Raw genomic sequence first — 110,920 nt, forward strand, 5'->3', positions numbered from 1 at the left:
GCCGGCGGCGAGCAGGTTGGCCGCGAACGCCAGGACGATGACGCCGAGCAGCACGGCGACGGCGATCTCGAAGGCGCGGAACCCGCGCGAGCGCAGGGCGAGCACGACGAACGCGGCCGCGCCGATGATCAGCCCGCCGGGTAGCAGCGGGATGCCGAAGAGGAGGTATAGGGCGACCGCTCCCCCGATGACCTCGGCCAGGTCGGTTGCCATCGCCACCAGCTCGGCCTGCACCCACATCATCCGGTTGAGCGGGCGGGGCAGGCGCTCGCGGCACAGCTCGGGCAGGCTGCGGCCGGTGGCCAGGCCCAGCTTGGCGGTGAGCGTCTGCACCAGCATGGCCATCAGGTTGGCCACCACCACGACCCAGACCAGCAGGTAGCCGTAGCGGGCGCCGGCGGCCGAGTTGGTCGCGAAGTTGCCCGGGTCGACGTACGCCACGGCGGCGACGAACGCCGGGCCGAGCAGGATCAGCCGTCCGCGTACCCGGCCCCGGGCGCGGGCGATCTGCAGCGGTGTCGCCGTCGTCGCCCGGAGGTCGTTGGTGACCATCGAGCACCTCCCCGTTCGAGTACGGATCGCGTGCCTGTTCCCTTCCCGGGCGGCTGACCCGTCGGTGCCAGTCGGTGGCCCACGGGTGCCACGGTCGCCTTGCGCTTGACAGGCGCGGTTCACCCGACCAAGCTGTCTCATAGTCCTACTGTCGTAGGACAACAGGAAGGATCATCACGAGTGATCGAGTTCGTGCTCGACAGCCGGTCGAAGGTGAACACCTACATGCAGCTCGTGCAGCAGGTGAAGCAGGCGCTGCGCGTCGGTCTGCTCGCACCCGGCGATCAGCTGCCGAAGGTTCGGGACGTCGCCCAGTCACTGGCGATCAACCCGAACACGGTGCTGAAGGCGTACCGGGAGTTGGAGATCGAGGGTCTGGTCGGCGGCCGACCCGGGGTGGGCACGTTCGTCCAGCGCACCCTGGCCGGCGCGTCCCTGCCCAACCAGGCCGAGCTGCGTGACGACCTCGTGGCGTGGTTGCAGCGGGCGCGGGCCGCCGGCCTGACGGCCGAGGACGTCGTCGCCCTGGTGGAGACCACGCTGCGCGCCACCCTCACCGACGACGCCCCACAGAAGGAACCCGCGTGAGCGGTACGAGAGGACAGAGGATGGAGATGGTCTTGGAGGCCGACCGGCTGGGTAAGCGGTACGGCAGAACGTGGGCACTACGGGACTGTTCGCTGCACCTTCCCGCCGGCCGGATCGCCGCGCTGGTCGGGCCCAACGGCGCGGGCAAGAGCACCTTGCTGCACCTGGCGGTCGGGCTGCTCAAGCCCGACGAGGGCGCGGTGCGGGTGTTCGACAGGTCGCCGTACGGCGACACGGAAGGGCTGGCGGACATCGGGTTCGTCGCCCAGGACACGCCGCTGTACCGGGACTTCACCGCCGCCGAGCTGGTCGTCGCCGGCGGCAAGCTGAACCGGCGGTGGGACGCGGCACTGGCCCGGACCCGGTTGGCGCAGCTCGGGATACCGCCCGACAAGCCGGTCGGCAAACTGTCCGGCGGGCAACGGGCCCAGGTGGCGCTCGCTCTCGCACTGGCCAAGCAACCCCGGCTGCTGCTGCTCGACGAGCCGGTGGCCAGCCTCGATCCGCTGGCCCGTCGGGAGTTCCTCCAGTCGCTGATGGGCAGCGTGGCGGACTCCGGCACCACCGTTCTGCTCTCCTCGCACCTGCTGGCCGACCTGGAGCGCGTCTGCGACTACCTGATCGTGCTCAACGCGGCCCAGGTGCAGCTCACCGGCTCGGTCGACGACCTGGTTGCCGGGCACCGGCAGCTCGTCGGTCCGCGGCACGACGGCGGTCCGATCGGGGGCGTGGCGCACGTGGTCCGGGCCAGCCACACCGACCGGCAGTCCACGCTGCTGGTACGCACCGACGGTCCCGTCACCGATCCCGCGTGGACGGTCCGCGACGTCAGCCTCGAGGACGTCGTCCTGGCCTACCTGGCCGACGGCGTCGCGCAGACCAGTCACACCGAGTGGGGGGTGGCGGCATGATCTGGCTGACCTGGCGGCAACACCGCAAGCAGGCGCTCTACACCCTCCTGGGATTCCTGGTGCTCGCCGCGGTGCTGGTGCCGATCGGCCTGTCGATGCGGAACACCTTCGCCGACCTCGGGCTGGCGGACTGCGTGCGCCAGCTTGCCGACCCGAACGTGGCGGTGACGACCCGGGAGACCTGCGACGCGGGCTTCAACCGCTTCAGCAACCGGTACGGCAGCCTCAACCTGGTCGCCGTACTACTGATCACGCTCCCGGCGCTGGTCGGCCTGTTCTGGGGGGCGCCGCTGGTCGCCCGGGAGGTGGAGCAGGGCACCCACCGGTTCGTGTGGACCCAGGGTGTCGGCCGGACCCGCTGGGCGCTGGTGAAGTTCGGGCTGGTGGGAACGGGCGTCCTGGCCCTCGCGACGGCCTACGGGCTGGGCATGTCCTGGTGGGTGGACCCGCTCACGAAAGCCGCGTACGAGGGCCGGCTCGGCATGATCGTCTTTGACCTGCAGGGCATCGTCCCGATCGGCTACACCCTCTTCGCCGTGGCGCTCGGCGTCTTCGCCGGCACCGTCTGGAAGCGGATGCTGCCCGCCATGGGCATCACTCTCGCCGGGTTCATCGGCGTACGGGCAGCGGTGGAGATCCTGGTCCGGCCGCACTACCAACCGGCCCGCACCCAGACCTTCCCGATTGAGATGGAGGGACCGCCGGAGGTCAGGCGGGGAGACTGGATTCTCACCCAGGGCGTCCGGAACCCCGACGGGACGATGGTCGCGGAGGACACGCGCATCCAGTGCCCACCCGGCGGCAAGGGCCCGGACGGTCGGACCTGCGGCGCGGAGCTGGGCTTGGAGCCGGGCGCGTACAACTGGCAGCTCTACCAGCCGGCGGACCGGTTCTGGCTGTTCCAGAGCATCGAGACGGGCATCTTCGTGGCCCTCGCCGCGCTCCTGCTCTACCTCGCGGTGCGCCGGATCCGCCGGATCGCGTAACCGTGCGGGTGATCGCCGGAGCCACGGGGGCCCCGGCGATCACCCGTCCCCGCCGGCCTCAGCGGCCCAGCCGCCGGTAGCGGGTCACCGAGAGCGGCAGGAACACCGCCACCAGCGCGATCGGCCAGGCCACGGCCAACCAGAGGTAGTGCTGCGCGGCCCACGAGTCGCCACCCCAGCCCGGGTTGCCGAACAGCTCCCGGGCGGCACCGACGGTTGCCGACAGCGGGTTCCAGGCGGCCACCGCACCGAGCCAGGCCGGCATGGTGGACGGCGCGACGAACGCGTTGGAGAGGAAGCCGAGCGGGAACTCCAGGGTCTGCACCGCGACCACGGCCGTCTGTCCCCGGGTGACCAGGCCGAGGAAGATGCCGACCCAGACCAGGGCGAAGCGCAGCAGCAGGATCAGTCCCACCGCGCCCAGCGCGGCGCCGACGCCGCCGTGTGCCCGCCAGCCGACCGCGAGGCCCGTGGCCAGCAGCACCGCGAGGGTGACCAGAGCGAAGAGCAGGTCGGTGACCGCGCGGGCGACGAGCGGGGCGAGTGGTGCGACCGGCATCGAACGAAGCCGGTCGGTCACCCCCCGCTCCAGATCGTCGGCGACGGCGATCGTGGTGAGGCTGATGCCGAACACCATCGTCATCACGAACATGCCGGGCATCAGGAACTCCCGGTAGCTGCCGCCGTCCGGGACCTGCATCGCCCCGCCGAACAGGTAGGCGAAGATCAGCACGATCAGGATGTTGAAACCGAGCGAGGCGACCAGCGGCCCGGGGTCACGTCGCCACCGGGCCAGGCCACGCCAGACCAGGGCGCCGCTGTCCGTCAGGGCAGCGGGCCGGCCGGCCGTCAGGTCCACGGTCGCAGGCAGGTGTGTGGCGCTCACGCGGTCACCTCCACGGTGACCCGACCACCCGTGACGTGCAGGAAGACGTCGTCGAGGGTGGGCCGCCGCAGGGCGATGTCGACCACCGTGACCTGCGCGGCGTCCAGCGCCCGCAGCACCTCGACGAGCGCGCCGGCCCGGTGCCCCACGCCGGCGCTGACCGCGCGCCGGTCGACGTCGACAATCGGTTCGTCGGCGACCACCCGACGCATCTGCGCGACGGCGATCGCGAGGTCGGCGGCCTGCCCCACGACCACCTCGATCCGGTCGCCACCGAGCTGCGTCTTCAGCTCGTCGGGGGTGCCTTCGGCCACGACGCGCCCGGCCTCGACCACCGAGATCCGGTCGGCGAGCTGGTCCGCCTCGTCCAGGTGCTGGGTGGTGAGCAGGACGGTGGTGCCCGCGCGGACGAGCCCGCGGATCGACTCCCACACCTCGCTCCGGCCGCGCGGATCCAGCCCGGTGGTGGGTTCGTCGAGGAACAGCACGGCGGGGGCGAGGACCATGCCGGCGGCCAGGTCCAACCGGCGACGCATGCCCCCGGAGTACGTACTGACCGGCTGCTCGCCGACGTCGGCCAGCCCGAACCGCTCCAACAGCTCGACCGCCCGCTGCCGGGCCCGGCGACGGCCCAGGTGGAACAGCAGGCCGAAGAGTACGAGGTTCTGCCGGCCACTGAGCGCCTCGTCCAGCGCGGGATGCTGCCCCACCAGGCCGATCCGGTAGCGCACCTGGTCGGGCTGGCGGGTCACGTCGAACCCGGCGACCTCGGCGTGCCCCTCGTCCGGGCGCAGCAGCGTGGACAGGATCCGTACCGACGTGGTCTTGCCGGCCCCGTTTGGCCCGAGCTGGCCGCACACCGTCCCGCTGCCCACCTCCAGGTCGAACCCATCCAGGGCCAACCGGTCCCCGTACCGCTTACGCAGCCCTCGCACCACTATCGCCGCACCGCTCGCCGTCACACCCGTCCCCTTCCACAGCCGAACACCGGAGGCCTACCGTACAGAATACGGTAGGACGTACGGGATCGATGGATCGACTAGTGTCCGCGACATGACGATCTCGTTGGACGGCCGGCGATTCGCCGCGGTGACGGACGTGGTGGCCGGTGAGGTCGGCACCGGGACGGTCTTCACCTACCACGAGCGGGCGGGCGAGGTCTGGGCCGAGTACGCCGGTGGGTCCATCCGACGGGGCTGCCTCGTGGGCACCCGCGACGGCGACCGGTTGGACTTTCGCTACGTCCAACTCAACGCCGAGGGCCAGACGTCCTCCGGCCACTGCGTGACTCAGGTGCGGATTTTGGCCGACGCCGCCTGGAGCTGCACGAGTCGTGGGCCTGGGAGTCCCGGCCGGGCGACGGCACCAGCGTGGTGCGGGAGATCGCCTAGACCGGGTCGACGGAGCCCGACTGGCCGGCGACGCCGACGTTGAGCGGGTCCGCCAGCAGCTTGTCGAAGGCCAGCTCAGCGGCCCCGATCAGGACGGCGTCACGGCCGAGAGCAGCAGCCCGCAACCGCAGGTGCTCACGGGAGGCCGGCAGCGGCATGGCGTCCAGCCGCCGCCGCACCGTGTCCGCCCCGGCGATGAAGATGTCGCGCAGCGAGCCACCGAACACCACGGCGTCCGGGTTGACCACGTTGACCAGGTTGGCGACGCCGAACCCGAGCCAGTCGGCGACCCGCTCGACGGCGGCGCGCGCGGTCGCGTCGCCGTCCGCCGCCGCGCGCAGCACGTCGGCCACAGCGGCGCGGTCGTCGGGGTCGCGGCCGGCGTGCCGCAGCAGCGCGGCCTCGGAGATCTCGGTCTCCCAGCAACCACGGGAGCCGCAGCCGCACGGCAGACCGTTCGGGTTGACCACCATGTGGCCGACCTTGCCGCTGTGGCCGCGGTGGCCGATCATCAGTCGGCCGCCGACCACGATGCCGGCGCTGATGCCGAGGTCGCCGTGCAGGTAGATGAGGTCGTCGATGCCGGGGGCCACGCCCCGGATGTGCTCGGCCAGGCCCGCGATGTCGGCCAGATCTCCGGCCACGAATCCTGGACAGTCGGTCAGCTCGGCCTCGAGGGCGGCGCTCAGGCCCTCCTCGACGCCGACGATGCGCAGGCCGCCGTCGGCGTCGCGGGTGGTGTCGGTGACGGCGACCGCGCCGCCGACCAGAAGCGCGTCGGAGGCGGCGCCGCGCTCCATGCCGCGCACGAGGTCGGCCAGGGGGCGGACGGCGTCGACGGCCGACATGCCACCGGGACGGGGTGCCTCCCGCAGGTCGAGGATGCGACCGCCGAGGCCGATCCGCGCCGCCCGCAGTCGGTCCGCGTCGATGCTGAGCGCGTGCGCGTACACCCGGTCGGAGCGGGGGCTGACCACGAGGGAGGGGCGGCCGGCGCGACGGGTCGTGGCCGGCGCCTCCTCAGTGACCAGACCGCTGGCGGTCAGGTCGGCGGCGAGGGCGCCGATGGTGCTGCGGTTCAGGCCGAGACGGCTGGTCAGCTCGGCCCGCGACGTCGGCCCGTGCAGGTGCACGTAGCGCAGCACGGCGCCGAGGTTCTGCCGTCGGATCTCCTCCTGGCTCGCGCCGGGGACCGGGGGCAGTGGGGTGTCGACGGTACGACCGGCGCCGGCTGGCCTGGACCGCACGGGTGTCGCCACGGTCAGACCTCCTTCACGGATCGGTGCCGGGTGAGCGATGGGGCACGGACGACGATGGGTCCCGGAAGAGGAGATCCGGGACCCATCGGCGGTGCTGCTTACCGTGTAGTGACTACTTGGTGAGCGGCGCGAGCTTCGGGTCGTTGGCGTACGCCTCGGCCGCGTTGGCCTTGGTGACGGCGACCGGCGGGAGCAGGAACGTGTCGACGACCTTGCTGCCGTTGTTGTAGGACTTGGTGTCGTTCACCTGCGGGGTGTTACCGGCCTGGAGAGCCTTGACCATGTTGATGGTCTCCTTCACCAGGTTGCGGGTGTCCTTGTTGATCGTCATGTACTGCTCACCCTTGACGATCGACTTGACCGACTCGACCTCGGAGTCCTGGCCGGTGACCACCGGGGTCGGCTTGCCAGCGCCCTTGACCGAGGTCAGGATCGCGCGGGCCAGGGTGTCGTTCGGGGAGAGGACGCCGTCCAGCTCCTTGTTGCCGTAGGTCGAGGTCAGCAGCTGGTCCATGCGGGCCTGCGCACCCTCGGCCTTCCAGCCCTGGATGGCGGTCTGCTTGACGTCCTTCTGACCCGAGGCGACGACGACGTTGCCCTTGTCGATCTCCGGCTTGAGCACGTCCATCGCGCCGTTGAAGAAGACACCGGCGTTGTTGTCGTCCGGCGAACCGGAGAACAGCTCGATGTTGTACGGGCCGTTCGGCTTCTTGGCCTTCATGCCGTCCAGCAGGGCCTGGCCCTGGAGCTGGCCGACCTTGAAGTTGTCGAACGCGACGTAGTAGTCGAGGTCCGGCGTGTTGGTGATGAGGCGGTCGTACGCGATCACCTTGGCACCGGCGGCGTGCGCCGCGGCGACCTGGGTCGCCAGCTGCGCGGCGTCGGTCGCGCCGATGACGATGACCTTCGCGCCCTTGGTGGTCATGGCGGTGATCTGGGCCTGCTGGTCGGCGACCGTGGTCGACGCGCCGGCGTACTGCACGTCAGCCTGGAAACCGGCTTCCTTGAGACCGTTGGTGAACAGGTCACCGGCGAGGACCCAGTTCTCCGAGGTCTTGGCCGGCAGGGCCACGCCGATCAGCGAGTTCGCCGCGAAGCCCTTGGCGTCGCCGCCCGAGCTGCCGGAGTCGCCGTCGCGGCCGGAGCCGCAGCCGGCCAGGGCCAGCATGGCGGCGGCGCTGATGGCCACCACCGACGAGCCGAAGATTTTACGCATGGTGAGGACTTGCCTTTCTTGATGTGAGACGGGTGGAGGGGTCGGTGGCCGTCAGCCGGACACCGCTGCCTTGGCGGGCTCGCGCTCCGCGTCCGGCGATGAGGCGGGTGGGGCGGAGTCGTCGCGGCGGAACGGCCGCATCAGGCTCCCGATGATGGAGAAACGCCCCTGGCTCTTGTTGTAGACGTCGATCGCGACGGCCAGCAGCAGGACCAGGCCCTTGATGATCTGGACCTTGTCGGTGCCCACGCCCTCGAGCTGGAGGCCGTTGTTGAGCACGGCCATCACCAGACCACCGACGATGGAGCCGCTGATGGTGCCGATGCCGCCGGCGACGGCCGCGCCACCGATGAAGACAGCGGCGATGGCGTCCAGCTCCCAGCCGTTACCGTCCTGCGGCCCGGAGGCCTGCGAACGGGCCACGAAGATCATGCCGGCCAGCGCGGCCAGGACGGACATGTTCATCATGACGAAGAAGTTGACCCGCTTGAGCTTCACGCCGGACAGCTCGGCCGCCCGGGAGTTGCCGCCCACCGCGTAGATGTGCCGGCCGCCGGCCGTGTTGCGGGTGTAGAAGGAGTACGCGATCACCAGCGCCACGAGGATGATGCCCGAGATCGGGAAGCTGGTGCCGACGCGACCACTGGCGAAGCGCAGCGCCGCGAAGGCGATCACCCCGACCATGACGGCCATCCGCAGGATCGAGATCCACAGGGGCGCCGGGTCGGCGTCCATCGCCCGCCGGGTGTTGCGGGCCCGGATCTCGCGCCACACCACCGCCACCGCGGCGGCCAGACCGAGCAGCAGCGTCGCGTTGTTGTAGCCGGTGTTCGGGCCGAACTCGGGCAGGAAGCCCGAGCCGATATCCCGGAAGCCCTCCGGCACCGGGATGCTCTGCGCGTTGCCGATGAACTGGTTGCCACCGCGGAAGAGCAGCATTCCCGCCAGGGTGACGATGAACGCCGGCACCCCGATGTAGGCCACCCAGAAGCCCTGCCAGGCGCCGATCACCGCGCCGATGGCGAGGCCGAACACGATGGCGGCGGGCCAGGGCAGATTCCACTCGGTCATCGACTTGGCGACCAGGATGCCGGTGAATGCCGCGACCGAGCCGACCGAGAGGTCGATGTGCCCGGCGACGATCACCATGAGCATGCCGATGGCCAGGATCAGGATGTACGAGTTCTGCTGGAACAGCGCGATCAGGTTGTCCGACCGCAGCGTCAGCCCGTTGGTCCAGATCTGGAAGATCAGGACGATCGCCACCAGGGTGAAGATCATCCCGAACTGGCGGGCGTTGGAGGTCGTGCCTCCAAACAGGTTCTTCTGAAGGTCTCTGATACGGCTCATCGGGTGGCCAACTTCTTCGTCGAGGTCATCTGCTTCATGAGGGTTTCCGGGTTCGCGTCCGCACGGGCGATCTCGCCCGTGATGGCGCCTTCGAACACGGTGTAGATGCGGTCGCAGAGCCCGATCAGCTCAGGCAGCTCCGAGGAAATGACGACGACGCCCTTTCCCTGGTCGGCGAGCCGCTGGATGATGCCGTAGATCTCGTACTTCGCGCCCACGTCGATGCCGCGGGTCGGCTCGTCGAGGATCAGCAGGTCCGGGTCGCTGAACATCCACTTGGCCAGGACGACCTTCTGCTGGTTGCCGCCCGAGAGCTTGGAGACGCCCTCGTCGACCGTCGGGGCCTTGGTCCGCAACTCCTTGCGGTACGACTCGGCCGCCTGGTACTCCTCGACCTCGCTCAGGACGCCGTGGTGCGAGATCTTGGACAGCTTGGCGGCCACCGTCGACGTCTTGATGTCGTCGAGCAGGTTGAGGCCGAGCGCCTTACGGTCCTCGCTGACGTACGCGAGGCCGTGGTCGATGGCGTCCGCCACCGACTTCAGGACGATCTCCTTGCCGTCCTTGATGATCGTGCCCGACTCGTACACCCCGTAGGAGCGGCCGAAGACGCTCATGGCGAGTTCGGTGCGGCCCGCGCCCATCAGGCCGGCGAAGCCGACGATCTCACCCCGGCGCACCACGAAGCTCTCGTTCTTGCAGACCTGGCGCTCGGCGGAGATCGGGTGCCGGACGTTCCAGTTGCGCACCTCGAAGAAGACGTCACCGATCTTCGGGGTGTGGTCCGGGAACCGGCTGCTCAGCTCGCGACCGACCATGCCCCGCACGATCCGGTCCTCGTCGACCCCGTCCGCCTTGACGTCGAGGGTCTCCACGGTCTTGCCGTCCCGGAGGATGGTGATCTGGTCGGCGATCGCCTCGATCTCGTTCAGCTTGTGCGAGATCATGATCGAGGTGATGCCGCGGGAGCGGAAGCCGCGCAGCAGGTCCAGCAGGTGCCGGGAGTCGGCCTCGTTCAGCGCGGCGGTTGGCTCGTCCAGGATGAGTAGCTTCACGTCCTTGGCGAACGCCTTCGCGATCTCCACGAGCTGCTGCTTGCCGACGCCGATGTCCTTGACCAGGGTGTCCGGGTCCTCCTCCAGACCAACCCGGGCCATCAGGTCCAGGGCCATCCGGTTGGCGGCCTTCCAGTCGATCGCGCCCCGCTTGCGCGGTTCGTTGCCGAGGAAGATGTTCTCGGCGATCGACATCCCGGGGATGAGCGCCAACTCCTGGTGGATGATCACGATGCCGGCGCCCTCGCTCGCCCGGATGTCGGAGAACTTGCTCTCCGACCCCTGGTAGACGATCTGGCCGTCGTAGCTGCCGTACGGGTAGACCCCGCTGAGCACCTTCATCAGCGTGGACTTGCCCGCACCGTTCTCGCCGCAGATGGCATGGATCTCGCCGGCGCGAACCACCAGGTTGACGTCGGAGAGGGCCTTGACTCCGGGGAACTCCTTGGTGATGGAACGCATCTCAAGGAGGATCGGCACGTCGCTCATCGCTCGTACCACCTCGCCAACGTCATCGGTTGCCTCCGGAAGGTTGAACCTTCACTTGGTTTTGTTGTTGACGGCAACGTATTGCGGCGAGCAGGCCATCCGCAAGGCGAGGCGGTGTTGAAAATGTAACAATCCGGCAATATAGACGAAGCAGAGTATTCGCCCGTCACGCCGGTCCCACGAGTCGCCGATGGCACCATGGACCGCTCCTGGCAACGTTGTCAAATCCGGAGTCGGCGGCCCATCCGCGCCGATCACCACAAGCAGGCTCGCCACCAGGCACGATCCCGCTCCAGCAGGCGCGGACACCCCGTGCGCCCCGGCCGAAGTGCCATCGAACGGTGGTGATCGAGCCATGAGGCCGGCGACCCGTCAAGCATGCCTCGGCCGGCCCCGCCCTGCGATGTGACCCACACCTCCACCGAGCGGAGCGCTCAACCGCCGCCGCCCCACACGCGCCGCCCCGCCTCACCGATCGAGGAGTTGTGGTGGGCAACAAAGCGCGCGTCAATCCCCAAACCCGGCACCACAACTCCATGATCGACAGGGGCGCGCGGTGATCACCCGCGATCTTGCACTTGCTGTGGCGGCATAGCGGGCATTCCGCTCATGTCGACAACAGAAAGTGCAAGATCGGCGGGAGCGGGAGCGGGAGCTGACGACTGGTCAGCTGGGGCGCAGCACAGCCTTGATCACCCCGTCCTCGCGGCGGTCGAAGCTGCGGTACAGCCCCGGCGCGTCGTCGAGGACGCCGTGGTGGGTCACGATCACCCCGGGCCGGGCGCGACCGGCGACGACCATGTCCCGGAGCAGCACCGTGTAGCGACGATCGTGCGTGCGTCCGAACCGCACGGTGACGCCCTTGGTGAACAGCGTCCCCCAGGGGGCGACGAGATCCTCGCGGCCGCTCGCCCCCGGCCGCGGGTGCAGGTCCTTCTCGGGGTAGACGCCCGCCACGGCGATCGAACCGGCGGGATTGACCAGCCGGGCGGCGTCGGCGATCACCTGGTCCGGGCGTTCCTGGTCGGGGTGCGCGCGGTCGCGTGCCTGGAAACCGACCGCGTCGATGACCCGGTCGATCCCGCCCAACTTCTCCTCGCCCAGCGGCAGGCCGGCCCGCGCCCGGTCGGCGCGGATCTGCTCCACCGGGTCACCGAGGCGGAAGTCGACCGGAACCGCGCCGAGCTCACCGGCCTTGTCGAGCCGGGCGTCCACCCCGTCGACGCAGTAGACGGCCCGAGCGCCCCGCAGCAGCGCCGAGTACGCGCCGAGCAGCCCGATGGTGCCGGCGCCGAACACGGCCACGGTGTCGCCGGCCTGCACCTCGGCGAGGGTCGCCGCGGCGTGCCATCCGGTCACGAACGCGTCGGCGAGCAGCACGAAGTCGTCCTCGTACGCGTCGCCCGGCTCCCCCGGCACGGGCACGCAGTTCGCGTCGGCCCACGGCACCCGCAGCAGGTCGGCCTGGGCGCCCCGGTACGGACCCATCCCGGCGTAGCCGTAGGCGGCGCCCGGCCCCTCGGCCCGTGCCCGCAGGCAGGCCGCCGAGAGCCCTCGGGAGCACATCACGCAGGTGCCGCAGAAGAGGTGCGTGGGGATCACCACCCGGGTGCCGGGACGCACGGTCTGCACCGCCGAGCCGACCTCCTGGACCACGCCCAGCGGCTCGTGGCCGAACACCAACCCCGGTTCGGCGCCGGTGCGCCCGTCGTACATGTGCAGGTCCGTGCCGCACAGGGCGGTGGACGTGATGCGGACGAGCGCGTCCGTCGACGCCTCGATCCTCGCGTCGGGCACCTCCCGCACCGCGACGTTCCGGACGTCCACGTAGACGACGGCCCTCATGCCGGCTCCTCCTCAGGTGGTGGAGCGTCGGTCTTCCCCCGGCCGGGTCGTTCATGCCGCCGAGCCTGCCGTGGTGGACCGGTCAGCCCATCGAGCGCAGCCGCTCGGCCTCGACGGTGAGGATGATCCGGACCTGGTCACGGCCACCGAACCACGGATACGGCCCCCCGAGGTAGCGCTGCGAGAGCTGCTCGATGTGCTCGGCGGCGCCCTCGGTGCTGAGGTCGATCACCCGGCCCCGGACCTCGTGGTATCTGCTGGGCTTGTCCGGGTCGGAGATCGCCAGAGCGACCCGGGGGTCCCGGCGGACGTTGCGGGTCTTCTGGAAGTTCTCCACCGTGTTGATCAGGATGTGGGTGCCGTCGGTGTCCACCCACGTCTGGGTGAGCTGCGGTGAACCATCCGGCATCAACGTCGTGACGTAGCAGGTGCTCGGCTGGCGCAACAGTGCGAGCAGGTCGTCGGGCAGCTTCACGTTGATCCCTCTCCGGTGGCGCCCAACCCGGCGTTGGCCGCCACCACCCACCCTCGCACACCATGATCGACGGCCGGGGCGGAACCCAGGCGCGACGTAGCATCGGCGAAGCACGATGTCAGGGGCACCACCTCGCCGACCAGATCGGGCACCTTCGAGATGACGACCGAACAGACCACATCCCCACCGCGCACCGGCGTCGGCATGGTGGCCCGTGACCTGGTGGCGACCGTCCGAGGTGGACGTCGCGTCCTCGACGGCATCTCCCTGACCGTCGCGCCGGGCGAGCTGGTCGCGATCATCGGGGTCAGCGGCGCGGGCAAGACCACCCTGCTGGAGACGCTGGCCGGGGTCCGCCGACCAGCGGCCGGGACCGTGACGTACGACGATGACGCTGTCCCGGGCTCGATCGGCTTCGTCCCGCAGGACGACATCATCCACCGCGAGCTACCGCTGGCCCGCACCCTGCGGTACGCGGCCCGGCTGCGCCTGCCCTCGGGAACCGGTCCGGCCGAGGTGTCGCGCCGGGTGGCCGAGGTGCTCGCCGAGCTGCGGCTCACCGAGCGGGCCGACGTGCCGGTGGGCCGCCTCAGCGGCGGCGAGCGCAAGCGGGCCAGCATCGCCGTCGAGCTGCTGACCCGGCCCGGCGTGTTCTTCCTCGACGAGCCCACCTCCGGGTTGGACCCGGCGATCGCCGTGGACCTCCTGCGGGCGCTGCGGACGCTCGCCGACGCCGGCGCGACGGTCGTGCTCACCACCCACCAGGTCACCGACGTGGACCGTTGCGACCGGGTGGTCGTGCTGACCCGCGCGGGCCGGCTGGCGTACGCCGGCACGCCCGCCGCCGCCCGGGAGTTCTTCGGCCTGCGGTCCCTCGCGGAGGTCCACCTGCTGCTCGACGAGGAGTCCGACCAGAGCGTCTGGCCCGAGCGCTTCGCCGCGTCCCGCGTCGTTGGGCCGACCGCCACCACGGGCGACCCCGGCGGCCGGGGTCCGGGGCGGTCGGTCGGCCGGCTGCGCCAGTGGTGGGTCCTCGCGGCGCGCAACGCGGAGATCGTCGCCCGCAACCGGCTGACGCTGGCGATCCTGCTCGGCTCACCACTGATGGTGCTGGGGATGTTCGCGCTGCTGTTCCGACCCGGCGCGTTCGACCCGGTGAGCCCGAGCCCGACCGTCACCGTGATGATCCTGTTCTGGATCGCGTTCGGCGGCTTCTTCTTCGGCCTGACCTACGGTCTGCTCCAGATCTGCACGGAGCTGCCGATCCTGCGCCGGGAGCGCCTGGCGGGTGTCCGGCTGCTGCCGTACCTGATGGCGAAGGTCGCGGTGCTGCTGCCGCTGCTCGCCCTGGTGGACCTGGCCCTGCTCGGGGTGCTGCGCGGCATGGACCGACTGCCGCCGGTCGGCGGCGGCGACTTCGCGGCCCTGTACGCGACCCTGTTGCTCTCCTCGGCGGCCGCGCTCGCGCTCGGTCTGCTCTGCTCCGCGGCCGTCTCGGACGCCGCCCAGGCGACCCTCATGCTGCCGATGCTGTGCTTCCCGCAGGTGCTGTTCGTCGGGGCGATCCTGCCGGTGCCGGCCATGGCGGACGGCGGCCGGTGGCTCAGCTACGCGATGTCGAACCGGTGGGCGTTCGAGGGGTTGGGGCACACGGCCGGGGTGGAACGGCTGTGGCGCGAGGGCGCCTCCCCGCTCGGCCCGCCGCTGCTTGCGACGTACGGCGACAGCTTCTCCCGACCGGTCTGGGTCGACTGGCTGGTACTCGGCGGGTTCGTGCTGCTCTCGCTCGCCGCGACCTGGGCGGTGCTGGTGCGGCGGGAGGCCCGCCGTGCGTCCTGAGCACGCCCCTGCCGTCTCGCCGACGGCCCTGCCCGGGTACGCCGCCACCGCGCGGATCGACGAGTTGCGCGCCACCGAGTACCCGCACCTCGACCGGCACGGCCAGGTCTACCTCGACTACGCCGGCGCCGGGGTGACGGCACGGGCACAGGTGCGGGCGCACCACGACCGGCTGCTGGCGGGCCCGTACGGCAACCCGCACTCGGAGAGCCCGACCAGCGCGGCGGCCGGCTCGCTGGTGGAGTCGGCCCGGCGGGCGGTGCTCGACTTCTTCTCCGCCGACCCCGCCGAGTACGCGGTGGTCTTCACCCCCAACGCCAGCGGCGCCTGCCGCCTGGTCGGCGAGGCGTACCCCTTCGGACCGACCGCACCCTTCGTGCTGACCTGGGACAACCACAACTCGGTCAACGGCATCCGCGAGTACGCCCGGGCGGCCGGCGCGGCGGTGCGGTACGTGCCGTTGAGCGGCCCGGAGTTGCGGGTCGCCGAGGCCGACCTGGTCTCGGCGCTCGACGCCGGCAGCGGGGTTCGGTCCGGTCGCCGTGGGCTGTTCGCCTACCCGGCACAGAGCAACTTCTCCGGTGTGCAGCACCCTCTGGAGTGGGTCGAGCTGGCCCACCGGCACGGCTACGACGTACTGCTGGACGCCGCCGCGTTCGCCGCCACGAACCGGTTGGACCTGCGCGCCGTCCGGCCCGACTTCGTCTGCCTGAGCTGGTACAAGCTGTTCGGCTATCCGACCGGCGTCGGCGCGCTGCTGGCTCGTCGTGACGCGCTGGCCCGGCTGCGCCGTCCGTGGTTCGCCGGCGGCACCATCCGGGCGGTCAGCGTGCAGGGTGACTGGCACCGCTCGATGGACGACGAGTCGGCGTTCGAGGACGGCACGCTCAACTTCCTGAGCATTCCGGACGTGGAGTTCGGGCTGCGGTGGCTCGACTCGATCGGCGTGGATCTCGTGCACACCCGGGTCGGCCTGCTCACCGCGTGGTTGCTCGGCCGCCTGACCGCTCTGCGGCACCGCACCGGCCAGCCGCTGGTGCGGGTGTACGGGCCGGCCACGGGCGAGGGCCGGGGCGCGACCGTGACGTTCAACGTGCTGCGTCCGGACGGCACGCCGGTCGACGAGCGGCTCGTCGCCCGGGAGGCCGCTGCGGCGGGCTTCTCTCTGCGGACCGGATGCTTCTGCAATCCGGGTGCCGGCGAGGGCGCGTTCGGGATCACCCAGCAGACGCTGCGGCGACGTCTGCTCGCCCAGATCGGCACGATCGACGAGTACCTCGACGCGCTGGCGCTGCCGACCGGCGGCGCGGTCCGGGTGTCGTTCGGGCTGGCGTCCACGGCGGCCGACGCCGAACGCTTCGTCGCCTTCGTGGAGTCGTCCTACCTGGACCGGGACGGTGCTGGCGGGCCGCCGCTGCCGCCCCGGCTCCGCTGCTGAGGTGCCCTCCGGGCTAGCCGACCTGGGCGACCGGTGCCGGGCGGTGCGTGATCTCCTCCATGAACGCGAACCGGGCGGTCAGCTCGGCGAGGGTCGTCCCCTCCCGCCAGGCCGAGGCAACCTGGGCGACCTGGACCAGGTCCATGCAGTCGCCGCGGGCCAGCACCTCGCCCGCGGAGCGGACGTCGATCATGAAGTATCGGGCCTGCGAGCCCAGCCCGACACAGACCACGCCCTGGTCGGAGTGCAGCTCGGCGCAGGTGAACCGGGCTCGCCCCTGCTCGGGTGCGGTCACCCGGCCGATGTCGAGCCGGTGGCGGTCGGCGGTCTCGATGAGAGCGGGGGCCAGGCCACCCCGCTCGACCAGATCCGGGTAGAGGCGCACACCCAGCGCCGTCGACGCGTCACTCATGACTGACTCCCACTTCCTTGTGACAGAGACCAGCAGCACGCAGGTTACGGGGAGGTTTCCTGCGGACCTCGCCATCCTGTCCCGCGTGGACGCTCCACGGCAATAGGAAGTGTCGATTCGACCGCTATCGAGGGGTGCGATCGGGCGGTAACGGACCGTCGCGGTATTGGAAACACTCTTGACAGAAAGGCGACCATATCGACATGCTTCGCTTGGAGAGCGCTCTCCAAGATTCGCCGCCGCGCCGTCTCCGACGCGCCGCCTCCCATTCACCTCGCTGAGGAGCCTCCCGTGTTCACAGCCCGCCCCACCTCCCGCCTCCGACCCCTCGTCCTTGCGGCGGTCGCTCTCGTCACCACCCTCGCCTCCCTCACCCTCCCGGGACAGTCCGACCGCGCCGAGGCCGCCATCGGCCCGCTCACCTGGCAGGACGAGTTCAACGCCCCGGCCGGTACGCCCGTCGACGCGAACAAGTGGCGCTTCGACATCGGGGGCGGCGGCTGGGGCAACAACGAGCGGCAGTACTACACCAACAGCACCAGCAACGCCGTACACGACGGTCAGGGCAACCTCGTCATCACCGCCCGCCGGGAGAACCCCGCCAACTACCAGTGCCACTACGGCCGCTGCGAGTACACCTCGGCCCGGCTGCTGACGGCGGCGACCTTCACCCAGACGTACGGTCGCTTCGAGGCCCGCATCAAGATCCCGCGCGGTCAGGGCATCTGGCCGGCGTTCTGGATGCTCGGCACCGGCGGCGGGTGGCCCGACTCCGGCGAGATCGACGTCATGGAGAACATCGGCCGGGAGCCCAACACCGTCTACGGCACCATTCACGGCCCCGGCTACTCCGGCAGTGGCGGCATCACCGGCAGCCGCACCATCGGCAGTCCGCTCGCCGACGGCTTCCACGACTACCGGGTGGACTGGGAGCCGGGTGCGATCACCTGGTACCTGGACGGGGTGCAGTACCACCGGGTCGACCCGGCCCGCCTCGGCGGCAACCGCTGGGTGTACGACCACCCGTTCTTCATGATCCTCAACGTCGCGGTCGGGGGGAACTGGCCCGGCTACCCGGACGGCTCGACCCAGTTCCCGCAGCAGATGCTCGTCGACTACGTCCGGGTGTCGAGCTACACCTCCGACGGCGGTAACCCGCCGTCCGGCACCACGCGCATCCGGGGAGCGCAGAGCGGACGCTGCGTCGACATCCCGAGCGCCAACCCGGTCGAGGGCGCCAAGCTCCAGATCTGGGACTGCAACACGACCGCGGCGCAGGCGTGGACCTTCGCCTCCGACGGGACCGTCCGGGCGATGGGCAAGTGCATGGACCCGGCCTGGGCCGGCACGGCCAACGGCACCGAGGTCAACCTGGTCAGCTGCAACGGCAACCCGGCCCAGCGCTTCACGCTCAACAGTGCGGGCGACCTGGTCAACCTCAGCGCCAACAAGTGCGTCGACGTACGGGAGGCCAACCCCAACAACGGCGGCAAGCTGCACCTGTGGGACTGCCTCGGCGCGTCCAACCAGAAGTGGTCCCGCTTCTGAGCAGACCGGCGTGCGCGAACGGGCCGTCCGAGCACAGCCTCGGGCGGCCCGTTCTCGTGCGCGGCAGTACCCCGAAGCCGATTCGGTCGGGCGACCACCCCGCGACCGCTATGTTCGGTTTAGTCCGGATATAGCCATCACGGGAGTGAGCCCATGTCACACCACCTCGACACCCCCCTCGCGGCCCAGGGAGGTCAGCTCTACATCGACGACCTCTACGTCTTCGACGGCGACCGCGCCACGGTTTTCGTCATGGACGTCAACAGCTCGGTGACCAGGGCCGACATCAAGCGCGGCTTCCACGCCGAGGCCCGCTACGAGTTCAAGATTCACTTCAACGGGGCGGACACCGAGGAGCTGAGCTACCGGTTCGCGTTCGGCGAGCCGGACGGCAACGCCACGCAGACCCTCCAGCTGTACGAACTCACCGGCGCCGACGCCCGTGACGACGCCGCCATGGGCACCCCGATCGCCGAGGGCAGGACCGGCGAGGTGACGACCGGGCAGCGCGTGCGGGTCTGGGCGGGCCGGATCTCCGACCCGTTCTACATCGATCTCGACGAACTCGCCACCATCAACGGCGCGGTCAAGAACGGGGCGAAGGTGGACCGCTCGGCATGGCGGGCCGACCAGGCGAAGAACAGCTTCGCCGGCACCACCGTCGAGTCGATCGTCCTGGAGGTCTCCCACGACGAGCCGATGCTGCGCGAGGGCACCGAGATCGGCGTGTGGTGCCGGACGCTGCTCGCCACCGACGCGGGCGGGTGGCGGCAGATCAACCGCGCCGGCCACCCCATGATGTGGCCCGTGTTCTGGCCGCACGACACCGACTTCTCGGATCCGGCGAACTTCCGGCACCCCAGGCAGGACCTGCCCGAGGACGGAGAGGAGATCGCCAAGGCGGTCGCCGGGGTCGTCGCGGCGAACGGCACCGCGCCGGACCCCCAGGCGTACGGCTGGAGCGTCGCCCGGGCGCTCTACCCCGACCTGCTGTCGTACACGGTGGGCACGGCCGCGAACTACGGCTTCGCGGTCCGCAACGGCCGCACCATGGCCGACAACGCGCCCGAGGTGATGTTCTCCCTGGTCCTGAACACCGGTACCACCTCCGGACTCACCCCCGACGTCACGAAGGCGGCCCGCGCCGACGCGTTCCCGTACGTGGTGCCGGCCTGACGTCGGCCCGAGCGGACCCACCTGGGTGACAGTCGCACCTTTTGACCGTTTCTTACGTTTTTGCGCAGTTAGTCTTTGACTCGCATCCGTTGGGCGATTCAGATAGGAGACTTGATGCGCACGAAACTTCTCGCGGGCGTGGCCGGCATCGCCGCCACCCTCGCTCTCGCGGGACCGGCCGCGGCCGACACGACGGGCGACACGATCGTGACCCTCACCGTCGACGCCGCCGGCGGCCTCTCGATCACGGTGCCGGCGACGGCCAACATCGGCCACGGCATAGAGGGCTCGACAGTCACCGGCCTGCTCGGCCCGGTGACCGTGCTGGACCAGCGCGGGTCGCTCACCCCCAACTGGAACGCCACCGTCATCTCCACCGATTTCAAGACCGGTGGTGGCTCCTCCGGGGAGACGATCCCGAACATCAACGTCCTGTACTGGTCCGGCCCCGCGACGGCGACCGCTGGTGGCGGCACCTTCACACCGGGTCAGCCAACTGCGGCCCAGCAGGTGATCATCAACGTCCCGCGGACGGCGATGAGCCACACCGGCGGCACCGGCAACAACTTCGCCACCTGGAACCCCACCCTGGTGGTGAACATCCCGGTCGGCACCGTCCAGGGTGTCTACACGGGGACGGTGACACATTCGGTGCTCTGAGCCGCTCGGCCGGCTGGTGCTGCTGGCCTCGGTCGCCCTCGTGGCGCTCGGGGTTTCGGCGGCGCCAGCCGTCGCCGTGCGGGAGCAGCGACAGGATCCCGCCGACGACGCCGCGATCAGCATCCGCATGCTGGACATCCCCGCGAGCCGGGTGCAGGACCCGCGCGCCCAGGTCTACATCGTGGACCACCTGAATCCGGGCATGACGATCCACCGCCGGGTCGAGGTGCAGAACACCTCGGACGAGACGCAGAAGATCGACTTCTACTCCGGGGCGGCCGCGGTGGAGAACAACGCCTTCGCCGTGCCCGAGGGGCGGACGGGCAACGAACTCAGCGGGTGGATCCGGCTGAAGACCGCCACGCTGGAACTGGACCCGGGCGAGCGCCGGCCGGTCGAGGTCGAGATCGCCGTCCCGAGGAAGGCGTCCAAGGGCGAGCGGTACGCCGCGATCTGGGCACAGGTCACCAGCTCGAAGGAACGCACCGGCAACGTCACCCAGATCCACCGGGTGGGCATCCGGGTCTACCTCGACGTCGGCCCCGGCGGTGAACCACCGACGGACTTCCGCATCGACGGGCTGGCCGCCGAGCCCGGAACCGGCGAGTTTCCCGTGGTGACCGCCAAGATCACGAACACCGGCCAGCGCGCCCTGGACATGACCGGCAGCGTGTCGCTGCGCAAGGCGGCCGTGCAGGCCGGCCCGTTCAAGGTGACGAACGGCGTGACGATCCTGCCCGGCCAGAACGGCCAGGTGCGCGTCGAGGTCAACCAGTCCCTGCCGGCGGGCACCTGGGAGGTGCACGCGAAACTCGCCAGCGGCACCGTCGAGCGCACCGCGACCGGCACGATCGCCCTGCCCGTCGCCGCGCCGATGGCGGTCACGACGACCACCGGGCCGAGCTGGCTGGTCTACACGGTCGGCGGGCTCGCCGTGCTGGTCCTGGTGATCCTCGGTGGCTGGTACCTCGTCCGCCGGCAACGGACCCGGCTGGCCTGACCGCCGACGAGCAAGACCGCCCGGCCGTTCCCGCGGGGGAACGGCCGGGCGACGTCCTCTCGGTCCCGCGTCGGACCAGCCATCGGCCGGCGCGCATCAGGTCACTGCCGGCGGTCTCGTTCTCCTCCCGCCACGCCTGCGTCCGGCGAGGCGTCACCCGGAGGTACGCGTACCGGGTCGCGCCGACCCGCGCGTCCCAGAGCTTCGCGGCGAACGCGTCGGCCAGGTCGTCCGGCACGGTCTCGCGCGCGAACGTCTCGACGGCGCCAACGACGACGACCACGTCGCGGGTCATGCCGAGCGACATGTGCACGCGTCCGGAGGGGACGCAGATCGCGCACGGTCGGGCTGGACTCGGCCGTGGCCAGGGTGAGCGCCGCTCCGTCCCAGAGAAACGACAGGGGTACCAGGCGGACGTTGCCCTCCCGGCCCGCCGACGCGACCCAGGCATCCAGGTCGTGGTCGAGCCGGGCCGACCCTCGCGGCGCTAGATGACCGAGTGCGTCACGACCGCCACGTAGTCACCGACCACCAGCCCATTGGGAAGCCGCACCACGAGCGTCGGGTTCCACGTGGCGGAGTTCGCGCCGCCGGTCTGGCCGGACCAGCCGGCGGCCGTACGCGGCGTGTCCAGCACGGCGCCGGGCTGCGGAAGGAACGTCCCGTCACCGGTGGTGGCGAGGGCGGCTCCCGAGGCGTACGTGATGTTGCTGTTCGGAATGGTCTCGCCCGGCGTGCCGGAACCGGTGGTGAAGTTCGTCGTCGAGACGACGCTGACCCACCGCCCGGAGAAGGGGCCACGATCGTCGGTCACGGTCACCGGGCCGAGTTGGCCGGACACACCGGTAGCGGCCGAGCTGACGGTGCCGAGGGAGGAGATCGTCGGGACACTGATGGAGAGACCACCCAGCGGGCTGATGACCAGTTGGACGCCCCGGGTGTCGGACTGGTCGAACGAGTCGGTCACCCGGACGGTGAACGGGAACGTGCCGGATGCCGTCGGTGTGCCGGCGAGCAGGCCGGTGACCGGGTCGAGGCTCAGGCCGGGGGGCAGATTTCCGGAGCTGACCGACCAGACGAAGGGGCTCGTGCCGCCGGACACCGTGAGCTGGTACTGGTACGGCACGTACGCCTTGCCCGGCGGCGGGGGCGCGAAGGTCAGGTTCGGGGGCGGGTTGACCGTCACCGGCGCGGAGGAGGCCGACTGGGGGCCGGTACCGGCCGCGTTGATCGCGGCCACCCGGAAAGTGTAGGTGGCGCCGCCGGTCAGCCCGGTGACGACCTGGATCGTGGCGGTCCCGCTGAAGGTCTGGGGGGCCTGCGCCACCCCGTTGAGGTAGGGCGTCACCGTGTAGCCGGTGATCGGCGAACTGCCGTTGGCCGGGGTCGTCCAGCTCAGCCTGGCGGCGGTCGTCCCCGCGCTGACCGAGGTGATCGTCGGAGCGTCCGGCAGGGTATACGGAACCACCGCCGCCGAGGCCGGGCTGGCCGCCCCGGTGCCGAACGCGTTCACCGCCGCCACCCGGAAGGCGTACGACGAGCCGGCGGTGAGGCCGGTGAGGGTGCGGGTGGTGGTGGACGCGTCGAAGGTGAGCGTCGGCTGGGTGACACCGTCCCGGATCGGCGTGACCAGGTAACCGGTGATCGGGCTGCCGTTGCTCGCCGGCGCGGTCCAGCTCACGGTGGCGCTGGTGACGCCCGCGACGGCGGTGGGAGCGGCCGGAGTGCCGGGTGTGGACGCGTAGGTGTAGCTCGCCGAGCCCGCCGAACCCCGGGTGACCACGGTGAGGGTGACCGCCGCCGAGCTGGACCGGGCGGGCATCGAGGAGATCGCGAGGGTGCCGTTGGGGTTGACGGTGAAGCAGCCGGACGCCGGGCCGGAGGCGCAGGGCAGCAGTACCACCGAGGTGCCGGCCTGCTGTTCGGCGGCCGTGCCGATGGTGATGGCGGTGGCGCCGGTGAGGTTGCCGCCGCCGACGGTGACCGCGCCGCCCCCGGAGATCGAGCCCTGGGTCGGGGTCACGGTGACGCTGCTGGGTGCGCTCGCCGGTGCCACCGGTGTGGTGGAGGTGGAGAGGCCGGGGTTCGCGTCGATCGACGACGAGGTCGCCACGGTCGCGGTCTGGATCAGCGCGGGTGTCACGCCGCTGCCGGTGACGGTGGCGACGACCGTGATCGGTGGCAGCGAGGTGCCCCCGGCGAACGGGCCGTTGCTGTTGGTACAGGTGATGGTCTGGCCGGATGGAAGGCCGCAGACCCAACCGGTGCCGAACGCGCCGCGTGGCGTGACACCGGCGGGCACGGTCTGGGTGACCGAGATCGGAGCTGTCTCGGCGGTCCCGGCATCCACTCCCGCGGTGATCGAGTAGGTGACCGGGTCGCCGGGCTGCGGGGAGGCGCCGACCGAACTGGTCTGCGACACGTTGAGATCCGGCACCTGGTTGAAGGTCACCGCCCGGGCCTCGTCCACCTCGTGGAAGTCCGTGACCGAACCGGTCGAGCCCACCCAGCCGAAGGCGAGTTGCCGGGGGTAGCCGTTGGCGTTCAGCCAGGTCGGCGACGGGTACAGGCTCGGCGACACGACCGGGAGCGCGCCCTCCAGGGTCCGCGCGGACCCGCCCACCGGGGTGAAACGGACGCGGTACTGGCCGGCGGGAGTGGTGATCCCGGTGTCGGTGGTGTACGGCGAGCCGGTGGTGTTGATGACGACCTCGACCGGCACCACGGACGCGGCGCGGGTGCTGGCCCGCAACGCCAGTGCGGGCGCCGAGGTACTGCCGGCGGTGCTGTTGATCGCGCAGTAGCCGACGCTGTTTCGGCCCGGTCCACGGATCACGACCTGGCCCGGCACCCGCCCTCCGGTGGTCGAGATGTACGGCGGGTTCGTGCAGCCGGTGCCCTGGTACGTGCTGCTGCTGAAGTTGCCGAAGACGTCCAGCCCGATGCCCAGGTAGCCGTTGGACAGACCGGCCGACACGCCGTTGAACGCCGCGGAGTAGCCCAGCGAACCGCCGGACTGACCGAGTGTCGCCGGGGATCGCGGGTTGGCGGGATCGACGGCGGCCAGTGCGAAGGCGAGGCCGTCCGCGCCCGGGTTGGAGCCGCCGTACTGGTAGGTGTTGAACGTGAGGTGCAGGCCCTGCGAGGTGGGCACGCTGACCGCGCCGAACACCCCTCCCTGCCGGTTGATGGTGGCGGGGGTGAGGCGCAGCTTGCCCGCGCCCTGCGGGTCGGTGGAGGTGGTGCAGCTCAGCAGTGGGCCGATGGTGGAGTTGCCGGCCGCGCTCAGGCACGCGGCGTTGGTGGCGAGGACGACGGGCACGGCGGGCACCGCCACCGCGCCGATGCCGTTCGCGGTGTTGTTGTGAAACGGCTGGTCGAACAGGATGGACCCGGCCGCGAACGCCGGCAGCGGTGTGAGCGTCAGGGCTCCCGCGATGACGGCGGCCACGAGAGCCACGGTGCCCGTCCGTCGACGCCGCGCCCGAAACACCATGCCCACTCCCAGCTGTCACTACAGTCCCGAAAAGGACTATATCCCCCCAAAGTTCCCGGACAGCCGGGTATGCGAAAGCCGACGACGTCCACCCGAATACGGACCGACCCCTCGGCGTGGCCGAGGGGTCGGTCCGTAGGTGAAGGCGCGGTCAGCCCGCGATGTCGCGAGGGTCGCGGCTGCGCGGGTAGGTGTTCTTCTCGCCGATCGTGCCGTCCTGCTTCTTGATCACGTGCTCGACGCCCCGGTCGGCCGCCATCTCGCGGCCCTGCTCCTGCGCGTCGGCCTTGGTGTCATGCGTGCTGCTGGCCCGGTCGTTGCCCTCCGGGCGGTTCTTCCACTGGCCGTTCTCCTGGTACGTGTCGACATCGCCCTTGGTCATCGCCAGCTCCTCCCCTGCGTCTGCGCGGTCGCCCTCTTCAGTGCCCCGAGCTGGGGCGGGCAAACCGCCGTCCTCAGGAGACGGCCGGACAGTTGTTGCTCACCCGGCGGAGAATCTGTTCGCGGTCGTCGGTCGTGATGCCCGACGGCGCGCCGTCGAAGTGGGTCTCCACCTTGTCCCAACCCCGGCGCTGCTCGTAGTGCAGGTGCGGAGCGCCCGAGTTGCCGGTGCTGCCGAGTCGACCGATCTGCTCGCCCTGGGCGACCTTCTGACCGACCTCGACCAGCGGCGGCTCGAGCAGGTGCAGGTACTGGGTCTCCCAGGTGCCACCGTGATCGATCTTCACCCAGTAGCCACCGCCGCGTCCGCGTGGACCTTCCGGGTTCTCCGGCGTACGACCACCCAGCGAGCCGTTGATGCCGGCCACCGTGACGGTGCCGCCGTAGGAGGCGAGGACGGGACGCCCCCACGACTCGCCCTCGATGGGGAAGAAGTCGACGTCGTAGTCGTCGTGGCCGGGGTAGGTGCTGAGCTGCCAGGTCTCCCCGCAGGTGACGGGCATCTGGAAGAGCGGGCGGGGACCGGCCGGTCGCAGCATCGGCACGACCACCACGGCGACGCCGGCGACGGCCGCCGCCGCGACGAGCGCGAGCAGGATGACGAGGGTCCGCCGGCGGGGGCGGCGATGGGTACGGACTCTGGTGGGGTGGCCGGTCGTCACCGGCCCGAGCATGGCAGACGTCGGCAATCCTCGACCAGCGGCGATGCGTTGCAGTTGCATCGTCAACGCGCTACGGTGGATGCAATGCAGTCGTATTGCAACTGGAGGTCGGCGTGTACGTGCTTCCGCTGTCCGAGGTGACCGCCGAGATGAGTGACCTGGTCGGCGGGAAGGCAGCCGGGCTGGGCGCGCTGATCCGGCACGGCGAACGCGTCCCCGAGGGGTTCTGCGTCACCACCGAGGCACACCGACACGGCGTCGTACCGGCGGCGGAGATCATCGCGGCGTACGAGCGGCTCGGGGCCGGGTCGGTGGCCGTACGCTCCAGCGCCACCGCCGAGGATCTGCCGGACGCCAGCTTCGCCGGGCAGCAGGACACCGTACTGGGCGTCACCGGCACGGCGGAACTGGTCGCCGCCGTTCAGAAATGCTGGGACTCCCTGCACAGTGACCGCGCGACCGCGTACCGCGAGGCCCACGACATCGACCAACAGAAGCTGGCGATGGCCGTCGTCGTGCAACGCATGGTCACGCCCGTGGTGGCGGGAGTGCTGTACACGGCCAACCCGCTGACCGGTCGACGTGACGAGATGGTGGTCGACGCCGCGCCGGGACTCGGCACCGCAGTGGTGGACGGCGCGACCGCCGTGGACCACTACGTCCTCGACGGCGTCGCGCGCGACGACACCGGGTGCCTGACGTCCGCGCAGCTGGAGAGGTTGCGGGCGGCCGGCGAGCGGCTGGCCGGGCACTTCGGTCGCCCCCAGGACGTCGAGTGGGCGATCGACGCGGACGACGTGCTGTGGTTGCTGCAGTCGCGCCCGATCACCAGCCTGTTTCCCCTGCCACCGGCCACCGGCAAGCCCCTCCCCCGCGTCTATCTGGAGTTCGGGCACGTCCAGGGCATGCTGCGACCGGTCACCCCGATGGGCATGGCGTCCCTGCGGGCACAGATCACCGCGATGCTCGCGGCTCTCGGCGTCCGGGTGGAGATCGTCGACATCGGCGGCCGCCTCTACGGGGACCTGACCGACCTGGCCCGGAGCAAATCGTCGCGGAAACGACTGGTCAAGCTCATGGCCGTCGACTTCGGTCCCCGGGCGCAGGCCGTGATGCGGCACGTCCTGGCCGATCCGCGATTCGCCCCGACCGGCGGCGGGCGCGGCGCGGCGCAGCGGGCGGCGTCACTACGGACCGCCGGCCGGGCGGCGATGGGAATCGCGCGTGCCCTGGCCCGCCCGGACACGGCACGCATCCGGATGTTCGAGGCGATCGATCAGCTCCGAGCCCGCTCGGTGGCCCCCGACGACCTGCGGACCACGGCCGAGCGACTGCGCTTCGTCGAGGCGCGCGACGACACGGATCACAGCGACGCCATCATGTGGCCGATCGTCGCCGGCATGCTCGCCACGGCGCTGCCGTCCCCGCTGCTCAAGGGCATCGCCGGTCCGGACGAGATCCACGCCGTGCTCGGCGGGATGCCACACAACGTCACCATCGAGATGGACCTGGCGCTGTGGCGACTCGCCCAGGGCGTGGGTGAGCACCGGCGACTGCTGCTCGACACACCACCGGACGAGTTGGCCGCCCGCCACCTGCGCGGAGCGCTGCCCGACATCGGCATGGCGGACTTCCTGGACGCGTACGGGCACCGCGGTGCGGCCGAGGTCGACCTCGGGGTGCCGCGCTGGGCCGAGGACCCCACACCGGTCTTCGCGGCGCTCGCCAACTACCTCCGGGTCACCGACCCGGAGCAGGGTCCCGACCAGCGCTTCCGCCGGGCCGCCGCGACGGCGGAGGCGGCGCTGAGTGACCTCGTCGCGCGGGCCCGTCGACAGCGGCCGGTACGCGGCCGGATCGCCGGTTTCCTGCTGGGTCGCGCCCGCTCGCTGGCGGGCCTGCGCGAGGCCGGAAAGTTCGCCGGGCTGTACCCACTGCGGGAGACCCGCCGACAGCTGCTGCTGATCGGAGCCGACCTGACCGACGCCGGGCTGCTGGATCAGCGCGACGACATCATGTTCCTGACCCTCGACGAGGTGCGCGTCGCCGTACACCAGGGTGTCGACCAACGCGACGTCGTCGCGTCCCGGCAATCCGCGCACCGCCGCGAGCTGCGTCGCCGGTCGGTGCCGGTGGCCTTGCTGTCCGACGGCACCGACGTCGAGACCGTCCTGGACCGGCCTCACGGCGGTGACGGGACGCTCGTCGGCGTGGGAGCGTCCGCGGGTCGGGTCACCGGCCCGGCCCGCGTCGTGCACGACCCGGCCACCGCCCACGTCGAGCCCGGTGACGTCCTGGTCACCGCGACCACGGACCCCGGCTGGACCCCGCTGTTCCTCACCGCCGCCGCCCTGGTCAGCGAGACGGGCGCGATCATGGCGCACGGCCCCACGGTGGCGCGGGAGTACGGCATACCCGCCGTCATCTGCGTGCCGGACGCCACCCGAACGATCACGACGGGTCAGCTCGTCACCGTCGACGGTGGCGCGGGCGCCGTGACCGTCCACTGACCACCACCTGACCCCGAGGACGACGATGACCGAGACGAGCACGCCGACCAGGGTGGCCGTGGGGCCGCTGCTGCGCCGGGCGGTCGTGACCGAGGCGGCGATGTGGCGCAGCCTCTACCTGTGGGCGCGTCGCCGTCCCCTGCACCTCGGGCCGGGCGACGAGCCGTTCGGCTACCTCGGCGTGGTCAAGCCGATCCTCGGGATCTTCATCGCCCTCTCGGCCGTCGAGATCCCGATCTTCGACCTGATCGTCAGCCACGTGGTCCCCTGGCGGCCGGCCCGCTGGATCGTGCTCGGCCTCGGCATCTGGGGTCTGCTCTGGATGGTGGGCCTCTGGGCGAGCATGACCATCCACCCGCACATCGTCGCCGACACCGGCCTGCGGGTACGCAACAGCTCCGGCATCGACATCTGGATCCCGTGGTCGGACGTCGCCGCGCTGCGCAAGCGTCACCGCTCCCTGCCGTCGAGCAGGACCGTCCAGGTCGAGCAGGAGGGTGCGCGGCAGATCCTGCACATCTCGGTCGGCAGTCAGACGAGCATCGACGTCGTGCTGCGCCGGCCGACGACCTTCGACCTGCCCGGGGGCCGGTCCGCGCCGGTGGACGAGCTGCGACTGTACGCCGACGACCCCGACGGCCTGCTGCGCAGCGCCCGGGGCACGCCCGCGCCGGAGACCGACCGCCGCACGGCGGCGGCTCCCGGCCACCCGCTGTGAAACGATCGAGGCCATGCCCAAGAAGGTCGATCACCAGCAGCGACGCACCCTCATCGCGGACGCGTTGATGCGGGTCGCCGCGGATCAGGGCCTGGAAGCCGTCAGCCTCCGTCACGTCGCCACCGAGGCGGGCGTGTCCGCCGGCATGGTCCAGCACTACTTCCGCACCAAGGACGAGATGATGGCGTTCGCGTTGAGCGTGGTCCGCGAACGCAGCCAGATCCGGGTCACCGAGGCGGTGGCGCGACTCGGCGAGGCCCCCGCGCCCCGGCTGCTGCTGCGTACGATCATCGCCGCCCTCCTGCCGCTCGACGCGCACACCCGCGACGACGGTCGGGTGGCGCTCGCGTTCCTCGCCTACACGGCGGTGCGCCCGACGGCCGCGACCGGCCTGCGCGAAGGCACCGCGCAGCTCACCGCCTTCGTCGCCAGCGTCCTGCCCACCAACGACGTGGCCGCCGCGGCCGGCCTGCTGGCGCTGATGGAAGGGCTCGGCGTCTACCTGCTCGGTGGGCAGTACACCGCCGAGCAGGCGCTGGACGCCCTGGACGCCCAGCTGGACCTGCTCTTCGGCGGAACCCGCACGACCGACGAGCCGTGACCCGACGTCGAGTCACGGCCCGTCCCCCGCACTCCGCTCAGCCCACCCGAGCGGCAGCCCGCGCCTTGCGTTGGCGCAACTCCTCGGCGGTCATCAGCCAGGTCGAGTTCGTCGCCCCGAGACCGAGGAGCACCTGGTCGAAGCCGTTGCCGTCGTTGTCGTCGGTGTAGCAGAGGCTCACCTCGCCCCAGGGGGACGCGGCGATGGCCAGGTCTTCCTGGCGGCCGGTCGTGGTCTGACTCAACGCCTGCGCCGCCAGCCGACCCGTGGTGCTGCCGTCCGGGTTGAGGCCACGCGCCCAGACGTCCGGGTTGGCGCCGGACACCGTCCAGCCCACCACGACGTTGTCCTCGTCATCGACGCCGACGCCGGGGGCGACGGCACCGGTCCCGGTGGACACCTGGACCTCGTCGTGGCGCGCGGCGCCGGCTGCGGTGAACGAGCGGGCCCAGACGCCCTTCGTGCCGGTGTGGTCCGACTCCCAACCGACGGCGAAGTCACCGGAGTAGGTCGACGCGACCGACGCCCGCCGCTGCTGCCCGCCGCTCTGCGCGTTGGCCGTCCGCCGGGACAGCACCACCGCGCCGTTCGCGCGGGCCAACCGGGTCAGACCGATGTTGTACGACCCGTTCGCGTCGGCGTCCTCGTCCCAGACCACCAGCGCCTCGCCGGAGGCGGACACCGCCACGTCGGGGCGGTGGTGGCTGCCGGTCGTCTGCGAGGCCGTCACCTCGTACCCCTTGGTGGTGGGGCCGGTGAAACCGGCGGCCTTGACGGTGGCCGGCGCGGTTCCCTGCACGTCCTCCCAGACGGCGGTGAAGCCGACGGCCGCGCTGGTGGGCGCGCCGTCCGGGTCGACGGCCACCTTCGGCCAGATCTGCTGACCGGCGTCGCTGGCGTTGGCCTGCCCGGAACCGAGGATCGCGCCGGCCGGCGACACCACCCGGTACTGGATGTTGTAGACGCCGTTACCGTCACCGTCGGCGGCCCAGACGACCACCGCGTTGCCCCGGTCGTCGAGCCCCACGTCGGGGCTGATGTGTCGCCAGGCGGCCCCGCTGGTGCCGCCGGTCGAGAGCTTCAGCTCGTAGCCGGGCGTGCCGTCGCGGAACAGGCGCAGGTAGATCTCGCTGTGGGTGTCGTCCTCGGGGGCGGTGCTGTCCCGGTCGTCCTCCCAGGCCACCGCGACCTGTCCGTTACGGTTCATGGCGATGGCGGGCCGGTCCTGGTCGCCGGTCGCCACGCTGTTGGCGGTGGTCCAGGTGACCGCGTCGGCGGTCATCGCCTTCGGAGCGGGCGCCACCGAGGCCGGCACCAGCAGGGACGCGGCGAGCAGTGTCGTGAGTGCGGTCATCGGTGTGCTCCTTCTACCCGGCCTGCAGGCCGGGCTGGCCGTCGAGGATGACGAACGAACGCACCGTCGACGCGGCCGCTCCGTGCTCGGTCACCGTGTTCACCGCGCGGAAGTCCGCGCGGACCTGGCTGCGGCTGATCGTGGTACGGACGTAGCCGCGCCGGTCGGAGTAGAACTTCAGGTGCGGGTTGGTCGCCGCGTTCGGGATGGTGGTGTCGCCGGTGCCGTTGCCCGTCGAGGTGATCGAGGTGCAGACCAGTTCGGTGCCGATCGTGGCGGACGACGGGTTGGCGTAGTCGGCCTTCAGCTCGTTGGCCCACGACTTGTGCACGTCGCCGGTGAGGACGAGCGGGTTGCGCACGCCGCGCTGCTGCCAGCCGGTCTGGATGCGGCTGCGCGACGCCCGGTAGCCGTCCCAGGCGTCCATGTTCGCCGCCCCGCTCGCCTCGAACTGGCGGGCGAAGAACACCTGCTGGCCGAGGATGTCCCAGGTGCCGTAGTGCTGGGCCAGCCCGTCGAGCAGCCACGCCTCCTGGGTCGCCCCGGTCAACGACCGGGAGGCCAGGTCGGCGTCCGCGCAGACCTTCCAGCCGTCGCCGCACGCCTGGTCGTCGCGGAACTGCCGGGTGTCGAGCATGTGGAAGGTGGCGAGCTGCCCCCACCGTACGCGGCGATAGAGTCCGATGCTGTTGCCGCTCGGCGCGGAGGCCGGTCGCAGCGGCATGTTCTCGTAGTAGGCGCGGTACGCGGCCGTACGCCGAGCGGTCCACTGGGCGGCGGTCAGCGTGGGACTGCTGTCGGCGCGGACCATGTTCGCGTAGTTGTTCTCCACCTCGTGGTCGTCCGGCACCACCAGCCAGGGCGCCGCCGCGTGCGCCGCCTGCAGGTCCGGGTCGGACTTGTAGAGGGCGTACCGGCGGCGGTAGTCGGCCAGTGACACGATCTCCGCGCCCACGTGCTGGCGCACCGCCGAGGTGTTGACGCCCCCCTCGTAGATGTAGTCGCCCAGGTGCAGGATCAGCCCCGGGTTCTCCTCGGCCATCCGCCGGTACGCCGTGTAGTAGCCGGCTTCGTAGTGCGCGCAGGAGGCGAACGCCATGACCAGGTCGCGGCCGAACGTGCCCGCCGCCGGTGCCGTCCGGGTACGCCCCACCGGGGAGATCTGCCCCTGGGCCCGGAATCGGTAGTAGTAGTCGGAGTCGGCCGCGAGGCCACCCGCGACGACGTGCACCGAGTGCGCGTCGGCGTACCGGGCGGCCACCGAGCCGGACGCGACCAGCGACGAGAAGCGGTCCGTGGTGGACACCTGCCACTCGACCGTCACGTCGGCGTCGGCCATGCCGCCCTGCCCGTCGGCGTTGAGCGGTGACGGCGCCAGGCGGGTCCACAGGACCACGCTGTCGGCGGCCGGATCGCCCGACGCCACACCGAGTTTGAAGGGGTACGGCGCCGCGGCGCGGGCATTCTGCCCGGGGGTTACCGCGGCGCCAGCGGCGGCAAGTCCACCGAGGACGAAGATGCGACGACTGAGCCTTGTCATGGTCAATACCTTCGGGGCCGTCGATGAACGGCGAAGGCTGTGGCGCGGAAGCCGACATGACGGGACGTTGGCCGCGTCAAGGCCGTCAGGTGTCGCGCCCCGCTGCCGGGTCGTCAGGTCAGCGGTGACGGCGACTCGGCGTTGGGGATCAGCAGTCTCGGCGTCCCGGAGCCGTCGGCGGGGACGCCGAACACGTCGGGCCGGCCGTCACTCTGGCGCAGCGTGTAGGCCAGCGTCGCGTCGTCGAGCCAGGCCGCCTGGTCGTCCACGCTGGCGGTCTCCGCCGTCGCGGTGATCCGCCCCGAGGCCAGGTCGAGCACGGACAGCCGCCAGCCCCTCCCGGGGTCGGCGTCGATCGCCTGCTTGAAGGCGATCCGGGTGCCGTCGGGCGACAGCGATGGGCACTCGACGTTCTCCCGCAGCGTCTCCACGGTCCGGGCGGCCACGTCGCCGCGTACCAGGTAGCGCTTGCCGCCGGTCGACATGGTCGCGTAGAACCGGTTGTCGTCGGCGGTGAAGGTGACGCCCCAGTAGTTGACGTCCGGGCTGCGGTAGGCGCGACCGTCCCGCGTGACGGCGAACCCCTCCAGCGACGTGACGGTCGCCCCGGTGACCGTGTCGAGGATGCCGGTGCGGGTGGAGAAGCCGCTCGCCGTGTAGGAGTCGCCCCCGACGAACGTCGTCCAGGAGACCATCCGGCCCGACGCCGAGACCCGGGCCCGGTTGGGCAGGCCCGGCACGCTCAGCGTCCGCTTCTGGTTCAGCGCCGCGTCGAGCACCACCACCTGGTACGACCACGCGGTCTCCGGTTTCAGGCAGACACCGGTGCCGGCCGCCGCGTACACCCGCAGGCATTCCAGACCCGAGACGGTACGTGGCCCGCCGGGGTCGGCGGTGGTGACGCTGGAGATGTACCGGTCGGTGACGGCCAGGAGGCGCGGGCCCGGCGTCAGCGTGACCGCCTGGTCCCCGGCGGCGGCCGGTGGCGGGGTCCGGGGCGGCTCGGCGGCGAGGGCCGCGTAGCCCACGGCCCCGCTCGCCAACAGCACCGCCGAGGCGGCCACCACACCGAGCTTCGCCCGGGTCGACATCGCGGTCACGAGGACACCTTCCGAGGGATCAGACGGGACGGGGACGCCAGCAGGAGCACGGTGACCACCAGGACACCGGCGACGGCCACGGCCGCCGCGAGGACCGCCGTCCGCGGCCCCCAGGCCTGCCAGGCCAGACCGAACAGGACCGAGGAGACGAGGTACGCGAGCGCCTGTCCGGTCTGGACCAGCGCGATCCCGGTGGTCCGCAGCCGTGGTGGCAGCACCGGTCCGGCGAGCGCGATGAGCACGCCGTCGGTGGCGGCGTAGAACGCGCCGTAGAGCGCCAGCGTGAGCACGAGCGCCGGCCAGCCGTGCATCGGTCCGGCCAGCAGCAGGTAGGTCACGCCGAGGGCGACGTAGCCGCCCACCACGACCGGCAGCCTCCCGACCCGGTCGGCCAGGACGCCGAGCGGGGCGGCGAGCAGCAGGTACGCGAGGCTGGTGCCCACCGCCAGCAGGGGGAACCACCGCAGGCCCAGGTCCTCGCGGCGTTGCAGCACCAGGTAGACGAAGCCGTCGCCGATGGTGGCCAGGCCGAGCATCGTCGCGGCCAGCAGCAGTCGACGGGCCGGCCGGCTGCGCAGCAGGCCCCACGCCTCGCCCACGGAGACCCGGGGCTCGTCCGGCGCGTCGGCGGGCTCGCCGCTCGGGCGCTCCCGGACGAACAGCACGAGCACGACGACCGCCAGCGCGGCGACGCAGAAGCTGGTGACGAAGACCGCGTCGTACGACTGCCCGACGGCCAGCAGGACGGCGAACGCGGCGAGCGGCCCGAGAAAGGCGCCGACGCTGTCCATGGCCCGGTGCACCCCGAACGCCCGACCCAGCGCCTCGGGCGGGGTGGACAGCGTGATCAGCGCGTCCCGGGGCGCGCTGCGCACGCCCTTGCCGAGCCGGTCGACGGCGATGACCGCGCCGATGGCGGGGACCGACCGGCCGGCGAGCAACAGGCCGAGCTTGGCGACCGCCGAGAGCGCGTAACCGACACCGGCGACGAGCTTGCGTCTCCGGAACCGGTCGGCCACGAAGCCGCCGACGACCCGCAGCAGCGCGGTCGCGCCGGTGTGTACGCCGTCGAGCACACCGAAGGCCACCGGGCTGAGTTGCAGGCCCAGGACCAGGTAGAGCGGCAGGACGGCGGCCACCATCTCGGCCGAGACGTCGGTGATCAGGCTGACCGTGCCGAGCGCGACCACATTGCCGCTGACCAGGGCGAGCCGGCGGCGGCGAGGCCCGGGTGGGTCGGTGACCGGACGGGAGACGGTCGACAGGTACACGCGCATCTCCTGGACATCGGTGGGCGACGGTCAGCCATCGTGGCGATCCGGTGCGATGGGCCACAAGAGAGCACGGGCTGCGGGCAGGCGTGCGGTGGGTGAACATCGGACAAACATCGAGATGTTTCGCTGTCTGAGCGTACTGTTCATCTGGCGGCAGTGCGCCGGTTCATCGACCTTCCTACGTTCCTTGCGCTCTACACCCGCAACGAAGGGGTCCTGGATGGACATTCGAATCGCCCGCCCACCGGTGACGGTCGGTACGGTCGCGGTGCTCGTCGCCGCCACCGCCGCCGTCGTCCTGACCGGCTCGGGAACGGCCTCCGCGGCGAGCGTGACGTTCACGCCGGTCGCCGACACCTACGTCCAGAGCGACACGGCATCCACCAACTACGGCACGTCCACGCAGGTCGTGGTCGACAACTCGCCCGCGCGGCGCATGTTCCTGCGCTTCGCGGTGAGCGGCGTCAGCGGCACGGTGACCAGCGCCAAGTTGCGGTTGCGCACGATCAGCGGCAACAACGGCAGCGACGTCGGCGGCACGTTCCGGAGGATGTCCAGCACCACCTGGTCGGAGACCGGCACCACCTGGAACAACCAGCCGACCATTGACGGGGCCACCCTCGGGACGCTCGGCGCGGTCTCCGGCGACACCTGGTACGAGGTCGACGTCACCTCCGCGGTCACCGGCAACGGCACGTACAGCTTCGGCGCCACCTCGACCAGCGGCGACGGCGCGTACTACGACACCCGCGAGAGTGGCGGCGACGCACCGCAACTGGTGGTCACGACCGGGACCACGACGCCGCCATCCGGTGACCCGGTCCTCGTCGGCGCCGGCGACATCGCCACCTCCGGCTCCGGCGACACGGCCACCGCCGCGCTCCTCGACAACATCTCCGGCACCGTCTTCACGACCGGCGACAACGTCTACGACAGCGGCACCGCGTCACAGTTCGCCAGCTACTACGAGCCCACCTGGGGCCGGCACAAGAGCCGCACCCGACCGTCGCCGGGCAACCACGACTACAACACCTCGGGCGCCACCGGCTACTACAACTACTTCGGTACGACCGCTGGCCCGAGCGGCCGGGGCTACTACTCCTACGACCTCGGCAACTGGCACGTCGTGTCGCTGAACTCGAACATCAGCATGTCGGCCGGCTCCGCCCAGGAGCAGTGGCTGCGTGCCGACCTCGCGGCCAGCAGCAAGCCGTGCACGATCGCGTACTGGCACCACCCGCTCTTCACGTCCAGCTCCGACCACTCGCCGTCGACGGCGACGCGCCCGCTGTACCAGGCGCTCTACGACTACAACGCCGACGTCGTGGTGTGGGGCCACAACCACGTGTACGAGCGGTTCGGCCCGATGAACCCGTCCGGAAGCTACGACGCCAGCCGGGGCATGCGCAGCTTCGTCGCCGGCATGGGCGGTGCGGACCACTACGGCTTCGGCACCATTCAGCCGAACAGCGAGGCGCGCAACAGCTCCGCCTGGGGGGTCCTGAAGTTCACCCTGCACTCCGGCAGCTACGACTGGCAGTTCGTGCCGGTCGCCGGCCAGACCTACTCCGACAGCGGCACCGGCAACTGCCACTGACGGTCTGATCCCGCTGCGCCGTTCGCGGTGCAGCGGGATCCCCGGTATCCGCCCCGCCGCCCTGCCTCGCCGCCGCCCTGCCTCGCCAGGTCTCGCGGCGCGGAGCCGAGGCGCGGCGTGCCGCGCGCCGGGTGTCGATGACCTGTGCGGTTCCTGTCGAGCTGCCCCAGATGTGGGGCACAGCATGTGCTGTGGCTGCTGAGTTCCGGGAGCGACAGTCCAGGCATCTGGACCCCCGGCAATGGACGCGATTGCTGCGGTCCCACCGCAGCGGGGGGCGGCGCAGCGCGGGGCCAAGGGCACAGCACGAGAGGCGGGCAGCGCGGCGCGAGGCCAAGGGCACAGCAAGAGGGGCGGGCAGCGCGGCGCGAGGCCAAGGGCACAGCACGAGGGGCGGGCAGCGCGGCGCGAGGCCAAGGGCACAGCACGAGGGGCGGGCAGCGCGGCGCGAGGCCAAGGGCACAGCACGAGGGGCGGGCAGCACAGCGCGAGGGGCAGGCAGCGCAGCACGAGAGGGCGCGAGGCAGGCAGCGCGAGGCGCAGGCAACGCAGCACGAGGCGGGCGGGGCAGCGCGACGCAGCACAGTGCGCCCGACTGTGAGATCACGCGCGGACGGGCCCGCGGCCCACATCTGGGGCAGCTCGACAGCGTCGCGCCACAACAGGTAGGCCCGAGCCTGGAAATGACGTGTGCCCCTGCCCGTCGTGACGGGCAGGGGCACACGTACGTGCGGTCAGCGCATCAGCGGGTGCCGGCCGCGCGGCGCTTGTTGTAGACGTCGAACGCGACGGCGACGAGCAGGACGAGCCCCTTCACCACCGACTGCGTCGACTGGTCGACGCCCATGAGCTGCATGCCGTTGCTCATCACCGCCATGATGAGACCACCGACCATCGCGCCGACCACGGTGCCCACGCCGCCGGTGACCGCCGCGCCGCCGATGAAGGCCGCCGCGATCGCGTCCAGCTCGAACATGTTGCCGGCCGCGGGCTGCGCGCCGTTGGACCGCGACGAGTAGATGACGCCCGCCACGGCCGCGAGGAAGCCCATGTTGACGAACATCCAGAAGTTGACGGTGCGGACCTTCACGCCGGACAGCGCCGCCGCCGAGAGGTTGCCGCCGATCGCGTAGACCTGACGGCCGAAGACCGTCCGCCGGGTGAGCAGACCGTAGACCAGCACCAGCACCGCCAGGATGATCAGCACGATCGGCAGGCCCCGGGCGTGGGCCAGCTGCCAGGCGAAGTACATGATGACCGCGCCCACCAGGACGACCCGGGCCACGAACAGCGGGAACGACTCGACCGGCTGCTGGTAGCGGATGCGCGCCAGGCGGGTGCGGAAACCACTCACCGCGTACCCGGCCACGGCGATCGCGCCGATCAACAACGTGAAGGCGTCGAAGCCGTTACCGCCGAGCAGGCCGTTGAGGAAGCCCGCCGCCACCTTCTGGTACTCGGACGGGAACGGCGACAGCGAGATGTTGTCGAGCACCCGCAGGGTGAGACCCCGGAACAGCAGCATGCCGGCCAGGGTCACGATGAACGCCGGGATGCCGGCGTACGCCACCCAGAAGCCGTGCCACGCGCCGACGGCGATGCCGACGGCCAGCGCCGCGAGTACACCCAGCCACCACGGGTGGCCCTGCTGGATCACGAGGACGGCGGACACCGCGCCGGTCAGCGCGACCACCGACCCCACCGACAGGTCGATGTGCCCGCCGATGATCAGGATGACCATGCCGATCGCGAGGACCAGGATGTACGAGTACTGCAGGACGATGTTGGTGATGTTGCCGGGGCTCAGTGACACCCCGTCGGTCAGTACCGCGAAGAGCGCCAAGATGACGACCAGGGCGACGTAGATCCCGCTCTGCCGGAGGTTGTTCAGCACCAGGGCCCGCAGGTCGCTCGTCCCCGTGTGCAGAGCGGCGGCCGGCGCGGTGTCCGACGGTGTCGGGCGCTCCGTCGAAGGGGTTTTGATGCTGGTCATCCGACGAGCTCCTTGTCCTTTGTCATCAGCTCCATGAGGCTCTCCTGGGTCGCCTCGCTCACCGGCTTCTCACCGGTGATCCGGCCCGCGGCGAGGGTGTAGATGCGGTCACACATTCCGAGCAGCTCCGGCAGCTCGCTGGAGATGACGATCACCGCCTTGCCGGCGGCCACCAGCCGGTTGATGATCGTGTAGATCTCGAACTTGGCCCCGACGTCGATCCCGCGCGTCGGCTCGTCCAGGATCAGCACGTCCGGGTCGGTGAAGAGCCACTTCGACAGCACGACCTTCTGCTGGTTGCCGCCGGAGAGCTTGCCGACGACCGCCATCACGCTCGTCGTCTTGATGTTCATGTCCCGCCGGCTCGACTCGGCGACCTTGATCTCCTCGTTGCCGTTCACCCAGCCGTACGTGGCCAGCCGGTCCAGGGCGGCGGCGGAGACGTTGCGCCGGACGTCGTCGATGAGGTTGAGGCCGTACCGCTTGCGGTCCTCGGTGACGTACGCGATGCGGTTGTCGATGGCCTCCGCGACGGTACGGGCGGTGACCTCCCGACCGTGCATGAAGAGCTTGCCCTTGATGTCGCGGCCGTAGGAGCGGCCGAAGACGCTCATCGCCAACTCGGTCCGGCCGGCGCCCATCAGCCCCGCGATGCCGACCACCTCGCCGGCGCGCACCGACAGGTTGACGTCCTCGACGACCATCCGCTCCTGGGTCGGGTGCCGCACCGACCAGTCCTCGATCCGCAGCACCTCCTCGCCGGGCGACGATTCGCGGTCGGGGTAGAAGCTCTCGATGTCGCGGCCGACCATGCCTCGGATGATGCGCTGCTGGTTGACGTCGTCGGCGCGCATGTCCAGGGTCTCCACCGTACGACCGTCGCGGATGACGGTGGTCGAGTCGGCGATCGCGGTGATCTCGTTGAGCTTGTGCGAGATCATGATGCAGGTGATGCCCCGCTCCTTGAGCTGTCGGAGCAGGCCGAGCAGGTGCGCCGAGTCGACGTCGTTGAGGGCGGCCGTCGGCTCGTCCAGGATGAGCAGGCGCACCTTCTTCGACAGCGCCTTGGCGATCTCCACGAGTTGCTGCTTGCCGACGCCGAGCTGGATGACCGGGGTCACGGGGTTCTCGTGCAGCCCGACGGACGCCAGCAGCTCCGCCGCCTCGGCGTTGGCCCGGTTCCAGTCGATCAGGCCGGTACGACCCCGCCGCTCGTTACCCAGGAAGAGGTTCTCGGCGATCGACAGGTAGGGCACCAGGGCGAGTTCCTGGTGGATGATGACGATGCCATTCGCCTCGCTGTCCCGGATGCCCCGGAACTGCATCGGCTTGCCGTCGAAGAGGATCTCGCCGTCGTACGAGCCGGATGGGTGGACGCCGGAGAGCACCTTCATGAGGGTGGACTTGCCGGCGCCGTTCTCGCCGCAGATGGCGTGGATCTCTCCCCGACGTACCGCGAGGTTCACGTCCTCCAGCGCGGTCACTCCGGGGAAGGTCTTCGTGATACGACGCATCTCGAGGATGGTGTCGTCCATGGTCACTGTCCTCTGTCAGTCTGGACGTTGCTCGATCACGGCGTCGGGCCCGGCGGTCGCCCGCCGAGCCCGACGAGGTGACCTACTTCTTGGCCTGACCGGCGGCGACCTCTTCCGCCGTCCAGTAGCCGGAGTCGATCAGCGTCGCCTTGATGTCGTCCTTGTAGACGGTCGCGATCGGCAGCAGGTACGACGGAACGACCTTGACGCCGTTGTTGTACGTCTCGCTGTCGTTGGCCTGCGGCGTCTTGTCCTGCAGGAACGCCTCGGCGGCGTTCGCGGCCTGGTCGGCCAGCAGGCGGGTGTCCTTGAAGACGGTCGAGTTCTGCACACCGTCGTTGATCAGCTTGATCGAGGCGATCTCGGCGTCCTGGCCGGTCACCACGGGCAGCTTCTTCTTGCCGGTAGCGCTGTAGCCCGCGTTCTGCAGGGCGGTGATGATGCCCCGGGAGATGCCGTCGTACGGCGAGAGGACCCCGTTGACGACCGAGCCGTCGTTGTAGCTGGAGGTCAGCAGGTCCTCCATGCGCTTCTGCGCGGTCTCCTGCTGCCAACGCAGGGTGGCCACCTGCTCCTTGGTGGTCTGCTTCGACTTCACCTTCAGCGTGCCCGCGTCGATGAACGGCTTGAGAGTGTCCATCGCGCCGCCGAAGAAGTACTGCGTGTTGTTGTCGTCCAGCGAGCCGGCGAACAGCTCGATGTTGAACGGACCCTTGGCCGTGCCCTTCGAGCCGTCCTTGTTCTGCAGGCCGAGCCCGACCAGGAGCGCGGTGGCCTGCGCCACGCCGACCTTGTAGTTGTCGAAGCTGACGTAGAAGTCGACGTTCTTGCTGCCGCGGATGAGCCGGTCGTACGAGATGACCGGGATCTTCGCGTCGGCGGCGGCCTGCAGCTGACCGCTGAGCGCCGTGCCGTCGATGGCCGCGATGATCAGGACGTCCGCGCCCTGGGTGATCATCTGGTCGACCTGCTGCGACTGGGTCGGGATGTCGTCGCCCGCGTACTGCAGGTCGACCTTGTAACCCTTGGACTCCAGCTTCGACTTCACCGCGTTGCCGTCGGCGATCCACCGCTCCGAGGTCTGCGTCGGCATCGCGACGCCGATCGTCAGGTCCCCCGGCTTCTTGTCGCTGGTGTTGTCGCCGCTGCCGGCGCCTCCACCACTGCACGCCGCCAGGCTCAACGCCAACGCCGCGCTACCGAGAGCAACCAGGAATTTCCTGCTCACGGGCGTCTCCTCTCCCGATTTCCCCCCGCCGACCGCCGGGGCCACCTGTCATCTTTCGGGTAGTGTTAGCGCTCACATAGTGCACGTCAACACTTGATCCGAAATACCGGTGTCACGGTCTCGTAACGGAGACTTCCCCAACCGCACGACCTCGCGCAACCCCTCCCGGCAGTTGATCGGCTGGCGCAGGTCACGAGGCATCGACGCGCTCAGCGGCGCGGCGGAGCGACACTGTCGCGGGCGACGAGTGTCGGCGCGATGGTCTGGCGCAGGGCGCCGCCGCCATTGCCGTTGCCCGACTCGATCTGGGTCAGCAACATCTGCAGACTCGCCCGTGCCACCGCGTCGAAATCCGGTCGGACGGTGGTCAACGGCGGAATGAAGTACGCCGCTTCCGGCACGTCGTCGAAACCCACGACGCTGATCTCGGCCGGCACCTTGCGCCCGAACTCGTGCAGCGCCCGCAGGACGCCCAGCGCGAGGTGGTCGTTGGCCGTGAAGATGGCGGTCACCTCCGGCATCCGGGCGAGCATCTGCCCGCACCGGTAGCCCGACGCCGCGGACCAGTCCCCGTGCATGAGGGGCGGTGGCTCCACTCCCGCGGCGAGCAGCGCCGCACGCCAGCCCTCGATACGACCGGCGCTGTCGAACCAGTCGGACGGCCCCGACACGTGCCACACCGTGCGGTGCCCGGCGTCGAGGAGATGCTGGGTCACCGCCCGAGCGCCCGCCACCTGGTCGACCGTCACCAACGGCACCGGACGGTGTGGGTCACCGTCGACCGTCACCAGTGGAACGTCCTTGGGGAGCCGCTCCAACGCCTCGCCGGCCGACTCCACGGGCGCGATGACCACGATGCCGGCGACCCGGTGCGCCAGGTGCCGCTCGACCGCGGCCGAGATGGAACGGTGGTCCAGGTCGCGCACGCTGCCGACGCTGACGGCGAAGCCCTCCGCCGCAGCGGTCTGCTCCAGAGCGGCCAGCAGCGACGCCGGACCGTAGAGGGTCGTGTTCTGAGCCACCACGCCGATGACCTGGGACCGGCCGGTCACCAGGGCGCGCGCCGCGCCGTTCGGGCGGTAGCCGAGTTCGGCGATCGCCGCCCGCACCCGCAACCGGGTCTGCTCGCGCACGTTGGGGTGCCCGTTGAGCACCCGCGACACCGTCTGATGGGAGACACCGGCCAGACGAGCGACGTCTGTCATCGCGGGACCGTGGACGGCCATTTCACTCCCCCCGCCTTCAACCCGACCCGCGGCCCGTCGACGTTGACTGGAGCGGCCCGGCCCGATCCCCCTCGCTCAGCCACCACGCCGGTGCTGAATCGCAGGTGACCAGCGCTGGATCGCCGACAGTCTACGCCAGCGATCGCCCCGGACACGGCACGGCTGAACGCGAACGACACGACGTGGGCCAGGTCGCGGCGGAGCTTCGCTCGCACGTCCGCGCCGTGGCCCTCGGCCGGAGGTGGCCGCAACGGGCCGCCGCCCCGCTCCAAGCTCCTGGACAGAGCGTGGAACAGGGCGGCGACTGGTCTGCTGCGACGACGTGGACCCTCCCCCTTCGGGTTGGGCGATGCCGTCACCTCACTCGTTGTGTGACCGGCGTCACGGTGTGGTCAGGTCGAAGCGGCGGACGGCGACCGAGCCACCGAGCGCCTGGGTCGCGTGGTTGAAGATGGCGAACCGGTAGCCCATGAAGAACTGCCAGTTGTTCGCCAGCGTCAGGGCGTTGCCGAAGGACGTGAAGTTCACGCCGTCGGTGCTGTACGAGAAGCGCGCCTGCCGGCCCGAGCCCGGTCTGATGTCGGCGTTGGCGCGCAACCAGATCCGGCCGCCGGAGATGGCGGTGCTCGCCGCCTCACTGCCGGTGCTGGTGGTGTTCCAGTTACCGTCCATCGTGAGACCGTTCTGCATCACCAGACGCGTCGATCCGTTGTCCCGCTTGATGCCGATCCAGGCGGACGAGTTGCGCAGCACCGCCAGGCCGGTGCGGTCACCGTCGCGCATCGTGGAGTAGTCGAGCTCGATGGTGGCGGTCGACGTGGGGCCCTGGATGCGGTGCGTCAACGTGTTGCGGGCCGCGTACAGGTCGCCGGTCACCGTGGCGGTCTGCAGGTTAAGCCCGTTGTTGACCGACCACCGACTGTTGTCCGGGTTGTGGTTCCACTCCCACTGCGGCCCCAGGGTGGTGCCGGCGAACGTGTCGGTGCCCGTCAGCGGCTTCACCGCGCGCGGCGGAGCGGGCAGGTTCGGCTTCGGGTAGGAGCTGCCCCAGGCGCCGTTGACGGTCTGCAGCACCGGCCAGCCGTCGCTGGTCCAGGTGATCGGCGCCAGGGCCGGCATCCGACCACCGGGGTACGCGTCGACGAACGACATGTAGTACCAGTCGCCGTTCTGGGTCTGCACGAGACCGCCCTGGTGGGGCACGCCGCCACCCGAGATGGGACCGGGCAGGTTGAGCAGCACCTGACGCTGCTCGTACGGGCCGAACGGGCCGTTGGTCGACTTCAGCACGTACTGGCCGTTGGCCGGCCGGGTGAGCCAGATGTAGTAGGCCCCGTTGCGCTTGTAGAAACGGGCGCCCTCCAGCGTGCCGATGCTCGACGGGGTCTGGTACACCTGCTGGGCGCGTACCTGGGACTTCCCGTCGGCGGAGAGCTGGGCGACGCTGATCGTCGTGTTGCCGTACGCCACGTACATGGTGTCGTTGTCGTCGATCAGCATGCCGGCGTCGTAGTAGCAGTTGGGGATGGTGGTGTGCTTGCTCCAGGTGCCGTCGACGGCCGACGCGGTGTAGATGTGGGTCTGCGCGAAGTCGATGCACCCGGCCCAGTAGTACGTGCGGTTGCTCGGCCGGTAGTTCAACGTCGAGGCCCAGATCCCGTCGACGTACGCGTTGCCGCCGCTCATGTCGTACTTCGAGCCGAAGTCGAGCCGGGGCACGGCGTGCCCGGCGTACTCCCAGTTCACCAGGTCGTACGAGCGCAGGACCGGCGCGCCTGGCGAGTAGTGCATGGTGGACGACGTCAGGTAGTAGACGTTGTCCACCCGGATGATGTCGACGTCGGCGAAGTCCTGCCAGATGGCCGGGTTGGAGAACGTGCCGTTCGACGGTGGCGGCGTGGTGGGGGGCGGCGTGGTGGGTGGCGGCGTGGTGGGGTTGCCCCCGCCGTCGACGCGCACGAGCTGCCACTGCTGGTTGGCGCCGTTCCAGTCGTCGTACTGCACGATGTTGCCGCCATCTGCGGTCGAGGCGCCCTGCACCTCCATGACCTTGTTGCTGTTGCGGTTGACCAACCGCACGTAGCCGCCGTCCGAGTCGGCGAGCCGGAACTGCTGGTTGGTGCCGTTGTTGTCCGACCACTGCACGATCGCCCCACCATTGGCGGTCGAACGGCCGGAAACGTCCAACACCTTGCCCGACAACCGCGACTTGACCCGGTAGTAACCACTACCCGAATCCACGAACTGCCACTGCTGCTGGTTACCGTTGTTACGCGTCCACTGCGTGATCCGCGCACCGTCGTTCGTGGCCGAGTTGTACACGTCCAATGCCTTGCCACTGTTGCGGTTCACCAGGACGTACCAGGCGCTGGTGTCGACCGTGGCCGCCGACGCGGGCGCCGCGGCCACGGCCACGGCCGCGCCACCGACCACCAGTGCCGTCGCGGCGACGGCCAATCTCGACAGCCAGTTGCGCCGGCGTGGCGCACCCCGGGGAACCCGACCGATGGAAAGCATGATCCTCCTCTGCTGACGCGAACCGTGCGGTCTAAGCCGGCGTCCGCGGCACCGGGCGGGGCACCGAGCTGACCACGCCCGGCCATGTGATCGCTAACAGCGCGCCCCGGGCGTCACGGCAGCACGATGCCGACGACGAGGGGTTAGGACGCGCGCACGGCCGGACCGAGCAACGACATCGACCACCTTCGCTATAGACTGTGAGCGATAACATGCTCTTAGTCAAGGCGTAACACAACCGGCCCGCAGGCCTGCTAATGCACGCGGCAGAGCCCGGACGCAGACACGAACGGGTGGTCCACCCCGGCCCGCAGGCGGGGGTGGACCACCCGGTTCAGCAGAGGCTTCGGCGCGGGTCAGAAGCCGCGCGCCAGCCGGTAGTAGGCCTGGTTCCAGCGGATCTCGTCGGCGAAGCGGCGCGTCGTGGTCTCGGCGTCGATCACGACCAGCTCGGTCCGGCTCATCTCGGCCAGATCGTGCAGCTCCTCGGCGCCCACCGCCTGCGAGAGCACCGTGTGGTGCGGGGCGCCGGCGGTGATCCAGGACTCGGCGGAGACCGGCAGGTCCGGACGCGGTCGCCAGACGGCGCGCGCCACCGGCAGCCGGCGCAGCGGCTGGGGCGGCGGCACGACGTCGATCTCGTTCGCCACCAGCCGGAACCGCTCCCCCATGTCGGCCAACCCGAGCACCACCGCGGGACCGGGCGCGGCGTCGAACACGAGCCGCACCGGATCCTCCCGGCCGCCGATGCTCAGCGGGTGGATCTCGACGTTGGGCACGTCGGACGCGATGGTCGGACAGACCTCGAGCATGTGCGCGCCGAGCACCACCTCCTGGCCCGGGGTCAGGTCGTAGGTGTAGTCCTCCATGAACGACGTGCCACCCGAGACCCCCACGGACATCGCCTTGATGGTGTGCACCAGGACGGACGTCTTCCAGTCGCCCTCGCCGCCGAAGCCGTAGCCGTCCGCCATCAGCCGCTGGACGGCGATGCCGGGGAGCTGACGCAGGCCGCCGAGATCCTCGAAGTTCGTGGTGAACGCCCGGAACCCACCGGCCTCCAGGAAGGCACGCATACCCAACTCGAGGCGGGCGGCGTACCGCAGCGAGTCGTGCCGCTCACCGCCGGGAAGCAGCTCGGCGCCCACGCGGTAGGTGTCGCCGTACTCCTTGACCAGCTCGTCCACGTCGGCGTCGGCGACCTCGCCGACGACCTCGACCAGGTCGTTCACGCCGTAGGTGTTGACCGACACCCCGAAGCGCAGCTCCGCCTCGACCTTGTCGCCCTCGGTGACCGCGACGTCGCGCATGTTGTCGCCGAAGCGGGCCAGGCGCAGCGACCGCATCGCCGACCAGCCGGTCGCCGCGCGGGCCCAGGCGCCGACCCGGGCGGTCACCCGCGGGTCGCTGACGTGCCCGGCGACCGTCTTGCGGGCCACGCCGAGGCGGGTCTGGATGTACCCGAACTCACGGTCGCCGTGCGCCGCCTGGTTCAGGTTCATGAAGTCCATGTCGATGTCGTCCCACGGCAGCAGGACGTTCGCCTGGGTGTGCAGGTGCAGCAGCGGCGTCTGCAACGCGTCCAGCCCGGCGATCCACATCTTCGCCGGCGAGAACGTGTGCATCCACGCGATGACCCCGATCGCGCCCTGGGCGGCGGCCTCCCGGCAGACCCGCAGGATCTCACCGCTGTTGGTCAGGACGGGCTTCCAGACCACCCGGGCGGGAATCTGCGGCGAGTCGTCGAGCGTGGCCGCGATCTGGCGGGACTGCTCGGCGACCTGCCGGAGCGTCTCCTCGCCGTACATGCCTTGGCTGCCGGTGAGGAACCAGATCTCGGGTTCGGGGTGTGGTGCCATGGGGTTGCCTTCCGCGAGAGGGGCGGTCACTTGTAACGGATTCCGATGAGTCGCTGCAGGAGGATGAACGCGAAGAGCAGGCCGCCGATCACGATCTTGGTCCACCAGGAGTTGAGGCTGCCGTCGAACGTGATGAGGGTCTGGATCACACCCAGGACCAGCACGCCGAGCACGGTGCCGAAAATGTAACCCGCGCCGCCGGTGAGCACCGTGCCACCGATGACGACGGCGGCGATGACGTCCAGCTCCATGCCGACGGCGATCAGCGGCGCCCCGGAGAGGGTGTAGAACGACAGCAGGATTCCGCCGATCGCGGAGCAGAGCCCGCTGATCGTGTAGACGGCGATCCGGGTACGCCCCAGCGGCAGGCCCATCAACAGCGCAGACTGCGGGTTGCCGCCGATCGCGTAGACGTTCCGTCCCAACCGGGTGTACGCCAGCACGTACGCGGCAACGAGCACCACCGCGAAGGCGATCAGCACGCTGATCGAGACGAAGTTGCCCCGGGGGTCGCCGATCCGCTCCTGCGACATCCTGGTCCAGAAACCGTCGGTGATCGGGATCGACGAGTCCGAGATGAACGTGCACATGCCCCGGGCGAAGAACATCCCGGCGAGCGTGACGATGAACGGCTGGATGTCGAAGAAGTGGATGACACAGCCCATCAGCAGGCCGAGTGTCGGCCCGATGAGCAGCGCGATCACGAGTACGAGCGCCGCCGGCAGGCCCTTCTCCAACAGCGACGCCGACACCATCGCCGTCATGGCGACGACGGAACCGACCGACAGGTCGATGCCGCCGGTGAGGATCACGAAGGTCATGCCGACCGCGACGACGAGCAGGAAGCCGTTGTCGATGAAGACGTTGAAGATGACCTGCACGTTCGAGAACGCCGTGTACTGGGACACGCCGATGCCGTACATGACCAGCAGCAGGGCGAGCGTGGCCAGCACCGGCACCTGCCGGCGGGGCAGCCGGAACCGGGTGCGGCGGGGGGCGGTGAGCGATCCGGTGGTCATGCCGGCACCTGCTCCTTCGGCTTGTCGGCGACGGGGCGCGGTGGCGGGGTGCTCTTCCGTCGCCGGCTGAACCGGGCCCGGAAGGCCGGCGCCTGGATGAGGCACACGGCGATGACGACCACCGCCTTGAACAGCAGCGACGTCTGCGGCGAGATGTTCATGGCGTACACCGTGGTGGTCAGGGTCTGGATGATCAGCGCCCCGAGGATGGTGCCGCTGAGGTAGAACCGGCCACCGGCGAGGGACGTACCGCCGATGACGACCGCCAGGATGGCGTCCAGCTCCACCCAGAGACCGACGGCGTTGCCGTCGGCGCTGGACACGTTGGCCGTCATCATGAAACCGGCGATCGCGGCGCAGGCGGCGCTGAGCACGTACACGAGGAAGATGACCCGGTTGGACCGGATGCCCGCCAGTCGGCTCGCCTCGGCGTTGCCGCCCACCGACTCGACGATCATGCCGAGCGCGGTGCGCCGGGTGAACGCGGCGACGAGCAGTGCGGCGGCGAGCGCGATGAAGATGGCCAGCGGCAGGGTCAGCAGGTGACCCAACCCGATGGCCCGGAACGGCCCCGAGTTGATGGTGATGATCTGGCCCTGGGTGATCAGCTGGGCGAGGCCGCGACCGGCCACCATCAGGATCAGCGTGGCGATGATCGGTTGGATACCGATCACGGCCACCAGCACCCCGTTCCAGGCGCCCAGCACCAGCGAGATACCGAACGCCATCGCGAGGGCGGTCAGCACCACGGCCAGGCTGTTCTGGTCGGTCTGCTTGCTGATGTACATGCAGGCGACCGCGCCGCTGATCGCGCAGAGCGAGCCGACCGACAGGTCGATGCCGCCGGTCGAGATGACCAGCGTCATGCCCAGCGCCACGAGGATCAGCGGGGCGCTCAACCGGAGGATGTCGATCGGCGTGCCGTACAGGTGCCCGTCCTTGAGCTCGATGGACAGGAACCCGGGCCGGTAGATCGTGTTCGCGGCGAGCATGACCACCAGCACGGCGACGGGCCAGAACAGCCGGTGACCGATCATCGTCCGATAGCGGCCCTTCGTGTCGTTCATCGGTCCGCCTCCTCCCGGTGGGATCCACTCGCGATCGTCTGCATGATGCGCTCCGCGTCGAGGTCCTCGTTGTTGGCGAGCTGCGCGACCATCTGCCGGTCCCGCATGACCGCCACCTTGTGGCTGAGGCGCAGCACCTCCTCCAACTCGGCCGAGATGAACAGCACCGCCATCCCACCGTCGGACAGTTGCGCCACGAGCCGCTGGATCTCGGTCTTCGCGCCGATGTCGATACCGCGGGTCGGCTCGTCGAGGATCAGCAGCCGCGGTTCGGTGATCAGCCAGCGGGCGAGGAGCACCTTCTGCTGGTTGCCGCCGGAGAGGTTGCGGACCGGCACCTCCGGGTCCGCCGGACGGATGTTGAGCGCCTTGACGTACTTGTCGACCAGCTCGTCCTGTCGGCGGCGCGGGATGGGCCGCAGCCAACCCCGGGCGGCCTGCATGGCGAGGATCATGTTCTCGCGGACCGACAGGTCGGGGACGATGCCCTCGGCGCGACGGTTCTCCGAGCAGAACCCGACGCCCTGGTCGATGGCCTGCGCGGGGGTACGCAGGCTGCTCGACGTGCCGTCGATCGCGACCTGCCCGCCGTCGGCCCGGTCGGCGCCGAAGAACAACCGCGCCACCTCGGTACGCCCCGAGCCCAGCAGGCCGGCGAGGCCCACCACCTCACCGGAGTGGATGGTCAGACTGAACGGCTCGACCGCTCCCGCCCGGCCCAGCTTCGACACCGCCACCAGCGGGGTGCCCTCCTCGATCGCGGCCAGGTCGCGCCGGGAGTGCTCCTCGATCCCCTCGAGGACGTCGAGCTCCTTGCCGATCATCTTCTCGACGAGGCCGAGTTGGGGCAGCTCGGCGGTCAGGTACTCGCCGACGAGCCCGCCGTTGCGCAGCACCGTGATGCGATCGGCGATCTCGTAGACCTGGTCGAGGAAGTGCGTCACGAACAGGATCGCGATGCCCTCGTCGCGGAGCTGCCGCATGATGCGGAACAACTGCGCGACCTCACCCGCGTCGAGACTGGACGTCGGCTCGTCCAGGATCAGCACCCGGGCCTGGATGTCGATCGCGCGGGCGATCGCGACCATCTGCTGGATCGCGAGGGAGTACGAGCCCAGCGGCGCGCTGACGTCGAGGTCGAGGTCGAGGCGGCTCAGCAGCGCGCGGGCGCGGCGGCGGACCTCGCCCCAGCGGACGGCGCCGAACAGCCTCGGCTCACGTCCGATGAAGATGTTCTCCGCCACCGAGAGGTTGGTGCAGAGATTGACCTCCTGGTAGACGGTGCTCACCCCGGCGGCCGTCGCCTGCATCGGCCCGCTGAAGGACACCGGCTCACCGCCGAGGGTGATCGTGCCGTCGTCGGTGTCGTAGACGCCGGTCAGCACCTTGATGAGGGTCGACTTCCCGGCGCCGTTCTCGCCCATCAGGGCGTGCACCTCGCCGGGGAAGAGCCGGAAGTTGACGTCGTGGAGTGCACGCACCCCGGGGAAGGACTTGCTGATCCCGGTCATCGTCAGGACCGGACGGCTATCCGTCATCCCATCAGACCTCTTCTGGGGGTTGTCGACGCGGATGGGCCGTTGCGCTCCCACCACGCCCGCCCGGCCCTTCACCTGGGCTCGGGCGGGCGTGGCGCGGGTCGTCGCGGGTCATGCCCGGTCCGTTCGGGTTTACGGGGCGACGCGGCGGGGCCGCCACGCGAGCGCGGCGACCCCTCCTCGTCGATCAGTACTTGCGGTTGGGCAGAGCCTCCTTGGCCTGCTCCTGGGTGAAGGTGGTCTCCTCGGTCTCGATCCGAGGCGGCACCGTCTCGCCCGCCTTGACCTTCTTGGCGAGGTCCATCAGCTGTGGGCCGAGCAGCGGGCTGCACTCCGCGATGAAGTTGAACTTCCCGTCGGCGAGAGCCTGCATACCGTCCTTGACGGCGTCGACCGTGATGATGGTGATGTCCTTGCCCGGCACCTTGCCGGCCGCGGTGATCGCCTCGAGAGCACCCAGACCCATGTCGTCGTTGTGCGCGAACAGCACGTCGATCTTCGGGTTGGCCTTGAGGAACTGCTCCATGACCTGCTTGCCACCGGCCCGGGTGAAGTCACCCGGCTGCGAGGCGATGATCTTCAGGTTCGGGTTGACGGCGATCGCCTCGCCGAAGCCCTTCTTGCGGTCGTTCGCCGGAGCGGCACCCGTGTTGCCCTGCAGCTCGACGATGTTGACCGGGCCCGTGGCGCCCTTCTTCTGCTCGACCAGCCACTCGCCCGCGAGCTTGCCCTCCTTGACGAAGTCCGAGCCGAGGAAGGTCTTGTAGAGGGTCTTGTCGGCCGAGTCGACCGAGCGGTCGGTCAGGATGACCGGGATGCCGGCGTCCTTGGCCTCCTTGAGCACGGTGTCCCACCCGGACTCCACCACCGGCGAGAAGGCGATGACGTCCACCTTCTGCTGGATGTAGTTGCGGATGGCCTTGATCTGGTTCTCCTGCTTCTGCTGCGCGTCGTCGAACTTCAGCTCGATGCCCGCCGCGGCAGCCGACTCCTTGATCGAGGTGGTGTTCGCCGTACGCCACCCGCTCTCGGCGCCGACCTGGGAGAAGCCCATCGTGATCTTGCCGTCGTCCTTGGACCCGCCGCCGCCGGTGTCGCTGTTGCCGCAGGCCGCCACGCCGCCGATGAGCAGCACACTGGCGAGGACCGCGATAGCGCGCTGCGTTCGCATCTTTCTCATCAGATCTCCTTGGCTGGGTGTGGTGGGGACCGCGTCAGCCGCCGACGAGAAGAGGTGGCGTACGCGGGTGGTGCGTGCTGGTGCGTCGGTGGAGCAGACCGGCGGGCCGTGTGGAGACGGTCAGGAGCCCGCAGGTGCGACTGGTTGTTGGCCGTAGACGTTCTGGTAACGGTGGTAGAGAGCGTCGATGTCGGCCTGCGCGATCGGCACGGGCTGCCCGAGGGTGCGCGCCAGGTACGAGGTACGGGCCACGTCCTCGCACATGACCGCGGCCTTGACCGCCGCGCGGGCGTTCCGGCCGATGGTGAAGACGCCGTGGTTGCGCATGAGCACGGCGGGTGAACGGTGCCCGGAGAGCGTGGCGACGATGCCCTTGCCGATGTCGTCGCCGCCGATCAGCGCGAACGGGCCCAGCGGGATCTCCCCACCGAACTCGTCGGCCTGCGCGGTGAGGTGGCAGGGGATCGCCTCGCCACAGGCGGCCCAGGCGCTGGCGTACGAGCTGTGCGTGTGCACCACGCCGCCGACCTCGGGCATGGCGCGGTAGACGTAGGCGTGGGCGGCCGTGTCGCTGGACGGCGCCAGGTCACCCTCGACGAGGACGCCGTCGAGGTCGCAGACCACCATCGTCTCGGCCGTGAGGTCGTCGTAGCCCACGCCGCTCGGCTTGATGACCATGAGGTCCTGACCGGGCACCCGCGCGGAGACGTTGCCGGACGTCCAGGCGACCAGGTTGTACCGGGTCAGCTCGCTGTGCAGGCGGGCGACGGTCTCGCGCAGTTCACCGATCTGCCGGCTCACCTCTGCGTTCATGCGACGACCTCCAGCGTGGCCTCGTGCGTGGGCGCGGCCTCTACCGCCGCGTTGCGGATCGCCCGGAGGCGGAGCATGACGTCGTTGCCGCCACGACCGAAGTGGTCGTGCAGCGCCCGGTACTCGGCGTACAGGCCGTCGTAGGCACGGGCCCGCTCCGGGTCCGGCGTGTAGACGGCCTCGTGCACCCGCCCCATCGCCTGGGACGCCTCGTGGATCGACGGGTACGCCCCGGCGGCGACGGCGGCGTGGATCGCCGAGCCGAGCGCCGGCCCCTGCGCGGACGCGATGATGTTCAGCGGGCGCTTGGTCACGTCGGCGTAGATCTGCATCAGGAGCTTGTTGTTGGTGAGGCCGCCGGCGATCACCAGGTCGTTGACGGGCACCCCGGCCTCGACGAACGCGTCGATGATCATCCTGGTGCCGTACGCCGTGGCTTCCAGTAGCGCGCGGTAGATGTCCTGCGGACGGGTCGCCAGGGTCATCCCGACGATCATCCCGCTCAGGTCGTGGTTGACCAGCAGCGAGCGGTTGCCGTTCCACCAGTCCAGCGCGACCAGGCCGTGCGCGCCGACCCGCTGGCTGGCGGCCAGTTCGGTGAGGCGTTCGTGCGAGTCGAGCCCGGCCGGTGCGCCGTGCTTGACGAACCAGCCGAAGATGTCGCCGACACCGCTCTGGCCGGCCTCGTAGCCCCACGCGCCCGGGCTGATGCCGCCGTCGACCACGCCGCACATCCCGGCGACCTCGGCCGGGTGCTCGCCGTTGACCACGTGGCAGGTGGACGTGCCCATGATGGCGACCAGCCGACCGGGCTGGACGGCCTGGGCAGAGGCGGCGGTGACGTGCGCGTCGACGTTGCCGACCGCCACGGCGATCCCCTCCGGGAGGCCGGTCCAGGCGGAGGCGCGGGCGCTGAGCGTGCCGGCCCGCGCGCCGAGCGGCAGCAGCGGACCGTCGAGCTTGGCCACGAAGTCGCCGAAGTCGGGGTTGAGCGCGGTCAGGAAGCTCTCGGACGGGTACTGCCCGTCCTGCAGGATGCCCTTGTAGCCGGCCGTGCAGACGTTACGGGTCTCGGTGCCGCTGAGCTGCCAGACGATCCAGTCGGCGGCCTCGATGAACCGCTCGGCCCGGTGGTAGATCTCCGGGTCCTCCTCCAGGATCTGCAGACCCTTGGCGTACTGCCACTCGGCGGAGATCTTTCCGCCGTACCGGCCGATCCACGGCTCCGACCGCTCGTGGGCCAGCGCGTTGATCCGGTCGGCGTGCGGCTGCGCGGCGTGGTGCTTCCACAGCTTGACCCAGGAGTGCGGCCGGTCGCGCAGCTCGGGATCCTCGCAGAGCGGGGTGCCGTCGGCGCGTGTCGGGAGCACGGTGCAGGCGGTGAAGTCGATGCCGATGCCGACCACCGCCGCCGGGTCCACCCCCGCCGCGGCCACCGCGGCCGGAACGGCGTGGCGCAGCACGTCGCGGTAGTCGTCCGGATTCTGCAACGCCCAGTCCGGGGGCAGCGACCGACCTCCGGGCAGCGTCTCGCTGATGACCCCGTCGCCGTACTCGTGCACCGCGGTCCCGAGCTCGGCACCATCAGAAACCCGGACCACCAGGGCCCGCCCGGAGAGGGTGCCGAAATCGACACCCACGACGTAGCTTTCGGCAGCTCCGCCCACACGCTCCATGTTCACCTCCACCGTTAACGGGGATAGTGTTAACGCTCACATCCAGCCTCGTCAAGACATCTACCTGCAACAGCTCCGTAACGGAACGCGGAGCACGTACCGACTCGGGCGCGTCGATACCGGACCGGCACACGGCGCTCGATCCCGGGTGGCGGGCGGTCGTGACCCCGCCGGAGGGCGATGGCGATGGCCCGCCGGCGCGGATGGCAGCGATAACATCGACGGCTTCGCCGCCCCCGCATGATCAGACCTGTCGAACGCGCCGCCGCCGCGCCCGACCCCCTGACCCCGCGCTCCGGCACCCGAGGGCCACGGCGGGTCACTGACCGGTGCGGCGTGTTATCGATAACATTCGATGCGATGATCGCGGGTGGCGGTTCGTCACGGAAGTGATCGACTCCGGGCGGCCGTGTCCGGGGCATTCCGACCCCCGCCGGACGGGCGGGCCGGGCCCCCGGCTGGCGCAGGGACCGCTCGGCGACACCGAAGACCGACGGCCCGGCCCCATCCGGGCCGGGTCGTCGGTCGTCAGAGGACGTTGGGGTCAGGCCGTGCGCGGACGGTTGTAGAGCGCCTTGGCCCAGCAGAAGCAGCCGACCGTGATGACGGCGCACCAGGCGACCGCGAGGAGTCCGTTGACACCGATTCCACCGCCGAGCAGCAGGCCGCGGAGCGTCTCCATGACCGGGGTGAAGGGCTGGTAGTGGGCGAACAGGCGGACCGGCGTCGGCATCGAGTCGGTGGGGACGAACCCGCTGCCGAGGAACGGCAACAGCACCAGCGGCATGGGCAGGTTGCTGGCCGTCTCGACGCTCCTGGTGACCAGGCCCAGGGCGACCGACAGCCAGGTGACGGCGACGGTGACCATGGTCAGCACGCCGATCGCGGCGAGCCACTCGACGGCGTCGGCGGTGGGGCGGAACCCGACGAGCAGCGCCGCGCCCGTGACGGCCGCCAGGCTGACCATCGTCTGGAACACGCTGCCCACCACGTGGCCGGTGAGAACCGACGGTCGGAAGATCGCCATGACACGGAAACGGGCGATGATGCCCTCGGCCATGTCCATGGCGACCGAGATCGCGGTGCCCTGCGCCGCGCTGGCCACCGTGATGAGCAGGATGCCGGGGGTGACGTAGTTGGCGTACTCGGCCCGGCCGCCGGTCGGTCCGAGGCCGGCGCCGAGCGTGCCGCCGAAGACGTACACGAAGAGCAGCAGAAGGATGACCGGGATGCCGATGAGCATGAGGGTCAGCGACGGGTAGCGACGCATGTGCAGGAGGTTGCGCCGCAGCATGGTGTTGGAGTCACGCAGGGCGAACGTGAGGGTGCTCATCGCGCGGTGGCCCTTTCACGGTTGGAGGGGGCGTCGGGTTGGCCGGTGAGGGCGAGGAAGACGTCGTCGAGGTCCGGGGTGTGCACGGCGAGACCGGCGACGGTGATGGAGCCCCGGTCGAGGTCGTCGAGGAGGGACCGCAGCGAACCGACCCCGCCGTCGCTCGGCACCTGAAGGGTCAGCGCGTTGTCGTCCCGGGTGGCCGTCGCGAACGTACGGGCCGCCGAGTCGAGTTCGTCCTGGTCGGCGAAGCGCAGGACCACGTGACCACCCGGGATGAGCCGCTTGAGCTCGTGCGGGGTGCCCTCGGCGATCAGCCGACCGTGGTCGAGGAAGGCGACGCGGTCGGCGAGCTGGTCGGCCTCTTCCAGGTACTGGGTCGTCAACAGGATGGTGACGCCCTCGGCGGCCAGCGCCTTGATGATGTGCCACATCGCCCGGCGGCTGCGCGGGTCGAGCCCGGTCGTCGGCTCGTCGAGGAAGATGACGCTGGGATCGCCGACGAGTGTCATCGCGAGGTCGAGTCGACGGCGCGTGCCGCCGGAGTACGTCGCGGCCGGCTTGTCCGCCGCTTCGGTCAGGTCGAACTGGTCGAGCAGGTCGGCGATTCGACGGCGACCCGCCGCGCGGTCCAGGTGACACAGATCGGCCATGAGGCGCAGGTTCTCCCGGCCGGTGAGCAGGCTGTCCACCGCGGAGAACTGGCCGGTGACGCCGATCGCCCCGCGTACCGCGTCGGCCTCGCGGGTCACGTCATGGCCGAGGACGCGGGCGTGGCCGCCGTCGGCGGGAAGGAGGGTGGAGAGGATCTGCACGGTGGTGGTCTTGCCGGCGCCGTTGGGGCCGAGCAGCGCGAAGATCGTTCCCTGGGTGATCATCAGGTCGATGCCGTCGAGCACGACCTTGTCGCCGTAGGACTTGCGCAGCTCGGTGGTGACGATCGCGGGTCTGCTGCTGCCGGTCATGGTTTCCTCATCTGTGGTGGGGCCCGGACGGGTCAGGCGCGGCGGATGGTGATGTCGCCGTAGGAGGTGTTGGCGCGGATCTCGACCGTCTCGTCGGTCTCGGCCGGGCTGTCGGCCGCGTCGAGGGCGTTGTGGACGCGGCCGTGCCGGGAGCTGACGTCGAGCCAGGCGGCGGTGCCACGCCGGACCCCCACCTCGATCGCGCCGTAGGAGGTCTGTGACTCGATCGACCCGCGCACGACCTCACCGAGGCGCACGTTGCCGTACGCGGTGCGCGCCGCCACCGAGGCGGTCGACGCGTCGACGGTGATGTCGCCGTACGCGGTGTTGATGCGGACGTCGCCCCCGCTGCGACCGATCCAGCAGTCGCCGGAGGAATTCTTGATCTCCGCGTCGCCGTCGACCGCGCCGAGGCGCACCTTGCCGGACGACGCCTTCACCCGGGCCGAACCGGTGACCCGCTCCACGGCGACCTCGCCGTGACTGCTGTCGATCTCCAACGGCCCGGTCTCCTCCAGCCGGATCGCGCTTCCGGTCTTGATCCGGCACTCGCCGAGCCGACCCTCCGCGCGAAAGGCCGCCCACGCCGCCTCGGCGTGCAGCCGCGTGCCGCTCGGCACCTCGATCAGGACGTCGACCGACGGTCCGGAGCCGAAGCCGTACCGACGCCAGCTCTTCGGCACCCTGATGCGCAGGTGCCCGGCGGCGAAGTCGACGGTGGTCTGCTCGGCCGCGTTCACGTCGGCCTTGCTCGACGGGTCGCGGGGCCGCACCCGTACCACCGTGTCGGTGCGGTCCGTCGCGGCGATCCAGGCGTCCCCGATGGGCAGCTCGACCTGGACGGAGATCGGTTCTGGCGTGTCGAAAACAGGCATGGTGGTCTCCCGGGAGGTGTTGGCGGAGGCGGAGAGAGCTACGGGTGGGTGTGCGGGTCAGCGCGCCCAGCCGGTGACGTGCTGGCCGGACCTCGGAGGCTCTGGCCGGCGAGGCGGTTGACGGTCGGGGCCACCGGCCCCGACGGCGCTGGCGACGGCGCGCACCAGCCACGCGTTGACGGAGAGCCCGGCGCGACTCGCGGCCTCGTCGACGCTGGCCTTGAGGTGGTCGGGAAGCCGGAGGTTGATCCGGGATGTGCCGCCCTCGTCGCCCTCGGGAGGCAGCAGAGGCGCCGGGGCCGGAGCTGGCGCGGCGGGCTCGCCCGGCCCGTCCGTGGGCGCGGTGGCGGGCGCCACCACGAAGTCGGGCTCGCGTCCGCGCAACCGGACGTGCACCGACCCGGGGGCGAGATCGCGGGTGATCTCGTCGGCCGCGTCGGACAGCGCCTCGAGCAGCGTGAGGTGGGTCGCCGCTTCGAGCTGGGTGAAGAGTCGTTCGGCTAGCGCCCGACTCTCCGGATCCACGCCCTCGGCTGCCACGGCGAACTCGTTACGCAGGTTCTCGACGTACGGCCTCAAGTCCATGGCACCATCATGGCACCACTTTGGCTCAGCATGCAACACCTGTGGCTCAGATTGCTGCCACGATGGTCATCGGCTCTGCTCAGCGCCTGTGTCAGCGGTTGCGAACGCGCGGCGGACCACTCGGTTCGCGACCTCCTGACTCAGACCGGTGGCCACCAGCAGGTCGCTGGCGGTCGTCCGGACCTGTGCCACCACGACGGCCCCGGAGAAACCGACCCCGTCCCGGTAGGCGTCACCGGCGGCGCAGACCGCCCGGAGCGCCCGCTCGCGCGCCTGAACGGGTTCCTGGCCGGCGGCGAACTGCCGCTGCAGCAGGCGTACCGCCTCGGACAGGTCGGCGACGGCCGTGGGCAGGGGTTCCGGGACGGGCTCACCGTCCTCGATCAGGGTCACCGCCCGGCGGATCAGCGTGCCCGCGTTCCGCATGGCCCGGTCGATCGGCTCCGCCGTCTGCGCGTACCGGGCCACCGGCCCCTGCCGCTGATGCCAGTGCACCGGCGAGAGGGTGCTGGCCTCCCGGGCACCCTGCGTCGCCTCGATGAGCGCACCCAGCTCGTCCTTGTTCTGCCGCAACCTCGCCCGGGCGGTCAGCGCACGGTCGATGTCCCGGTCGGCCAATGCGCCGGCGGTGGCCTGGAGTTGGGCGCTGAGCAGGTCCAGCGCCGGTCGCGCGGCGCGGTTGAGCACCCGCAACGGGCTCAACGGCAGCAGGACGGCGGTGACCAGCAGCGCCACGGCGCCCCCGACGAGAGCGTCCACGAAACGGGGGATCTCCAGGTCGCGCACGGCTGGACTCAGCGTGGCGATGAGCACGGCCGTGGCGCCCGCCTGGATCACCACCGCCGCGCTGCCGACGAGGAACAGCGCGACGAGGATCGCCAACACGACGATCAGGGCGAGCTGCCACCACCCGGTGCCCATCACCCCGAGCAGCAGGTCCCCGACCAGCACCCCGACGGTGACACCGATGATCAGCTCGATGGTGCGGCGCAGGCGTTGCCCGACCGACGCCGCGAGGGTGGAGACCGCGGAGATCGGCGCGAACACCGGCTGCGAGACGTGCAGCACCTCGCGCACCACCAGCCAGGACAGCGCCGCGGCCACGCCGGCCTGCAGGGCCAGACCCCCGATACCCCGAACCCGCCGCACTCGGTCCCGCAGCGTGCCCGACAACTGGCCGCGCAGCCGCGTGGCGATCGACGTCGGGCCGGGCGGTGCTGCCCCGTCGGCGCGCGCCGACGCGTCCCCGTCCGCACCGGGACGACCGGCAGCGACCATGGCGGGCGGCTACCCCGCCGTACCCCGATCAATCCTGAACACCGGGCGCGGCCACGCGGGCCCGCGCCGCGCCCGGCGCCGGACGGCGGTCCCGCTCAGCGTTCGGCGAGAGCCTTCTCGGCGTACGCCCAGAGCTCGTCCGCGGCCGCCGGGTCGACCGCGTGGTCCGCGACGCCGTCCGAGGCGTCGGGGCCGCCGGGAACCACCTCCATCTCCTGGTTGTCGACGAAGTACCGGCCCCCGATGCCGTCGAGCAGGGGCGACGCCGCGAGCAGGACCGTGGTCGACGCGCCCTGGGCGGGCGTCTTGTAGTAGTCCGGCACCACGAGGTTGCCCGCCTCGTCCATGCCGCCGAGCGCGCGCATCGTGTCGTCGTCGAGGTGGCGCTGGAGGTTGGTGTGGATGTAGCCGGGGTTGAGGGCGTTGGCGGTGATCCCGTCCGCCGCCCACCGCCGGGTGATGCCCACCGCCAGCAGGACGTCCGCCGTCTTCGACTGCCCGTACGCCGTCCACCGGTCGTACGGCCGCCGCTCGAAGTGGGGATCCGCAGCGTCGAACGGGGCGCTCAGGTGTGCTCCGGAGCTGACCAGCACGACCCGGGCCGCGCCCGCCGCCCGCAGGTTGTCGCGCAGTCCGACGGCCAACGCGAAGTGCCCCAGATAGTTGGTCGCGAGCTGGAGCTCCCAGCCCTGGGCCGAGAGCTGGCGGGTCGGCAGCGCCATGATGCCGGCGTTGGCGACCAGCGCGTGGAGCGGGCCGTCCCAGGCCGCGACGAACGCGTCGACCGACGACAGGTCGGCGAGGTCGAGCGCGGCCGCCCGGACGCTTCCCCGCGCGGCGTCGCCGGCGAACTCCTCGACGATCCCCGCGGCCCGAGCCGGGTCACGAACGGCGACCGTGACCTCCGCGCCGGCGCCCGCCAGGGCGCGAACCGTCTCGACACCGATGCCGGAGGCGCCGCCGGTGACGATCATCCGACGCCCGGTCAGGTCCACGCCGTCGAGGATCTCGGCGGCGGTGGTGCGGGCGGTGAATTCAGTGGTGAGGCGTGTGTGCGCTGTCATGTCCACCACGCTATGCAAGCTCGCTCTGGACTGCCTATAGTCTGGAATCCTTCATACTTTCGCGAGCGTCCAGGACGGTGCGGATGGACCCGCTCGAAGACGTGCTGGCACTGCTCGGCGCCACCGCGCACCTGTCCGCCGGTCTCGTCGCCGGTGGGCGCTGGGCGGTCCGGTTCGACCCGCCGGCCGGCGCCAAGTTCAACGCCATCCGACGCGGCAGTTGCCACCTGCGGGTCGAGGGCGAGGCCGAACCGATCGCCCTCGGCGAGGGCGACTGCTACCTGTTGACCCGGCCGGTGGCGTACACGCTCTTCAGCGATCCCGACGTGCCGGCCCAGCCGGCGTACCCGATCTTCGCCGCCGCCGGCGACGGCGTGGCACACGCCGGTGAGGGTGCCGACATGTTCCTCATCGGCGGCGCGTTCTCCCTGGGAGACAGGGGGCGCAGCCTCCTGCTGGACGGCCTTCCACCGGTCATCCACGTGCCGGCCGACGCTCCCGAGGCCGCCACCATCCGGTGGGCCCTCGACCAGATCGACATCGAGCTGCGGCGGCCTCAGCTCGGGTCGCGGCTCGTCGCGGAACACCTGGCGCTCGTCCTGCTGGTCCAGGTCCTGCGCGTGCACCTCGCCCGCGACTCCCAGCACACCTCCGGTTGGCTGGCCGGGCTCGCCGACCCGGTGGTCGCCCCGGCGCTGCGGGCGATGCACGCCCGGCCCGCGCAGCAGTGGACGGTGGATGCGATCGCCCGTACCGCCGCCGTCTCCCGCTCGACGCTCGCGGCCCGCTTCCGGAAGGTCGTCGGCGTCGGTCCGCTGGAATACCTCACCGGATGGCGGATCGAACTCGCGGCGGACCGCATCCGGCACGGCTCCGACTCCGTCGCGGCCATCGCCCGAGCCGTCGGGTACGGCTCGGAGAGCGCCCTCAGCGTGGCCTTCAAACGGGTCACCGGCGTCTCACCACGCGCCTACCGCCAGGAGGTGGCCGGGAGCGTTCCGGGCGGGTAGGCGACACGGCAGGCGCCGACCGGGGGCGACCCCGGGCGATTGGGCGCCTCCCGGCGGGGTAGACCCCGGTCCGCCACACCGGTGGCGGGCCACCCACGGACCGATCGCCGGCACCGGGCGGTCTGGTGTCTCGGGGGGCGGTGGCGGATGGATCAGCGCGGATGAGCGGCCCCGACGCCGCCTCCGGCATCGTGGAGTTGCGGGTGCACGGTGTCTCCGGCGCGAGCACCGAGCAGGTGCTGGGCCTTGCGCGGACGGTGCAGGTCGCCGGCGACCAGATGGGCGGCTTCGTCCGGGTCCGGCCGCGCTGGGCGAGTCCCGAGGCGCGCGGTGTGACGCTGGAGGCGTACCGCTGGGGCGATCTGCCCTCCGGAACCGTCGCCCGCACCCTGGCGCTGGTGCTGCTACTGCCGTTTCTGCTGGTCAACGTGGCGATCTGGATGCGGCCGGCGAACCCCCGCTCGGAGAGCGTGGTCAAGTCCCTCTGCCGGGTGCTGGCACTCACCCTCACCGTGCTGTACGTGCTCGCCATCGCCGGCGTCGCCCTCGACCTGCTCGCCTGGCACTGCCTGAACTCGCCCCGCTGCCTGGCCGGCCGTAGCTGGTTGTCCTGGTTCAGCGGGCAGCCCGTCGGGCGACGACTGGCGGTGTTCGCGCTGGTCCCGGCCGCCGCGATCGGACTGGTGTGGCGGCTCAGCAACCGGCCCGGGCGGTCGTTCGAGGCGTTCCGCGCGCCCGACGAGGAGGTCGCGGGGCATCGGCTCAGCACGGTCGGCACGTGGGACGCGGAACCTCTGGTGGGGCGGCTGCGGTCCGTGCACGTCGCCGCGGCGTTCGGGACGTTGAGTCTCGTCCTGCTCACCGCTCGCGCCGCGCGCGACGCCGCGGTCGTCACGATCGCGTTGGCGGTGGTCACCGGCGTGGTCCTGGCGGCCTGCGTGGCGCTGCTCTGCACGCCGGCGCTGATCGACCGGTCCCCCACCGATCGGCGGCTTGACACGATCACCACCACCCTGCGCACGACCGCGACGGTCCTGGCCGTCGTGGTCGCCGCCCACGTGGCGACCAGCCCGGCCGGCTGGCGCGAGGACGCCGCTCTGCCCGGCTACGACAGGACGCTGGTCTGGCTGTTCGCCACCCAGACGATCCTGCTGGCCGCCCTCGGGGCGATCCTGCTCTGGCGGCGCGGGGGCAGCCCCCTGTTCGGGCTGGGAGCGCTGGTCATCGCGGCCGCGGGGATCAGCACCGCGGTGGGGTACTCCGCCGAGCTGGTCTACCGGGTGGCGGACTACCTCGACCGCGACCTGCCGACCGGGGAGGGCATCGCGACGGGCCCGCCCCGGGCGTACACCTGGGCGATCTTCGGCTTTCTCCGCACCGCGCTGGTCACGGCGCTCGTCGCCGTGCTGGTCGTCACGGTCTCCCGCTCCGGTCGTCGCCGCCGTGCGGCGGCGATCGTCGCAGGCGACTACCCGGACGCGCCGACGGAGGCCCGCCCGCGGCTGCGACAGGTACGCGACGCGGTGGCCCGGGCCAGCTTCACCGAACGTCTGGTGCTGCTGGGCGTGATCTTCGGTTGTCTCGCCGGGGTCGGCTCCGCCACCACCACCCTCGGCCTGATGGGCGTGTTTCCGGGTGACGTCGTCGAGCGGTTCACGCGGTTGCCGGCGGACGCGATCACCTTCAGCATCGCGTTCACCAGTTGGGTGAAGGCGGTGGGCCTTCTCGGCCTGGTGCTCGCCGGCGTCTTCGCCTACCGCACCACCAGCTTCCGGCGGCACGTCGGGGTCATCTGGGACCTCGGCACCTTTTGGCCCCGGGCGGCCCACCCGTTCGCGCCGCCCTGCTACGCCGAACGGGCCGTGCCGGAGCTGACCCGGCGGATCACCTACCTGGTGGAGCGCGGGGACCGCGTGCTGCTCTCCGGACACAGCCACGGCTCGGTCCTGCTCGCCGCCGCGGTGCTCCAGTTGCCGTCCCGGATCGGCGATCGGGTCGCGCTGCTCACGCACGGGTCACCGCTGCGCCGGCTCTACGCGCGGCTCTTCCCCGCCTACCTCGACGACGCGGTGCTGCGCGAGATCGGCAACCGGGTGGGCTGGCGGTGGGTCAACCTCTGGCGGGACACCGACCCGATCGGCGGGCGCGTCTTTGCCGACCGGGGACCCGAGGCGTCCGCCAGTGACCCGGCCGCCGCGGTGGACCGCCGGGAGGTCGACCCCAGCGACGTGGTGACCCCGCCCGGCGACAGCGTTCCGCCGCCGATCCTCGGGCACTGGCCGGCCGAATCCGACGAGCGGTTCGCGGCGGTGGTGCGGGAGTTGACGAACCGCCTGCGGCGCACGCCCGGGTGAGGTGCGGTTGACATCGCGACCCACGATTGTCTTCGCCGCCCGCGAATCCTGGAGGTCGACGTGGCCGCTGTGTCCCATCCGGTGTTCGCGCGGGTCTACGAGCGACTCAGCGTCGCCATGGACCGTGCCGGCACCGCCGAGTTCCGCCGCGACCTGGCCGCTGGCCTGAGTGGCCGGGTGGTCGAGGTCGGCGCCGGCAACGGACGCATGTTCGCCCACTACCCCCGCGCCGTGACCGAGGTCGTCGCGGTCGAACCGGAACCTCGCCTGCGCGCCGCCGCCGTCCGGGCGGCCGCGGGCGCACCGGTGCCGGTCACAGTCGTCGACGGACTGGCCGAGGCGCTGCCCGCCGCCGACGGCGAGTTCGACGCGGCAGTGGTCGCGCTGGTGCTCTGCACGGTGCCCGACCAGGCGCCAGCGCTCGCCGAGATCCACCGCGTGCTGCGCCCCGGCGGGCAGCTGCGCTTCTTCGAGCACGTCGCGGCCGAGGAAGCCAGCCGCCTGCGCCGGGTCCAGCGGCTGTCCGACGCCACGCTGTGGCCGAAGCTGTTCGCCGGCTGCCACACCGGCCGCGACACCACGGCCGCCATCGTGGCGGCGGGCTTCGCCGTCGAGGACCTGCGACGCTTCCGGTTCCCGACCGGCAGCTCCAGCCCCTCCTCACCGTGCGTCGTGGGCCGGGCGACCCGCATCGACGAGCTGGCGGGCTGAGCGCGCTCATCGGGTCGGCAGGCTCGACAGCCAGTCGTCCAGAGCCGCGGGGTGCGTGAACAGGAGAACCGGCGGGCCGGCCGGATCGGCCTGCCAGGCGCGCATCCGCCGCCGCGCGCGCCCGAACGCGGCGACGTGCCAGAGCAGGATCGAGTCCCGGGACAGCACGCTGCCGACTGATTCGCGGTTGCCGTTGCAGATCACCTCGCCCGTGCCCAGGCGGCGCAGCGTACGACGCAGCAGACGCCCGAACGAACGCCACCGCGGGTAGTCCAGGGCCACGACCAGGTCGGCGCGCGCCAGTGGTACGTCCCGCCACCCGTGGTACGCGCCGTCGAGGATCCAGGCGTCCCGGCGGCAGATCTTCTCGATGCGGCGACGCTGCTCGGCGACCGGCACCTCGATCCACCCCGGCAGCCACAGCAGGTCGTCCACCGGATACCACGGCACGCCGAGGAGCTGCGCCAACCGCGCGGCGAGAGTGGACTTGCCCGCGCCGTACACCCCGTAGACCAGGATGCGACGCGGTGTGGCCATCGCGGCAGCTTACGCCGGCTGGCGCCTACGTAGTCGGGTGGGCCAATCTACGTAGCGGCTGCGGACGTGCGACCACCCTGCTCGCGGCTGCAATGGACACATGACCAGCAACGAGGCCGCGAAGGCCAGCAACCCGGACAGCGCCGAGGCGATCGCCCGGCCCACCACCACACCGCCGCAACGAACCACCCCGGACGAGGCTCCGGCCCGGGCGGACGTCGCCCCACCGGCGCCGCCGCCGGTCCGGGCACCCGCGCCGGCCCCCGAGGCCGAGCAGGCGCAGCGCGCCGACGGGCCACCCGCCACGGCGGTGCCGGCGGCCAAGGGTGACGCCCAGGCGGCACCGGCCACGCCGACGGCGACACCGCCGACGACCATCACCGCCGACACCGTCGCCGCCCGGGCCGTCGTGCTCGACGGCGCCGACAACGCTCTCGTACTCACCAACTTCACGACCCGCGCCTACACGATCGGGATGAACGGCGGCACCAGCACCATCAGCCTGGCGAACGACAAGCGCGCCTACACGACCGTTCTGGACGGGCAGAACGGCAACCTGTGGGCCGCCAACAACGTCAACAGCCGGAGCTTCAACGCCAACCAGGTCGACCTGGACGGACCGGGCAACCACATCAAGTTCTGCCACAGCAAGACCCGCACGTACACCATCGGCATCGACGGCGAGCACAGCTCGATGTCCTTCGCCCACCCCGACACCCGGCAGTACCGACTGCTGCTCAACGGCACCACGGGCGACGTGTGGGCCGCCAACAACGTGAGCAGCCCCAGTGTCACGGCGACCAACGTGTCCGCGGCCAACGCGGTCAACTCCAAGGTCGTCGCGGCGAACGAGGTCGACCTCGACGGCGCCAACAACCACATCAAGTTCTGCCACAGCAAGACGCGCACCTACACGGTCGCGATCAGTGGTGACCAGAGCTCGATGTCCTTCGCCAACCCGGACACCAGGGCGTACACCGTGGTCATCGACGGCGTGCACGGCGACATCTCGCTCAGCAACGCCGACCTGGCCGAGGAGTTCGACGTCGCGGCCGGTCACCTGCCGTCGGCGATCCCGGGCGCGGTGCTCGTGATCGGCGAGACCGGCGCGTTGGAACTGGCCGACAAGCCGTACGACACGGCGGTGGCCGGCGTCGTCTCCGGCGCCGGCAGCTTCGCGCCGGCGATGGTGCTGGACCGGCGACCGGACAGCGAGCAGCGTCGTCCGCTGGCCCTGGCCGGCAAGGTCTACTGCCTGGTCGACGCGGCGCACGGCGCGGTGCGCCCCGGCGACCTGCTGACCACCTCCCCCACCCGGGGACACGCCATGCGGGTGGCCGACCCGCTCAAGGCGGTCGGGGCGATCCTGGGCAAGGCGCTCGGGCCGCTGCCGACCGGACGGGCACTGGTGCCGATCATGGTGACCACGTCATGAACAGCCTGCGTCAGAAGGCCGGGAAGTACCTACGGTTCGAGGCGCCCATGACGGTGCGGGAGGTCGGTACGGAACTCGGCCACCCCACCGGATCCACCCGCCGGCTGCTCGTACAGCTCGAACAGACGTCGAGCGAGTGGTTCTCCGGGAGCCTCCTGCCCTCCAGCGTCAAGGGTTCGGCGTGGCTGCGGCTGTTCAGCGACGGCGGCTACATGTTCGACGGGCACGTGCACGAGAACGGCGCCGTCACGCACAACTGGTCGCTGGTCGCCACGCCGGGCTTCGTGGACGATGACGGCAACGCCTTCGTCTTCTCCAAGAGCGGCAAGGTGTCGGACAACTCGAGCACCGACACCTTCGCCGAGCACGGGCAGGACCCGCGGATCGCGCAGTACTGGGATCAGCTCAGCACGGCCAGCGTGAACTTCCGGCTGAGCGTGTCGATGAACGTGGCAGAGCTGATCGGCAACATCCTGAAGTGGATTCCGGTGGTGATCTTCGGCGCGGTGGTCGCCGGGTGGGTCGCGTTCTTCGGCCAGCCGGGCAAGGTCCACGCGTACAAGGACGAGAACGGGACCACCCACTTCTGGAAGTCGAGGGAGTGAGGTCATGGCCAGCGTCCGTACCGCCGCCGGCCGGTACCTCGACATCCGTGCGCCGCTGACGCTGCGTCAGGTGGGCGCGCGGGTCGGGCATCCGGGCGGGTCGACGAGGGTGGCGATGGACCGGCTGGAACAGGAGTGGACCGAGACGTTCTCCGGCAGCCTGCTGCCGTCGAGCGTGAAGGGCACGGCCTCGCTGCGGATGGCCAGCGACGGCCACTACTGGTTCCAGGGGCACGTACACGAGAACGGCTTCCTCAGCCACAGCTGGAGTTTCGCCGCCGGACCGAACGTCGTGGATCAGCACAAGAACGTCTTCGTGGCCATCGCCACCGGCCGGGTGACCGACGACCACAGCAGCGACGACTTCAGCATCACCGGTCAGGACCCGCGCATCGCCGAGTTGTGGGAGCAGATCAGGTACGCGCCGGTCAGCTTCCGGCTCGACGTCACGGCCAACTTCGCCGAGGTCGCCAAGAAGGTGGGCACGGCGATCCTGACCGGGTTGGGCTTCACCCTCCTGGTCGGCACGATCAACGTCCTCGGCGCCAAGGGCGCGGACTGCCGCGAGGACTCGAACGGCAGAATCACCTGCTACACGAAGAACTCCTAGGGCGGTGGCCGGGGCGCACGTCGCGCCCCGGTCACCGCCGGTGTCCTCAGCCGGCCGGTCGTAAGGCGTCCGACAGGTCCCGCCGGGAGGTCACCGCCAGCTTGCGGTAGGCCCGTCCCAGATGCGTCTGCACGGTACGCACCGACAGCACCAACGCCTCGGCGATCTCCCGGTCGGACAGGCCCCGGGCGGCGAGCCCGGCGACCTGCCGCTCCCGCGCGGTCAGCCCCGCCACCCTCGCGGGGTCGTCCCGCACCGTCGATCGCAGCCGGGCACGCAGGTCGACGGCGAGCCGGACGGTGTCGGTGACCCCGGCCCGCCGCCCGACCTCGCCGGCCACCTTCAGCGCCTCGCCGGTCATGTTCATGTCCACGAGGCGGTGCGCGTGCTCCAGGATCACGGTGGGATCGCGTTGGGCCAGCGCGATCACCGCCCGACCGGCGGCCACGAGCCGCTCGGCGTCCACGTGGACGAGAGCCTCGGCGATGCGGTCCGCATAGCGGGTCGGACCGGCGACCGGGTCCAGGTGCGCGGCGTAGATGAGATAGCCCAGTTCCACCAGCCAACTCCCGGAGCCGTGCGCGACGACGATCGCCTCGTCCATCAGCTCGCCCGCCCGAACGCGCCGACCGGTCGCCGCGGCGACCGCCGCCAACGCCCACGGGCGCAGCCCCGGGACCAGCGCGACCGCGTCTACGGGGTGCTCCCGTAGCACCGCGTCCGCCTCGTCCGGGCGACCATCCTCGGCCAGGGTGACGGCCAGCCAGCCGGTCGCCTCGGCGCGGAACATGCCGTTGCCACCGGCCTGTTGGGCGACGGCGTCCCGGAGCCGGCTGATGGCGCCCGCCCGATCCCCGCTGACCCGCCGGGCGTACCCGTCGAAGAGCGGCCAGGCGGTGGGGGACAGACCGGAGACGAGCGGGTCCGGGGGCAGCGGCCACCGGCCGGCCGCCGGGTCGGTGACCGGACCGGTCGGGGTGGGCTGACGCCACAGCTCGGCCAGTGCCAGCGCGGCCCCGGCCATGCCACGGATCTGCGGCATGGCCGACGAGCCGGACCGCTCGACCGCCTCGACCACCGTGCGGCCCACCCGGACCGCCTCCTCGGTGCGGCCGGTCAGCACCAGCGCCGCGACCGACGCCAGCGTGACCCGTAGCCGCGCGCCGCGCGGGAGTGACTCGCCCAGGAGCTGACGAGCGCTCGCCAGCGCCCGCGCCGGATCGCCGCTGAACAGCTGGACCAGCACGCCGAGCGCGGCCAACTCCGCCCGGCCGGCCGCATCGGCGTCCGCGCGCAGTCGCCGCAGGTGGTCGTACGCCTGTCGGGGCACCCGCCCGACCCAGAGGCGGTGCGCGGCCAGGGCCACGCCCACCGTCACCCGGGCGGTCGGGTCACCGGACGCGTCGGCGTCCCGTTCGGCGGTACGCAGCGTCTCGTACGCCTCGACGGCGCGGCCCTGCTCGGCGAGGGCGGCGCTGAGCGCGACCGCCGCCGACGCCCCACCACCCTCCTGCCAGGCTCGCCGGGCCAACTGTTCCGAGGCCGCCGGGTCGGCGTACAGGCACAGGCCGGCCGACCGCACCAGCTCCGGCGGGTCAACCGGCTGCCCGGCGTGCACCGCCCAGAGAGCGCGGGCCACCGCGTGCGAGCCGCGCGGCGCGGCCTGCCGTGCGCCGGTCAGCAGCGTGGCGGCTATCCGGCGACGCCGGGCGGGTGACATGCGTCGGCGTACCGCAGCGCCGAGCATCGGGTCACGCAACCGCACCAGGACCTCGTCGCCGCGCTCCTCGCTGCGGACCATACCGAGCTGTTCGAGGTCGGCGAGCAGCTCCGGCGACGCGGCGGCCTCCGCGACGGGCAGCGGCAGCGGCCCGCCGAGCGCCATCGCGGCCAGCGCCTCCTCACCGGTGCGGCCGACCCGGTCCAGCTCCCGGTCGAGCAGGTCCGCCACCTGTGCGGGCACCGCCAGGCCGGCCCTCCAGCGCCACTGGTCGCTGTCGCGGGCCAGCGAACCGATCTCCTGCCCGTGGTCGAGCAACGCCACCGCCAGATGTGGCAGTCCGCCGGTCCACTGCCACAGCAGGTGGGTGGTGGAGCGGCTGACCGGACCCGCCAACCGCTCCGCCGCCAGCGCGCCGACCTCGGCCTCGGTCAGGGCGGGCACCACCAGTCGGGACAGGCCAACGTCCTTCCACAGCGCGACGACGGCGTCGGGCACCGGGACCCCCGACCGGACGGTGAGCAGGGCCCGGGCCGCTCGGGCCTGCACGAGGCCGAGCAGCACACCGGCGGACGGCCCGTCGAGCAGGTGGGCGTCGTCGACGACCAGGACGGGCGTGCGGGCCGGGCCGCACCGCTCGACCAGACTGGTCAGCACGGTGCTGTGCACCAGGGCCGGGTGCAGGGCGGGGTGACCGCCCGTGAGGAGTCGACCGAGCGCGCCGAAGGGCACCTCCTTGCTCGCCTCGGTGGCGGTGATCCACACCGTGGCGAACAGTCGCGGCGGCAGGTCGGCGACCACCGCGCGAGCGAGGGCCGTGCGACCCACCCCCGCCGGACCGATCAGGACGGCGCCGTCGGCCCGCACCAGCGCGGCGCGGGCCTCGGCGAGCGTGCCGTCACGCCCCGTCAGCATTCCCGGATGATGACGGGTGAGCCGCGTCCCGGGCCATCACCCATCCGACAGATGGCGAGCGGCGTCAATCGTGCCGGTTCGGCCGGTGCCCACGCCCCACCGATAACCAGTTGCCGTGCGCAACGGACATCGCCACAGTGGTGCCCATGACGTACTGACGGACACCACCTGAGCACCGCGCCGAGGCCCATTTCACGCCGCCCGGTGCCGTACCGCCGTCCGTCCACTTGCGACTCAGCGAGAAGTGAGCGTCGTTGTCTGAGCACCAGTCCCTGTCCCTGTCCACCCCCGCCACCGTCACCGTGTTCGCGTCCGCCACGAGTTGGATCGAGTCCGCCGCGCTCGACCAGTGCCGGCAGGTGGCCGCCCTCGACGGCATGGTCCACGTCGCCGGCATGCCGGACCTGCATCCGGGCAAGGGCGCCCCGATCGGCGCCGCCATGGCGTCGACGGTCCTGTACCCGTTCCTGGTCGGCTCCGACATCGGCTGCGGTATCGCCGTCTTCCCGATTCGACTCCGGCGCGTCGTACCCGAGCGGCTGGCCGCCCGGTTCCCCGACCTCGACCGCGCGCTGGACCCGGAGCGGGACGCCGACGACCCCGCCTGGGCCGTCCTCGCGGGCGACGTTCCCGCCGGCCACCTGGACGGGCTCGGTACGGTCGGCCGCGGCAACCACTTCGTCGAGCTGGCCCGCGTCGACACCGTCTTCGCGCCGGAGCACGCCGACCGTCTCGGGCTGGCAACCGGTGACCTCGTCCTGGTCGTGCACAGCGGCTCGCGGGGCCTGGGTGAGCGGATCCTGCGGACGCACACCGAGACGCACGGGGCGGGCCCCGCCCCCGACCCGGCCGCCTACCTGGCCCGACACGACGAGGCGGTGCGCTGGGGCTCGCTCAACCGGCGGCTGCTGGCCGCCCGGGTCGCGTACGCCCTGGGGGCCGAACCGACCGAGCCGGTCGTCGACCAGCGCCACAACCTGGTCGAGGTGCGCGACGGCGTCTACCTGCACCGCAAGGGAGCGGCGCCGGGTGACGGTCGCGATGTGCTCGTCGCCGGTACGCGGGGCACCGCGTCGTACCTGGTGGCCGCCCACGCCGGGGCGGACGCCAACCACTCGGTGGCGCACGGCGCGGGTCGGAAGATGTCCCGCGCCGACGCGCTGCGCCGGGGCCGGGCCAAGCACACGGTCGAGGAGCTGCGGCGCACCCCGGTGGGTTCGCTGGTGGTGTGCGGCGACCGGCAGTTGCTCTTCGAGGAGGCGCCCACCGCGTACAAGCGGATCGAGCAGGTGATCGGCGATCTCGTCGCGCACCAGCTCGCCACGCCGGTGGCCACCACGATCCCGCTGGTCACCTACAAGACGCCGGACGTCGGGGCCGCGCCTCGCTCGGAGGCGGGACCAGCGTCGCGGACGGGGTCGGTCGTGAGCCCGGCTCTGTTGCTGTCCGCCGGCCGTGGGCCGCGGGAGTGCGGGTGGGCGCTGGCCCACCTGCTGCGCCGTCTGGAGGGTGACGCCACCCGGCGGGGCGTGGCGGTCCAGCGGGTCCACGTGGTGCCCGGCGACCGGCCGGGCACCTACCGGTCGGTGCTGATCCGGCTGTCCGGCGGCGACGTCGAGGCGTTCGCCGCCTCCTGGACGGGGACGTTGTGCTGGCAGGCGCCCATCCCCTACCGGACGAGCGCGGGTCGGAAGAACTGGTACGTCACGGCGCAACCGCCGCCGAGCGACGCTCCCCCGACGACGTTCGCCGAGGCCGACGTCGAGATCGTCGGCTGCCGCACCGGCGGTCCCGGCGGCCAGCACCGGAACAAGGCCAGCACGGCGGTACGCGCCACCCACCGCCCGTCGGGCCTCGTCGTGGTGGTGGACGACGAACGGCAGTTCAGTCAGAACCGGCGCATCGCTCTGGACCTGCTGCGCCAGCGTGTCGAGCGCGGCGACGAGGCGGCCCGGCGCGCGGTCACCACAGCCAGGTGGCGCATCCACGACGACCTCGTGCGGGGCGACCCGACCCGCGTCGAACGCCCGGAGCCGACCTCGACCCCGGGTCGACGGCGGCGCGGACGGACGGCCTCCGGCCACTGACCGCGGCCCGGCCTCACACCTCCAGGACCGCGTCGGCGAACGCCCGCGGCGCCTCCTGGGGCAGGTTGTGCCCGACGCCGCCACCGACGGTCCGGTGCTCGTACCGGCCGGAGAACTGCTTGCCGTAGACGCTGGGGTCCAGGTGGGGCGCGCCGTTGGCGTCACCCTCCAGGGTGATGCTGGGCACCGTGATCTTCGGCTTGCCGGCGAGGCGCTTCTCCACCTCGGCGTACTGCGGTTCGCCGTCGGCCAGGGCCAGCCGCCACCGATAGTTGTGGATCACGATGTCGACGTGGTCGGGATTGTCGAACGCGGCCGCGCTGCGGTCGAAGGTCGCATCGTCGAAGGTCCATTTCGGCGACGCCGTCTGCCAGATGAGCCGGGCGAAGTCGCGGCGGTTGCGGTCGTACCCCTGCCGGCCGCGCTCGGTGGCGAAGTAGTACTGGTACCACCAGGAGAACTCGGCCTTCGGCGGCAGCGGCACCCGGCCCGACTCCTGACCGTCGATCAGGTAACCGCTCACCGACACCAGGCCCGCACAGCGCTCGGGCCACAACGCGGCCACGACGTCGGCCGTACGCGCTCCCCAGTCGAATCCGGCCAGCTTCGCGCTGTCGATGTCCAGGGCGTCCATGAGGGCGACGAGGTCGAGCCCCATGGCGGCCGGCTCACCGTTGCGGACGGCGTCGTCGGCGAGGAACCGGGTCGTGCCGTAGCCCCGCAGGTACGGCACGACGACCCGGTGACCGGCGTCGGTGAGCAGCGGCACGACGTCGACGAAGCTGTGGATGTCGTACGGCCAGCCGTGCAACAGGATCACGGGCGGCCCGTCCGGCGGGCCGGCATCGACGTATCCGACGTTCAGGACCCCGGCGTCGATCTGTCGCACGTCCTCGAAGACCGCCATGGAACCGGCACCTTTCGTCAGGCTGTTGGCGCGTGGCATCGGCGCGCCGGCCGCCCCGACAGCGTAGGAAGCCCCGAGCGGCCCGACGGCGCGTTGGGCGAAGAGGCCAGGACCGGCCGGTGGATGGCTAGGATGCGTCGCCTGCCCCGTCGGGGCGTGCCGCTGGTCGTAGGGTGATGACATGGCTGAGCGATCCCTGACCCTGATGGCGGTGCACGCGCACCCCGACGACGAGGCGACGAGCACCGGCGGCGTCCTCGCCCGGTACGCCGCCGAGGGTGTCACCACGGTCCTCGTGACCTGTACGGACGGCCGGTGCGGCGACGGGCCGGGCGGGGTCAAGCCCGGCGAGCCCGGTCACGACCCGGCCGCCGTCGTGGCGATGCGTCAGGCCGAGCTGGAAGTCAGCGCGGCCACCCTGGGAATCACCCACCTGGAGACGCTCGGCTACGCCGACTCCGGGATGATGGGTTGGTCGACGAACGACCAGCCCGGCTCCTTCTGGACGACGCCGGTGGCGCAGGCCGCGGACCGGCTCGCGGAGCTGATCCGCCGGTACCGGCCGGACGTCGTCGTCACCTACGACGAGAACGGCTTCTACGGTCACCCCGACCACATCCAGGCGCACCGCATCACCATGGCCGCCGTGGCGCAGACCGACGTCCCCGCGAAGGTCTACTGGACCACCGTGCCCCGCACGGCGTTCGAGGAGTTCGGCCGGATCATGAAGGAGCTCGGCGTCGAGTGGGCCGACCCGGACGAGTCGTCGGACATGCCCGAGCTGGGTCTCCCCGACGACGAGATCACCACATGGGTCGACACCCGCGCCCACGGTGCGCAGAAGTTCGAGGCCCTGGCCGCGCACGCCAGCCAGACCGAGAACATCTTCTTCCTCCAGCTCGGCCAGGAGCGGTTCACCGAGTTGATGGGCATGGAGACCTTCGTCCGGGTGCGGGACACCACCGACGCGCCCGTTCCCGAGGACGACCTCTTCGCGGGCCTGCGCTGACGCCTGGCGGTGGTCGTCGGTCAGGCCGCCGTGGCCGACTGTCCGCTGCGACGGTCCCGCTCCGGGTCCTCCCCGGGGCGGGACGTCAGCACCCGGGGACCGGACTCGGTGACCGCGATGGTGTGCTCGGAGTGGGCCGAGCGCGAACCGTCCGCGGATCGGATCGTCCAGCCGTCCTGGTCGAATTTGATCTTGTCGCTGGTCTGGCAGAGCCACGGCTCGATCGCGAGCGTCAGGCCGGGCTTGAGTGTCATGCCTCGCCCGGGACGGCCGTTGTTGGGCACGTGCGGGGCCTCGTGCATGGTGCGACCGATGCCGTGCCCACCGAACTCGTTGTTGACCCGGTAGCCGTAACGGTGGGCGACCTCGCCGATGGCGGCGGAGATGTCGCCGAGCTGGTTGCCCGGTCGGGCGGCGTCGATGCCGGCCTTCAGCGCGACCTCGGTGGCCTCGATCAGCTTCAGGTCGGCCGGGGCGGGAGCGCCGACGACGAACGACAGCGCCGAGTCGGCGGCCCAGCCGTCGATCCCGACCGCCATGTCGATGCTCAGCAGGTCACCGTCGCGCAGGAGGTAGTCGTGCGGCAGGCCGTGCAGCACCGCGTCGTTGACCGAGAGACACAGGACGTTACGGAAGGGCCCGCGACCGAACGACGGCGTGTAGTCCCAGTAGCACGATTCGGCGCCCCGCTCGGCGATGCGGCGGCGGGCGTGGTGCTCGATCTCCATCAGGTTGACGCCGACAGCGGCCACCGCCCGCAGTTCGGCCAGCAGCTCGCCGACGAACTGGCCGGTCACGGCCATCCGGTCGATCTCCGCGGCAGACTTCAGCTCGATCACGACAAACCCTCCCCATCCGGTGCGGTATATTTATACCACGCCGCGCGGGAGTGCGGCGGGTCGACATTGCCGGCCCCCGGGGGCGGAACTATCCTGCTCACATGGTTCGGCCACCGCTCACACCGGAGCAGATCGCCGCGGGGCAACGCCTGGGCGCGGCGCTGCGGGTCGCGCGGGCCGGCCGCAGTCTCGTCGAGGTCGCCCTCGCCGCCGGCATGTCACCGGAGACTCTGCGCAAGATCGAGGTGGGTCGGCTCCCGGCGCCCGCCTTCGGCACCGTGGTCTGCCTCAGTGAGGTCCTCGGCGTCCCGCTCAGCGACCTCGCCGACGTGTGGCTCGCGGACCCGCGGGTCCGCGAGGCGTCCTGAGCACGCTCGCGGCCACCCGCAGCGCGGAACATCCGGACCGGCACCTCGCTCGCTCCGTGAACAGGGTCGGCAGTGCCCGGAACCGACCGACGGCCGGCAAAGGGCGCCGACAATCGTCTATGGACAGGGCCGCCTGTTAACGCTAACGTAACGACGGCCGTCGATAACTGACCGTCACCGGGGCCGTCCAGCTGCTGGCCCCGGCCGCGGTCTACGTCGTTCGCGGCGCGGGCGGGTGGAGCGTGGCCGACACGGGCGGCCCGAGCTCACCACCGGGCGACCCGTGCCGAGGGCCGGACGACGGATGCCTGACCAGCGGCGCCCGCAGGTCGACATCACCTCGATCGGCCGGAGCCGTGCCGTCGATCGGCCTTCCCACAACCGCTCCGGGCCACCGCCACCGCCGTCACCGCGACCCCGGGTCGCGGGCGGCGACGCACCACCCGCGTACCCGTCGCGCCTGGTCCGCCGACCACCCCGTCCGCACGGTCGATCCCGCGCCGGACGGTTCCCGGCGACGCCGTACGCGCCCGCGGACCGGGCCCCGTCCCGTCGTCCCCCTGCTCAGAGTCCGGGCCCGAGCAGGGTGAACGGGGCGGGGCCCGCACACCGCCAACTCCCACCCATGAGGAGATAACGTGCGACCCCCAGACATCCGCCATCGGCGGCCGGCGCTCGTCGCCGCGGCCGCCACCCTCGTACTCGTCGGCGCCGCCGCCGCCCAGACGGGTGCCTCCGCGGCCGCCGCCGGCTGCCAGGTCACCTACACGGTCAACTCCCAGTGGCAGGACGGCTTCGGCGCCAACGTCACCATCACCAACGTGGGCGACGCCATCAACGGGTGGCGGCTGACCTGGAACTTCACCGCCGGCCAGACCGTCACCCAGCTCTGGAACGGCAGCTTCACCCAGGCCGGCGCCCAGGTGAGCGTCACCAACGCCGCCTACAACGGCAGCATCGGAACCAACGGCAGCACCAGCTTCGGCTTCAACGGCAGTTGGACCGGCAGCAACCCGACGCCGACCTCCTTCGCCCTCAACGGCGTCACCTGCAACGGCGTGGTGGACCCGACGACGCCCCCGCCCACGACGCCCCCGCCCACCACGCCGCCTCCCACCACCCCGCCACCGACGACGCCGCCACCCACCACACCACCGCCCACCACTCCCCCACCGAGCACGACACTGCCCTGCGACATCTACGCGGCGGGCGGCACGCCCTGCGTCGCGGCGCACAGCACCACCCGCGCCCTGTACGCCTCGTACAACGGCTCGCTCTACCAGGTACGCCGATCCTCGGACAACACCACCCGTGCCATCGGCGTCCTCAGCGCGGGCGGACGCGCCAACTCCGCCACCCAGGACAGCTTCTGCGCGAACACCACGTGCGTCATCACGGTCATCTACGACCAGTCGGGGCGTGGCAACAACCTCGGCTACCAGGGGGCCGGCGGCATCGGCGGCGCCGTACAACCGGCGGTCGCGACCAGGGAGTCGTTGACGGTCGGCGGAAACAAGGTCTACTCGCTCTACATCAACGGCAACAGCAGCTACTGGCGGGACGGTCACCTGACCGGCGTGCCGACCGGCGCCGCGCCCGAGGGCATGTACATGGTGACCAGCGGCACCCACGTCAACAGCGGCTGCTGCTTCGACTACGGCAACAGCGAGACGACCCGCCGGGCCGACGGCGCGGGCGCGATGGACGCGATCTACTTCGGCACCAGTTGCTGGTTCGGCGGCTGCTCCGGCTCCGGCCCCTGGGTGCAGGCCGACCTGGAGTACGGCCTCTACCCCGGCGGTAGCAGCTCCTGGAACAGCAACCAGCGGGCCTTCACCAGCAAGTTCGTCACCGCCACCCTGAAGAACAACGGCACCTCACGCTTCGCCATCAAGGGCAGCAACGCACAGTCCGGCGGCCTCTACACCCTCTATGACGGGTCGCTGCCACGCGGGTACAGCCCGATGAGGAAGCAGGGCGCGATCATCCTCGGCAGCGGCGGGGACTGCTGCATCGACAACTCCAACCAGAGCGTCGGCACGTTCTACGAGGGCGCGATGGTGGCGGGCTACCCCTCCGACGCGGCCGAGAACGCGGTGCAGGCGAACATCGTCGCGGCCGGCTACCGCTGAGAGCGCGTGACCGCCGGGTGGCCCGACCCGGGGATGTCCCGGGCCGGGCCACACCGGTGGTTCAGGCCGCGTTCGGGCTCACCACCATCGGGTACGCCTCAACCGCGCGTCCACTTCTGACCGTTGCCGCCGTTGCAGGTCGCGAGCACCACCTGGGTGCTGTTGGCGGTTCCACCGGCGTTCGGCGCGAGGCACAGTCCGGACTGCACACCGGTGACGGAGCCGTCGGTGTTGAGGTTCCACTGCTGGTTCGCGCCCCCGGTGCAGTCCCAGATGATCACCCGGGTTCCCGCCGTCGTCGCGGCGCCCTCGGCGTCCAGGCACTTCGTCCCGTACACCTGGAGTTGCCGGCCCGCCGTCGAGGCCCACTGCTGGTTCGCGCCGCCGTTGCAGTCCCACAACGCCACCTGGGTGCCGTTCGTGCGTGACTGCGCCGGGACGTCCAGGCAGCGGCCGGCGGCGGAGTTGCGCAACGCCCCGGTCGTACCGCCCGGGGGCGGCGTCGTCGGAGGCGGCGTCGTGCCGCTGGTGGTGTCGAAGCCGAGGAAGCGGATGGCCTGCGCGGCGTCGAACGGGATCGAGTGCCCGTACCCCTGGAAGCTGATCGCCTCGACCGGCGCGGTGCCGCCGGTGCCGCCGTACCGCGTCCTGGTGGCGCTGGCCTGCGGGTAGTCGGTGTAGCTGGGGGTCTGGGACACGCCCTGCACGTTGGTCCACTGCTTGATCTGCTCGCCGAAGTTGACGTAGCTCAACGTGGTGTCCGTGGTGCCGTGCCAGATCTGGAAACGGGGGCGCTTGCCGGTGTAGCCGGGGTACGCGTTGCGCACCAGATCGCCCCACTGCTGTGCGGTCTTCACGATCCGCCCACCGGAGCACTCGCTGTTCCACTCCGCGCCGTTGGTGGTCGCGAAGCAACCGAACGGGACGCCGGAGGAGCTGACGCCGGCGTTGAACAGGTCGGGGTAGAGGCCGACCATCACGTTGGTCATCATGGCACCCGAGGAGAAGCCGGCGACACCGATGCGGTCCGGGTCGACCGGGTAGCGACTCCGGACGTAGTCGACCATCGACTTGAGGCCGACCGGGTCGCTGCCGCCGTCGCGGCGCAGGGCCTGCGGGGAGGAGACGTCCCAGCACTTGCTGCTCCGGGTCACGGACGGGTAGATGACGATGTAGCCGTAGCGGTCGGCCAGCGAGCTGAGCCCGAAGCCGGTGTGCACGGCCGGGCCGCTGCCGGTGCAGTAGTGCAGGGCGAGCAGGAGAGCCGGACGCGTCGCGACCCGGTCCGGCACGTACAGGTGCATCTGCAGGTTCGTCGGGTTCGTGCCGAAGTTGGTCACCTGGGTGAGGGTCGCGGCCGACGCCGGGGTGGCGACCGTGACCACGGCCGTCATCGTCGCCAGAGCCGTCGCCAACGCGGCGGCCAGCAGTGCGAACCTTGTTCTCATGGGCGGATCCTTCTCGATTCGGTGGCAGCGGGGGTGGTGGGGTGCCGCGCGGGAAGGACGTCCGGGACGGTCATCCGGGGAGACGTCCACGCGGGCGCGCGGCATCGGCCGCGCGGGTGACCGGCGGCTGCTGGCAGGTCCTGATGCGTCGTCCGCATGCCCTGGGGACGTCGGGACTGCGAGGGTCCGAAGCGGATGGCTCGCCCGGTGAGCCGTGGATCCTGTCGCCCCGACATCGACTGTGAGCGATAACATGCCGTTCGTCAAGCCGTGACGAATGACGTCTGACGACCGCCTGCGGACACCCCGCGCCGGAGAGTCCGTGCGGGTGTGAGCCCGCGCGGCGACGCCGATCGGCGGCAGGCATCATGTCGGCGTGAACTCAACCCTCGCCGCTCTGCTCGGCTCCGCGATCACCGCTTTCGCCTCACTCCTCGTCGTGTGGGTGCACAGCCGGGTCAAGCGGCGCCAGCGCGAGCGGGCCGAGCTTCAGCGGGCGTACGTCCTGGTCCTGTCCGGCGCCCTTCGCCTCGCCCACAAGGCCGAGGCGTTGCGGCAGACCAGGTACTGGCGCTCCGGCCTGCCGGAGGCGGGCAACGGTCTGCTCGGCGGGCACAAGCCGCTGGGGCCGATGGCGTTGCACGACTGGCTGACCCGGGACATGACCACGGTGGAGGCCGCCTGGTCGGAGATCTGGACGCGCGCGGACCAGGACGGTGTCGCCCTGGCCAACGGGCTGATGACCGCGTTCAACGCGGTGCTGGCCGCCGCGCTCCAGGCCAGCGGCAGCGAGCCGTTCGAGGCGTCCGACGAGATGACCATCGCCAGCCGCCGCCTGGGCGAGGCACGCCGGCATCTCGCCCTGCACGCCCGCCGCGTCGTCAAGCTGGGCCCGCGCGACATCGACCTGTTCACCGAACGCGAGTACGGGGTTCCCGTGGGCTGACGTCCCGCGCGGTCGTCGCCGCCGGGTCGCCGGGTCGCCCGGCGACCGGCGGCACCGACGCGGGCAGCGCCAGGTGGACGACGCCGAGCATCGCCGCCGCCACCACAGCGTCGAGCCAGTAGTGGTTGCCGGTGGCCACGACGACGAGCATGGTGACGAGCGGGTGGGTCAGCCACAGCCACCGTAGGCGTCCACGGGTCACCGCGACGAGCGCGACGGCGACGGCCAGCGCCCACCCGACGTGCAGGGACGGCATGGCCGCGTACTGGTTGCTGAGCGCGTCGGTGTCGGGCGGCCCGTAGACGGAGGGCCCGTACCGGCTGCCGGTGTCCACCATGGTCGTCAGCGCGGTCAGCCGGGGTGGCGCCAGCGGGACCACGACGTGCACTGCCAGGGCCGCCGCGGTGAGCACGGCGAGCGTACGGCGGGTGCGCAGGTAGCGCGCCGGGTGCCGCAGGTAGAGCCAGACCAGGGTGAGGGCCGTGGCCGGGAAGTGCACGTACGCGTAGTAGCCGTTGGCCAGGTGCGCCAGCAGGGTGTGCGAGAGCACGGGGTGCTGAACGACGGCCTCGTCGGGCAGGCGCAGCAACCGCTCCAGGCGCCAGACCGACTCGCCGTTGGCCAGCGCGCTGGACACCCGACCGGCCACCACCATCCGCGCCCCTTTGTAGAGGAGGAACAGCGTGGCGACCAGCAGTAGCTCCCGCACGGCACGGCGCGCCGGAGCGGCCCGCCGGTCGGGCGTGACCGGCCTCGACGCCGTCAGCTCGGCGATTCCCACAGGCGTCTCGATTCAGTCTCTCTCAAGCAGGGGCCGCCACCGTCCGTGACGGTGGCGGCCCCTGGTTCTTGTGCTCTGGAGAGGTCAGCGCCGCTCGGGCGCCCCCTTCGCCGTGGAATCGGCTGCGACCTGGTCGAACGCGGGCGCTCCGTCGACCGCGTCGGCGGCCACCGCCGTCGACGTGGCGGCGTCCGGCAGGTCGAGGCTGGTCCGCAGGGTGACCGGCCGGAGCAGGAGCGCGGCGATGATGCCGACCACCCCGATGGCCGCGGAGATGAGGAAGATGTGGCCGGTGGCGTCGCCGTACGCGGCCCGCACGATGTGCTGAACTCCGTCGGGCAGCGCGGTGATGTTGAGGTTGCTGTCGCCACCGCTGCCGGAGGTGGGGATCCCGGCGGCGGACAGGTCGCGCGTGATCTGGTCGGTGACCCGGTGGGCCAGCACGGCGCCGAGCACCGAGACGCCGACGGCGCCGCCGAGCGACCGGAAGAACGCGACGCTGGAGCTGGCCGCGCCGATGTCCTTGAGGGCCACCGTGTTCTGGACGGCCAGGACGAGGTTCTGCATGGTCATGCCGACGCCGGTGCCGACGATGAACATGCCGACGCCGACGAGCACCAGGGACGTCTCGTGGTCGATGGTGCCGAGCAGGCCGAACCCGATGACCAGGGTGATCGAGCCGGCGACGATGTACGGCTTGATCCGCCCGGTCCGGGTGATCAGCCGGCCGGCGACGATCGAGGAGCCGAGGACTCCGGCCATCAACGGGATGGTGAGCAGGCCGGCCTCCGTCGGGCTGTAACCCCGGCCGATCTGGAAGTACTGGCCGAGGAAGACCGCGCCACCGAACATGGCCATGCCGACCGCGAGGCTGCCCAGGATGGCCAGGGCGGTGGTGCGCTCACGCACGATGGCGAGCGGGACGACCGGTTCGGCCGCGCGCGACTCGACCCAGACCGCGAGGGCGAGCAGGAGGAGCGAGCCGGCCACCATGGCCGCGCTCTGCCACGAGACCCAGGCGAACGAGCTGTCGACGAAGGAGATCCAGATCAGCAACACGCTCACGCCGGCGGCGATCAGGCTCGCGCCCAGGTAGTCGATCTTGACGTTGTCCCGCCGGAAGGTCGGCAGGTGCAGGGTCACCTGGAGCAGGATCAGCGCGACGACGGCGACCGGCACGCCCACGAAGAAGCACCAGCGCCAGCCGAGCCAGGACGTGTCGACGATGAGGCCACCGAGCAGCGGGCCACCGACGGTCGCCACCGCCATGACGCCGCCGAGGTAGCCGTTGTAGCGGCCCCGCTCGCGCGGCGGGATCATGGCGGCGATCGCCACCTGGACCAGTGCCTGCAGGCCGCCGACGCCGACGCCCTGGAACGCGCGGGCCGCGATGAGCTGGCCGGCGCTCTGCGAGAAGCCGGCGATGACGGAGCCCAACAGGAACACCACGATGGCGACCTGGATGAGGAGCTTCTTGCTGAACAGGTCGGCGAGCTTGCCCCAGATCGGGGTGGTGGCCGTCGCCGTGAGCAGGGTCGCGGTGACCACCCAGGTGTACTGGGTCTGGGAGCCGTTCAGCGCGCCAATGATCTTGGGGAGCGCGGTCGAGACGACCGTGCTGCTCAACATCGCGACGAAGAGCACCAGCAGCAGGCCGCTGAGCGCCTCGAGGGTCTGCCGATGGCTCATCGGCTCGGCGCCGGGCGTGGTGGTGGGTGCGCTCATCGCGCGACCTCCCGCTTGTCGTGGGGTTCCGGAACGACAACCAGGCGTACGGCATCCGCACAGCCGAGTTGGTTGCCTCACGCAAGCATCTACCGATCTTGCCCATTCGGCAAGTTTGCCCATTGAGAAGCCGCTCACTCGACGTACGCTGACGACGATGGACGAGATCACCGGCCTGCGGGAGCGCAAGAAGGCGGCCACCCGCCTGGCCCTGCACGAGTCAGCCCTGCGCCTCGCGGCCGAGCAGGGCCCCGACAGCGTGACCGTCGAGGCGATCGCCGACGCCGCCAACGTCTCCCGGCGGACGTTCTCGAACTACTTCTCGAACAAGGAGGAGGCGCTCTTCTACGGCGATACCGTGCGCCTGCGTCGCCTGTTGCAGTTGGTGCGTGAACGGCCGGGCGGCGAGCCGCCGTGGACCGTGCTGGGCCGGGCGGCCGAACACTTCACCGCGGAGTCGTCGCGCGACCGCGACCACGACTGGCTGACCAGACGCCGGCAGTTGCGCGGGCACCCGGGCCTGGCCGCACACCAGGTGACGGCGTACACCGCGATCGAGCGCGACTTGGCGGCCGAGCTCGCGCATCGCCTCACCGGCGCCGAGGCGGCGCTGCGCGCCCGCCTGCTGACCGCGACCTTCCTGGCCGCCCTGCGCGTCGCCATGCAGCACTGGATGGACCACCCGGGCCGCGACCTGCTGGAGATCGTACGAATCGCGCTGAGCGAGGTCGGACCCCCGCCGGCCGTGCGGCCGGCGGGGGACTCGACGTCCTGATCGTCGTCAGCGGTAGCCGGCGCTCACCACGTTGGACTGGACCGCGTTCTCGGTCGCATCGGACGGGTAGCCCGCAACCATGGCGCCCTCGTAGAACGTGCCGGCGCTGAGGTTCGCGCCGCCGTCGGGCTTGCAGCAGTCGCCGCCGCTGCCCAGGATGATCGCGCCCTGCTTCTTCATCGGGCTGTAGCCGGACGGCAGCGAGCCGTCCCACAGCGTGTAGAGGCTGCCCGACTGCGCGTCGCTGCCCTTCATGGCGAAGCGGGACGTGCCGTTGTTCTTCAGCGTCGCCGTGACGAACTTGCTGGTGAACGCCCGCTGGTTCGGGTTCCACGAGCTGCTGCCACCCGGGAACAGACCCCACTCCAGGTCGGCCTGCACCCACGGGCCGCTGCCCGAGCAACCGCCGAACCAGCACTGCTTGCCGAAGTTGATGGCGTCCATCGCCCCGGCGGCGTCGGCCTTGCGCGTCGTCTCGCTGTTGCCGTAGTCGAAGCAGCAGCCGCTGTTGACGTGGGTGCCGCTGGTCACCATGTACATGCCCTCGGGCGCGGCGCCGGTCGGCACGCCGGTCAGGTGACCGTCCCGCCAGTAGCTGTTGCCCGGGTTGATGTAGAGCGAGTACGCCTTGGCGCCGCCCACCGTCAGAGACTCCGTGGTGGCGGTGGCCGGCCTGCTCTGCGGCGAGCCCGGAACCACGCTCGACCCCTGGTACCAGAGGTCGTTGCCGCGCCCGGACTGGTCGAAGACCACCGTGATCACGCACGTCGTGCCGGCGCAGAACGAGTCCTGCGTCGCCGCGTTGGCGGTGCCGCCCGTACCGGTCAGCCCGATGTTGCGGGTCGTGTTGTCCGACGAGCGCCGGACCTGGTAGAGGTTGCCGGCGTACGTCCCGTAGAGGGCCCGCGTCGTGCTGTGGGCCGCCACGCACGGGGTGCCGCCGGAGGCGTAGATGTCACACGGGCGCGCGCCGCCCGGCGGCGGGGTGGTCGGCGGGGCGGAGGTCGGCGGGACGCTGGTCGGCGGCGTGCTCGGTGAGGCCCACTGCTGGTTGGCGCCACCGTTGCAGGCCCAGAGAATGATCTTCGTGCCGTTCGCGGTGCCGGCGCCGTTGGCGTCGAGACACAGCCCCGACTGCACTCCGGTGATCGTGCCGTTGCTGTTCACGTTCCACTGCTGGTTGGTCTGGCCGTTGCAGTCCCAGATGATCGCCTGGGTGCCGTTGGTGGTGCCGCGGCCGGAGGCGTCCAGGCACTTGTTGCCGTACACCGAAAGCTGCTTGCTCGACGTCCAGGTCCAGGTCTGGCCGGCCGCGCCGGTGCAGTCCCACAGCTGGGTCTGGGTGCCGTTGGCGGTGCCGGAGTTGGGGACCTCAAGGCACCGGCCCGAGGCCGCGCCGACGATGGTGGTGCTCTGTCCCGGCGCGATGGCCGCCGCCATCGCCGCGGCCTCCGCGGCGGACGACGAGGCACCGGCCGTGGCGCCGACGGTGACGAGGACGAGGGCGCCGGCCAACGCGCCGGCCAGCATGGCCAGGCGCCCGGGGCGACGTCTCGGGATGGGATCGCGGGCCAGGCCGGGCCCGGTGGGGGACGGGGTACGCACAGGGTGGCTCCTGGAGAGTCGTGGCAGCGCACGGGGTGTGCCGACGCGCCGCAGGGGTGGTGGCGGGGCGGGCGAATCGATTCGTAGCGATGGTAGGAGCGGATTTTGATCAGTGTCAATGAAAGCCCGGTCGGCGGGAATCCGGCGGTGGCCACCCGTGCCGGCGGCCACCGCCGGGGTTCACGCGCGTCGGCTACCGACCCCAGATACGCCAGGTCTGGTTCAACGGACTGCCCTGGCCGACCGCGTTGCAGGGCCACTGGATGACCGGCGCGCGGGCCGCCGTGGAAACCCCGTTGACGTCGACGCACTTGCCACTGTGCCGGGCCACGAGTTGGTAGTCGTGCGCATCGTTGCCGGAGTAGGTCACCTTCCGGAGGGCGAACTGCTGGTTCGTCGCGTTCTGGCAGGTCCGCTGGACCACCGCGGCGGAGTTGGCGGTGGAAGCGCCGCTGACGTCGAGACACTTGCCGCTCTGCTGGTTGACCACCGTGTACGTGTTGGCCACGCCGGCGACCGGCCGGAAGTTCCAGAGCTGCTGGTCACCGCCCTCGCAGTAGAACTGCTGCTGCGCGTTGCCGTCAGCCGTGCTCAGGTTGGTGTTGTCCAGGCACTGCTGCGAGTGCTGGGCCACCGCCACCGACTGGAAGCCCGCCTCGGAGGGCGGCAGCAGGGTCACCGTGTACGTGTCGTTCTGGTTGCCGTACGGCAGGTTCACCGTGGCGTTGTTGTTGGACAGGTTGACGACGGTGTTCGAGACCGTGACGGGCCCCTGCACCGCGCCACCGTTGTTGTACGGGATGCGCTGCGTGAGCACCCGCACCTGGTTGTTCTGCACCACGCCGCTCGTCGCGTCGAGACGTTGCAGGTTGACGGCCAGGTTTCCGGTCGTACGACCGCCGCCGACCAGGACCTTCGCCACCCCGCTCGCCTTCGTGGCGTACGCATCGTAGGACTGGCTGCCGGTCACCGCCACGATCTCCCCGGCCTGGGAGGCGTAGTAGCGGTAGACCCACCACTCCCCCTTGGGCTGGTGCTGACCGGCCGAGTTGCGGACCAACAGGTTGCCGAGGTCGTTGTGCAGGTTGCCGGCGCTGGCCCAGTTGGCCCGCAGACCGTCCGCCCCGGCCCGTTCCAGGCGCGAGATGTACCAGGCGCCGTCGGCCGGGTTCTGCTCGTTGGACGCCCCGTACTCGTTGATCTGGTACGGGCGGGGATGCGGGATGCCGCGCGGATCGAGGGTGGCGTTGGCGGCCGCGACGTTGGCGACCGGATCACCCGGCAGGGAGTGCCAGCTGATGATGTCCGGCACGGTGTTCGTCGAGCGGACGAAGTCGAGGTACTGGTTCCAGAACGCGTGCGAGGTCGACGGCACGCAGGCGCAGCTCGGCCCGACGATGAGCTGGTTGGGGAACTCCGTGCGGAGCCGCTGGTACGTGCGTCGCCAGAGTTCGAGGTACTGGGAGATCGGCCGGTTCCAGAAGATGGTGATGTTGGGTTCGTTCCAGATGTCCCACTGCACGGTCAGCCCGGACGCCCGGACGTCGCCGATGACCCGGTTCAGGAAGTTGTCGTAGTCGGTCCAGTTGCCGTTGTCGCCGGGAAAGCGCGAGATGCCGGCACCGTCGGCGCCCCACAGGTCGTGGGGCAGCAGGATGAACTGCCCGCCGAGGGCGACGGTCCGGCGGGCCTGGGCGACTGTGGCGTTCCAGCGGCGGTCGTAGTTTCCGCCGACCCAGCCGCTGCCGGGCAGTTGCGCGCCGCCGGCCCGCATGTAGCGGAAGTTGACGTCGCGGTAGAAGTGGTCGGGTGGGCCGCTGGCGTTCTCGGTCATGCCGTAGATCCAGCCGGACGCACGGTAGGTCGGTGTGCCGGTGGTCGTGGAGAAGTTCACGCTTATCGACTCGTCGGCGGCCTGGGCGGGGGACGCGGCGACGGTGACGGCCGTGCTGGCGGCGAGCAGGCCGACGGCGAGTCGGGCGACGAGCGCGCGCGCTCGGTCGGGCCTGCTGCGGGACGGGGTGTTCACGGGCGGCTCCTTGGTGGGGCGCGGGGGACGCTCTCCGGAGGGCTGCGCTTGCGAATCGATTCGCTCGGATCGTAGGTCGGAGACTCACTCATGTCAATGAAGTGACGGCCCGGTAAAGCCGGTGTTTCCCGGCGCTCCTCGGGAGGGCTGCCGGCCGACTCTTGACCACCGAACGCGGACGGTCCTATCTTCGTGCGAACCGGTTCGTCGAATCGGTTCGCCTCATGGTCGGACCCGGTCCGGCCCGCGACGGTCAACCCACGACCCCACCACCCGATCGAGTTGAAGTGAGGCAGCACATGACACGACTCAACCGACGGCGGCGACTGGCCGCCGTGGCCGTGATAGCACTCGCCGCCGTGACGACCAGCGCCTGCTCGTCGTCGTCCGGAGGCTCCGGCAACGACGACGGTGGCGGCGGCGCCTACCTCGTCTGGGACCCGTACCCCCAGTTCGCCGACGACTCCGACTGGGTCGCCCTGCTCAAGAAGTGCGGAACCTCGGCGGGTGTGACGGTCGAGCGGACCGGCTACGACACCACCGACCTGACCAACAAGGCGCTGCTCGCGGCCCAGCAGGGCAACTCGCCGGACGTGCTGATCGTCGACAACCCGGTCATCTCGACCCTGGCCGAGGCCGGCGCGCTCACCACGACCGAGGAGAACAAGCTGGACACGTCGAGCATGGAGAAGAACCTGCTCGGCGCCGGCCAGAGCGCGGGCAAGACGTACGGCGTGCCGATCGGCGCCAACACGCTCGCGCTCTACTACAACAAGGACGTGCTGACCGCCGCCGGGGTCGACCCGGCCTCGGTCACCGACTGGCCGTCGCTGACCACGGCGCTCACGAAGGTCAAGGCCAAGGGCAAGAAGGGCATCACCTTCTCCGCGATCGGCACCGAGGAGGGCAGCTTCCAGTTCCTGCCCTGGTTCTGGGGCTCGGGCGCGCAGTTGACCAGCCTGGACTCGCCACAGGCGGTCTCCGCGCTGACGCTGTGGACCGACTGGCTGAAGCAGGGGCTGGCCCCGAACTCCGTCATCAACAACACCCAGACCACGAGCTGGCAGGAGTTCGCCACCGGCGACTTCGCGTTCGCCGAGAACGGCACATGGCAGCTCGCGAACGCCGAGAAGCTGGGCTTCTCGTACGGCACCATCGCGATTCCGGCCAGCGCGGGTGGGCCGGCCCCGGCGCCGACCGGTGGTGAGTTCGTCTCCATCCCGGTGCAGCGCAAGACCGGCCGGTACGCGACGTCGCAGAAGCTCGTCACCTGCCTGACCAGCGCCGACAACCTCCTGACCACCGACACCACGCTCTCCTACGTCGCGCCGGTGGCCGCCGTGCAGGACCGGCAGGCCACCGAGAACCCCAAGCTCAAGGTCTGGGTCGAGGCGGTCCGGGCGGCCAAGGGTCGCACCGGCGACAACCTCGGCACGAAGTACCCGAAGATCTCCGAGCCCCTGTGGAGCGCCGTGCAGGCGGCTCTGAGCGGTGGGAAGTCCCCGCAGGAGGCGCTGACCGCCGCCCAGGCCACGGCCTCGAGCAAGTAAGCGCGCCGAATCGACGACATGACCCCCACGACGCAGACCTCCACCACCACGCGGGGCCACGGTGGGGCGGCCGACGCCGCCCCACCCGGGCCCCCCGCGCCCCGTACCCGTCGACCCGGCCGCTGGCTGGCGTGGTGCTTCCTGGCGCCGACGGTCGTCTACCTGCTGGCCTTCTACGCCTACCCGCTCTACCGCAACGTCGAGCTGAGCCTGCGCGAATACACCGTCCGGTCCTTCGTGCAGGGTGGCGCGCCCTTCGCCGGCCTGGACAACTACCGCACGGTCCTGACCGATCCGACGTTCTGGCCGACGTTGACGCACACCCTGGTGTTCACCGGCGCGTCGCTCGTCTTCCAGTTCGGCATCGGCATGGCCCTGGCGCTCTTCTTCCGCCAGCACTTCCCGCTGTCGGGCACCCTGCGGGCGCTGATCCTCGTACCGTGGCTGCTGCCGCTGATCGTGTCCGCCTCGACCTGGTCATGGCTGCTCAACAGCGACTCGGGCCTGGTCAACGCCGCGCTCGGCGTCGTGGGGATCGATCCGGTCAACTGGCTCACGTCGCCGACCTGGTCGCTCACCTCGGTGATCATCGCCAACATCTGGATCGGGATCCCCTTCAACCTGGTCGTGCTCTACAGCGGCCTTCAGGCGATCCCGGTCGAGGTGTACGAGGCGTCCGCGCTCGACGGCGCGACCGGCTGGCAACGGTTCTGGTCGATCACGTTCCCGCTGCTGCGCCCGGTCTCCGCGATCACGCTGCTGCTCGGCCTGATCTACACGCTGAAGGTCTTCGACATTATCTGGATCATGACCAAGGGTGGCCCCAGCGGCTCCTCCGCCACGCTCGCCACCTGGTCCTACCGTCTCGGCTTCGGCAACCTGCTGCCCGAGTTCGGGCCGGGCGCGGCCGTCGGCAACCTGCTCATCGTGCTGGCGCTGGTCGCCGGGCTCGTCTACATCCGGTTCCAACGGAGGCAGCACCTACGATGACCACGTCACCGCGTCGAGTCTGGTGGAAGACCCTCGTCGGCCTGGCGCTGACCGGGCTGATGCTCTTCCCCGTCTACTGGATGATCAACGTGTCGTTCACCCGGGACCAGGACATGCGGGCCAGTCCGCCGCACCTGTTCCCGACGAACGGCACGCTGGACGGCTACCGGGCCGTCCTCGACCAGCAGCTCCCCTACCTCGGCACCAGCTTCGTGGTCGGGCTCGGGACGGTGGCGCTGACGGTGGCGCTCGCCGCCCCCGCCGGGTACGCGCTCGCGAAGCTGCGCCCGCCCGGCGGCCCGGTGCTGAGCTTCCTGCTGCTGATCGCCCAGATGATCCCCGGGATCATCATGGCGATGGGCTTCTACGCCATCTACCTCACCCTCGGCGTCCTGAACACGCTGCCCGGCCTGATCCTGGCCGACACCACCCTCGCGGTGCCGTTCGCCGTACTGATCTTCACCGCCTTCATGTCGGGCATCCCCGACGAGCTGCTCCAGGCCGCCGTGGTCGACGGCGCGGGACAGCTGCGCACCTTCTGGTCGATCGTGCTGCCGGTCAGCCGCAACTCGATCGTCACGGTGTCGCTGTTCGCGTTCCTGTGGTCCTGGTCGGACTTCATCTTCGCCTCGACCCTCTCCGGCGGCGGCGACCACCAACCGATCACCCTCGGGATCTACCACTACATCGGCAACAACAACCAGCAGTGGAACGCCATCATGGCCACCGCTGTGGTCGCCTCCGTCCCCGCGGCCGTCCTGCTGATCCTGGCTCAGCGGTACGTCTCGATGGGCGTGACCGCCGGCGCCGTCAAGGACTGACCACCCGCACCACAGAAAGGCAGCCGCCACCCATGACCGTCGCCCCGTCCGGTCCGGAGTTCGCCATCCAGGACATCCCGTTCAGCTACCGGGGGTCCTGGCTCAACATCTCCCCCGTGGTCGCCGAGAAGACGTACGCCGACGACCTGCACCTGGTGTCGCACCAGACCGGGCTGCACCCGGTGCTACGCCTCTGCCCCGGCGCCCCGGACGCCACCGTCGTCGCCACGCCCGCGCTGCTGACCTGGCGTGCCGGTCCCGGTCGGGTCGAGGCCGTCTTCGACGGACCGGACACCCTGCGGATCCGGGGCCGGCAGCTCGGCCTGCGGATCGCCGCGGCGGCGGACACCCTCACCCCGTTCAGCGGCAGCTACCTCTACCGCGACCCGGTCGACGGCTCCCACGTGTTCACCTCGTACGAGACCGGGCGCCGCTACCGGGTCACGGTCCTGGCCGGCGCGCTGCGCCGCGCCGACGGCGTGGAGGCGCTCGGCACCGCCGACCGGTCCCTGGACCTCGCCGGTGACGAGCCGTGGGAGATCGCCGTCGAGGAGTACGCCACCGCGCGCCGGCCCTACGCCACGGCCGTCGCCTTCGACCAGCTGTGCCATGACCGGAGCGCCGAGTTCGCCGCGTTCGTCGACGCGGTCGCGCCGTGGCGTGGCGAGGACACCCCGGCCGCCGAACTGGCCGCGTACGTGCTGTGGTCCGCCACCGTCGACCCGGCGGGCTTCGTCACCCGGCCCGCCGTCCTGATGTCCAAGCACTGGATGGACAAGGTGTGGAGCTGGGACCACTGCTTCAACGCGATCGCCCTGGCGGCCGGCGAGCCGGAGCTGGCCTGGCACCAGTTCCACCTGCCCTTCGACCACCAGGACGCCGCGGGTGCCCTCCCCGACTCGGTCACCCACTCCGAGGTCCTGCACAACTACGTCAAACCTCCCATCCACGGCTGGGCGCTGCGGCACCTGCGCCGACGTCTCCCCCACCCACCGGAGCGGACGGCGCTCGCGCAGACGTACGACCGGCTGGCCCGGTGGACCGGGTTCTGGCTGGACGCGCGCCGCGCACCCGGTGCGGACCTGCCGCACTACCAGCACGGCAACGACAGCGGCTGGGACAACGCCACCACGTTCGACGACCACCGGGTCCTTGAGACCGCCGACCTGGCCGCGTTCCTCGTCTCGCAGTTGGACTGCCTGGCCGACCTCGCCGCCGAGTTGGGCGAAGCGGCCGACCGGTGGACCCGCGAGGCCGACCGGATCCGTACGGCGATGCTCCGGGATCTGTGGGACGGTGAGCGTTTCGCCGCCCGCAGCCCGCACACCGGGCAGCGGCGGACCAGCCGCAGCCTGCTCGACCTGATGCCGATCGCGCTCGGCGCCGACCTGCCCACCCCGATCGCCGACGCGCTGGCCCGGGGCGTCGAGGCCCACCTCACCACCCACGGACTGGCGACCGAGCCGACGGACTCGGCCCACTACCTCGCCGACGGCTACTGGCGGGGCCCGATCTGGGCGCCCTCCACGGTGCTGGTCGAGGACGGCCTGCGGCGGGCCGGGCACACCGCGATCGCCGACGACATCAGCCAGCGCTTCCTCGCGCTCTGCGAGAAATCGGGTTTCGCGGAGAACTTCGACGCCGAGACCGGCGCGGGGCTGCGCGACCGCGCGTACACCTGGACCGCCAGCAGCTACCTCATCCTCGCCGCCGCCCAGCAGGAGCGCCGGGCCGCGCGGCGCTGACCGGGCCAGCATGGTCACGCGCGGCCAGCATGGTCACGCGCGGCCGCCGTGTTCGCGCGTGGCCGGCGTGGTCGCTCGGCCGGCGGGAGCGGAGCGGATCAGCGGGCCCGGACCGGGCCCGTGCTGGACCGCAGTGAGATGGGTGGGCTGTACAGGCGGTGCCGCGGCACGCTGCCGGGGGCCGCGATGATCTCCAGCAGCAGCGACACCGCCTCCGCGCCCATGTCCCGCATGGGTACGTCCGCGGCGGTCAGCGGCGGCCGGAAGTCCTCCGCCCAGTGCTGGGCGGCGACGCCGGTGACGGAGAAGTCCGTCGGTACCGCCAGCCCGGCGGCGGTCAGCGCGCGCTGCATCCCGGGCAGCGCCGCCTCGTTGATGGTGGCCACCGCCGTGACCTCCGGATGCGTGACGAGCAACTGCTCCACGCAGGCTTCGCCGGAGGCGGTGTCGTCGCCGCAGCAGACGTCGATGCCGGCGAGGCCCCGCTCGGCCACCGCCGCCTGGAAACCGGCCAGGGCGCGGTGGCTGGGGCCGTAACCCGCCGCCACCAGCTCGGCGGAGCGGTTCACCAGGGCCACGTGGCGGTGCCCCAGGTCGGCCAGGTGGTGCACGCAGCGTGCGATCAACCCGGCGTAGTCGATGTCGACCCAGCTCATGCCGTGTGCCTCGGCCGTGCGGCCGATCGTGACGAACGGCAGACCTGTGCGAGCCAGCCGGGTCACCCGGTCGTCCTCCAACCGGATCTCCATCAGCACGACGCCGTCGACGCGACGCCCGCTGACGATCCGCTCGAACGAGCGGTCGTGGTCGCCTCCCGACGGGGACAGCAGCACGTCGAGGTCGTGTCGGGCGGCGGCCTCGACGACGCTGGCGACGAAGCCCAACTGCATGTCGGTCAACCGTTGGCTGGCCGGTGGGATCACCAGCCCGAGGGTGCGCGTACGCCCCTCCTTCAGCGCGCGGGCGCTGGCGTTCGGCCGGTAGTCCAGCTCGTCGATGACCGCCTGGATCCGCTGCCGGGTCGCCTCCGACACCGTCCGCTTGCCGCTGAGCACGTACGAGACCGTGCTGCGGGACACCCCCGCCCGACGGGCGATCTCCCCGATGTTCATCCGCCGCCCTCGAATCGACTGCTGCCCCGACGGGGACGCGCCTGCTCCGGTTTCCGAGCATAAGCGCACGGCGAGCGGACCCGGACGCCCCGCCCGCCCCCGCCCCGGCACACCGGCCCCGAGCCGGTCAGGAATCAAGAAGCTCACGGGCGCCGTCCGGGCCTAGCCTTTTCGCAGGTGGCCGGCACGACGCCGAACCACGACGAGCGAGAGGGAGCCCGACATGTCCGCGAAGTCCTCCACGACCGATTCCGACGGCTTCAGCGCGGAGGAGCGCGCCGCGATGAAGGAGCGTGCCGCAGAGCTGCGCGCCGAGGGCAAGAAGGGTGCCAAGAAGGCCGACGGGTTGCAGGCGGTCCTCGACCGGATCGCGCAGATGGCGCCGGACGACCGCGCGCTCGCCGAGCGGGTGCACGTGGCGGTCACCACCGCCGCGCCGGAGCTGTCGCCGAAGACGTGGTACGGGATGCCCGCGTACGCGAACGCCGCCGACAAGATCGTCGTCTTCTTCCAGGACTCCGGCAAGTTCAACTACCGGTACTCGACGCTGGGCTTCCAGGATCCGGCCAACCTCGACGACGGCGACCTCTGGCCGGTGTCGTACGCCCTGCGCGCGTGGAGCCCCGAGGTGGAGAAGCGGATCGTCGAGCTGGTGCGCGCAGCGGTCTCCTGAGCCACGCTCCGGTGCCCTTGCGCGCGACGGCGATGATCGCCAGGTGTCGTTCTGGGAATTCGTCACGGACGTCGGCCTACCGCTGATCGTCGTCGTCTGCGCCGCGGGCATCGCGGTCAGCGCGTTCACCGAACCGCCGCAGGAATTCCCCTGGCCGCGCGGCTGGGAGTGGGCGTGGGTCGTCGGGGTGTGGTTCATGGTGAGCGGCGAGGCGGCGTTCGGCACCGACCGACCGTGGTCGGAGCGCGCCTGGAAGGGCGCCGCTGCCCTGCTCAGCGCGGTGGCCTTCCTGGTCGCCGCCGGGCGACGGTGGTGGTGCCGCAGGCGGGCCCGAGGGACGGGCGGCGACGCGGCGGGGTAGCCAGGCGGGGTGACACGCCCGGCCCGCCGTCGGCGCGGAGCCGACGGCGGGCGGGAACGCGCCGGTCAGGTGGTCGTGCAGGTGATGTCGGTCGGCGGGTTGTTGGTCCCCGTCGAGGTGGCCAGGAAGCCGAACGTGGTGGAGCCACCGGCCGGCAACGACCCGTTGTAGTCCACGTTCGTCACCCGCACACTCGCGCCGCTCTGGGTGTGTGTGCCGCCCCAGATCTGGCTGATCACCTGGCCGTTGGGGAAGGTCCAGGAGACCGTCCAGCCACGGATCGCCGTCGCGCCGGCGGTCACCGTGACCGAGCCCTGGAACCCGCCCGACCAGGCGTTCGTCACCGTGTACGTCGCCCGCGCGCCGGACGGCGAGGGTGTGCTCGACACGGTCGGCGTGGGCGTCGGGATCGGGCTCGGTGTGTCCGTCGGACTCGGGGTCGGCGAGCCGGTGGGCGAGGGCGTGCTGCTCAGCGTCGGTGACGGTGTCACACCGGGCCGCGCCGCGCGGTAGGTGTGACCGGCGCGGACGGCGAGTTGCACGACGTCCGTCTCGGGTCGGGTGGTGCTGGGTGTGCTGCCGTCGGCGACGTCGACGAGCGTGAAGGACCCGGTGAAGAGGCGGGCGCGCAGGCGTACGGTGCCGTCCCGGTCGGCGCGGACGCTGATCTCGTCGGCCTGCCCACTGGTCCAGGCCACGCCGACGGTGTACCCACCCCGCCCGCGCAGGCCCGCGACCTGGCCGGTGGGCCAGGCGCTCGGCAGCGCGGGGAGCAGGTGCAGCTCGCCGTTGTGGCTGTGCAGCAGCATCTCGGCGACGCCGGACGTCGCGCCGAAGTTGCCGTCGATCTGGAACGGTGGGTGCAGGTCGAACATGTTCGGCGCGAGCCGGTCGGTGCGTACGAGGTCCTTCAGGAGCTTGTAGGCGCGGGTTCCGTCCTCCAGCCGGGCCCAGTAATTGATCTTCCAGGCGAGGGACCAGCCGGTCCCGTCGTCGCCGCGCAGTTCCAGCGTCCGGCGGGCGGCTTCGTAGAGCTGCGGGGTGCCGCGCTTGGTGATCTGGTTGCTCGGATGCAGGCCGTACAGGTGGGAGACGTGCCGGTGGTTGCGTTCGGTCTCGACCCAGTCGGCGAGCCACTCCTGCACGTTGCCACGGGAGCCGACCTTCGTCGGGGCCAGCCGGTCCCGGGCCGTCCGCACCTGGGAGCGGAACGTGGTGTCCACGCCCAGCACCTCGCTGGCCCGGGCCACGGCGTCGAACAGGTCCCGCAGGATCTGGTTGTCCATCGTGGGGCCGGCGCAGACGCTGGCGTTCGAGTGGTGCGGCAACTCCGGCGAGTTCGACGGGTTGGTGACCAGGTAACCGAGCGACGGGTGGGCGACCAGGGTGTCGAGGAAGAACTGGGCCGCGCCCTTGAGCGCCGGATAGTTGGCCGCCAGGAAACCGGCGTCGCCGGTGAACAGGTAGTGCTCCCAGATCAGCGTGGAGAGCCAGGCCCCGCCGGTCTGCCACATTCCCCACAGCGCCCCGTCGACGACCGAGGCGCCCCGCCACGCGTCGGTGTTGTGGTGGGTGACCCAGCCACCCGCGCCGTACTGCGCCTGGGCGACGCGGGCGCCGGTGGCCGTCAAATCTTTGATCATGTCGAAGACCGGCAGGAAACACTCGGCCAGGTTCGTGGTGTCGGCGGGCCAGTAGTTCATCGGCAGGTTGGCGTTGATCGTGTACTTCGAGTCCCACGGCGGCGTCATCGAGTCGTTCCAGATGCCCTGCAGGTTCGCCGGTTGCGTGCCCGGACGCGAGGAGGAGATCAGCAGGTACCGGCCGAACTGGAACAGCAGGGCCGAGAACTGCGGATCGTTGGTGCTCCCGTGCTGGGCGATCCGCACGTCGGTAGGCTGGTCCGCCGCTGCCGTCCGCCCGAGGTCGATGGTCACCCGGTTGAACAGGGCCTGGTAGTCGGCGAGATGTCGGCTGCGGAGCTGGTCGTAGCTCGCCCCGCGGGCGGCGCTGAGGCGGGTACGCGCGATGCCCTGGTAGTCGCCGTTGACCGTGCGGTAGTTGACGTAGCTGGACCCGATCGAGATCAGGACGGTCGCGCTCGTGGCCCCGGAGACGCGCAGGGTGCCACCCGAACTGCTGACCGTCCCGCCCGTCACGGCGGCGTAGGCCAGCGCGAGGAAACGCACCGACCCGTTGACGCCCTCCATGGCTCCGGAGATGCCGTCGACCGCGATCGTGGCGGCGTCGGGGCTCGACATCGTCGTGCGCTGTGGGCTGTCGAAGGTGGCGTTGAACGTGATCGAGTTGGCGCGGTCGGCGGTCAACCGGAGCACGATCACCCCGTCGGGCGCGCTGGCGAACACCTCGCGCTGGTATCGGACGCCGTTGAGCACGTACGTGGTGGTGACGGTGGCGGTGGTCAGGTCGAGTGTCCGGTTGTACTGCGACGCGCCGCTGGCGGAACCGAAGGCGAGACGCAGGTTGCCCACCGGCTGGTAGGCGAGCTGACCGCCCGGGTTCCCCATCATCGTCTGGTTGATCAGGTCCTGCGCCGACGTCCACTGGTCGGCGAAGACCCGCCGCCGGATCTCGGCGAGGTTGGCCGCGCCCCGGGTGTTGGCCGAGTCGTACGGGCCGCCGGCCCAGACGGTGTCCTCGTTGAGTTGCAGCCGTTCGGTGTCGACGTTGCCGAACACCATCGCGCCGAGACGCCCGTTGCCGATCGGCAGCGCGCGGAGCCAGTCGGTGCCCGCCGGCTCGTCGTACCACAGAGCCATGTCGTTGGCGGCGAGCACCTGCGGCGGCGCGACCGAGCCGGCGCGGGCGACGGCGGACCACGCGACCGGCAGCAGGGCGGCGCCCGCGCCCACGGCACCGGCGCGCAGCACGTTTCTTCGAGTCACTTCGGACATGGTCTCTCCAATCTGCGCAGGCCAGATACCTCACGCAGGTGGGGACGGCGCCGCTGGAGACGCCGCCGGAATTGGCACGATGGCGGGGACGTGCCCACGGCCGGGTTGCCGTTCGAGTCCTGGCGGGGACGGTCGGCGGCGGCCGGGACGCGTGGTGGGCGCTCGCTGTTAGCGTTAACAGGCGCGGCCCGCTCGCACCCTCTGGCAACGTTCACAGCCGAGACCCGACGCACCGGGCTCCCGGCGGCGCGCCATACATCCTCCATAGACCTTCGTAGATGACGACGCTGCTCGTCAATAGATGACGGCCATGTTTCGGATCGGCGCGCAGGGGCGCGCCCACGGCGGGCCGCCTGGACACCTTGCCATCGACGTAGCTCGTTCGTAGCATCCAGAGCCACGATGTTATCGCGAACAAACCGCGACATCCCGGCACCGACCGCCCGGAGGTGGCAACTGTGTCCTCAGGCTCGTCGGCCGTTGCGGGCTACCACAACCCGGTCGTACCCGGCTTCTACCCCGACCCGAGCGTCTGCCGGGTCGGCGAGGACTACTACCTCGTCTGCTCAAGCTTCGAGTACTTCCCCGGGGTGCCGCTCCTGCACAGCCGGGACCTGGTCCACTGGCGACAGATCGGTAACGTCCTCGACCGTGCCAGCCAGTTGGAGATCCCGCCCGACGCCGACGCGTCCGGCGGCATCTTCGCGCCGACCATCCGCCACCACGACGGCCGCTTCTGGGTGATCACCACCAACGTCAGCCTCGGCCGGCATCTCATTGTCACCGCGACGGATCCCACCGGTCCATGGTCGGAGCCGGTCTACCTCGACCTGCCGCACGTCGACCCGTCCCTGGCCTGGGACGATGACGGCGACTGCTGGCTGACGACCTCGGGAGTGGACGGCTACCGGATCGACCCGGACACGGGCCGGGTGCGGGAGGGTCCGATCGCGCTCTGGTCCGGCAACGGAGGGCAGTACCCGGAGGCGCCGCACCTGTACCGGATCGGCGAATGGTGGTACCTGCTGCTTTCCGAGGGCGGCACGCACACCGGTCACGCTGTCTCGGTCGCCCGGTCCCGCAGCCCTCGGGGGCCGTTCGAGCCCGCGCCGACCAATCCGATCCTCACCCACCGGAGCACAGACCTCCCCGTCCAGGCGGCCGGACACGCCGACCTGGTGCAGGCCACGGACGGCAGTTGGTGGATGATCCTGCTCGGCATCCGGCCGAAGGGCCAGTGGCCGCCCTTTCACGTGCTCGGGCGCGAGACGTTCCTCGTGCCGGTCCGCTGGGTCGACGGCTGGCCCGTTGTCGACCCCGTCCGAGAGATCACCGCCGCACCCGCCGGCAGCCCGCCGGCCCTGGCCGCCCCACCCGACCCCTGCGCGCACCGCGACGACTTCGACACGACCAGCCTCGCGCCCGGGTGGGTCTCACCCCGCTCCCGTCCCGACGCGGCCTGGTCGTTGACCGAGCGGCCTGGATGGCTCACCCTGCACGCCACCGGCACGACGCTGGACCACGCCGGCGCGACGATCGTGGCGGCCCGCCAACGCCACCATGACTGCCGCGCCAGCGTGCGGGTGGATCCGGGCGGCGGCACGGCCGGGCTCACCCTGCGCATCGACGAGGCGCACCACTACGATCTCGAGGTCCAGGACGCCGTCGTCCGCGTCGTCGGCCGGGTGGGACCGTTCCGGCAGGTCTTCGCGACGCTCGACGTACCCCGTGGCCCGCTCATCCTGACCATCGCCACCCGGACCCACGATCTCTACCCGCCGACCGTGACGTCCGCCGCCGGCCTCGCCGCCACCGACGAACCCTTCGGGGTACGCGCCGCCACCAGCGACATGATCACGTTCGAGGTGGAGACCGCGGACGGCCACGTACTACTGGCCGAACTCGACGGACGCTACCTCTCCACCGAGGTCGCCGGCGGCTTCACCGGTCGGGTCATCGGCATGTACGTGACCGACGGCGTCGCGGCCTTCGACTGGTTCGACTACCGGCCGGCGGCGCGTTCGCCCGGCTGAACGACCGCTGCCGCGACCGTAGACTCGCCGTGTGAGCGACGAGAGCCGGCGGCGCCGCCCCCGCAAGCCACTGAGGGGTGACCTGCCCGTCGCCACGATCGCCGAGCTCGCCGGCGTGTCCCCGCCAACGGTGTCCAAGGTCCTCAACGGCCGCGCCGGGGTGGGTGAGCAGACCCGGCAGCGGGTGGAGGCGCTGTTGCGCGACCACGGCTACCGCCGACCGCAGGACGCCGTGCGAACCCGCTGCGTCGAGGTGCTCTTCCACCACATGCTGCCCTCGATCGCGCTGGAGATCCTGCGCGGCATCCAGGAGGTCGCCGACGCGCGGCACTGCACCGTCGGGTTCGTCGACCTCCGTCACCGCGTGACGGCGGGGCTGCCCTGGATGGAGCCTCTGCTGCTGCGGCATCCGACCGCTGTCATCGCGGTCTGTTCTCTCGTCACCGCCGAACACGGCCGACAGTTGGCCGCCATGGGCATACCGCTGGTCGCCATCGACCCGGGCGGCGAACACTTCCCCACCCCCGCCGTCGGGTCGAACAACTGGAGCGGCGCCCTCGCCGCCACCCGGCACCTTCTCGACCTCGGCCACCGGCGGATCGGGGTACTCACCGGGCCGGTGCAGGACCTGGCGGCGAGGGCACGCCTGGACGGCTTCCGCGCCGCGCTGGATCATGCCGGTATCGGATTCGACGACAGCCTCGAACGGCAGGGGGTCTTCAGCTTCGTGGCCGGCCGGGACCTCGGCCGCGAGTTGCTGTCCCTGCCCGAACCACCCACCGCCATCGTCTGCGGCAACGACCTGCAGGCCCTCGGCGTCTATGCGGCGGCACACGACGTTGGCTGGCGGATCCCCGAAGACCTCAGCGTCGTCGGGTTCGACGACGTGGACCAGGCGACCTGGACGTCGCCACCACTGACCACGGTGCGACAACCATTCACCGAGATCGGGGCCACCGCCGCCCGCCTCGCGTTGACGCTGGCCGACGGTCACGCCCTGCCCCAGGAGCGGTACGAACTCAGTACGGCGCTCGTCGTGCGGGGCAGCACCGGGCCGCCCGACCACCGCTAGCAGTGCCGACCGCGACATCGCCAGGATTTTTTCGGCGATGATGTCGAGAACCCCCACCCGGCGTCGTCCCCGGGGTGAACGTGACCGGAACGGGTCACGCCAGCGAGGAGGAACACGAGATGAAGTACCTGCTGCTGAAGCACTACCGGGGCGGTCCGGCCGGAGTGAACGACGTGCCGATGGACCAGTGGACGCCGGAGGAGATCTCGGCGCACATGCGGTACATGCACGACTTCGCCGCTCGGCTGGAGAAGAGCGGCGAGTTCATCGAGGGCCAGGCGCTCGCCCCCGAGGGCGCCTGGGTCCGCTACGACGGAGAGGGACGCCCGCCGGTCACCGACGGCCCGTTCGCCGAGACCAAGGACCTCATCGCCGGCTGGATGGTGATCGACGTCGACAGCTACGAACGCGCCGTCGAACTGGCCGGCGAGCTGTCGGCGGCGCCGGGCGCGGGCGGAAAGCCGATCCACGAGTGGCTCGAGGTACGCCCGTTCCTCACCGAGCCGCCCACCATCACGGAGTGACCTGCGCGATGGACCAGGCACTGCTCCGGAGCCTCATACCGGGCGTGCTCGCCGTTCTCGTCCGCCGCGGAGCTGACTTCGCGGCGGCCGAGGACGCCGTGCAGGAGGCGCTTGTGGGGGCCGTTCGCGTCTGGCCGGCCGATCCGCCGCGCGACCCGAAGGGCTGGCTGATCACCGTGGCGTGGCGTCGGTTCCTCGACACCGCCCGCGCGGACGCCGCCCGTCGCCGTCGGGAGGACGTCGTGGACACCGAGCCGACGCCCGGGCCCACGAGCGGGGTGGACGACACCCTTGCGCTCTACTTCCTCTGCGCCCACCCCTCGCTGACGCCGTCGTCGGCCGTCGCGCTCACGTTGCGCGCCGTCGGAGGGCTGACCACCCGGCAGATCGCCCAGGCCTACCTGGTGCCCGAGGCGACCATGGCGCAGCGCATCAGCCGGGCCAAACGCACCGTCGCCACCGTACGATTCGACCAGCCGGGCGACGTGACCACCGTGCTGCGCGTGCTCTACCTGGTGTTCAACGAGGGCTACACCGGCGCCGTCGACCTCGCCGCCGAGGCCATCCGGCTCACCCGGCAGCTCGCGGTCGCCATCGACCATCCCGAGGTGGCGGGACTGCTCGCCCTCATGCTGCTGCACCACGCCCGCCGTGCCAGCCGGACCGCGCCCGACGGCAGCCTGGTGCCGCTCGCGGAGCAGGACCGCGGCCGATGGGACACGACCGCCATCGCCGAGGGCGTCGGCGTCCTCCAGGCGGCCCTCGCCCGCGACCGGCTCGGCGAGTTCCAGGCACAGGCCGCCATCGCGGCGCTGCACGCCGACGCTCCCACCGCCGAGGAGACCGACTGGGTGCAGATCGTCGAGTGGTACGACGAGCTCGCACGCCTGACCGACAGCCCGGTCGTCCGGCTCAACCGCGCCGTGGCGGTCGGCGCGGCCGACGGTGCCCGGGCCGGGCTGGCGGCCCTCGCCGCGTTGGACGACTCGCTGCCCCGGTACACGGCGGTGGCCGCGTACCTGCACGAGCGCGCCGGTGACCTGACGACGGCCGCGCGCCTCTACGCCGAGGCGGCCCGTAAGGCGGCCAACCTCGCCGAGCGGGACCACCTGACCCGCCAGGCCGCCCGCCTCAACGACCACCGACGGCGGTGAGGGCTGGCGAGCGACCCGCCTCAGACGCTCGGCAGGGGCGCGTACCACTGCGCGCCGGTCACCCGGACCCGCTGCGACTGCTTGCGGTTCCACTCCACCCGCATGCCGTGCCGGCGGAGCACCGGAAAGGCGACCTCGTCCAGTAGGCGTTCCAGGTCGGCCTGGTAACGGGCCTGCTGCTCGGCCTCCGGCAGGGCCGCGTAGGCGGCCTCGTCGAAATCCGCCGCCGGATAGACGCCGTAGCCGAGGTAGACCTGGCCGTCCTCGCTGGCGAGCAGCGACTCCGTGTCCTGCTGGTGGTACCACAGGTAGCCCTGCCAGTGCCGCGAGTCGTCGCGCTCGTCGTGGATCTCGGCGGACGCGCAGGTGCCGCAGCAGCTGAAGTTTTCCCGGGCCACCACGCCGGCCTCGGTGAGCTCGGCGAACGCGCGACTCAGGTTGCTGCGCACCACGCCCCAACCCTGCTGCTGCGCGCGCCGGGCGGTCAGCGCCCTCGCGTACGCCGACCTCAGGTCGTCGTCGGTGGTGCCGTGTCGCTCGTCGTCCCCGTCGAGGTAGTCCAGGAAGTCGTCGGGGTCGTCGTAGCCGCGCACGACCCAGTCCCAGATCTCGGCCTCGATCTCGGCGCGACCCGGCTCGGCGACCCGCTCGGTCAGGAAGCGGACGCCCTCGGGGCGGTCGTTGTACGTCCATCCATCCACGGCGAGGATCCTGGCACGGACCTCCGACAGGCGGTGCGGACGTCCGGCCCCGCCGTCGTACGGCGGGGCCGGCTGCGGCAGTCGCGCCCGGTCAGTTCAGGGTGGCGAGCAGCGCGGTGCTCATGCCCTGCTCACCACGGGCGTTCGGGTGGAAGGGCGCGGCGGAGTTCTGCGGCACCAGGCCCTCGACCCAACGGGTGCCGCTGCTCTTGCACGCGTCCCGGCCGATCGACGGCGTGTAGACGTCGGCGTAGGTGGCGCCGTTCGCGCCCGCGGCGCTGGCCAGCATGGCGTTGAGCGACTTCTCGATGCCGCGCAGGTACGGCACGTCCTGGTAGGCGATCGGGACCACCGGCCAGCAGCCGTACCCGCTGTCGGGCAGGATCGCCGGATAGCCGAGGACGACGACGCGCGCGCTGGGCGCGGCCCGGCGGATCGACTGGAGCACGGTGGTCACCTTCGGCACCGTCGCCGCGATCCGGGCCTGCAACTGGTCGGTGCCGCCGGCCGTGTACCGGTTCTTGCACGGCGAGCCGAGGGGACTGCTGAGGCTCGCCTCCGCGCACTCGCTGATGATGCCGGAGAAGCCGATGTCGTTGCCGCCGATCTGCACCGTCACCAACGACGTGCTGGAGGTGACCGCGTTGAGCTGCGGCGGCAGGTTGATGCCCAGTTGACCGCTGCCGCCGTAGAGGATGTCGTCGGTCGTGGCCCCGGAGCAGCTCACGTCCGCGAACGACGTCGAGCCGGCGGCCGCGGCCACCAGGGAGGGATAGTTGCGGTTCGACCGCAGACAGTTGAGGTCCACCTGGGTGGGGATCAGGGGACCTGCCGTGTACGAGTCTCCCAGCGCGACGTAGCGGCCGGAGGGGACCGCGGCGCTGGCGGGTGTGGTGACGGCGAGCAGGACGCAGACGGTGGCCGTGGCGAGTGCGGCCACTCGGGCGGCTGCCCGCAGGAGCGGCAGGCGGGGACGGGACATGACGCCTCCCTAGGGAGATCGCGGTGGTGGTGGTGGTGCCGAGATCCTGTCCCCGGTCGACGATGGACGTCAATATAGATGGACCTCACTAAATGACGCGCTGGAATGTGGATTTCGCCTTCACCGCACACCCCTGCGACACGCGATGATCCCCCGCCGCATAGCATGGCGACAGTTCGGGACGGCTCTGCTGAAACGAGGCGACATGCGTTGGCTCCAGCGGCTGCTGGGCGGCGGGCGGATCCAGCTCGACCCGGAGCGGCAGCAGGTGCTGCTGCGGGACCTCCAGCACGGATACGGCCCGCGCGCGCGGACCCCGTTCCCCGCGCAGGTCGAGGCGGCGACCGGGATGCTCAGCGGGGACGACGGGCTGGTGGTCGCGGCCCGGGTCCTGCACCAGGTCGCCGACGAGGCACACCTCGATCTTCGGGCGCAGGCCCAGGACATCCACCGTCGGACGGGCCGGCGACTCCTCGTGCACCGGCGCAACTACCGGCAACTGTGGTCGGAGGCCGGCCCCGGACTGCGCTGGCCGCTGTTCGCGCTGCCCTGCGGCTTCCACCCGTACGCGCAGGTGGCCGCCGCTGTCTCGGTGGTCGGCGGTCGCGCGGCCCGGCTCGATCGGGTGACCGATCCGGCGCCGCTGGTGACCCACATGTTCGAGGTGCTCGACCTCACCACCGCCGGCTGGGAGTACGGCCGGGTGCGGGTGGACACCGACGGGGCGGCCCTGGTCGACCGACTGATCGCGAGCGCCGCGCAGATCCTCGCGGCCATGGACGACCCACCGCGACTACCGCCGCCGGTCCGCGCGCTGATGCGCCGCAACAACAGCCTCGACGTCCACGATCCGCACGCCGGGCATCCGGTGGGACGGATCAACCTGGGCGCGCGGATGCGGGAGCAACTGCTGGCCTGACCGCCGATCAGGCGTTGGCGTGCGCGCGCAGGAAGTCGAGCAACAGGGTCACCACCTCGTCGGGGTACTGCGCGTGCGGGTAGTGCCCCGCGCCCTCGACCATCTCGAGCCGCCCCAGCCCGGTCGGCAGCGCGGCCACGATGGCCTCGCCCTCGGCGCGCGGGTCGGCCCAGTCCGGGTCGAGCGTGCCCTCGACGATCAGGACCGGACAGCGGACGTTACCCAGTTGCGCCCCGGCGTCGGTCGGCGCCGACCGACCCATCCCACGCATCGCCGCCATTCGGCCGGGCTCGCGCATCATGGCGTCGATCCGGGCCGTGCGGGCGGCCCAGTCGGCCGGCTTGCGGCCCGGGTAGGCCACATCGAGATAGCTGCGCCAGAGCCGGACACTGCCGAAGAGGCCGGTCCCGAGCAGCCGGGCGATGCCCTTGCGGTAACGGGAGACCCGCAGGTCACCCAGCTTGATCGACTGCTTGCGGGTAAAGGGGGCCAGTTCGACGACTCCGGCGACCAACTCGGGGCCACGGGCGGCGGCGATGGTGGCGGCCCCGCCGGAGATCGAGTGACCGACCAGCACGGCCGGACCGCCCAGGTGGCGGATGACCGCGAGCAGATCACCCGCGATGTCGGTGCGACTGTAGGAGCGCCATCCGACGCTCGACTCGCCACACCCACGCAGGTCGACCGCGGCCACCCGGTAGCCGGCGGCCGCCAGGCGCGGCACGACGAAACGGTACGCCTCGCGGCTGTCACCCATGCCGTGGGCGAGCACGACGAGCGGCCCGGAGGCGCCGGTCACCTCGTACGCCAGGGTGCCGCCGTCCACGTTCAGGTACTCGGTCATCGAAGCCTCCAAGCTAATCGTCTTAGCTAAAGGCTAATACCATTAGCCGCATACGTCAAAGTGATGTCCGACGCCCCGCCCGACGGGTGCGGTCAGCGTCCGGGCGTGACCTCCCGGGTGATCACCCGCGCCACCTCGCCGAGGTCGTCGTCGAGCTGGTGGTCCCGCCCCGGTAGCCGGTACAGGAGCGCCTGCGGCACCGCCTGCGCGTAACGATCGGCGTGCGACGGTGGCACCGTCTCGTCCCCGAGACCGTGGAACACCCGCACCGGCACGCCGCGCGGCAGCCTGGCACCGAGGTCGCCCGGCAACTCGAAATCGTCGCCGGGCCAACCACCCGCTCCGACGAACGGAGCTGCGACCAGGACGATCAGCGCCAGCTCGCGCTCCGGTGGTCGCTCGGCGAGCACGTGGGCGAGGATCGCCCCGCCCACCGAATGGCCGACCACGACGGTACCGGCGTCCAGGGCCGCGACCTCCCGGTGAACGGCGGCGCTCCAGGTGGCGTAGCGCGGATCGCCCTCGTCCGGCAGACGTGGATAGCGGACGTCGTACGAGTCGCCGAGTTCGCGCCGTAGGCTGTCGACCATCCGGCTGTCCCACTCGTCGTACGTGCCGGGGCCGGCGCCCTGGACGAAGAGGATTTGCGTGACCGCTGTCACGGCAGCTCCCTCTGGTGCTCGCGGGGCGGGATCGCGCCACTCTTTCGCGATTTCCATTCGTGGCCCGAAAACGCCACCAATATCCGCTCCCACCTTAACGTATATCGCGACCGGGGCCTTGCCGCAAGACCCCGGTCGTGACGCAGAATCGTCGGCCGGAGACGGAACGATGCGAAGAATCGGGGCACCACGTGGGTGTGTTGTGCAGGGCGCGAGTGTTCACGCCGACCGTCCGGGCCGAGGTGGCGCGATGACGGACCGGCACGTGTGGGATCTCGACGAGGTCGACGAGACGCAGGTCGCGCTCGTCGGCGGCAAGGGCGCCCGGCTGGGGGCGCTGACACGGATCGACGGCGTCCGCGTACCGCCCGGTTTCTGTGTGACGACCGACGTGTTCCGACGGGTCGTGGCCGAGGCGCCCGCGATGGCGGATCACCTCGACCGTCTGTCGCGCCTCGCGGCGGACGACCGGCACACGATCCGTGACCTCAGCGCGGAGATCCGCCGAAGCATCGCAGCGATCGTCCCGCCCGACGACGTGGTGACGGCGATCGGCGCGGCCCTGCGCCGCCACGGCGCGGACACTGCCTACGCCGTCCGGTCCAGCGCCACCGCGGAGGACCTCGCGACGGCCTCCTTCGCGGGGCAGCAGGACACCTACCTGAACGTCCGGGGCGCGCCGGCCGTCCTCGCGCACGTCAGCCGGTGCTGGGCCTCGCTCTTCACCGAGCGGGCCGTCACCTACCGGCAGCGCAACGGCATCGACCACCGGGCGGTCCACCTCGCGGTCGTCGTACAGAAGATGGTGTTTCCGCAGGCGGCCGGCGTGCTGTTCACGGCCGATCCGGTCACGTCCAACCGGAGGGTCGCCTCGGTGGAGGCCAGCTTCGGTCTCGGCGAGGCCCTGGTCTCCGGGCTCGTGAACCCGGACGCCTACCGGGTGCGCGACGACGCGATCGTCGACAGGTCGATCGCCGTCAAGCGCGTCGCCATCGACGCCCTCCCGGGCGGCAGCACCGCCCGACAGCCGATCAGCGCGGACCGGCAGGAACAGCCGGCGCTGACGGACGACCAGGTCCTGCGACTGGTACGGGTGGGACGGCGCATCGAGGCGGCCTTCGGCTGCCCGCAGGACATCGAGTGGTGCCTGGCCGACGGCGACGTGCAGATCGTCCAGAGCCGGCCGATCACCACGCTGTTCCCGGTACCCGCCGCCGCCGGGGACGGGGAGAACCACGTCTACCTGTCCGTGGGGCATCAGCAGATGATGACCGACGCCATGAAGCCGCTGGGACTGTCCATGTGGCAGCTCACGGCGATGGCGCCGATGCACGAGGCCGGTGGGCGGCTCTTCGTCGACGCCACCGGGATCCTGGCGTCGCCCGCGAGCCGCGCCGGCTTCCTCGAGATGATGGGCAGGTCCGATCCGTTGACCCGGGACGCGTTGGAGACCCTCCTCGCCCGCCCCGACTTCGTACCGACGCGGACCGACGACGCTCCCCGTGTCCCCCGGCTCGGCGGCGCGCCGGCCACGATCGAGAACGATCCGGCCATCGTCACCGAACTGGTCGAGCGCAGCCGGACGTCCCTCACCACGCTGCGGCGGGACATCGCGACGGCGACCGGACCGGCGCTGTTCGACTTCCTGCTCACCGCGTTCGAGGAGCACAAGCGGCTGCTCGCCGATCCGTTGAGCATGCAGGCGATCATGGCGGGGATGGAGGCCACCTGGTGGCTCAACGAACAGCTCGCCGGATGGCTGGGTGAGCGGAACGCCGCCGACACCCTCACCCTGTCGGCCCCCGGCAACGTCACCTCGGAGATGGGCCTGGCGCTGCTCGACGTCGCGGACGCGATCCGTCCGTACCCCGAGGTGGTGGCGTTCCTGCGGGACGTCGACGGCGACGGCTTCCTCGACGAGCTGCCGAGGCTGCCGGGCGGCGGCCAGGCGCGCGACGCCATCCGGGCCTATCTCGACCGGTACGGGATGCGCTGCGTCGGCGAGATCGACATCACGAGACCGCGCTGGGCCGAACGCCCCACCACGCTCGTACCCCTGATCCTCGACAACATCCGGTTGCACGAGCGCGGCGCGGCCGCACGGCTCTTCGCGCGGGGGCGCGAGGAGGCCCAGCGTAAGCGCGAGGAGCTGCTGGAACGCCTGCGTGCCCTACCGGACGGGGTGCGCAAGGCCGACGAGACCGCTCGGATGATCGACCGGGTTCGCACCTTCATCGGGTACCGGGAGTACCCGAAGTACGCGATCATCAGCCGCTACCTCGTCTACAAGCAGGCCCTGCTGCGGGAGGCGGAACGCCTCCTTCAGGCAGGAGTGCTGCGCCAGATCGACGACATCTTCTACCTCACCTTCGCCGAGCTGCACGACGTCGTACGGACGCACCGGATCGACGACCACCTCGTCGAGCGGCGCAGGGAGGCGTTCCGGACGCACCAGAGGCTCACCCCGCCCCGGGTGCTCACCTCGGAGGGGGAGGGCATCTCCGGGGCGTACCGACGCGACGACGTACCGGCCGGCGCGCTTGTCGGTCTCGGCGTCTCCGACGGGATCGTCGAGGGCCGTGCCCGCGTCCTTCCCGACCTGGCCGAGGCCGACCTGGAACCGGGCGACATCCTGGTCACCGCGTACACCGACCCGAGCTGGTCGCCGCTGTTCGTGGCGGTCGCCGGGTTGGTCACGGAAGTGGGTGGCCTCATGACCCACGGGGCGGTCATCGCCCGGGAGTACGGCCTGCCCGCCGTCGTCGGCGTGCCGGACGCGACCAGACTCATCCGCGACGGGCAGCGGATCCGGGTGCACGGCGCCGACGGGTACGTCGAGATCGTGTCGGACGAGGGCACTCAGTTGTCGGGCATCGTCGGGCACCAGCCGTAGTCCGATCGCCGCCGAGTCCAGGATCGAACGTTGCGGCGTGACTGTCGATCTGTCGCCCGCCCGAGCCGTCGTACTGTAGGGGCCCACCACCGAGGGGGCCGGCACACGGACGGGACTTGAGCCATGGCCAAGTACATGATTCTGATCTACGGCGACGCCCAGCAGTGGGACGCGATGACCGACGAGCAGTGGAAGGCGCACGACGCCGCGCACGAGTCGTTCGTCGGGAAGGCCGGGACGCAGATCATCGACGGAAAGCAGTTGGAGATGGCGCCCACGGCCACCACGCTGCGCTCGGACTCGATGGGCCAGATCACGACGACCGACGGCCCGTTCCTGGAGACCAAGGAGGCACTCGGCGGCTACTACCTGATCGAGGCCACCGACCTGGACGAGGTGCTGTCGTTGGCGAAACTGCTCCCCGAGGTGCACGCTTCGCACAGCGGTGTGGAAATCCGCCCGGTGGTCGACCACGGCTGACGTGACCGACCCACGGACGAAGGACGAGGTCGTCGCGGCGGTCGCCCAGGCGCACCGCCGCGACTGGGCCCAGGTGTTCAGCACCACGGCCCTCCTGACCCGCGACCTCGACCTGGCCGAGGAGTGCACCCAGGACGCGTTCGCCCAGGCCCTGGAGACCTGGACGCAGGCCGGCATCCCGGACCGGCCGGGGGCCTGGTTGACCACCATCGCGCGCAACCGGGCCCGCGACGTCCTGCGCCGCGAGTCGGTGTTCCGTCGCAAGATGCCCCTGCTCGTGGCCGACGAGACCACGCCCGGGCCGGAGGACGGCCTCGTCGACGACCGGCTGCGCCTCATCTTCACCTGCTCACACCCGGCCCTGGCCCGGGACGCGCAGGTCGCCCTGACACTGCGTCTGGTGTGCGGGCTGTCCACGCCCGAGGTGGCCCGTGCGTTCCTCGTGCAGCCGGCCACCATGGCCGCCCGCATCACCCGGGCCAAGAAGAAGATCGCCGCGGCCCGCATCCCGTACCGGGTGCCGGGCCCGGACCAGCTCGAGGAGCGGGTGAGCGCCGTCCTGGAGGTCGTCCACCTGATCTTCACCACCGGCCACACGGCGCCGCTCGGCGCCCAGCTGGTTCGCCAGGATCTGGTGGACAGCGCGGTCGGGCTGGCCCGGATGCTGCACCTGCTGATGCCGACCAACGCCGAGATCAGCGCACTGCTCGCGTTGCTCCTGCTCAACGTCGCCCGCCAGGACACCCGCACATCCGCGGACGGGCGTCTGGTGCTGCTGTCCGAGCAGGACCGCTCGCACTGGAACCGGCAGCTCATCGCCGAGGGCCGGGCTCTGGTCACCGACGCGCTGCGTCGTCGGCCTCCGACGCGGTACGCGTTGGAGGCGGCGATCGCCGCCCTGCACGCCGAGGCGCCGAGCTGGCAGGACACCGACTGGGCCCAGATCGTCGCGCTCTACGACACCCTGTTCCGGATCTGGCCCTCCCCCGTGGTCGATCTCAACCGGGCCGTCGCGATCGGGCTGCGCGACGGCCCCCGGGCCGGCCTCGACGCGCTGAACCCACTGCTCGCGGACCCGGCCCTCGCCACGTACGGATACCTGAGTGCCGCCCGGGCCGACTTCCTGCGCCAGTTGGGGCGGTGGCGGCCGGCCCGGACGGCCTACGAGGAGGCCTTGACCCTCACCGACAACGACGCCGAACGGGCTTTCCTCAGCGAGCGGCTGACCGAAGTGGAACGGAATCTGTGAACGCCAGCGCCACGGGAACGGCGGTCGGTCAGACATCCGCCTCGATGGCGAAGGTGTTGCCGTCCGGGTCCTGGATCCAGGCGATACGTCCACCTCCGGCCCGCGCGGTGATCCCCTTCGCATCGTGCTCGAACTGCTCGTACCGCACGAGGTCGACGCCGGCGGCCGTGAGTTCGTCGACGATCTCGTCGAGGTCGTCGACGTACCACGTCGCCAGCGTCGCCTCGGTCGTCCCGGCGGTGACCGACTGGTACACGTTGAGGGCCGGTCCGCCGCCGGAGGCGTAGATGCGGCTGCCGTCGGGGATGTGGGCGCTGGGCGCGGACCGCAAGGCCCGCAGGCCCAGCTTGCCTTCGTAGAAGGCGACCGCCCGCGCGATGTCCGACACGGCGACCGATGTTCTCAGGTGGTGGGCGCTCAAAGGCATGCCCCAGCCTGGCAGAAACGGACCCCGGTCGACGTGACGTGGGGCGGGCTCGGCGTGGTGCCGGGCCCGCCCCACGGGTGGTGGTGGGTCAGGTCAGCGTTGCAGGGTGAGCAGGCCGGGGCGGTAGGGCAGTAGGCCGTAGTCG

General features: G+C 71.1%; 91 protein-coding genes and 1 pseudogene (1 of these 92 cut by a window edge). 40 read left to right on the top strand and 52 right to left on the bottom strand.

Annotated elements, in window-relative coordinates; translation table 11 throughout:
* Positions 1-552: the 5' end (the start) of an Nramp family divalent metal transporter gene (locus ACIA3K_RS16965; protein WP_396802009.1), read on the bottom strand. It extends 717 nt beyond the left edge of the window; the window shows 552 of its 1,269 coding nt (coding positions 1-552); its start codon is at positions 550-552; its stop codon lies off the left edge, out of view.
* Between the two features lie 180 nt (positions 553-732).
* Here ACIA3K_RS16965 and ACIA3K_RS16970 point away from each other — a divergent pair, with 180 nt between their 5' ends.
* Genes ACIA3K_RS16970 through ACIA3K_RS16980 form a run of 3 tightly spaced genes read left to right on the top strand, consistent with a single transcriptional unit; the run spans position 733 to position 3,037 of the window.
* Positions 733-1,140: a GntR family transcriptional regulator gene (locus ACIA3K_RS16970; RefSeq protein WP_355050404.1), complete on the top strand. Its 408-nt coding sequence runs from the start codon at positions 733-735 to the stop codon at positions 1,138-1,140.
* Positions 1,141-1,160: 20 nt separating this feature from the next.
* Positions 1,161-2,051 carry an ABC transporter ATP-binding protein gene (locus ACIA3K_RS16975; protein WP_396802010.1) on the top strand — a complete coding sequence of 297 codons (891 nt, stop codon included), beginning with the start codon at positions 1,161-1,163 and terminating at the stop codon, positions 2,049-2,051.
* A complete protein-coding gene (locus ACIA3K_RS16980; protein ID WP_396802012.1) occupies positions 2,048-3,037 on the top strand; it encodes an ABC transporter permease in 990 nt (329 codons plus the stop codon). The genes ACIA3K_RS16975 and ACIA3K_RS16980 overlap by 4 nt, the downstream gene beginning before the upstream one ends.
* A 58-nt stretch (positions 3,038-3,095) precedes the next feature.
* Here the strand turns inward: ACIA3K_RS16980 and ACIA3K_RS16985 are convergent, their stop codons facing one another.
* The 9 genes from ACIA3K_RS16985 to ACIA3K_RS17025 all read right to left on the bottom strand — a co-directional run bounded on the left by ACIA3K_RS16985 (position 3,096) and on the right by ACIA3K_RS17025 (position 13,003).
* Positions 3,096-3,896, bottom strand: coding sequence for an ABC transporter permease (locus ACIA3K_RS16985; RefSeq protein ID WP_396802155.1), 801 nt, complete (start codon positions 3,894-3,896; stop codon positions 3,096-3,098).
* A gap of 23 nt (positions 3,897-3,919) precedes the next feature.
* Entirely contained in the window at positions 3,920-4,885 is a 966-nt protein-coding gene (locus tag ACIA3K_RS16990; RefSeq protein ID WP_396802013.1) for an ATP-binding cassette domain-containing protein, read from the bottom strand.
* 425 nt (positions 4,886-5,310) lie between these two features.
* Positions 5,311-6,573 carry an ROK family protein gene (locus ACIA3K_RS16995; RefSeq protein WP_396802015.1) on the bottom strand — a complete coding sequence of 421 codons (1,263 nt, stop codon included), beginning with the start codon at positions 6,571-6,573 and terminating at the stop codon, positions 5,311-5,313.
* A gap of 112 nt (positions 6,574-6,685) precedes the next feature.
* Complete coding sequence (locus ACIA3K_RS17000; RefSeq protein ID WP_396802017.1) at positions 6,686-7,789, bottom strand: substrate-binding domain-containing protein; 1,104 nt, start codon at positions 7,787-7,789, stop codon at positions 6,686-6,688.
* 51 nt (positions 7,790-7,840) lie between these two features.
* Positions 7,841-9,139 (bottom strand): multiple monosaccharide ABC transporter permease, encoded by a 1,299-nt coding sequence (gene mmsB / locus ACIA3K_RS17005; protein WP_396802019.1) that lies wholly within the window; start codon positions 9,137-9,139, stop codon positions 7,841-7,843.
* The gene (gene mmsA, locus ACIA3K_RS17010) at positions 9,136-10,683 is read right to left on the bottom strand and encodes a multiple monosaccharide ABC transporter ATP-binding protein (RefSeq protein ID WP_396802020.1); all 1,548 of its coding nucleotides are present in this window, start codon (positions 10,681-10,683) and stop codon (positions 9,136-9,138) included. The genes mmsB (ACIA3K_RS17005) and mmsA (ACIA3K_RS17010) overlap by 4 nt, the downstream gene beginning before the upstream one ends.
* 51 nt (positions 10,684-10,734) lie before the next feature.
* Positions 10,735-10,959 (bottom strand): hypothetical protein, encoded by a 225-nt coding sequence (locus ACIA3K_RS17015; RefSeq protein WP_396802022.1) that lies wholly within the window; start codon positions 10,957-10,959, stop codon positions 10,735-10,737.
* A 390-nt stretch (positions 10,960-11,349) separates the two neighbouring features.
* Positions 11,350-12,528, bottom strand: coding sequence for an alcohol dehydrogenase catalytic domain-containing protein (locus ACIA3K_RS17020; RefSeq protein WP_396802024.1), 1,179 nt, complete (start codon positions 12,526-12,528; stop codon positions 11,350-11,352).
* 82 nt (positions 12,529-12,610) lie between these two features.
* Positions 12,611-13,003, bottom strand: a complete 393-nt coding sequence (locus tag ACIA3K_RS17025; RefSeq protein ID WP_396802026.1) for a PPOX class F420-dependent oxidoreductase — start codon at positions 13,001-13,003, stop codon at positions 12,611-12,613.
* Positions 13,004-13,162: 159 nt separating this feature from the next.
* On the opposite strand from ACIA3K_RS17025, the gene ACIA3K_RS17030 reads away from it, so the two are divergent.
* Together ACIA3K_RS17030 and ACIA3K_RS17035 are read left to right on the top strand one after the other, a co-directional pair.
* A complete protein-coding gene (locus ACIA3K_RS17030; protein ID WP_396802027.1) occupies positions 13,163-14,842 on the top strand; it encodes an ATP-binding cassette domain-containing protein in 1,680 nt (559 codons plus the stop codon).
* Positions 14,832-16,280: an aminotransferase class V-fold PLP-dependent enzyme gene (locus ACIA3K_RS17035; RefSeq protein WP_396802029.1), complete on the top strand. Its 1,449-nt coding sequence runs from the start codon at positions 14,832-14,834 to the stop codon at positions 16,278-16,280. The genes ACIA3K_RS17030 and ACIA3K_RS17035 overlap by 11 nt, the downstream gene beginning before the upstream one ends.
* A gap of 13 nt (positions 16,281-16,293) precedes the next feature.
* On the opposite strand, the gene ACIA3K_RS17040 is transcribed toward ACIA3K_RS17035, so the two are convergent.
* Positions 16,294-16,692, bottom strand: a complete 399-nt coding sequence (locus ACIA3K_RS17040; RefSeq protein ID WP_396802031.1) for a hypothetical protein — start codon at positions 16,690-16,692, stop codon at positions 16,294-16,296.
* Positions 16,693-16,983: 291 nt separating this feature from the next.
* On the opposite strand from ACIA3K_RS17040, the gene ACIA3K_RS17045 reads away from it, so the two are divergent.
* The 4 genes from ACIA3K_RS17045 to ACIA3K_RS17060 all read left to right on the top strand — a co-directional run bounded on the left by ACIA3K_RS17045 (position 16,984) and on the right by ACIA3K_RS17060 (position 21,076).
* Positions 16,984-18,240 (top strand): family 16 glycosylhydrolase, encoded by a 1,257-nt coding sequence (locus tag ACIA3K_RS17045; RefSeq protein ID WP_396802033.1) that lies wholly within the window; start codon positions 16,984-16,986, stop codon positions 18,238-18,240.
* Between the two features lie 153 nt (positions 18,241-18,393).
* A complete protein-coding gene (locus ACIA3K_RS17050; RefSeq protein ID WP_396802035.1) occupies positions 18,394-19,416 on the top strand; it encodes a DUF4331 family protein in 1,023 nt (340 codons plus the stop codon).
* A gap of 114 nt (positions 19,417-19,530) precedes the next feature.
* The gene (locus tag ACIA3K_RS17055; protein ID WP_396802036.1) at positions 19,531-20,076 is read left to right on the top strand and encodes a hypothetical protein; all 546 of its coding nucleotides are present in this window, start codon (positions 19,531-19,533) and stop codon (positions 20,074-20,076) included.
* A gap of 16 nt (positions 20,077-20,092) precedes the next feature.
* The gene (locus tag ACIA3K_RS17060) at positions 20,093-21,076 is read left to right on the top strand and encodes a hypothetical protein (protein WP_396802038.1); all 984 of its coding nucleotides are present in this window, start codon (positions 20,093-20,095) and stop codon (positions 21,074-21,076) included.
* Positions 21,077-21,563: 487 nt separating this feature from the next.
* Here ACIA3K_RS17060 and ACIA3K_RS17065 read toward each other — a convergent pair whose 3' ends face one another.
* The 3 genes from ACIA3K_RS17065 to ACIA3K_RS17075 form a co-directional block, all read right to left on the bottom strand.
* Complete coding sequence (locus ACIA3K_RS17065; protein ID WP_396802040.1) at positions 21,564-24,572, bottom strand: fibronectin type III domain-containing protein; 3,009 nt, start codon at positions 24,570-24,572, stop codon at positions 21,564-21,566.
* 151 nt (positions 24,573-24,723) lie between these two features.
* On the bottom strand, positions 24,724-24,954 hold the full coding sequence (locus tag ACIA3K_RS17070) for a DUF2188 domain-containing protein (RefSeq protein WP_355050424.1): 231 nt from the start codon (positions 24,952-24,954) through the stop codon (positions 24,724-24,726).
* Between the two features lie 73 nt (positions 24,955-25,027).
* Positions 25,028-25,687 carry a M23 family metallopeptidase gene (locus ACIA3K_RS17075; RefSeq protein ID WP_396802156.1) on the bottom strand — a complete coding sequence of 220 codons (660 nt, stop codon included), beginning with the start codon at positions 25,685-25,687 and terminating at the stop codon, positions 25,028-25,030.
* Positions 25,688-25,788: 101 nt separating this feature from the next.
* Between ACIA3K_RS17075 and ACIA3K_RS17080 the strand changes: the two genes are divergently transcribed.
* The 3 genes from ACIA3K_RS17080 to ACIA3K_RS17090 are packed head-to-tail and all read left to right on the top strand — an operon-like array spanning position 25,789 to position 29,504.
* The gene (locus ACIA3K_RS17080; RefSeq protein WP_396802042.1) at positions 25,789-28,185 is read left to right on the top strand and encodes a PEP/pyruvate-binding domain-containing protein; all 2,397 of its coding nucleotides are present in this window, start codon (positions 25,789-25,791) and stop codon (positions 28,183-28,185) included.
* A gap of 25 nt (positions 28,186-28,210) precedes the next feature.
* Positions 28,211-28,903: a hypothetical protein gene (locus ACIA3K_RS17085; RefSeq protein ID WP_396802044.1), complete on the top strand. Its 693-nt coding sequence runs from the start codon at positions 28,211-28,213 to the stop codon at positions 28,901-28,903.
* Positions 28,904-28,916: 13 nt separating this feature from the next.
* Positions 28,917-29,504: a TetR/AcrR family transcriptional regulator gene (locus ACIA3K_RS17090; protein ID WP_396802045.1), complete on the top strand. Its 588-nt coding sequence runs from the start codon at positions 28,917-28,919 to the stop codon at positions 29,502-29,504.
* A gap of 37 nt (positions 29,505-29,541) precedes the next feature.
* Here ACIA3K_RS17090 and ACIA3K_RS17095 read toward each other — a convergent pair whose 3' ends face one another.
* The 4 genes from ACIA3K_RS17095 to ACIA3K_RS17110 all read right to left on the bottom strand — a co-directional run bounded on the left by ACIA3K_RS17095 (position 29,542) and on the right by ACIA3K_RS17110 (position 34,769).
* Positions 29,542-30,858, bottom strand: a complete 1,317-nt coding sequence (locus ACIA3K_RS17095) for a hypothetical protein (protein ID WP_396802047.1) — start codon at positions 30,856-30,858, stop codon at positions 29,542-29,544.
* 13 nt (positions 30,859-30,871) lie between these two features.
* Positions 30,872-32,398 carry an alkaline phosphatase D family protein gene (locus ACIA3K_RS17100; protein ID WP_396802050.1) on the bottom strand — a complete coding sequence of 509 codons (1,527 nt, stop codon included), beginning with the start codon at positions 32,396-32,398 and terminating at the stop codon, positions 30,872-30,874.
* Positions 32,399-32,511: 113 nt separating this feature from the next.
* Positions 32,512-33,489, bottom strand: coding sequence for a TolB family protein (locus ACIA3K_RS17105; RefSeq protein ID WP_396802157.1), 978 nt, complete (start codon positions 33,487-33,489; stop codon positions 32,512-32,514).
* A 5-nt stretch (positions 33,490-33,494) separates the two neighbouring features.
* Entirely contained in the window at positions 33,495-34,769 is a 1,275-nt protein-coding gene (locus ACIA3K_RS17110; protein WP_396802051.1) for an MFS transporter, read from the bottom strand.
* Positions 34,770-34,992: 223 nt separating this feature from the next.
* On the opposite strand from ACIA3K_RS17110, the gene ACIA3K_RS17115 reads away from it, so the two are divergent.
* Positions 34,993-36,369 carry a DNRLRE domain-containing protein gene (locus ACIA3K_RS17115; protein ID WP_396802052.1) on the top strand — a complete coding sequence of 459 codons (1,377 nt, stop codon included), beginning with the start codon at positions 34,993-34,995 and terminating at the stop codon, positions 36,367-36,369.
* Positions 36,370-37,111: 742 nt separating this feature from the next.
* Here the strand turns inward: ACIA3K_RS17115 and mmsB (ACIA3K_RS17120) are convergent.
* From mmsB (ACIA3K_RS17120) to ACIA3K_RS17205, 18 genes are all read right to left on the bottom strand, one after another.
* Positions 37,112-38,362, bottom strand: a complete 1,251-nt coding sequence (gene mmsB / locus ACIA3K_RS17120) for a multiple monosaccharide ABC transporter permease (protein ID WP_396802054.1) — start codon at positions 38,360-38,362, stop codon at positions 37,112-37,114.
* Complete coding sequence (mmsA, locus tag ACIA3K_RS17125; RefSeq protein ID WP_396802056.1) at positions 38,359-39,897, bottom strand: multiple monosaccharide ABC transporter ATP-binding protein; 1,539 nt, start codon at positions 39,895-39,897, stop codon at positions 38,359-38,361. The genes mmsB (ACIA3K_RS17120) and mmsA (ACIA3K_RS17125) overlap by 4 nt, the downstream gene beginning before the upstream one ends.
* A gap of 82 nt (positions 39,898-39,979) precedes the next feature.
* Entirely contained in the window at positions 39,980-41,125 is a 1,146-nt protein-coding gene (gene chvE, locus ACIA3K_RS17130) for a multiple monosaccharide ABC transporter substrate-binding protein (RefSeq protein WP_396802058.1), read from the bottom strand.
* Positions 41,126-41,334: 209 nt separating this feature from the next.
* Complete coding sequence (locus ACIA3K_RS17135; protein ID WP_396802060.1) at positions 41,335-42,330, bottom strand: LacI family DNA-binding transcriptional regulator; 996 nt, start codon at positions 42,328-42,330, stop codon at positions 41,335-41,337.
* A gap of 402 nt (positions 42,331-42,732) precedes the next feature.
* Complete coding sequence (locus tag ACIA3K_RS17140; RefSeq protein WP_396802061.1) at positions 42,733-44,868, bottom strand: family 43 glycosylhydrolase; 2,136 nt, start codon at positions 44,866-44,868, stop codon at positions 42,733-42,735.
* Positions 44,869-45,224: 356 nt separating this feature from the next.
* Positions 45,225-46,727, bottom strand: coding sequence for an L-arabinose isomerase (gene araA / locus ACIA3K_RS17145; RefSeq protein ID WP_357171503.1), 1,503 nt, complete (start codon positions 46,725-46,727; stop codon positions 45,225-45,227).
* Positions 46,728-46,753: 26 nt separating this feature from the next.
* Entirely contained in the window at positions 46,754-47,746 is a 993-nt protein-coding gene (gene yjfF, locus ACIA3K_RS17150) for a galactofuranose ABC transporter, permease protein YjfF (RefSeq protein WP_396802063.1), read from the bottom strand.
* Positions 47,743-48,813 carry an ABC transporter permease gene (locus ACIA3K_RS17155; RefSeq protein ID WP_396802065.1) on the bottom strand — a complete coding sequence of 357 codons (1,071 nt, stop codon included), beginning with the start codon at positions 48,811-48,813 and terminating at the stop codon, positions 47,743-47,745. Before ACIA3K_RS17155 ends, yjfF begins: the two co-directional genes overlap by 4 nt.
* Positions 48,810-50,351 carry a sugar ABC transporter ATP-binding protein gene (locus tag ACIA3K_RS17160; protein WP_396802066.1) on the bottom strand — a complete coding sequence of 514 codons (1,542 nt, stop codon included), beginning with the start codon at positions 50,349-50,351 and terminating at the stop codon, positions 48,810-48,812. The genes ACIA3K_RS17155 and ACIA3K_RS17160 overlap by 4 nt, the downstream gene beginning before the upstream one ends.
* A gap of 187 nt (positions 50,352-50,538) precedes the next feature.
* Entirely contained in the window at positions 50,539-51,531 is a 993-nt protein-coding gene (locus tag ACIA3K_RS17165) for an ABC transporter substrate-binding protein (RefSeq protein WP_396802067.1), read from the bottom strand.
* 120 nt (positions 51,532-51,651) lie between these two features.
* On the bottom strand, positions 51,652-52,344 hold the full coding sequence (locus ACIA3K_RS17170) for an L-ribulose-5-phosphate 4-epimerase (RefSeq protein WP_396802069.1): 693 nt from the start codon (positions 52,342-52,344) through the stop codon (positions 51,652-51,654).
* Positions 52,341-54,020: a ribulokinase gene (gene araB, locus ACIA3K_RS17175; protein WP_396802070.1), complete on the bottom strand. Its 1,680-nt coding sequence runs from the start codon at positions 54,018-54,020 to the stop codon at positions 52,341-52,343. The genes ACIA3K_RS17170 and araB overlap by 4 nt, the downstream gene beginning before the upstream one ends.
* 544 nt (positions 54,021-54,564) lie before the next feature.
* Positions 54,565-55,353, bottom strand: a complete 789-nt coding sequence (locus tag ACIA3K_RS17180) for an ABC transporter permease (protein ID WP_396802071.1) — start codon at positions 55,351-55,353, stop codon at positions 54,565-54,567.
* On the bottom strand, positions 55,350-56,318 hold the full coding sequence (locus ACIA3K_RS17185; RefSeq protein ID WP_396802072.1) for an ATP-binding cassette domain-containing protein: 969 nt from the start codon (positions 56,316-56,318) through the stop codon (positions 55,350-55,352). The genes ACIA3K_RS17180 and ACIA3K_RS17185 overlap by 4 nt, the downstream gene beginning before the upstream one ends.
* A gap of 32 nt (positions 56,319-56,350) precedes the next feature.
* Entirely contained in the window at positions 56,351-57,193 is an 843-nt protein-coding gene (locus ACIA3K_RS17190) for a DUF4097 family beta strand repeat-containing protein (RefSeq protein WP_396802073.1), read from the bottom strand.
* A 57-nt stretch (positions 57,194-57,250) separates the two neighbouring features.
* Positions 57,251-57,778, bottom strand: a complete 528-nt coding sequence (locus ACIA3K_RS17195; RefSeq protein WP_396802075.1) for a hypothetical protein — start codon at positions 57,776-57,778, stop codon at positions 57,251-57,253.
* Positions 57,779-57,844: 66 nt separating this feature from the next.
* Positions 57,845-59,056: an aromatic acid exporter family protein gene (locus tag ACIA3K_RS17200; protein ID WP_396802076.1), complete on the bottom strand. Its 1,212-nt coding sequence runs from the start codon at positions 59,054-59,056 to the stop codon at positions 57,845-57,847.
* Positions 59,057-59,151: 95 nt separating this feature from the next.
* The gene (locus ACIA3K_RS17205) at positions 59,152-60,120 is read right to left on the bottom strand and encodes an SDR family NAD(P)-dependent oxidoreductase (RefSeq protein ID WP_396802077.1); all 969 of its coding nucleotides are present in this window, start codon (positions 60,118-60,120) and stop codon (positions 59,152-59,154) included.
* 83 nt (positions 60,121-60,203) lie between these two features.
* Here ACIA3K_RS17205 and ACIA3K_RS17210 point away from each other — a divergent pair, with 83 nt between their 5' ends.
* The 3 genes from ACIA3K_RS17210 (at position 60,204) to ACIA3K_RS17220 (ending at position 64,195) form a co-directional block, all read left to right on the top strand.
* The gene (locus ACIA3K_RS17210; protein ID WP_396802079.1) at positions 60,204-61,130 is read left to right on the top strand and encodes an AraC family transcriptional regulator; all 927 of its coding nucleotides are present in this window, start codon (positions 60,204-60,206) and stop codon (positions 61,128-61,130) included.
* 161 nt (positions 61,131-61,291) lie between these two features.
* Complete coding sequence (locus ACIA3K_RS17215; RefSeq protein ID WP_396802080.1) at positions 61,292-63,484, top strand: hypothetical protein; 2,193 nt, start codon at positions 61,292-61,294, stop codon at positions 63,482-63,484.
* A 60-nt stretch (positions 63,485-63,544) separates the two neighbouring features.
* Positions 63,545-64,195, top strand: coding sequence for a methyltransferase domain-containing protein (locus tag ACIA3K_RS17220; protein WP_396802082.1), 651 nt, complete (start codon positions 63,545-63,547; stop codon positions 64,193-64,195).
* A gap of 6 nt (positions 64,196-64,201) precedes the next feature.
* Here the strand turns inward: ACIA3K_RS17220 and ACIA3K_RS17225 are convergent, their stop codons facing one another.
* Positions 64,202-64,732 carry an adenylate kinase gene (locus tag ACIA3K_RS17225; protein ID WP_396802084.1) on the bottom strand — a complete coding sequence of 177 codons (531 nt, stop codon included), beginning with the start codon at positions 64,730-64,732 and terminating at the stop codon, positions 64,202-64,204.
* 100 nt (positions 64,733-64,832) lie between these two features.
* On the opposite strand from ACIA3K_RS17225, the gene ACIA3K_RS17230 reads away from it, so the two are divergent.
* The 3 genes from ACIA3K_RS17230 to ACIA3K_RS17240 are packed head-to-tail and all read left to right on the top strand — an operon-like array spanning position 64,833 to position 67,382.
* On the top strand, positions 64,833-66,167 hold the full coding sequence (locus tag ACIA3K_RS17230; RefSeq protein ID WP_396802086.1) for a hypothetical protein: 1,335 nt from the start codon (positions 64,833-64,835) through the stop codon (positions 66,165-66,167).
* Positions 66,164-66,772: a hypothetical protein gene (locus ACIA3K_RS17235; protein ID WP_396802088.1), complete on the top strand. Its 609-nt coding sequence runs from the start codon at positions 66,164-66,166 to the stop codon at positions 66,770-66,772. Before ACIA3K_RS17230 ends, ACIA3K_RS17235 begins: the two co-directional genes overlap by 4 nt.
* Before the next feature lie 4 nt (positions 66,773-66,776).
* Positions 66,777-67,382 carry a hypothetical protein gene (locus ACIA3K_RS17240; RefSeq protein ID WP_396802089.1) on the top strand — a complete coding sequence of 202 codons (606 nt, stop codon included), beginning with the start codon at positions 66,777-66,779 and terminating at the stop codon, positions 67,380-67,382.
* A gap of 46 nt (positions 67,383-67,428) precedes the next feature.
* Here ACIA3K_RS17240 and ACIA3K_RS17245 read toward each other — a convergent pair whose 3' ends face one another.
* Positions 67,429-70,017 carry a LuxR C-terminal-related transcriptional regulator gene (locus ACIA3K_RS17245; protein WP_396802090.1) on the bottom strand — a complete coding sequence of 863 codons (2,589 nt, stop codon included), beginning with the start codon at positions 70,015-70,017 and terminating at the stop codon, positions 67,429-67,431.
* Positions 70,018-70,271: 254 nt separating this feature from the next.
* Here ACIA3K_RS17245 and ACIA3K_RS17250 point away from each other — a divergent pair.
* Positions 70,272-71,429: pseudogene (locus ACIA3K_RS17250) on the top strand (RNA ligase RtcB family protein); the annotation flags it as partial.
* A 12-nt stretch (positions 71,430-71,441) separates the two neighbouring features.
* A complete protein-coding gene (gene prfH, locus ACIA3K_RS17255; RefSeq protein WP_396802158.1) occupies positions 71,442-72,104 on the top strand; it encodes a peptide chain release factor H in 663 nt (220 codons plus the stop codon).
* Between the two features lie 13 nt (positions 72,105-72,117).
* Here prfH and ACIA3K_RS17260 read toward each other — a convergent pair whose 3' ends face one another.
* A complete protein-coding gene (locus ACIA3K_RS17260) occupies positions 72,118-73,011 on the bottom strand; it encodes an alpha/beta fold hydrolase (protein ID WP_396802092.1) in 894 nt (297 codons plus the stop codon).
* Between the two features lie 181 nt (positions 73,012-73,192).
* On the opposite strand from ACIA3K_RS17260, the gene ACIA3K_RS17265 reads away from it, so the two are divergent.
* Entirely contained in the window at positions 73,193-74,020 is an 828-nt protein-coding gene (locus ACIA3K_RS17265; protein ID WP_396802094.1) for a PIG-L family deacetylase, read from the top strand.
* A gap of 20 nt (positions 74,021-74,040) precedes the next feature.
* Here ACIA3K_RS17265 and map read toward each other — a convergent pair whose 3' ends face one another.
* Entirely contained in the window at positions 74,041-74,859 is an 819-nt protein-coding gene (gene map / locus ACIA3K_RS17270) for a type I methionyl aminopeptidase (protein WP_396802096.1), read from the bottom strand.
* A gap of 101 nt (positions 74,860-74,960) precedes the next feature.
* Here map and ACIA3K_RS17275 point away from each other — a divergent pair, with 101 nt between their 5' ends.
* Positions 74,961-75,227, top strand: coding sequence for a helix-turn-helix domain-containing protein (locus tag ACIA3K_RS17275; RefSeq protein ID WP_396802097.1), 267 nt, complete (start codon positions 74,961-74,963; stop codon positions 75,225-75,227).
* 638 nt (positions 75,228-75,865) lie between these two features.
* Positions 75,866-77,359, top strand: coding sequence for an arabinofuranosidase catalytic domain-containing protein (locus ACIA3K_RS17280; RefSeq protein ID WP_396802099.1), 1,494 nt, complete (start codon positions 75,866-75,868; stop codon positions 77,357-77,359).
* Between the two features lie 98 nt (positions 77,360-77,457).
* On the opposite strand, the gene ACIA3K_RS17285 is transcribed toward ACIA3K_RS17280, so the two are convergent.
* Entirely contained in the window at positions 77,458-78,807 is a 1,350-nt protein-coding gene (locus tag ACIA3K_RS17285; protein ID WP_396802101.1) for a PHB depolymerase family esterase, read from the bottom strand.
* A 376-nt stretch (positions 78,808-79,183) separates the two neighbouring features.
* Between ACIA3K_RS17285 and ACIA3K_RS17290 the strand changes: the two genes are divergently transcribed.
* A complete protein-coding gene (locus tag ACIA3K_RS17290) occupies positions 79,184-79,753 on the top strand; it encodes a hypothetical protein (protein ID WP_396802103.1) in 570 nt (189 codons plus the stop codon).
* On the opposite strand, the gene ACIA3K_RS17295 is transcribed toward ACIA3K_RS17290, so the two are convergent.
* Together ACIA3K_RS17295 and ACIA3K_RS17300 are read right to left on the bottom strand one after the other, a co-directional pair.
* Entirely contained in the window at positions 79,719-80,534 is an 816-nt protein-coding gene (locus tag ACIA3K_RS17295) for a phosphatase PAP2 family protein (RefSeq protein WP_396802105.1), read from the bottom strand. The genes ACIA3K_RS17290 and ACIA3K_RS17295 overlap by 35 nt on opposite strands.
* Positions 80,535-80,618: 84 nt before the next feature.
* Complete coding sequence (locus ACIA3K_RS17300; RefSeq protein ID WP_396802106.1) at positions 80,619-82,259, bottom strand: MDR family MFS transporter; 1,641 nt, start codon at positions 82,257-82,259, stop codon at positions 80,619-80,621.
* Between the two features lie 157 nt (positions 82,260-82,416).
* On the opposite strand from ACIA3K_RS17300, the gene ACIA3K_RS17305 reads away from it, so the two are divergent.
* Entirely contained in the window at positions 82,417-83,034 is a 618-nt protein-coding gene (locus ACIA3K_RS17305; protein WP_396802108.1) for a TetR family transcriptional regulator, read from the top strand.
* Between the two features lie 6 nt (positions 83,035-83,040).
* Here ACIA3K_RS17305 and ACIA3K_RS17310 read toward each other — a convergent pair whose 3' ends face one another.
* Both ACIA3K_RS17310 and ACIA3K_RS17315 read right to left on the bottom strand, forming a co-directional pair.
* Complete coding sequence (locus tag ACIA3K_RS17310) at positions 83,041-84,639, bottom strand: arabinofuranosidase catalytic domain-containing protein (RefSeq protein WP_396802110.1); 1,599 nt, start codon at positions 84,637-84,639, stop codon at positions 83,041-83,043.
* A 193-nt stretch (positions 84,640-84,832) separates the two neighbouring features.
* On the bottom strand, positions 84,833-86,668 hold the full coding sequence (locus tag ACIA3K_RS17315) for an RICIN domain-containing protein (protein ID WP_396802111.1): 1,836 nt from the start codon (positions 86,666-86,668) through the stop codon (positions 84,833-84,835).
* Between the two features lie 299 nt (positions 86,669-86,967).
* Here ACIA3K_RS17315 and ACIA3K_RS17320 point away from each other — a divergent pair, with 299 nt between their 5' ends.
* Genes ACIA3K_RS17320 through ACIA3K_RS17335 form a run of 4 tightly spaced genes read left to right on the top strand, consistent with a single transcriptional unit; the run spans position 86,968 to position 91,774 of the window.
* Positions 86,968-88,218 (top strand): extracellular solute-binding protein, encoded by a 1,251-nt coding sequence (locus ACIA3K_RS17320; protein ID WP_396802112.1) that lies wholly within the window; start codon positions 86,968-86,970, stop codon positions 88,216-88,218.
* An 18-nt stretch (positions 88,219-88,236) separates the two neighbouring features.
* Positions 88,237-89,208, top strand: a complete 972-nt coding sequence (locus tag ACIA3K_RS17325) for a carbohydrate ABC transporter permease (RefSeq protein ID WP_396802113.1) — start codon at positions 88,237-88,239, stop codon at positions 89,206-89,208.
* A complete protein-coding gene (locus ACIA3K_RS17330; protein WP_396802115.1) occupies positions 89,205-90,029 on the top strand; it encodes a carbohydrate ABC transporter permease in 825 nt (274 codons plus the stop codon). Before ACIA3K_RS17325 ends, ACIA3K_RS17330 begins: the two co-directional genes overlap by 4 nt.
* 32 nt (positions 90,030-90,061) lie before the next feature.
* Entirely contained in the window at positions 90,062-91,774 is a 1,713-nt protein-coding gene (locus ACIA3K_RS17335; protein ID WP_396802116.1) for an amylo-alpha-1,6-glucosidase, read from the top strand.
* A gap of 98 nt (positions 91,775-91,872) precedes the next feature.
* Here ACIA3K_RS17335 and ACIA3K_RS17340 read toward each other — a convergent pair whose 3' ends face one another.
* Positions 91,873-92,886, bottom strand: coding sequence for a LacI family DNA-binding transcriptional regulator (locus ACIA3K_RS17340; RefSeq protein ID WP_396802117.1), 1,014 nt, complete (start codon positions 92,884-92,886; stop codon positions 91,873-91,875).
* Between the two features lie 223 nt (positions 92,887-93,109).
* Between ACIA3K_RS17340 and ACIA3K_RS17345 the strand changes: the two genes are divergently transcribed.
* Together ACIA3K_RS17345 and ACIA3K_RS17350 are read left to right on the top strand one after the other, a co-directional pair.
* Positions 93,110-93,559: an iron chaperone gene (locus tag ACIA3K_RS17345; RefSeq protein ID WP_396802119.1), complete on the top strand. Its 450-nt coding sequence runs from the start codon at positions 93,110-93,112 to the stop codon at positions 93,557-93,559.
* A gap of 43 nt (positions 93,560-93,602) precedes the next feature.
* Positions 93,603-93,920: a hypothetical protein gene (locus ACIA3K_RS17350; protein ID WP_396802121.1), complete on the top strand. Its 318-nt coding sequence runs from the start codon at positions 93,603-93,605 to the stop codon at positions 93,918-93,920.
* A gap of 65 nt (positions 93,921-93,985) precedes the next feature.
* On the opposite strand, the gene ACIA3K_RS17355 is transcribed toward ACIA3K_RS17350, so the two are convergent.
* Positions 93,986-96,835, bottom strand: coding sequence for a glycosyl hydrolase family 95 catalytic domain-containing protein (locus ACIA3K_RS17355; protein ID WP_396802122.1), 2,850 nt, complete (start codon positions 96,833-96,835; stop codon positions 93,986-93,988).
* A gap of 458 nt (positions 96,836-97,293) precedes the next feature.
* Here ACIA3K_RS17355 and ACIA3K_RS17360 point away from each other — a divergent pair, with 458 nt between their 5' ends.
* From ACIA3K_RS17360 to ACIA3K_RS17375, 4 genes are all read left to right on the top strand, one after another.
* Positions 97,294-98,868 (top strand): glycoside hydrolase family 43 protein, encoded by a 1,575-nt coding sequence (locus ACIA3K_RS17360; RefSeq protein ID WP_396802124.1) that lies wholly within the window; start codon positions 97,294-97,296, stop codon positions 98,866-98,868.
* 31 nt (positions 98,869-98,899) lie between these two features.
* A complete protein-coding gene (locus ACIA3K_RS17365; protein ID WP_396802126.1) occupies positions 98,900-99,940 on the top strand; it encodes a LacI family DNA-binding transcriptional regulator in 1,041 nt (346 codons plus the stop codon).
* A gap of 119 nt (positions 99,941-100,059) precedes the next feature.
* Positions 100,060-100,464 (top strand): YciI family protein, encoded by a 405-nt coding sequence (locus tag ACIA3K_RS17370; RefSeq protein ID WP_396802159.1) that lies wholly within the window; start codon positions 100,060-100,062, stop codon positions 100,462-100,464.
* Positions 100,465-100,472: 8 nt separating this feature from the next.
* Entirely contained in the window at positions 100,473-101,618 is a 1,146-nt protein-coding gene (locus ACIA3K_RS17375) for an RNA polymerase sigma factor (protein WP_396802160.1), read from the top strand.
* Positions 101,619-101,638: 20 nt separating this feature from the next.
* On the opposite strand, the gene ACIA3K_RS17380 is transcribed toward ACIA3K_RS17375, so the two are convergent.
* Together ACIA3K_RS17380 and ACIA3K_RS17385 are read right to left on the bottom strand one after the other, a co-directional pair.
* Positions 101,639-102,319: a DUF6891 domain-containing protein gene (locus ACIA3K_RS17380; protein WP_396802128.1), complete on the bottom strand. Its 681-nt coding sequence runs from the start codon at positions 102,317-102,319 to the stop codon at positions 101,639-101,641.
* 91 nt (positions 102,320-102,410) lie between these two features.
* Positions 102,411-103,301: an SGNH/GDSL hydrolase family protein gene (locus tag ACIA3K_RS17385; RefSeq protein WP_396802129.1), complete on the bottom strand. Its 891-nt coding sequence runs from the start codon at positions 103,299-103,301 to the stop codon at positions 102,411-102,413.
* 205 nt (positions 103,302-103,506) lie between these two features.
* On the opposite strand from ACIA3K_RS17385, the gene ACIA3K_RS17390 reads away from it, so the two are divergent.
* On the top strand, positions 103,507-104,220 hold the full coding sequence (locus ACIA3K_RS17390; protein ID WP_396802131.1) for a hypothetical protein: 714 nt from the start codon (positions 103,507-103,509) through the stop codon (positions 104,218-104,220).
* 7 nt (positions 104,221-104,227) lie between these two features.
* Here the strand turns inward: ACIA3K_RS17390 and ACIA3K_RS17395 are convergent, their stop codons facing one another.
* Positions 104,228-105,064, bottom strand: a complete 837-nt coding sequence (locus ACIA3K_RS17395; RefSeq protein ID WP_396802132.1) for an alpha/beta fold hydrolase — start codon at positions 105,062-105,064, stop codon at positions 104,228-104,230.
* 92 nt (positions 105,065-105,156) lie between these two features.
* Positions 105,157-105,726, bottom strand: a complete 570-nt coding sequence (locus ACIA3K_RS17400) for an alpha/beta fold hydrolase (RefSeq protein ID WP_396802134.1) — start codon at positions 105,724-105,726, stop codon at positions 105,157-105,159.
* Positions 105,727-105,976: 250 nt separating this feature from the next.
* On the opposite strand from ACIA3K_RS17400, the gene rph reads away from it, so the two are divergent.
* The 3 genes from rph to ACIA3K_RS17415 all read left to right on the top strand — a co-directional run bounded on the left by rph (position 105,977) and on the right by ACIA3K_RS17415 (position 110,348).
* Positions 105,977-108,619 (top strand): rifamycin-inactivating phosphotransferase, encoded by a 2,643-nt coding sequence (rph, locus tag ACIA3K_RS17405; RefSeq protein ID WP_396802135.1) that lies wholly within the window; start codon positions 105,977-105,979, stop codon positions 108,617-108,619.
* Positions 108,620-108,742: 123 nt separating this feature from the next.
* Entirely contained in the window at positions 108,743-109,099 is a 357-nt protein-coding gene (locus ACIA3K_RS17410) for a YciI family protein (protein ID WP_396802137.1), read from the top strand.
* A 73-nt stretch (positions 109,100-109,172) separates the two neighbouring features.
* Positions 109,173-110,348 carry an RNA polymerase sigma factor gene (locus tag ACIA3K_RS17415; RefSeq protein ID WP_396802162.1) on the top strand — a complete coding sequence of 392 codons (1,176 nt, stop codon included), beginning with the start codon at positions 109,173-109,175 and terminating at the stop codon, positions 110,346-110,348.
* Positions 110,349-110,376: 28 nt separating this feature from the next.
* Here the strand turns inward: ACIA3K_RS17415 and ACIA3K_RS17420 are convergent, their stop codons facing one another.
* The gene (locus ACIA3K_RS17420; protein ID WP_355050492.1) at positions 110,377-110,736 is read right to left on the bottom strand and encodes a VOC family protein; all 360 of its coding nucleotides are present in this window, start codon (positions 110,734-110,736) and stop codon (positions 110,377-110,379) included.
* Positions 110,737-110,920: the final 184 nt, after the last annotated feature.

Source organism: Micromonospora sp. NPDC051543 (assembly GCF_044454415.1).
In the GTDB taxonomy this organism is placed as follows: Bacteria; Actinomycetota; Actinomycetes; order Mycobacteriales; family Micromonosporaceae; genus Micromonospora.

Bases quoted from the DNA above. Each gene is read 5' to 3' on its own strand.
- ACIA3K_RS17335 (WP_396802116.1), top strand. From the start codon at position 90,062: ATGACCGTCGCCCCGTCCGGTCCGGAGTTCGCCATCCAGGACATCCCG.
- ACIA3K_RS17180 (WP_396802071.1), bottom strand. From the start codon at position 55,353: ATGAGCACCCTCACGTTCGCCCTGCGTGACTCCAACACCATGCTGCGG.
- ACIA3K_RS17215 (WP_396802080.1), top strand. From the start codon at position 61,292: ATGAGCGGCCCCGACGCCGCCTCCGGCATCGTGGAGTTGCGGGTGCAC.
- ACIA3K_RS17285 (WP_396802101.1), bottom strand. From the start codon at position 78,807: ATGAGAACAAGGTTCGCACTGCTGGCCGCCGCGTTGGCGACGGCTCTG.
- ACIA3K_RS17190 (WP_396802073.1), bottom strand. From the start codon at position 57,193: ATGCCTGTTTTCGACACGCCAGAACCGATCTCCGTCCAGGTCGAGCTG.
- ACIA3K_RS17385 (WP_396802129.1), bottom strand. From the start codon at position 103,301: ATGTCCCGTCCCCGCCTGCCGCTCCTGCGGGCAGCCGCCCGAGTGGCC.
- mmsA (WP_396802020.1), bottom strand. From the start codon at position 10,683: ATGAGCGACGTGCCGATCCTCCTTGAGATGCGTTCCATCACCAAGGAG.
- ACIA3K_RS17000 (WP_396802017.1), bottom strand. From the start codon at position 7,789: ATGCGTAAAATCTTCGGCTCGTCGGTGGTGGCCATCAGCGCCGCCGCC.
- ACIA3K_RS17135 (WP_396802060.1), bottom strand. From the start codon at position 42,330: ATGACAGACGTCGCTCGTCTGGCCGGTGTCTCCCATCAGACGGTGTCG.
- ACIA3K_RS17355 (WP_396802122.1), bottom strand. From the start codon at position 96,835: ATGTCCGAAGTGACTCGAAGAAACGTGCTGCGCGCCGGTGCCGTGGGC.
- ACIA3K_RS17105 (WP_396802157.1), bottom strand. From the start codon at position 33,489: ATGTCGACCCGGGCGAAGCTCGGTGTGGTGGCCGCCTCGGCGGTGCTG.
- ACIA3K_RS17100 (WP_396802050.1), bottom strand. From the start codon at position 32,398: ATGACAAGGCTCAGTCGTCGCATCTTCGTCCTCGGTGGACTTGCCGCC.
- ACIA3K_RS17390 (WP_396802131.1), top strand. From the start codon at position 103,507: ATGCGTTGGCTCCAGCGGCTGCTGGGCGGCGGGCGGATCCAGCTCGAC.
- ACIA3K_RS17240 (WP_396802089.1), top strand. From the start codon at position 66,777: ATGGCCAGCGTCCGTACCGCCGCCGGCCGGTACCTCGACATCCGTGCG.
- ACIA3K_RS17195 (WP_396802075.1), bottom strand. From the start codon at position 57,778: ATGGACTTGAGGCCGTACGTCGAGAACCTGCGTAACGAGTTCGCCGTG.
- ACIA3K_RS17165 (WP_396802067.1), bottom strand. From the start codon at position 51,531: ATGAGAAAGATGCGAACGCAGCGCGCTATCGCGGTCCTCGCCAGTGTG.
- ACIA3K_RS17275 (WP_396802097.1), top strand. From the start codon at position 74,961: ATGGTTCGGCCACCGCTCACACCGGAGCAGATCGCCGCGGGGCAACGC.
- ACIA3K_RS17050 (WP_396802035.1), top strand. From the start codon at position 18,394: ATGTCACACCACCTCGACACCCCCCTCGCGGCCCAGGGAGGTCAGCTC.
- ACIA3K_RS17040 (WP_396802031.1), bottom strand. From the start codon at position 16,692: ATGAGTGACGCGTCGACGGCGCTGGGTGTGCGCCTCTACCCGGATCTG.
- ACIA3K_RS17340 (WP_396802117.1), bottom strand. From the start codon at position 92,886: ATGAACATCGGGGAGATCGCCCGTCGGGCGGGGGTGTCCCGCAGCACG.
- ACIA3K_RS17090 (WP_396802045.1), top strand. From the start codon at position 28,917: ATGCCCAAGAAGGTCGATCACCAGCAGCGACGCACCCTCATCGCGGAC.
- ACIA3K_RS17300 (WP_396802106.1), bottom strand. From the start codon at position 82,259: ATGAGCGCACCCACCACCACGCCCGGCGCCGAGCCGATGAGCCATCGG.
- ACIA3K_RS17030 (WP_396802027.1), top strand. From the start codon at position 13,163: ATGACGACCGAACAGACCACATCCCCACCGCGCACCGGCGTCGGCATG.
- mmsB (WP_396802019.1), bottom strand. From the start codon at position 9,139: ATGAGCCGTATCAGAGACCTTCAGAAGAACCTGTTTGGAGGCACGACC.
- ACIA3K_RS17370 (WP_396802159.1), top strand. From the start codon at position 100,060: ATGAAGTACCTGCTGCTGAAGCACTACCGGGGCGGTCCGGCCGGAGTG.
- ACIA3K_RS17325 (WP_396802113.1), top strand. From the start codon at position 88,237: ATGACCCCCACGACGCAGACCTCCACCACCACGCGGGGCCACGGTGGG.
- ACIA3K_RS17375 (WP_396802160.1), top strand. From the start codon at position 100,473: ATGGACCAGGCACTGCTCCGGAGCCTCATACCGGGCGTGCTCGCCGTT.
- ACIA3K_RS17205 (WP_396802077.1), bottom strand. From the start codon at position 60,120: ATGACAGCGCACACACGCCTCACCACTGAATTCACCGCCCGCACCACC.
- rph (WP_396802135.1), top strand. From the start codon at position 105,977: ATGACGGACCGGCACGTGTGGGATCTCGACGAGGTCGACGAGACGCAG.
- ACIA3K_RS17065 (WP_396802040.1), bottom strand. From the start codon at position 24,572: ATGGTGTTTCGGGCGCGGCGTCGACGGACGGGCACCGTGGCTCTCGTG.
- yjfF (WP_396802063.1), bottom strand. From the start codon at position 47,746: ATGACCACCGGATCGCTCACCGCCCCCCGCCGCACCCGGTTCCGGCTG.
- ACIA3K_RS17330 (WP_396802115.1), top strand. From the start codon at position 89,205: ATGACCACGTCACCGCGTCGAGTCTGGTGGAAGACCCTCGTCGGCCTG.
- ACIA3K_RS17235 (WP_396802088.1), top strand. From the start codon at position 66,164: ATGAACAGCCTGCGTCAGAAGGCCGGGAAGTACCTACGGTTCGAGGCG.
- ACIA3K_RS17095 (WP_396802047.1), bottom strand. From the start codon at position 30,858: ATGACCGCACTCACGACACTGCTCGCCGCGTCCCTGCTGGTGCCGGCC.
- ACIA3K_RS17305 (WP_396802108.1), top strand. From the start codon at position 82,417: ATGGACGAGATCACCGGCCTGCGGGAGCGCAAGAAGGCGGCCACCCGC.
- ACIA3K_RS16980 (WP_396802012.1), top strand. From the start codon at position 2,048: ATGATCTGGCTGACCTGGCGGCAACACCGCAAGCAGGCGCTCTACACC.
- ACIA3K_RS17265 (WP_396802094.1), top strand. From the start codon at position 73,193: ATGGCTGAGCGATCCCTGACCCTGATGGCGGTGCACGCGCACCCCGAC.
- ACIA3K_RS17115 (WP_396802052.1), top strand. From the start codon at position 34,993: ATGGACATTCGAATCGCCCGCCCACCGGTGACGGTCGGTACGGTCGCG.
- araB (WP_396802070.1), bottom strand. From the start codon at position 54,020: ATGGAGCGTGTGGGCGGAGCTGCCGAAAGCTACGTCGTGGGTGTCGAT.
- ACIA3K_RS17155 (WP_396802065.1), bottom strand. From the start codon at position 48,813: ATGAACGACACGAAGGGCCGCTATCGGACGATGATCGGTCACCGGCTG.
- ACIA3K_RS17410 (WP_396802137.1), top strand. From the start codon at position 108,743: ATGGCCAAGTACATGATTCTGATCTACGGCGACGCCCAGCAGTGGGAC.
- ACIA3K_RS17085 (WP_396802044.1), top strand. From the start codon at position 28,211: ATGACCGAGACGAGCACGCCGACCAGGGTGGCCGTGGGGCCGCTGCTG.
- ACIA3K_RS17230 (WP_396802086.1), top strand. From the start codon at position 64,833: ATGACCAGCAACGAGGCCGCGAAGGCCAGCAACCCGGACAGCGCCGAG.
- ACIA3K_RS17245 (WP_396802090.1), bottom strand. From the start codon at position 70,017: ATGCTGACGGGGCGTGACGGCACGCTCGCCGAGGCCCGCGCCGCGCTG.
- mmsB (WP_396802054.1), bottom strand. From the start codon at position 38,362: ATGACCAGCATCAAAACCCCTTCGACGGAGCGCCCGACACCGTCGGAC.
- ACIA3K_RS17200 (WP_396802076.1), bottom strand. From the start codon at position 59,056: ATGGTCGCTGCCGGTCGTCCCGGTGCGGACGGGGACGCGTCGGCGCGC.
- ACIA3K_RS17020 (WP_396802024.1), bottom strand. From the start codon at position 12,528: ATGAGGGCCGTCGTCTACGTGGACGTCCGGAACGTCGCGGTGCGGGAG.
- ACIA3K_RS17210 (WP_396802079.1), top strand. From the start codon at position 60,204: ATGGACCCGCTCGAAGACGTGCTGGCACTGCTCGGCGCCACCGCGCAC.
- ACIA3K_RS17160 (WP_396802066.1), bottom strand. From the start codon at position 50,351: ATGACGGATAGCCGTCCGGTCCTGACGATGACCGGGATCAGCAAGTCC.
- ACIA3K_RS17395 (WP_396802132.1), bottom strand. From the start codon at position 105,064: ATGACCGAGTACCTGAACGTGGACGGCGGCACCCTGGCGTACGAGGTG.
- ACIA3K_RS17225 (WP_396802084.1), bottom strand. From the start codon at position 64,732: ATGGCCACACCGCGTCGCATCCTGGTCTACGGGGTGTACGGCGCGGGC.
- ACIA3K_RS17345 (WP_396802119.1), top strand. From the start codon at position 93,110: ATGTCCGCGAAGTCCTCCACGACCGATTCCGACGGCTTCAGCGCGGAG.
- ACIA3K_RS17260 (WP_396802092.1), bottom strand. From the start codon at position 73,011: ATGGCGGTCTTCGAGGACGTGCGACAGATCGACGCCGGGGTCCTGAAC.
- ACIA3K_RS17185 (WP_396802072.1), bottom strand. From the start codon at position 56,318: ATGACCGGCAGCAGCAGACCCGCGATCGTCACCACCGAGCTGCGCAAG.
- ACIA3K_RS17320 (WP_396802112.1), top strand. From the start codon at position 86,968: ATGACACGACTCAACCGACGGCGGCGACTGGCCGCCGTGGCCGTGATA.
- mmsA (WP_396802056.1), bottom strand. From the start codon at position 39,897: ATGGACGACACCATCCTCGAGATGCGTCGTATCACGAAGACCTTCCCC.
- ACIA3K_RS17070 (WP_355050424.1), bottom strand. From the start codon at position 24,954: ATGACCAAGGGCGATGTCGACACGTACCAGGAGAACGGCCAGTGGAAG.
- ACIA3K_RS16975 (WP_396802010.1), top strand. From the start codon at position 1,161: ATGGAGATGGTCTTGGAGGCCGACCGGCTGGGTAAGCGGTACGGCAGA.
- ACIA3K_RS17140 (WP_396802061.1), bottom strand. From the start codon at position 44,868: ATGCTTTCCATCGGTCGGGTTCCCCGGGGTGCGCCACGCCGGCGCAAC.
- araA (WP_357171503.1), bottom strand. From the start codon at position 46,727: ATGGCACCACACCCCGAACCCGAGATCTGGTTCCTCACCGGCAGCCAA.
- ACIA3K_RS17170 (WP_396802069.1), bottom strand. From the start codon at position 52,344: ATGAACGCAGAGGTGAGCCGGCAGATCGGTGAACTGCGCGAGACCGTC.
- ACIA3K_RS17075 (WP_396802156.1), bottom strand. From the start codon at position 25,687: ATGCTCGGGCCGGTGACGACCGGCCACCCCACCAGAGTCCGTACCCAT.
- ACIA3K_RS17055 (WP_396802036.1), top strand. From the start codon at position 19,531: ATGCGCACGAAACTTCTCGCGGGCGTGGCCGGCATCGCCGCCACCCTC.